General features: G+C 74.0%; 106 protein-coding genes, 3 pseudogenes and 1 riboswitch (1 of these 110 cut by a window edge). Of the genes and pseudogenes, 39 read left to right on the forward strand and 70 right to left on the reverse strand.

The window, feature by feature from the left end; all coding sequences use genetic code 11:
• A protein-coding gene (locus Q2K19_RS29330) for a mechanosensitive ion channel family protein (protein ID WP_302765355.1) crosses the window boundary here: on the forward strand, positions 1–670 show its 3' portion. It extends 341 nt beyond the left edge of the window; the window shows 670 of its 1,011 coding nt (coding positions 342–1,011); its start codon lies off the left edge, out of view; the stop codon is at positions 668–670.
• Between the two features lie 320 nt (positions 671–990).
• On the opposite strand, the gene Q2K19_RS29335 is transcribed toward Q2K19_RS29330, so the two are convergent.
• The 3 genes from Q2K19_RS29335 to Q2K19_RS29345 form a co-directional block, all read right to left on the reverse strand.
• Entirely contained in the window at positions 991–2,100 is a 1,110-nt protein-coding gene (locus Q2K19_RS29335) for a hypothetical protein (protein WP_302765357.1), read from the reverse strand.
• A gap of 81 nt (positions 2,101–2,181) precedes the next feature.
• Entirely contained in the window at positions 2,182–2,322 is a 141-nt protein-coding gene (locus Q2K19_RS29340) for a hypothetical protein (protein ID WP_302765359.1), read from the reverse strand.
• 144 nt (positions 2,323–2,466) lie between these two features.
• Positions 2,467–3,147, reverse strand: a complete 681-nt coding sequence (locus Q2K19_RS29345) for a DUF305 domain-containing protein (RefSeq protein ID WP_302765360.1) — start codon at positions 3,145–3,147, stop codon at positions 2,467–2,469.
• A gap of 138 nt (positions 3,148–3,285) precedes the next feature.
• Between Q2K19_RS29345 and Q2K19_RS29350 the strand changes: the two genes are divergently transcribed.
• Positions 3,286–4,740 carry an LVIVD repeat-containing protein gene (locus Q2K19_RS29350; protein ID WP_302765362.1) on the forward strand — a complete coding sequence of 485 codons (1,455 nt, stop codon included), beginning with the start codon at positions 3,286–3,288 and terminating at the stop codon, positions 4,738–4,740.
• Positions 4,741–4,797: 57 nt separating this feature from the next.
• Here Q2K19_RS29350 and Q2K19_RS29355 read toward each other — a convergent pair whose 3' ends face one another.
• The 9 genes from Q2K19_RS29355 to Q2K19_RS29395 all read right to left on the reverse strand — a co-directional run bounded on the left by Q2K19_RS29355 (position 4,798) and on the right by Q2K19_RS29395 (position 13,639).
• Complete coding sequence (locus Q2K19_RS29355) at positions 4,798–5,784, reverse strand: carcinine hydrolase/isopenicillin-N N-acyltransferase family protein (protein WP_302765363.1); 987 nt, start codon at positions 5,782–5,784, stop codon at positions 4,798–4,800.
• A 42-nt stretch (positions 5,785–5,826) separates the two neighbouring features.
• The gene (locus Q2K19_RS29360; RefSeq protein WP_302765364.1) at positions 5,827–6,759 is read right to left on the reverse strand and encodes a PfkB family carbohydrate kinase; all 933 of its coding nucleotides are present in this window, start codon (positions 6,757–6,759) and stop codon (positions 5,827–5,829) included.
• Between the two features lie 39 nt (positions 6,760–6,798).
• Entirely contained in the window at positions 6,799–7,272 is a 474-nt protein-coding gene (locus Q2K19_RS29365) for a DUF1203 domain-containing protein (protein WP_302765365.1), read from the reverse strand.
• Positions 7,273–7,337: 65 nt separating this feature from the next.
• Positions 7,338–8,162, reverse strand: a complete 825-nt coding sequence (locus tag Q2K19_RS29370; protein ID WP_302765366.1) for a MerR family transcriptional regulator — start codon at positions 8,160–8,162, stop codon at positions 7,338–7,340.
• A gap of 49 nt (positions 8,163–8,211) precedes the next feature.
• Positions 8,212–9,816 carry an asparagine synthetase B family protein gene (locus Q2K19_RS29375; RefSeq protein ID WP_302765367.1) on the reverse strand — a complete coding sequence of 535 codons (1,605 nt, stop codon included), beginning with the start codon at positions 9,814–9,816 and terminating at the stop codon, positions 8,212–8,214.
• Positions 9,817–9,821: 5 nt separating this feature from the next.
• Entirely contained in the window at positions 9,822–10,787 is a 966-nt protein-coding gene (locus Q2K19_RS29380) for a hypothetical protein (RefSeq protein ID WP_302765368.1), read from the reverse strand.
• 101 nt (positions 10,788–10,888) lie between these two features.
• On the reverse strand, positions 10,889–11,695 hold the full coding sequence (locus Q2K19_RS29385) for an isocitrate lyase/PEP mutase family protein (RefSeq protein WP_302765369.1): 807 nt from the start codon (positions 11,693–11,695) through the stop codon (positions 10,889–10,891).
• A complete protein-coding gene (locus Q2K19_RS29390) occupies positions 11,692–12,768 on the reverse strand; it encodes a cytochrome P450 (RefSeq protein ID WP_302765370.1) in 1,077 nt (358 codons plus the stop codon). Before Q2K19_RS29390 ends, Q2K19_RS29385 begins: the two co-directional genes overlap by 4 nt.
• A 124-nt stretch (positions 12,769–12,892) precedes the next feature.
• Positions 12,893–13,639, reverse strand: coding sequence for an ArsR/SmtB family transcription factor (locus Q2K19_RS29395; RefSeq protein ID WP_302765371.1), 747 nt, complete (start codon positions 13,637–13,639; stop codon positions 12,893–12,895).
• 123 nt (positions 13,640–13,762) lie between these two features.
• On the opposite strand from Q2K19_RS29395, the gene Q2K19_RS29400 reads away from it, so the two are divergent.
• The gene (locus tag Q2K19_RS29400) at positions 13,763–15,976 is read left to right on the forward strand and encodes a family 43 glycosylhydrolase (protein WP_302765372.1); all 2,214 of its coding nucleotides are present in this window, start codon (positions 13,763–13,765) and stop codon (positions 15,974–15,976) included.
• Positions 15,977–16,018: 42 nt separating this feature from the next.
• Here Q2K19_RS29400 and Q2K19_RS29405 read toward each other — a convergent pair whose 3' ends face one another.
• A complete protein-coding gene (locus Q2K19_RS29405; RefSeq protein ID WP_302765373.1) occupies positions 16,019–16,552 on the reverse strand; it encodes a 2'-5' RNA ligase family protein in 534 nt (177 codons plus the stop codon).
• 57 nt (positions 16,553–16,609) lie between these two features.
• Here Q2K19_RS29405 and Q2K19_RS29410 point away from each other — a divergent pair, with 57 nt between their 5' ends.
• On the forward strand, positions 16,610–17,038 hold the full coding sequence (locus tag Q2K19_RS29410) for a nucleoside deaminase (RefSeq protein ID WP_302765375.1): 429 nt from the start codon (positions 16,610–16,612) through the stop codon (positions 17,036–17,038).
• 330 nt (positions 17,039–17,368) lie between these two features.
• Complete coding sequence (locus tag Q2K19_RS29415; RefSeq protein ID WP_302765377.1) at positions 17,369–19,093, forward strand: DEAD/DEAH box helicase; 1,725 nt, start codon at positions 17,369–17,371, stop codon at positions 19,091–19,093.
• A 142-nt stretch (positions 19,094–19,235) separates the two neighbouring features.
• On the opposite strand, the gene lon is transcribed toward Q2K19_RS29415, so the two are convergent.
• Positions 19,236–21,572, reverse strand: a complete 2,337-nt coding sequence (lon, locus tag Q2K19_RS29420; RefSeq protein ID WP_302765378.1) for an endopeptidase La — start codon at positions 21,570–21,572, stop codon at positions 19,236–19,238.
• A 247-nt stretch (positions 21,573–21,819) separates the two neighbouring features.
• On the opposite strand from lon, the gene Q2K19_RS29425 reads away from it, so the two are divergent.
• Positions 21,820–22,167: a histone-like nucleoid-structuring protein Lsr2 gene (locus Q2K19_RS29425; protein WP_302765379.1), complete on the forward strand. Its 348-nt coding sequence runs from the start codon at positions 21,820–21,822 to the stop codon at positions 22,165–22,167.
• A 254-nt stretch (positions 22,168–22,421) separates the two neighbouring features.
• On the opposite strand, the gene Q2K19_RS29430 is transcribed toward Q2K19_RS29425, so the two are convergent.
• On the reverse strand, positions 22,422–23,672 hold the full coding sequence (locus Q2K19_RS29430; RefSeq protein ID WP_302765380.1) for a hypothetical protein: 1,251 nt from the start codon (positions 23,670–23,672) through the stop codon (positions 22,422–22,424).
• A 317-nt stretch (positions 23,673–23,989) separates the two neighbouring features.
• Entirely contained in the window at positions 23,990–24,856 is an 867-nt protein-coding gene (locus Q2K19_RS29435; RefSeq protein ID WP_302765381.1) for a hypothetical protein, read from the reverse strand.
• 289 nt (positions 24,857–25,145) lie between these two features.
• Between Q2K19_RS29435 and Q2K19_RS29440 the strand changes: the two genes are divergently transcribed.
• From Q2K19_RS29440 to Q2K19_RS29460, 5 genes are all read left to right on the forward strand, one after another.
• Positions 25,146–25,334, forward strand: a complete 189-nt coding sequence (locus Q2K19_RS29440; protein ID WP_302765382.1) for a hypothetical protein — start codon at positions 25,146–25,148, stop codon at positions 25,332–25,334.
• Positions 25,335–25,347: 13 nt separating this feature from the next.
• Positions 25,348–25,773: an Asp23/Gls24 family envelope stress response protein gene (locus Q2K19_RS29445; RefSeq protein WP_302765384.1), complete on the forward strand. Its 426-nt coding sequence runs from the start codon at positions 25,348–25,350 to the stop codon at positions 25,771–25,773.
• 1 nt (position 25,774) lies between these two features.
• Positions 25,775–26,293 (forward strand): hypothetical protein, encoded by a 519-nt coding sequence (locus Q2K19_RS29450; RefSeq protein ID WP_302765386.1) that lies wholly within the window; start codon positions 25,775–25,777, stop codon positions 26,291–26,293.
• A complete protein-coding gene (locus Q2K19_RS29455; RefSeq protein ID WP_302765388.1) occupies positions 26,290–26,841 on the forward strand; it encodes a hypothetical protein in 552 nt (183 codons plus the stop codon). The genes Q2K19_RS29450 and Q2K19_RS29455 overlap by 4 nt, the downstream gene beginning before the upstream one ends.
• 105 nt (positions 26,842–26,946) lie before the next feature.
• Positions 26,947–27,663 carry a helical backbone metal receptor gene (locus Q2K19_RS29460; protein ID WP_302765390.1) on the forward strand — a complete coding sequence of 239 codons (717 nt, stop codon included), beginning with the start codon at positions 26,947–26,949 and terminating at the stop codon, positions 27,661–27,663.
• A gap of 11 nt (positions 27,664–27,674) precedes the next feature.
• Here Q2K19_RS29460 and Q2K19_RS29465 read toward each other — a convergent pair whose 3' ends face one another.
• Entirely contained in the window at positions 27,675–28,373 is a 699-nt protein-coding gene (locus tag Q2K19_RS29465) for a CBS domain-containing protein (protein WP_302765392.1), read from the reverse strand.
• 218 nt (positions 28,374–28,591) lie between these two features.
• Between Q2K19_RS29465 and Q2K19_RS29470 the strand changes: the two genes are divergently transcribed.
• Both Q2K19_RS29470 and Q2K19_RS29475 read left to right on the forward strand, forming a co-directional pair.
• Complete coding sequence (locus Q2K19_RS29470) at positions 28,592–29,167, forward strand: DoxX family protein (protein ID WP_302765393.1); 576 nt, start codon at positions 28,592–28,594, stop codon at positions 29,165–29,167.
• Between the two features lie 156 nt (positions 29,168–29,323).
• Positions 29,324–29,692, forward strand: a complete 369-nt coding sequence (locus tag Q2K19_RS29475; RefSeq protein ID WP_302765395.1) for an FKBP-type peptidyl-prolyl cis-trans isomerase — start codon at positions 29,324–29,326, stop codon at positions 29,690–29,692.
• A 60-nt stretch (positions 29,693–29,752) separates the two neighbouring features.
• Here the strand turns inward: Q2K19_RS29475 and Q2K19_RS29480 are convergent, their stop codons facing one another.
• From Q2K19_RS29480 to Q2K19_RS29490, 3 genes are all read right to left on the reverse strand, one after another.
• Entirely contained in the window at positions 29,753–30,103 is a 351-nt protein-coding gene (locus tag Q2K19_RS29480; RefSeq protein ID WP_302765396.1) for an anti-sigma factor antagonist, read from the reverse strand.
• A gap of 100 nt (positions 30,104–30,203) precedes the next feature.
• On the reverse strand, positions 30,204–30,860 hold the full coding sequence (locus tag Q2K19_RS29485) for a response regulator (protein WP_302765397.1): 657 nt from the start codon (positions 30,858–30,860) through the stop codon (positions 30,204–30,206).
• Entirely contained in the window at positions 30,857–31,981 is a 1,125-nt protein-coding gene (locus Q2K19_RS29490) for a sensor histidine kinase (RefSeq protein WP_302765398.1), read from the reverse strand. The genes Q2K19_RS29485 and Q2K19_RS29490 overlap by 4 nt, the downstream gene beginning before the upstream one ends.
• 117 nt (positions 31,982–32,098) lie before the next feature.
• On the opposite strand from Q2K19_RS29490, the gene Q2K19_RS29495 reads away from it, so the two are divergent.
• From Q2K19_RS29495 to Q2K19_RS29505, 3 genes are all read left to right on the forward strand, one after another.
• Positions 32,099–33,010 (forward strand): ABC transporter ATP-binding protein, encoded by a 912-nt coding sequence (locus Q2K19_RS29495; protein WP_302765399.1) that lies wholly within the window; start codon positions 32,099–32,101, stop codon positions 33,008–33,010.
• On the forward strand, positions 33,007–34,023 hold the full coding sequence (locus tag Q2K19_RS29500) for an ABC transporter permease subunit (protein ID WP_302765401.1): 1,017 nt from the start codon (positions 33,007–33,009) through the stop codon (positions 34,021–34,023). Before Q2K19_RS29495 ends, Q2K19_RS29500 begins: the two co-directional genes overlap by 4 nt.
• A gap of 76 nt (positions 34,024–34,099) precedes the next feature.
• The gene (locus Q2K19_RS29505) at positions 34,100–35,119 is read left to right on the forward strand and encodes an SMP-30/gluconolactonase/LRE family protein (protein WP_302765403.1); all 1,020 of its coding nucleotides are present in this window, start codon (positions 34,100–34,102) and stop codon (positions 35,117–35,119) included.
• 60 nt (positions 35,120–35,179) lie between these two features.
• Here Q2K19_RS29505 and Q2K19_RS29510 read toward each other — a convergent pair whose 3' ends face one another.
• The 5 genes from Q2K19_RS29510 to pdhA form a co-directional block, all read right to left on the reverse strand.
• The gene (locus tag Q2K19_RS29510; RefSeq protein WP_302765404.1) at positions 35,180–36,460 is read right to left on the reverse strand and encodes a L,D-transpeptidase; all 1,281 of its coding nucleotides are present in this window, start codon (positions 36,458–36,460) and stop codon (positions 35,180–35,182) included.
• Positions 36,461–36,656: 196 nt separating this feature from the next.
• Entirely contained in the window at positions 36,657–38,336 is a 1,680-nt protein-coding gene (locus Q2K19_RS29515; protein WP_302765405.1) for a right-handed parallel beta-helix repeat-containing protein, read from the reverse strand.
• A gap of 107 nt (positions 38,337–38,443) precedes the next feature.
• Entirely contained in the window at positions 38,444–39,874 is a 1,431-nt protein-coding gene (locus Q2K19_RS29520; RefSeq protein WP_302765406.1) for a dihydrolipoamide acetyltransferase family protein, read from the reverse strand.
• A complete protein-coding gene (locus tag Q2K19_RS29525; RefSeq protein ID WP_302765408.1) occupies positions 39,859–40,863 on the reverse strand; it encodes an alpha-ketoacid dehydrogenase subunit beta in 1,005 nt (334 codons plus the stop codon). Before Q2K19_RS29525 ends, Q2K19_RS29520 begins: the two co-directional genes overlap by 16 nt.
• Positions 40,863–42,068: a pyruvate dehydrogenase (acetyl-transferring) E1 component subunit alpha gene (gene pdhA, locus Q2K19_RS29530; protein ID WP_302772824.1), complete on the reverse strand. Its 1,206-nt coding sequence runs from the start codon at positions 42,066–42,068 to the stop codon at positions 40,863–40,865. The genes Q2K19_RS29525 and pdhA overlap by 1 nt, the downstream gene beginning before the upstream one ends.
• Positions 42,069–42,140: 72 nt before the next feature.
• Here pdhA and Q2K19_RS29535 point away from each other — a divergent pair, with 72 nt between their 5' ends.
• Positions 42,141–42,647, forward strand: a complete 507-nt coding sequence (locus tag Q2K19_RS29535) for an Lrp/AsnC family transcriptional regulator (protein WP_302765409.1) — start codon at positions 42,141–42,143, stop codon at positions 42,645–42,647.
• 10 nt (positions 42,648–42,657) lie between these two features.
• Here the strand turns inward: Q2K19_RS29535 and Q2K19_RS29540 are convergent, their stop codons facing one another.
• The 3 genes from Q2K19_RS29540 to Q2K19_RS29550 form a co-directional block, all read right to left on the reverse strand.
• Positions 42,658–43,632: a DNA polymerase domain-containing protein gene (locus Q2K19_RS29540; protein ID WP_302765411.1), complete on the reverse strand. Its 975-nt coding sequence runs from the start codon at positions 43,630–43,632 to the stop codon at positions 42,658–42,660.
• 59 nt (positions 43,633–43,691) lie between these two features.
• Complete coding sequence (locus Q2K19_RS29545) at positions 43,692–44,018, reverse strand: hypothetical protein (RefSeq protein ID WP_302765413.1); 327 nt, start codon at positions 44,016–44,018, stop codon at positions 43,692–43,694.
• 161 nt (positions 44,019–44,179) lie between these two features.
• Positions 44,180–44,410 (reverse strand): hypothetical protein, encoded by a 231-nt coding sequence (locus Q2K19_RS29550; RefSeq protein ID WP_302772825.1) that lies wholly within the window; start codon positions 44,408–44,410, stop codon positions 44,180–44,182.
• A 163-nt stretch (positions 44,411–44,573) separates the two neighbouring features.
• On the opposite strand from Q2K19_RS29550, the gene Q2K19_RS29555 reads away from it, so the two are divergent.
• The 5 genes from Q2K19_RS29555 to Q2K19_RS29575 all read left to right on the forward strand — a co-directional run bounded on the left by Q2K19_RS29555 (position 44,574) and on the right by Q2K19_RS29575 (position 50,092).
• Positions 44,574–45,305, forward strand: a complete 732-nt coding sequence (locus Q2K19_RS29555) for a histidine phosphatase family protein (protein WP_302765415.1) — start codon at positions 44,574–44,576, stop codon at positions 45,303–45,305.
• A complete protein-coding gene (locus Q2K19_RS29560; RefSeq protein WP_302765417.1) occupies positions 45,289–46,152 on the forward strand; it encodes an NAD(P)H-hydrate dehydratase in 864 nt (287 codons plus the stop codon). The genes Q2K19_RS29555 and Q2K19_RS29560 overlap by 17 nt, the downstream gene beginning before the upstream one ends.
• Positions 46,153–46,298: 146 nt before the next feature.
• A complete protein-coding gene (locus Q2K19_RS29565) occupies positions 46,299–47,783 on the forward strand; it encodes a S8 family peptidase (protein ID WP_302765419.1) in 1,485 nt (494 codons plus the stop codon).
• A gap of 115 nt (positions 47,784–47,898) precedes the next feature.
• Positions 47,899–48,399 (forward strand): hemerythrin domain-containing protein, encoded by a 501-nt coding sequence (locus Q2K19_RS29570; protein ID WP_302765421.1) that lies wholly within the window; start codon positions 47,899–47,901, stop codon positions 48,397–48,399.
• A 166-nt stretch (positions 48,400–48,565) separates the two neighbouring features.
• Positions 48,566–48,655: riboswitch (ZMP/ZTP riboswitch) on the forward strand.
• 18 nt (positions 48,656–48,673) lie between these two features.
• Positions 48,674–50,092, forward strand: a complete 1,419-nt coding sequence (locus tag Q2K19_RS29575) for a glycine hydroxymethyltransferase (protein ID WP_302765423.1) — start codon at positions 48,674–48,676, stop codon at positions 50,090–50,092.
• A gap of 66 nt (positions 50,093–50,158) precedes the next feature.
• On the opposite strand, the gene Q2K19_RS29580 is transcribed toward Q2K19_RS29575, so the two are convergent.
• The 7 genes from Q2K19_RS29580 to Q2K19_RS29610 form a co-directional block, all read right to left on the reverse strand.
• Positions 50,159–51,193 carry a 2-hydroxyacid dehydrogenase gene (locus tag Q2K19_RS29580; RefSeq protein WP_302765425.1) on the reverse strand — a complete coding sequence of 345 codons (1,035 nt, stop codon included), beginning with the start codon at positions 51,191–51,193 and terminating at the stop codon, positions 50,159–50,161.
• Between the two features lie 50 nt (positions 51,194–51,243).
• The gene (locus Q2K19_RS29585; RefSeq protein ID WP_302765427.1) at positions 51,244–51,861 is read right to left on the reverse strand and encodes a histidine phosphatase family protein; all 618 of its coding nucleotides are present in this window, start codon (positions 51,859–51,861) and stop codon (positions 51,244–51,246) included.
• A complete protein-coding gene (locus Q2K19_RS29590; RefSeq protein WP_302765429.1) occupies positions 51,858–53,342 on the reverse strand; it encodes an FGGY-family carbohydrate kinase in 1,485 nt (494 codons plus the stop codon). Before Q2K19_RS29590 ends, Q2K19_RS29585 begins: the two co-directional genes overlap by 4 nt.
• The gene (locus Q2K19_RS29595; RefSeq protein ID WP_302765430.1) at positions 53,339–54,835 is read right to left on the reverse strand and encodes an FGGY-family carbohydrate kinase; all 1,497 of its coding nucleotides are present in this window, start codon (positions 54,833–54,835) and stop codon (positions 53,339–53,341) included. The genes Q2K19_RS29590 and Q2K19_RS29595 overlap by 4 nt, the downstream gene beginning before the upstream one ends.
• A gap of 25 nt (positions 54,836–54,860) precedes the next feature.
• The gene (locus Q2K19_RS29600; RefSeq protein ID WP_302765431.1) at positions 54,861–56,120 is read right to left on the reverse strand and encodes a sugar ABC transporter permease; all 1,260 of its coding nucleotides are present in this window, start codon (positions 56,118–56,120) and stop codon (positions 54,861–54,863) included.
• Positions 56,117–56,950 carry an ATP-binding cassette domain-containing protein gene (locus Q2K19_RS29605; protein WP_302765433.1) on the reverse strand — a complete coding sequence of 278 codons (834 nt, stop codon included), beginning with the start codon at positions 56,948–56,950 and terminating at the stop codon, positions 56,117–56,119. The genes Q2K19_RS29600 and Q2K19_RS29605 overlap by 4 nt, the downstream gene beginning before the upstream one ends.
• Positions 56,951–57,057: 107 nt before the next feature.
• On the reverse strand, positions 57,058–58,140 hold the full coding sequence (locus Q2K19_RS29610) for a substrate-binding domain-containing protein (protein WP_302765435.1): 1,083 nt from the start codon (positions 58,138–58,140) through the stop codon (positions 57,058–57,060).
• Between the two features lie 418 nt (positions 58,141–58,558).
• Here Q2K19_RS29610 and Q2K19_RS29615 point away from each other — a divergent pair, with 418 nt between their 5' ends.
• Positions 58,559–59,380, forward strand: coding sequence for a DeoR/GlpR family DNA-binding transcription regulator (locus tag Q2K19_RS29615; protein WP_302765437.1), 822 nt, complete (start codon positions 58,559–58,561; stop codon positions 59,378–59,380).
• 48 nt (positions 59,381–59,428) lie between these two features.
• Here the strand turns inward: Q2K19_RS29615 and Q2K19_RS29620 are convergent, their stop codons facing one another.
• From Q2K19_RS29620 to Q2K19_RS29640, 5 genes are all read right to left on the reverse strand, one after another.
• Positions 59,429–59,680: a hypothetical protein gene (locus Q2K19_RS29620; protein ID WP_302765439.1), complete on the reverse strand. Its 252-nt coding sequence runs from the start codon at positions 59,678–59,680 to the stop codon at positions 59,429–59,431.
• A gap of 69 nt (positions 59,681–59,749) precedes the next feature.
• Positions 59,750–60,685 carry a carbohydrate kinase family protein gene (locus Q2K19_RS29625; protein WP_302765441.1) on the reverse strand — a complete coding sequence of 312 codons (936 nt, stop codon included), beginning with the start codon at positions 60,683–60,685 and terminating at the stop codon, positions 59,750–59,752.
• Position 60,686: 1 nt separating this feature from the next.
• The gene (locus tag Q2K19_RS29630) at positions 60,687–61,529 is read right to left on the reverse strand and encodes an ATP-binding cassette domain-containing protein (protein ID WP_302765443.1); all 843 of its coding nucleotides are present in this window, start codon (positions 61,527–61,529) and stop codon (positions 60,687–60,689) included.
• On the reverse strand, positions 61,526–62,554 hold the full coding sequence (locus tag Q2K19_RS29635; RefSeq protein WP_302765445.1) for an ABC transporter permease: 1,029 nt from the start codon (positions 62,552–62,554) through the stop codon (positions 61,526–61,528). Before Q2K19_RS29635 ends, Q2K19_RS29630 begins: the two co-directional genes overlap by 4 nt.
• Before the next feature lie 89 nt (positions 62,555–62,643).
• On the reverse strand, positions 62,644–63,726 hold the full coding sequence (locus Q2K19_RS29640; RefSeq protein WP_302765446.1) for a substrate-binding domain-containing protein: 1,083 nt from the start codon (positions 63,724–63,726) through the stop codon (positions 62,644–62,646).
• Positions 63,727–64,016: 290 nt separating this feature from the next.
• On the opposite strand from Q2K19_RS29640, the gene Q2K19_RS29645 reads away from it, so the two are divergent.
• The gene (locus Q2K19_RS29645) at positions 64,017–65,066 is read left to right on the forward strand and encodes a LacI family DNA-binding transcriptional regulator (RefSeq protein ID WP_302765448.1); all 1,050 of its coding nucleotides are present in this window, start codon (positions 64,017–64,019) and stop codon (positions 65,064–65,066) included.
• Here the strand turns inward: Q2K19_RS29645 and Q2K19_RS29650 are convergent.
• From Q2K19_RS29650 to Q2K19_RS29660, 3 genes and pseudogenes are all read right to left on the reverse strand, one after another.
• Positions 65,044–66,374 (reverse strand): annotated as a pseudogene (locus Q2K19_RS29650) (aminotransferase-like domain-containing protein). The gene Q2K19_RS29645 and the pseudogene Q2K19_RS29650 overlap by 23 nt on opposite strands.
• A 1-nt stretch (position 66,375) precedes the next feature.
• Positions 66,376–67,563 carry an alpha-hydroxy acid oxidase gene (locus Q2K19_RS29655; RefSeq protein ID WP_302765450.1) on the reverse strand — a complete coding sequence of 396 codons (1,188 nt, stop codon included), beginning with the start codon at positions 67,561–67,563 and terminating at the stop codon, positions 66,376–66,378.
• Positions 67,556–68,338 (reverse strand): annotated as a pseudogene (locus Q2K19_RS29660) (alpha/beta hydrolase); the annotation flags it as partial. The pseudogene Q2K19_RS29660 and the gene Q2K19_RS29655, both read right to left, overlap by 8 nt.
• Between Q2K19_RS29660 and Q2K19_RS29665 the strand changes: the two are divergent.
• Positions 68,336–69,025, forward strand: a pseudogene (locus Q2K19_RS29665) (MFS transporter); the annotation flags it as partial. The pseudogenes Q2K19_RS29660 and Q2K19_RS29665 overlap by 3 nt on opposite strands.
• Positions 69,026–69,062: 37 nt before the next feature.
• Here the strand turns inward: Q2K19_RS29665 and Q2K19_RS29670 are convergent.
• Complete coding sequence (locus Q2K19_RS29670) at positions 69,063–69,434, reverse strand: nucleoside triphosphate pyrophosphohydrolase family protein (RefSeq protein ID WP_302765452.1); 372 nt, start codon at positions 69,432–69,434, stop codon at positions 69,063–69,065.
• 39 nt (positions 69,435–69,473) lie between these two features.
• Here Q2K19_RS29670 and Q2K19_RS29675 point away from each other — a divergent pair, with 39 nt between their 5' ends.
• Together Q2K19_RS29675 and Q2K19_RS29680 are read left to right on the forward strand one after the other, a co-directional pair.
• On the forward strand, positions 69,474–69,866 hold the full coding sequence (locus Q2K19_RS29675) for an MmcQ/YjbR family DNA-binding protein (protein WP_302765453.1): 393 nt from the start codon (positions 69,474–69,476) through the stop codon (positions 69,864–69,866).
• Positions 69,863–70,510: an HAD family hydrolase gene (locus tag Q2K19_RS29680; RefSeq protein WP_302765455.1), complete on the forward strand. Its 648-nt coding sequence runs from the start codon at positions 69,863–69,865 to the stop codon at positions 70,508–70,510. Before Q2K19_RS29675 ends, Q2K19_RS29680 begins: the two co-directional genes overlap by 4 nt.
• Positions 70,511–70,514: 4 nt before the next feature.
• Here the strand turns inward: Q2K19_RS29680 and Q2K19_RS29685 are convergent, their stop codons facing one another.
• The 3 genes from Q2K19_RS29685 to Q2K19_RS29695 are packed head-to-tail and all read right to left on the reverse strand — an operon-like array spanning position 70,515 to position 72,579.
• Positions 70,515–70,985 carry an SLOG cluster 4 domain-containing protein gene (locus Q2K19_RS29685; RefSeq protein ID WP_302765457.1) on the reverse strand — a complete coding sequence of 157 codons (471 nt, stop codon included), beginning with the start codon at positions 70,983–70,985 and terminating at the stop codon, positions 70,515–70,517.
• Positions 70,986–71,010: 25 nt separating this feature from the next.
• Entirely contained in the window at positions 71,011–72,282 is a 1,272-nt protein-coding gene (locus Q2K19_RS29690; RefSeq protein WP_302772826.1) for a cupin domain-containing protein, read from the reverse strand.
• 9 nt (positions 72,283–72,291) lie between these two features.
• Complete coding sequence (locus tag Q2K19_RS29695) at positions 72,292–72,579, reverse strand: hypothetical protein (protein WP_302765458.1); 288 nt, start codon at positions 72,577–72,579, stop codon at positions 72,292–72,294.
• Positions 72,580–72,838: 259 nt separating this feature from the next.
• Between Q2K19_RS29695 and Q2K19_RS29700 the strand changes: the two genes are divergently transcribed.
• Positions 72,839–73,675: a DUF72 domain-containing protein gene (locus Q2K19_RS29700; protein WP_302765459.1), complete on the forward strand. Its 837-nt coding sequence runs from the start codon at positions 72,839–72,841 to the stop codon at positions 73,673–73,675.
• Here the strand turns inward: Q2K19_RS29700 and Q2K19_RS29705 are convergent.
• The 10 genes from Q2K19_RS29705 to Q2K19_RS29750 all read right to left on the reverse strand — a co-directional run bounded on the left by Q2K19_RS29705 (position 73,632) and on the right by Q2K19_RS29750 (position 79,870).
• A complete protein-coding gene (locus Q2K19_RS29705; protein ID WP_302765460.1) occupies positions 73,632–74,060 on the reverse strand; it encodes a DUF2267 domain-containing protein in 429 nt (142 codons plus the stop codon). The genes Q2K19_RS29700 and Q2K19_RS29705 overlap by 44 nt on opposite strands.
• 297 nt (positions 74,061–74,357) lie before the next feature.
• A complete protein-coding gene (locus Q2K19_RS29710; RefSeq protein ID WP_302765461.1) occupies positions 74,358–74,528 on the reverse strand; it encodes a hypothetical protein in 171 nt (56 codons plus the stop codon).
• 3 nt (positions 74,529–74,531) lie between these two features.
• Complete coding sequence (locus tag Q2K19_RS29715) at positions 74,532–75,407, reverse strand: DUF72 domain-containing protein (RefSeq protein ID WP_302765462.1); 876 nt, start codon at positions 75,405–75,407, stop codon at positions 74,532–74,534.
• Positions 75,408–75,454: 47 nt separating this feature from the next.
• Positions 75,455–75,853 (reverse strand): TraR/DksA family transcriptional regulator, encoded by a 399-nt coding sequence (locus Q2K19_RS29720; protein ID WP_302765463.1) that lies wholly within the window; start codon positions 75,851–75,853, stop codon positions 75,455–75,457.
• A gap of 252 nt (positions 75,854–76,105) precedes the next feature.
• A complete protein-coding gene (locus tag Q2K19_RS29725) occupies positions 76,106–76,732 on the reverse strand; it encodes a nucleoside/nucleotide kinase family protein (protein ID WP_302765464.1) in 627 nt (208 codons plus the stop codon).
• 99 nt (positions 76,733–76,831) lie between these two features.
• Positions 76,832–77,440: a winged helix-turn-helix domain-containing protein gene (locus Q2K19_RS29730; RefSeq protein ID WP_302765466.1), complete on the reverse strand. Its 609-nt coding sequence runs from the start codon at positions 77,438–77,440 to the stop codon at positions 76,832–76,834.
• Between the two features lie 303 nt (positions 77,441–77,743).
• Entirely contained in the window at positions 77,744–78,328 is a 585-nt protein-coding gene (locus Q2K19_RS29735) for a winged helix-turn-helix domain-containing protein (protein ID WP_302765468.1), read from the reverse strand.
• A 52-nt stretch (positions 78,329–78,380) separates the two neighbouring features.
• Entirely contained in the window at positions 78,381–78,872 is a 492-nt protein-coding gene (locus Q2K19_RS29740; RefSeq protein ID WP_302765469.1) for a rhodanese-like domain-containing protein, read from the reverse strand.
• Positions 78,873–78,933: 61 nt separating this feature from the next.
• Positions 78,934–79,386 carry a cysteine dioxygenase gene (locus Q2K19_RS29745; RefSeq protein WP_302765471.1) on the reverse strand — a complete coding sequence of 151 codons (453 nt, stop codon included), beginning with the start codon at positions 79,384–79,386 and terminating at the stop codon, positions 78,934–78,936.
• 106 nt (positions 79,387–79,492) lie between these two features.
• Positions 79,493–79,870 (reverse strand): cupin domain-containing protein, encoded by a 378-nt coding sequence (locus Q2K19_RS29750; protein ID WP_302765473.1) that lies wholly within the window; start codon positions 79,868–79,870, stop codon positions 79,493–79,495.
• A 217-nt stretch (positions 79,871–80,087) separates the two neighbouring features.
• Between Q2K19_RS29750 and Q2K19_RS29755 the strand changes: the two genes are divergently transcribed.
• Positions 80,088–81,011 carry a DUF3500 domain-containing protein gene (locus Q2K19_RS29755; protein WP_446839783.1) on the forward strand — a complete coding sequence of 308 codons (924 nt, stop codon included), beginning with the start codon at positions 80,088–80,090 and terminating at the stop codon, positions 81,009–81,011.
• A 56-nt stretch (positions 81,012–81,067) separates the two neighbouring features.
• Here the strand turns inward: Q2K19_RS29755 and Q2K19_RS29760 are convergent, their stop codons facing one another.
• The 5 genes from Q2K19_RS29760 to Q2K19_RS29780 all read right to left on the reverse strand — a co-directional run bounded on the left by Q2K19_RS29760 (position 81,068) and on the right by Q2K19_RS29780 (position 87,139).
• Positions 81,068–81,571 carry a DUF2231 domain-containing protein gene (locus Q2K19_RS29760; RefSeq protein ID WP_302765475.1) on the reverse strand — a complete coding sequence of 168 codons (504 nt, stop codon included), beginning with the start codon at positions 81,569–81,571 and terminating at the stop codon, positions 81,068–81,070.
• Positions 81,572–81,648: 77 nt separating this feature from the next.
• Positions 81,649–82,365 (reverse strand): GAF and ANTAR domain-containing protein, encoded by a 717-nt coding sequence (locus Q2K19_RS29765; protein WP_302765477.1) that lies wholly within the window; start codon positions 82,363–82,365, stop codon positions 81,649–81,651.
• 213 nt (positions 82,366–82,578) lie between these two features.
• Positions 82,579–84,873, reverse strand: a complete 2,295-nt coding sequence (gene secA2 / locus Q2K19_RS29770; RefSeq protein ID WP_302765478.1) for an accessory Sec system translocase SecA2 — start codon at positions 84,871–84,873, stop codon at positions 82,579–82,581.
• Between the two features lie 141 nt (positions 84,874–85,014).
• Positions 85,015–86,103: a zinc-binding dehydrogenase gene (locus Q2K19_RS29775; RefSeq protein WP_302765479.1), complete on the reverse strand. Its 1,089-nt coding sequence runs from the start codon at positions 86,101–86,103 to the stop codon at positions 85,015–85,017.
• Positions 86,096–87,139, reverse strand: a complete 1,044-nt coding sequence (locus tag Q2K19_RS29780) for a Gfo/Idh/MocA family protein (protein WP_302765480.1) — start codon at positions 87,137–87,139, stop codon at positions 86,096–86,098. Before Q2K19_RS29780 ends, Q2K19_RS29775 begins: the two co-directional genes overlap by 8 nt.
• A gap of 227 nt (positions 87,140–87,366) precedes the next feature.
• On the opposite strand from Q2K19_RS29780, the gene Q2K19_RS29785 reads away from it, so the two are divergent.
• From Q2K19_RS29785 to ctaD, 5 genes are all read left to right on the forward strand, one after another.
• Positions 87,367–88,347: a glucosyl-3-phosphoglycerate synthase gene (locus tag Q2K19_RS29785; RefSeq protein ID WP_302772827.1), complete on the forward strand. Its 981-nt coding sequence runs from the start codon at positions 87,367–87,369 to the stop codon at positions 88,345–88,347.
• Between the two features lie 124 nt (positions 88,348–88,471).
• The gene (locus Q2K19_RS29790) at positions 88,472–89,644 is read left to right on the forward strand and encodes a glycosyltransferase (RefSeq protein ID WP_302765481.1); all 1,173 of its coding nucleotides are present in this window, start codon (positions 88,472–88,474) and stop codon (positions 89,642–89,644) included.
• Positions 89,645–89,758: 114 nt separating this feature from the next.
• The gene (locus Q2K19_RS29795; protein WP_302765482.1) at positions 89,759–90,223 is read left to right on the forward strand and encodes a DUF4383 domain-containing protein; all 465 of its coding nucleotides are present in this window, start codon (positions 89,759–89,761) and stop codon (positions 90,221–90,223) included.
• Between the two features lie 94 nt (positions 90,224–90,317).
• Positions 90,318–91,049 (forward strand): ATP-binding protein, encoded by a 732-nt coding sequence (locus Q2K19_RS29800; RefSeq protein WP_302765483.1) that lies wholly within the window; start codon positions 90,318–90,320, stop codon positions 91,047–91,049.
• An 87-nt stretch (positions 91,050–91,136) separates the two neighbouring features.
• Positions 91,137–93,140 (forward strand): aa3-type cytochrome oxidase subunit I, encoded by a 2,004-nt coding sequence (ctaD, locus tag Q2K19_RS29805; RefSeq protein WP_302765484.1) that lies wholly within the window; start codon positions 91,137–91,139, stop codon positions 93,138–93,140.
• Between the two features lie 61 nt (positions 93,141–93,201).
• Here ctaD and Q2K19_RS29810 read toward each other — a convergent pair whose 3' ends face one another.
• The 4 genes from Q2K19_RS29810 to Q2K19_RS29825 form a co-directional block, all read right to left on the reverse strand.
• Complete coding sequence (locus Q2K19_RS29810) at positions 93,202–94,335, reverse strand: SigB/SigF/SigG family RNA polymerase sigma factor (protein WP_302765485.1); 1,134 nt, start codon at positions 94,333–94,335, stop codon at positions 93,202–93,204.
• A 236-nt stretch (positions 94,336–94,571) separates the two neighbouring features.
• Positions 94,572–95,990: a hypothetical protein gene (locus Q2K19_RS29815; protein WP_446839745.1), complete on the reverse strand. Its 1,419-nt coding sequence runs from the start codon at positions 95,988–95,990 to the stop codon at positions 94,572–94,574.
• 289 nt (positions 95,991–96,279) lie between these two features.
• A complete protein-coding gene (locus Q2K19_RS29820; RefSeq protein ID WP_302765487.1) occupies positions 96,280–98,043 on the reverse strand; it encodes a thiamine pyrophosphate-binding protein in 1,764 nt (587 codons plus the stop codon).
• Complete coding sequence (locus tag Q2K19_RS29825) at positions 98,036–99,160, reverse strand: baeRF2 domain-containing protein (RefSeq protein WP_302765488.1); 1,125 nt, start codon at positions 99,158–99,160, stop codon at positions 98,036–98,038. Before Q2K19_RS29825 ends, Q2K19_RS29820 begins: the two co-directional genes overlap by 8 nt.
• Positions 99,161–99,301: 141 nt before the next feature.
• On the opposite strand from Q2K19_RS29825, the gene Q2K19_RS29830 reads away from it, so the two are divergent.
• On the forward strand, positions 99,302–99,850 hold the full coding sequence (locus Q2K19_RS29830; protein WP_302772828.1) for a hypothetical protein: 549 nt from the start codon (positions 99,302–99,304) through the stop codon (positions 99,848–99,850).
• Between the two features lie 36 nt (positions 99,851–99,886).
• The gene (locus tag Q2K19_RS29835) at positions 99,887–100,777 is read left to right on the forward strand and encodes an alpha/beta fold hydrolase (RefSeq protein ID WP_302765489.1); all 891 of its coding nucleotides are present in this window, start codon (positions 99,887–99,889) and stop codon (positions 100,775–100,777) included.
• Here the strand turns inward: Q2K19_RS29835 and Q2K19_RS29840 are convergent.
• Positions 100,761–101,099 carry a DUF3817 domain-containing protein gene (locus Q2K19_RS29840; protein ID WP_302765490.1) on the reverse strand — a complete coding sequence of 113 codons (339 nt, stop codon included), beginning with the start codon at positions 101,097–101,099 and terminating at the stop codon, positions 100,761–100,763. The genes Q2K19_RS29835 and Q2K19_RS29840 overlap by 17 nt on opposite strands.
• A 182-nt stretch (positions 101,100–101,281) precedes the next feature.
• On the opposite strand from Q2K19_RS29840, the gene Q2K19_RS29845 reads away from it, so the two are divergent.
• The gene (locus Q2K19_RS29845) at positions 101,282–102,760 is read left to right on the forward strand and encodes a glutamate--cysteine ligase family protein (protein ID WP_302765492.1); all 1,479 of its coding nucleotides are present in this window, start codon (positions 101,282–101,284) and stop codon (positions 102,758–102,760) included.
• A 64-nt stretch (positions 102,761–102,824) separates the two neighbouring features.
• Here Q2K19_RS29845 and treZ read toward each other — a convergent pair whose 3' ends face one another.
• The 3 genes from treZ to glgX are packed head-to-tail and all read right to left on the reverse strand — an operon-like array spanning position 102,825 to position 109,014.
• Positions 102,825–104,558 (reverse strand): malto-oligosyltrehalose trehalohydrolase, encoded by a 1,734-nt coding sequence (gene treZ, locus Q2K19_RS29850; RefSeq protein ID WP_302765493.1) that lies wholly within the window; start codon positions 104,556–104,558, stop codon positions 102,825–102,827.
• A complete protein-coding gene (treY, locus tag Q2K19_RS29855) occupies positions 104,555–106,891 on the reverse strand; it encodes a malto-oligosyltrehalose synthase (RefSeq protein WP_302765494.1) in 2,337 nt (778 codons plus the stop codon). The genes treZ and treY overlap by 4 nt, the downstream gene beginning before the upstream one ends.
• Positions 106,892–106,893: 2 nt before the next feature.
• Positions 106,894–109,014 (reverse strand): glycogen debranching protein GlgX, encoded by a 2,121-nt coding sequence (glgX, locus tag Q2K19_RS29860; RefSeq protein ID WP_302765495.1) that lies wholly within the window; start codon positions 109,012–109,014, stop codon positions 106,894–106,896.
• A 320-nt stretch (positions 109,015–109,334) separates the two neighbouring features.
• On the opposite strand from glgX, the gene Q2K19_RS29865 reads away from it, so the two are divergent.
• Both Q2K19_RS29865 and Q2K19_RS29870 read left to right on the forward strand, forming a co-directional pair.
• The gene (locus Q2K19_RS29865) at positions 109,335–110,732 is read left to right on the forward strand and encodes a glycosyltransferase family 4 protein (RefSeq protein WP_302765497.1); all 1,398 of its coding nucleotides are present in this window, start codon (positions 109,335–109,337) and stop codon (positions 110,730–110,732) included.
• Between the two features lie 172 nt (positions 110,733–110,904).
• Positions 110,905–111,561 (forward strand): response regulator transcription factor, encoded by a 657-nt coding sequence (locus Q2K19_RS29870; protein ID WP_302765498.1) that lies wholly within the window; start codon positions 110,905–110,907, stop codon positions 111,559–111,561.
• Position 111,562 lies beyond the last annotated feature (1 nt).

The following is a 111,562-nucleotide window of genomic DNA, read 5'->3' on the forward strand; positions in this document are numbered from 1 at the left end:
GCGGGCCCGAACCCAGATCCGCCCCGTCCGACGCTTCACCGCGGTAGTGGTCACGATCGTGGCCATCGGCCTGATCATGACCACCTTCCCGCCCATCCGGGCGTTCGGGATCTCCGTCCTGGGCTCGGCCGGCGTCGTCGGCGCGCTCATCGGCCTGTCCGCCCGGACCGCGCTGGGCAACGCGTTCGCCGGTATTCAGGTCGCCTTCTCGGACGGTCTGCACGTCGGCGACGTGGTGGTCATCGAGGGCGAGTGGGGCCGGGTCGAAGAGGTCAAGCTGACCAACGTGGTCGTCCGGCTGTGGGACGACCGGACGCTCATCCTGCCGACGATGTACTTCACCGAGCGCCCGTTTCAGAACTGGTCCCGGAATGAGGCGCGGGTGGTCGGCAAGGTCCAGATCCACGTGGACCACACCGCCGACCTGGAGGACCTGCGTACGGAGACCCGACGGCTCGTCGAGTCCTCACCGCTGTGGGACCGGAGCCAGTGGCAACTGCAGATGGTCGACGCCACCGCATCGAGCGTCGTGATCGAGGTGCAGGCCGCAGCCGCCGACGGGCCCAGCGCCTGGGACCTCCGCTGCGACCTCCGCGAGGGCCTGATCCGCTACGTTCGCGACAACCACCCGCAGTGGCTCCCCCGCACCCGCAGCGAGTACAAACCCTGACCTCCCCGCAAACCCACAAAAACCGCCTTGTCGGGCGAAAGGTGCGTAGCGTAGCGACCTCCTCGTGCATACGGCAGGCAGGTGCACAAGGGCCACCACGAGGCCGAGAAGCTCGCCAAGCGGCACTACCTGCGGGCGGTCACCCGCACGAGGTGAGCGCGTTCACCGAGGTCCTCCTGCGACCCCTGCGGGATCGGCTGGCCGGCACAGTCAGCATCGACGCCCGCACCGCCACGCCCACCGACGTACGTCGCGAGGCCCAGTCCCTCGGCGGTTCGGTCGCGACTCGGGGCATGCGCCCACTTACCCCCCCGGTGGGGCTACCCGTCCCTCTCGTCCCGCCAGCCGCCGGGTTCGGGATGGTAGCCGTATGCGGCGGCCCGCACCGTTTCCTCGTTCTCCAGCCCGGAGCCGATCGCGCCGCCGACGGTGGCCAGCGAGCTGGTGATCCAGGCGAGCGTCAGGTAGTCGGTGAAATCGACCGGCCGCTGCAGAGTCTGTTCCAGCACGGATGTGTCGATCAGCAGCGCCCCGACGAGCACCGTTCCGGCGAACAGCACCAGGTAGGACACCGCCGTGGCCAGAGTGAGGGTGAGAATCGTACCCAGGTTGAACAGCCGGGCCAGCTCAGCCGGTGTCCCCCGGTCTGGTTTCTCCCATAGGTCGTGCGCGACGATCAGCCAGGCCACCAACGCGGTCAGCCCGAGTACCATGATCACGGCGAGCCGAAGTCCGCCGAGCGCATCGCCCATCTGCCAGATGGTGTCCGTGGTGAGCGCGAACGCGGCCGTGCCGAACGCGCCGACCAGCAGCTTGGACAGGCCCAGCAGGGCGCGCCCCGGGCGGTTGGCCTTGACCATTCCGATCAACAGCCGCACCCGGCCGACCAGCCGCGAGGCGACGTAGCCCAGTTCCCCGGCGTCGGCCTCGCCGACCACCCGGTGGACGGCGGGAACCCGGCTTGCCATCTCTGCCGGTGCCCAACCGGCCGGCGGCACCCGCTGGTCGGAAGTGTCGGTGAGCAGTCGGCTCACCAGATCCGGAACGGCCACGCGGGCCGCTCGCAGCTGGGGCAGTCCCAGCGCGGGCAGGGAAACCATCGCGACTCGACGCCGGGCGGAGGTCTGCGCGACCAGCGGCACCCGCTCGGTGTGCAGCGGCAGGTCGGTCAGGCAGATTGCGACGTCCCACCGGTCGTCGGTGCGCCGTTGGGCAAGATCGTCGAGCAGCGCCTCAACGCCGCCGTCGCGGCGCGGCGCCACCTCACCCCAGCCTTCCCGAACGGTCCACCGCACGTCCGCGTCCACCCGCTCGGAGAGCCGGCCGGCCAGCTCGGCGGTGAGCCGCGCGGCCACCCGGGCCGGGTGGTCCGGCGGGGTCGCCACCAGTCCGACGACGAGCTCCGGGCGGTGCTGTTCACTGTGGGTCATCGGTGCTCCTCACGGTAGCCGGGCTCGTCGCCGTCTATCGTCACCAATACCGGGTCGTCATGAGCTCTCCGACGGCCGGATTCAGCGGTGGCGCAGCCTGCGCCGCAGGTCGTAGAAGCCGTTGCTGGACAGGCCGTAGAAGAGTGGGAGCAGGAGCAGGACGACCAGCGCCGCCGGCACGTTGACCAGCCAGCCGACCACGCCGGCCGCGGCGTAGGCCATGATCCCGAGCAGCGCCGGGAGCCGCTGGACGGCCCCCGTCCACGTGCCCAGGGTGCCATCCGGTTCCGTGGTAGGCAGCGAACATCGGCAAACGAACGCTGACCGACTAGACCGATGCGCGCCGCGCGGCCGGCCGCCCGCCGGTCAGGACGCGGTCAGCTCGCGCATGCGGCTGATCTCGACGGCCTGCTCGGTGGCGACCGAGTTGGCGAACTCCTGCATGCTCTGGTCCACCCCCACCTTGAGCAGGTCGGTGGCCATCGCCACGGCGCCCTCGTGGTGCTCGGTCATCATCTGTACGAAGAGGCGGTCGAACTCGGCGCCGTGGGCGGCGGCGAGTTGCCGCATCGCCTCGGGGGACTGCATCCCGCGCATCGCGCCGTGGTCGTGGCCGGGGACCTCGGCGGGCAACCCCCGGGCGGCGAGCCAGGCCCGCAGCACGCCGATCTCGGGTTGTTGAGCGGCCTGGATCCGGTCGGCGACCGCGCGTACCCGGGGGTCGGCGGTGCGGTCGGGCGCGAGGGCGGCCATCTCCACCGCCTGCTGGTGGTGCGGGATCATCATCCGGACGAACCAGACGTCGAGGCTGTTGTAGCGGGGCGCCGAGGCGTCCCGCACCTCCTGGGCCGGCCGGGTCACCGCGGGCTCCCCCGGCCGTCCGGGCACGATGACCGGCGGGGCGTCCGCCGTGGGCGACGGACTCGATCCGGCGGCCGGGAGGGCGGACGGCTGACCGGGTCGGTGCCACAGGGTCAGGCCCAGCGCGGCGAGCGCCAGCGCCACGACTGTTACGACGAGCAGCAACCGTCCACGTTGGTCAGTCATGCGTCAACCCCTCCGGTAGAGGTGACAGCGATCCTAACCAGCGACAAAGAACTCTGAATGTGACCCAGGTCACATTGATCCGCATGGGTCGACGGTAAGGTGTCCACAATCGTCATCCCCTTTCGAAGGGTGTCGCCGATGGTCGAATCCCGCACGTCCACGTCCCGCCGTCTCCGGATCGGCAGCCTCGCCGCCGCCGGTCTCCTCCTCGCCAGCATCGCCGCACCAGGCGGCGCGCAGGCCACCCCACGGCTCGCCGTCGAACCGGCCACCGTGGACACCGCCGCCGCCGCCCTCGGCGTCGACGAGATCTCCAGCAGCCCCAACCTCCGCCAGATCGCCAACCTGCCGAAGCAGGCACCGTTCGACACCGAGAACGCCTACGGCACCGACATGGCGTTCCAAGGGCCCTTCGCGTACGTCGGTAACTACAACGGGTTCACGATCTACAACATCGCCAACGCGTCGAGCCCGAAGATCATGTCGCAGGTGAGCTGCCCAGGCTCACAGAACGACGTCTCGGTCTACGGTGACCTGCTCTTCCTCTCCACGGACTCGTCGCGCAGCGACGACTCCTGCGACAGCCACTCGCAGTCCGCGGCGGTCAAGGAGTCCTGGGAGGGCATCAAGGTCTTCGACGTCAGCGACCCGGCCAACCCGCGCTACATCAAGTCGGTCGAGACCGACTGCGGCTCGCACACGCATACCCTGGTGCCGGCCAAGGACGGCGGCTCCGTCTACCTGTACGTCTCCTCGTACAGCCCGGCGGCAGCCTTCCCCGACTGCCAGCCGCCGCACGACTCGATCTCCATCGTCAAGGTGCCGCTGGACACGCCCACCGACGCGGCGGTGGTGGCCACGCCGAACCTCTTCCCGGACGGCGGGTACCCCGGTCGCCCGGGTGGCTCGGCGACCACCGGCTGCCACGACATCACCGCGTACCCGGGGAAGGACCTGGCCGCCGGCGCCTGCATGGGTGACGGCATCCTGATGGACATCTCCAACCGGGAGGCGCCCCGGGTGATCAACCAGGTCCGGGACACGGTCAACTTCGCCTTCTGGCACTCGGCCACCTTCAACAACACCGGCACCAAGGTCGTCTTCACCGACGAACTCGGTGGCGGCGGCGCGGCGACCTGCAACACCGCCGTCGGGCCGAACCGCGGCGCGGACGCCATCTACGACATCACCGGCTCCGGTGACGCCCGGACGATGGTCTTCCGCAGCTACTACAAGATTCCCCGAGGGAACGCCGACACCGAGAACTGCGTGGCCCACAACGGCTCGCTGATCCCGGTGCCCGGACGCGACATCATGGTGCAGGCCTGGTACCAGGGCGGCATCTCGGTCTGGGACTTCACCGACTCGGCCAACCCGAAGGAGATCGGCTACTGGGAGCGCGGGCCGCTCTCCGACAGCCGGCTGGTCCTGGGTGGGGCCTGGTCGTCGTACTACTACAACGGCCACATCTACTCCAGCGACATCCAGAAGGGCCTGGACGTGGTGGAGATCGACCAGGCGTCCATCCCGGGCGCCAAGACGAGGCACTACAACCGGCTCAACGTGCAGACCCAACCCGACTACCGGGACTGACATCCCCGAGGCCCGCGGGCCCGGCCACCGCATCCGCGGGGCCGGGCCCGTCGGCGGTCAGCTCATCGGCAGCTGGTAGCTGCGCTCCCCGCCGCCGGTCGGGACCAGCCGCACCTCGCCGCTACGCAGCCCGTACGTCACCGACCAGCGGGTGTGCGGCTGCCGCACCGAGTCCAGCACCCGCAGCGCGGTCGGGGCGTCCACCGCCCCGCCGGCGGCGTCCAACGCCTTCGCCAGCAGCCCGTAGCGGTGGTCCCGTCGCAGCTCGTTGTCGGGCACGCCGGCGGCCGGGACGTTGGTCAGCGCCTGCCAGGGACCCCGCCGCTGATCGGCGCGCAGGACACCGTCGACGAACTCCACCACCGCCGACGCGCCGGTGGCGTCGGCGAGCAGGTAGTGCAGCGGCGGCCCGCCGTCGAAGTCCAGGTTGTAGCGCCCGAACACGGCGATCGCCTCGTCCACCGTGGCCGCCGAGTCCAGCACCAGGCGCAGGATCCGCACCGAACCGACCGTCGGGCGGCCCGGCACCGGCCGGGCGGTCGGGCCCTCGTCGGCGGCCAGCCCCACGGCCAGGCCCCGCTCGTTCATCCCGTCGAAGGGCAGCAGCGGCGCGTCGAGCAGGCGGCGGTCGCCCGCCGGGTCGCTCCCGACACCGAGGTACGAGATGTCCACCAGGGAGATCGAGGCGTACCCGTCCGGCGGGTCGGTCCGCAGCACCAGCGCCGGGTTCGGCTCCCAGTCGAAGTTGCGGGCGAACAGCGGCCGGCTCCGGTCGCCGAGGGCGGCGAAGAGCGAGCAGCCGAACGGGCTCGCCTCGGCGGTGCCGGAGACGCCGACGGTGGGGTCGTAGTCGCCGACGTAGGTCATCTCGTACAGCGGCAGGTCGTCGACCTTGCGGAGGTTGGCCAGCGTCTGCTCCACCTGGCCGGCGTCCTGCCGGGAGGCGGTGGGCGGGCCGGCGGCGCCGGGCGGCGGCGTCCGTTGGCCGGCGGCGCAGCCGGCGAGCAGCAGGGCGACACCGGCGGCGAGCAGCATCCTCCGCATGCCCGCGACGCTAGAAGGAGCGGGCGGCGGTTGTCCATCCGGTCAACGTCCGGGGAGGCGGGAGAGCTGGGCCTCGATCGCCGCCGGAGTGAGCGCGGGCCGGCCGCCCGGGTTGCCCACGATGACGCCGGCCGCGGCCACCGCGTACCGGGCGGCGCGCTCGTAGGGCTCGCCGCGCAGCAGTCCGGCCGTGAGCGCGGCGACGAAGGCGTCCCCGGCGCCGGTGCTGTCCACCATGGGCGTCTCGGCCAGCGGCACGAAGAGCTCCCCGTCCGGCCAGACGAAGGCGTTGCCCTCCCCCGCCACCTCCACGGCGACCAGCCCGGGACCCCGGGCGAGCAGTTCCCGGCCGGCCCGCAGCCCCGCCGTGGCGTCCTTCGGCGCATCGCCCACGATCAGCCCGGCCTCCTGGGCGTCGGTCCGCAGCACGTCGGCCAGGCCGAGCAGGTCCGCCGCGCCGGCCGGGTCGGCCGGCGCGCCGTCGAGCACGACCAGCCGGTCGGCGGTACGGGCGCAGCGGGCCGCTGCCAGCGCGGCGGGCAGCGGCTGCTGGAGCTGGACGAGGACCGCCCGCGCCGCCCGCAGCGCTTCCTCGGCACCGGTCACGTCCGCCTCGGTCAGCAGGGTCGCCTCGGGGATGTCCTCCAGGTAGCGCCACTGCGCCCGGGCGTCGACCAGGTCCACGATCAGCGCGCTGGGCGTGTCGGCGCGGCGCACCACCGGGGCGACGTCGATGCCGTCGCTGCGGGCCCGACCCAGCAGCCGGTCGCCGACCTCGTCCTCGCCGACCACGCCGAGCAGTCCGACGCGGGCGCCGAGCTGGGCGAGCCCGACGGCCTGGTTGGCCCCCTTGCCGCCGAGCTGCTCCCGGCGGCAGCGCACCGGGGCGGTGGCGGACGGGCCGGGCACCTCGTCCACCAGCAGGACGAGGTCCCGTGCCACCTGCCCCACCACGATCGCGTCCAGTCCGGCCATGCCGCGCTGATACCCGGGCCACCGCCGGTCACGCCCGGATCAGCCCCGGACGACGCCGAACATGAAGCAGCCGTACACCACGTTGCGGCTGTGCAGGCGGTCCACCGCCGGGTCGGCCAGGAGCTCGGCGATGACCGCCTCCGGGTCCTCGCCGTCGTGCCACCGGCCGCCGACGATCCGCCCCCGGCGGTCGTACGCCCGGAGCACCTGGGGCCGTCCCCGCCAGTCGGCCGGATAACCGGTCACGTCGGCCGGACCGGGGCAGTCGGCGTCGTGCGCGAAGATCGGCCCCACCTCCCGGTACGGTCCCTCGGGCAGCGGCGGGGCGTACCCGAAGAGCAGCAGCGGCTCACCCGGGGTGGCGTCGCGGAGGCAGCAGCGCAGCGGTTCGCCGCCCTCGGCGGTGGCCCGCTCCACCTGTCGTCCGCCCGCGTCGCGGCCGGTGCGCCGCACCGCGGCCAGCACCTCGACCGGCAGCGGCTGGATCAGATACCTGGTACGCGTCGTCGTCATGCTCACCAGCGTGGCCGGGAGGATCCCCGGATGCTGGCGGCGATCGGACCTCGCACGCCGGCCGATCAGCGTCGGGAGACCGGGATCTGCAGCTCGGTGACACCCTTCTCCGGCTCCTCCTGGGAGTAGTCCAGGTAGACCTCGCGGGCGTACCCCTCGGCCCGCCAGCCGTTCTCCTCGATCCACCGGGCCAGCACCTCCATGCTGGCCTCGACCTCGTCCATCGACCCGTGGTGCACCAGCGTCGCGGCGGCGGGCAGCGCGGGCAGGTCGACGATGGTGAAGTCCCCCGACGCCGAGGGCTCGACGCCGACGGTCGCCCCGGCGTGCACCACGACCGCCTCCCCCTCGCCCGCCGGCTCGTACCAGGCGATGGCCGGCCCGGTGGGGCGCACCCGCGCCCCCTCCAGGCGCCGGAACAGTTCCGGATAGAGGGGTTGAATCACCGGGCCGATGTCCGGCGTCTCGTAGCTGGGCGCGACCGCGGTCAGTTCCGCGATCCGCACTGCCGGGATCTCCTTGAGCACGACGTCCTTGGTGGTCATCCGACCCTCCGTCTCGAGCATCCGGAGCCTCGCCTCGATCCCGGCCAGCCGGGCGGTGTCCGCGGCGACCTGCGCCGCGAGCTGGGCGCGGCGCAGCCGCAGCATGCCCCGCAGCTCGCCGGCGTCCAGGTCGTCGTCGAGGACGGCCCGGACCTGGTCCAGGGTGAGTCCCAGGTCCTTCAGGGCGATCACCCGGTTGAGCCGGCCCAGTTGCTCCGCCCGGTAGTAGCGGTAACCGGTGTGCGGGTCGACGACGGCCGGGCGGAGCAGCCCGACGCCGTCGTAGTGCCGCAGCATCCGGGCCGACACCCGGCCGAGTGCGGCGAATTCTCCGATGGTGAACATGGCCCCTTCACGCTCGTCCCTGACACGGTGTCAGAGTCAAGCGCGGCCGTCACGGGCGGGCCGGGACGCGCCGGATGGTGCGCGGGCCGACCAGCCGGCGGACCACCGGCACGGCGTTCCACTTCGCCGCGCCGACCAGGTCCCGCGCGTGCTCCAGCACCGTGTAGTCGGGCCGGGCCAGGCCGTCGGCGATCGCCCGGTCCAGGTCGTTGCCGCAGCGGGTGAGCACGCTGTCGAAGTCGCGGCGGACCGGTTCGAGCAACTGGTAGCCGAAGGAGCGGTGCAGGCGGGCGAAGAGCGGCTTGTAGAGGCGGGCTCGCTCGTGCAGGCCCGACGAGTGCGACATCGGGTTCTTCGGGCGCCGGCGGATGTAGTCCGGCAGCAGGTCGGCGAAGGCCCGCCGGACGATCCACTTTTCCTGGCCGTCGCGCACCTTCAGGTGGAGCGGGATGCGCATCGCCAGCTCCAGCACGCTCAGGTCGAGGAAGGGCACCCGGGCCTCCACCCCGTGGCCCATGCTGACCCGGTCCACCCGCTGCAACTCGGTCCGACCCAGGTTACGGATCTTGTGCAGGAAGAGCCGGCGGGACCGTTCCGGGCCGACCTGGTGGTACATCGGGTACCCGCCGAACAGCTCGTCCGAGCCGTCCCCGGTGAGCACCACCTTGACGCCCAGCTCGCGCAGCCGCCGGAAGATCGGCACCGAGACCACCGCGTTGATGATGTCGCCGTACTCGGTCAGCTCGGAGATCCGGATCGCCTCCCGGACGTCGGCCAGCCGGATGTCCCGCGGGCGCAGCTCGACCACCTCGTGCGGCACGCCCAGATCGGCGGCGAGCCGCCGGGCGTACGCCACGTCAGGGCTGTCCGGCACGCCAACGGTGACCGCGACGCAGTCCGGGTGCGACTCCCGGGCGTGCAGCAGGGCGAGCGAGCTGTCCAGGCCGCCGGAGAGGACCACCCCGACGGTGAGGTCGGTGTCGAGCCGCACGCGGATGCTGTCGGTGAGCGCGACCCGGACGAGCAGGGCGGCCTCGTCCGGGTCGTCGATCACCGGCAGCCCGGCGCCGAGGCGCAGCAGGTCGACGTGCGGGCGCAGCCGGACCGGCCCGTCGGGCTCGGCCCAGCCGTGGTGCCCGGGCGGCACCTCGCCGATCGGCGCCCCGTGCCCGACCAGCGCCTTCACCTCCGAGGCGAGGTGCAGGCAGCCGGGGCCGCGGGCCCAGTAGAGGGGCTTCACCCCGACCGGGTCCCGGGCCAGGTAGGCCCGGCCGCTGGCCCGCTCCACCACGACGAAGGCGTACTCCCCGCGCAGCCGGTGCACCGCCTCCTCACCCCAGTGCCGGAACGCGGCGAGCACCACCTCGGTGTCGCTCGTGCTGCGGAAGGGGTACCCGAGCCGCGTCAGCTCCGAGCGCAGCTCGTGGTGGTTGAAGATCTCGCCGTGGTAGCAGAGCAGGTGCCGTTCGTCGGGCGAGAGCCAGGGCTGCACCGCCCGCTCCCGGTCCACGATCCGCAGCCGGCGTACCCCGGCGAGCAGGCCGTTCTGCTGCCGGGTCTCGGTCACCTCGCCTCGAGGGGCGAGGGCGGCGAGCATCCGACGGAAGGTGGCCGGGTCGGCGTCCGGTCCGATGCTCAGCGCGATTCCGCACACGCTCGTCAGACCCCCATCTCGGCCTCGTACGCCCCTCGGAAGCGGCGGCGCGCGGCGGGCGCGAGGCAGAGGTGCCAGGCCTGGCCCTCGTCGACCACGTTGATCTCGCCGGCCTCCTGTCGGGCCAGCAGCAGGTCGGCCAGGGTCTCCCGGACGCCGAAGCGCCGGAACCAGGCCAGCTCCACGTCGGCCGCCCAGCCGAGGCAGTGCCCGCTGGGCACCATGGCGGCGTAGCCCAGGCGGCGCAGCCGGTACTGGTGCTCGGCGCTGCGGGCCAGGCTGGTGGCCCAGAGCGGCGGGGTGCCCGGCGGGGTGGCCAGGGCGAACTCCCGGCCGATGTCGTTGAGCAGGGCCACCACCTCGCGGCGGGCCCGGCGGAACATCAGCCCGGCGGTGCGCGGGGTGGCGTCGGGCAGGAGCCGCCGGCGGGCCGCCCGCAGCCCGCGGCCGAGGACGCCGGCCGGCTGCTCCTGGTAGCGGAAGGCCAGCAGCCCGCGACGGCGCAGCCACTCCAGGTCGACCAGGTCGGTGCTGGTGTTGACCTGGCTGTCGGTGAGGAAGGGAGCGCTGTCCCGCCACCACATCACGTCGATCCGGGAGAGCAGGTAGATCCGGACCAGCGCGGTGAGGTCGTGCGCCGAGCTGCGGGCGTTGGGCTGGTAGCGGGCGATCTCCAGCAGCAGGGTCTCCCGGGCGCCCACGAACCCCTGCGGGGTGGCGTCGAGGACCGCGGCGATCGCCGGCTCACGCAGCCGCTGGTCCAGCAGCACCTGGCGGGCGGTGGTCGACGGGGCGTCCGCCAGGGCGCCCACCTCGACCAGCAGCTCGGCCACCGCCGCCCGGTACGCGGCGAGGTCCGGCGCATCGGTGACGGGACGGCGCCCGGCGGCGGGCGGCAGCCGGCGGGCGGGGGCGGTGGCCGCGACGGCGGGCCCGGGCTGCTGGCCGGGGCTTCGGCTGGGCACGCGCATGGTCGGGTCCCCTCTCCGGGCAGGACACGGTGTGGTCGAGCCTGAAACACACCGTAAGCACCAGGAACGGGAAATCCGCGAACAATCCTCCTATCCCCCCTCTAAGGGCGACGAGTCACCGCATCCGGCGCGGAAAGCGACTGCACCCAGCCGTACCCCGGCGCGGCGGGCAGTGCGGCGTCCCGGTCGGCCCGGACCGCGTCGGCGGCGTGCAGCGCGGCGCCGAGGGCGGCCCGGAACAGCAGGGAGCCGGTGCTGACCCGGGCCACGCCGAGCCGCCCCAGCACGGCCAGGGTCGGCCCGCCGGGTCGGTGCAGCACGTTCAGCGGTCGGCCGGCCTCGGCCGCCAGCCGCTCGACCAGGTCGTCCGGCGCGCCGGGAACGAAGAAGCCGTCGGCCCCGGCGGCCCGGTACGCGCGAGCCCGGTCCAGGGCCTCCGGCAGCGGCTCCGGCACGCCCAGCCACCAGGCGTCGGTGCGGGCGTTGACGAACAGCCCCGGCACGGCGGCCTTCACCGCCGCGATCTTGGCGGCGGCCAGTTCCGGCGGCGTCAGGCTGCCGTCCGGGCGGCCGTCCTCCAGGTTCACGCCCACCACGCCGAGCGCCGCCAGCTCGGCGACGTAGTCGGCCACCGCCGCCGGGTCGTCGCTGAACCCGCCCTCGACGTCCACGGTGAGCAGCACCGGCAGGTCGCGCAGCCGCCGGGCGAGGTCGAGGTTCTCCCCCCGGGTGGCCCCGGCCGCGTCCGGCTTCCCACCCGCCGCGGCGACGCCGAGGCTGGTGGTGCCGATCGCCGGATGCCCCCGGGCCGCCAGGGCCGCGGCGGAGGCATGGTCCCAGGCGTTGGGCAGCAGCAGCGGCCGGCCCGGCCGGTGCAGGGCGTGGAAGGCCTCGGTGCGCTCATTCATCGGACGGTCACCTCGGTGCTGGTCGGGACGGTCAGGGTGGGACGGGCCGGGTGGTCGGGGCCGGCGCGGCGGCGGAGCACGTCGACCACCCCGGCGGCCAGGGCCAGGGCGTGCCGCTCTCCCGGGCAGCCCCGGGGTCCGGCGCCGAAGGTCAGCGACCCGCCGGGGCGCCCGGGGCGGAACCGGTCCGGCTCGGAGTGCGCGGCGGGGTCGCGGTTGGCCGCGTCGAACCGGAGCAGCAGCGGGGCGTCCGGGCCGATCTCCCGGCCGCCGAGGTGCAGCGCGGCGGTGGTCACCCGCCGGGTGCCGCGTACCGGCGGATCGAGGCGCAGCACCTCGGCCAGCAGGTCGCCGGTGGACAGCGCGGCCGGCGCCGCGAGGCCGTGCCGGACGGCCGCGCCGATCAGCCCGGCGGTGGCGTCGCAGGCCTGGACCAGCAGCCCGATCCGGTTCGCGGCCGCCTCGGGCGGGGCCGGCGGGGACATCGCCAGCAGCGCGGCCACGGCCCGGTCCGCGCGGGCCACCGCGGCCGGGGCGGCGCCCGGGTGGTACGCCGCCGCCACCGCGGCCACTGCCGGCCCGGCCGCCGCCAGGTCGGCCAGGCCGAGCCGCGCCGCCAGCACCGAGAGGGGTACGCGCCGCGCCAGCACCTCCAGCGTCCCGCCGGCCCGGTCGCGTTCGTCCCCGGTACGCCCGGCGGCCACCCCGTCCCGCGACCCACCGGCCGGGCCGGCCCCGTCCAGCGCTTGCCGGGCGGCCGCCTCGTCCAGCGCCTCCCCGGCCAACCGGGCCGCCGCCTGCCGCAGCTCGTCCGGGTCGAGGTGGGCCAACGCGGCGACCCCGATCGCGCGCCGGGCGGGGTGCCGGTCCGGCGGGCTGAACCGGCTGACCGCGCCGCGCAGCCAGGCCAGGGTGCCCGGCGGCCCGGCGGGCGCGGCGGGCACCACGCATCGGGGGTCGGTCAGCACGGCGAGCACATCGGCGTGCCGGGTGACCACCCACCCGTCGTCGAGGAGTACGGGCGCCGCGCACGCTGGCGTCCCCGGGTCCTGCGGAATCTCCGGCCAACTCATCCCCCGACCGTAGGCCCGGAACCCTTCGGCCCAGGCCGAACGATCCGACCCTGTCGATCATGAGGTTGGCGGCGGTTTCCGAGATCGACATCGCCGCCGAAGTCATGATCGACCTGGCGGAGGGTCAGGCGCGGGCGGGGGCGGTGTCGCGGGAGGGGGGTGGGGCGAGGTCGGCCGGGGTGCGGCCGAGGGCGGCAGCGAGGGCGGGGCGGCCGGCCGGGGTGAGGCGGACGGCGCGGCCGGTGCCGCGTACGGTCCAGCCGAGGTCGAGGAAGCGGCGGTTGAGGGCCGCCCCGAGCGCCCCGGCCAGGTGCGGGCGGCGCTCGGTCCAGTCCAGGCAGTCCCGGACCAGCGGACGCCGGGCGGCGCGCAGCGGCTCGACCGGCACACCCAACTCGGCGAGCCAGGCCACCCCGTGCGCGGTGACGGCGAGGCCGCCGGTCCGGTCCAGCACGCCCCGGTCCAGCAGCGCGTCGTGCAGCAGCACGCCGAGCCGGCCGGCCAGGTGGTCGTAACAGGTCCGGGCGTACGCGAGGACGGCGCCGGCAGAGGCGGCGCGCAGCGTGCGGGGCGGCGCCGGCTGGGCGGGCGCGTGCCCGGCCAGGTCCTCGATGAGCTGGGCCACCGACGGGCCGGCGAGGCGGACGTACCGGTGCCGGCCCTGCCGCTCCTCGACCAGCAGGCCGCCTCGCACCAGCCGGTTGAGGTGGTCGGTCGCGGTGGAGGGTGCCACCCCGCCGGCCCGGGCCAGCTCCCCCGCCGTCCAGGCCCGCCCGTCGAGCAGGGCCAGGCAGAAGGCGGCGCGGGTCCGGTCGGCGAGCAGCGCGGCGAGCCCGGCCATCGCGCGTCCGTCGGTGCTGGTGCTGGTCATCCCCCCATGCTGGCACGCGCACCGTTCGGCGCCGACCGACACGTGCGACACCTCTTTACATCGTTGTATCCAACGTTGTAAGAACGGGGCACCGCACCTCCGTCCACACCCGAGGCAGGTCTGATGGGACACCTCCACCGCGGCGGCGTGCTCGCCGCCGTACTCGCTCTGGTGCTGACCACGACGGCGGCCGCGCCGGCCGCCGGCGCCACCCCCGACCGCTACCGCAACCCGATCTCCGCCGACTTCGCCGACACCTTCGCCGACCCGGTGATCGTGCGCGGCGACGACGGCCTCTGGTACGCCTTCGGCACCTCCGATCCGCTGCGCGAGGGCGAACGCCAGGCGCACCGGGTGCCGATCGCCCGCTCCGCCGACCTCGTCGACTGGACGTCCGTCGGGGACGCCTTCGCCCCCGGCCAGCGCCCGTCCTGGGCCGCCGCCGGGGCGGCGTTCTGGGCGCCCGACGTGCGTCGGGTCGCCGGCCACTGGGTCATGTACGTGACCGTCACCGACACCACCGTCTCCGGCGACACCTTCGACACCGCCGTCGGGGCCGCCACCGCGCCCACCCCGGCCGGGCCGTGGACGTTCGCCGACGAGCCCGTGATCGCCCCGCGTCCCGGCGGGGGCGGCGGCTACCTCTGGACCATCGACCCGAGCCAGTTCACCGACAGCGACGGCCGGAACTACCTCTACTACGGCAGCTACTACGGCGGCGTCTCGGTCACCGAACTGTCCCCGGACGGGCTGCGGGCGGTCGGCGCGCCGACCCTGGTGGCGATCGACAACAAGTTCGAGGGCAGCTACGTGGTGCGCCACGACGGCTGGTACTACCTCTTCGCCTCCACGGCGAACTGCTGCGCCGGGCCGGCCACCGGCTACTCCGTCCAGGTCGGCCGGTCCCGCAGCCCGCGCGGGCCGTTCGTGGACCGCGACGGCCAGCGGCTCGACGTCTCCCGGGCCGGCGGCACCCCGGTGCTCACCCAGAACGGCAACCGCTGGATCGGCACCGGGCACAACGCGGTGCTGACCGACCTGTCCGGCCAGGACTGGATCGTCTACCACGCGATCGACCGGGCCGACCCCTACCTGGACGAGCCGTTCGGCATCAACGAGCGGCCCATGCTGCTGGACCGCCTCGACTGGGTGGCCGGCTGGCCGACGGTGAACGCCGGCGCCGGCCCCTCCGACGGGCCCCGGCCCGCGCCGGTCACCACTGGCCGCCCCGACGCCCGCTTCGACTCGGCCGACCTCACCGGCTGGCGGGCGGACGGCGCCTGGCGGGTGGACGCCGGCCAGGTCACCGGCACCGGCACGCTGACCAGCCGTGCCGCCGTGGGCGGGGACGTGCGCGCGGAGGCCGACCTGCGGCTGGCCGGCGCGGCCGCCGCCGGGCTGCGACTGGGCCGGGTGGACGTCCGGATCGACGGCGGCCGGCTCAGCGTCCGGGAGGCCGGCGGGGCGACGGCGGAGACGGCGCTGCCCGCCGGGGTCGACCTCACCGACCCGCACAACCTGGCCGTCGAGGTACGCGGCCGGCAGCTCGTCGCCGAGCTGAGCCCGGCCCGCCTCGGCGACCAGCTCGCCGTGGTGACGCTGGCCCTGACCCGCCCGGCGGCCGGGCCGCTCGCCCTGCTCGCGGAGGGCGGCCCGGCCGCCTTCGACAACGTCAGCGCGGCCCGGCTGTACCGTCCGGTCCGGCACACCGCCGCCCCGCCGACGGTCGGCCCGCTGCTGCCCGGCTGGTCGGACGAGTTCACCGACGGGTTGGACCCGGCCTGGCGGTGGATCCGGCCCAACCCGGCGGCCACCGTCGCCGACGGCGCGCTGCGCTGGCCGGTGGAGCCGACGGACCTCGTCGGCACCGGGAACACCGCGGGCGTGCTGCTGCGCGAGGCCCCGGCCGGCGACTACGTGGCGGAGACCAGGGTCACCCTCGACCTCGGCGCGGACAGCGTCCGCAACTACCAGCAGGCGGGCCTGGTGGCGTATGTGGACGACGACCGGTTCGCCCGGCTGGCTCAGGTGGCCATCTGGAACACCCGCCAGGTCGAGTACGGCTACGAGCTGCCCTTCGCCGGCCGGCCCGTGTACGGCGGCAGCATCGTCGGCACCCCGGCCACCACCACCTGGCTGCGGCTGGCCCACCACGTCGACCCGGTCACCGGCGAGCACGAGTTCCGGGCCGGTTCCAGCCGGGACGGCACGCACTGGACCTGGGGCGCGGTGTGGACCTTCCCGGCCGACACCACGCCCCGGATCGGCCTGGTCGCGCACGGGGGCGCCACGCCGCCGGTGACCGCCGAGTTCGACTACCTGCGGTTCTACCGCTGATCCCCGGGCCGGGGCCGTCCACCGCGGGCGGCCCCGGGCGGGTCAGCCACCGGGGTGCGGGCAGGCCGGGACCAGGTCGCTGACCGTACGGCTCTCGCTGTCGTAGCTGCGCGCGGCGACGAACTCCCCGGTGGCGCGGTCGACGCCGGCCACCGCCCGGGCCCGGCGCCGGTCGGCGCCGCGGAACCGCAGCGCCAGGCTCAGGTGCGGGACCCAGTGCCCGGGCAGCTGCCAGGGCTGCGGGCCGGGCGCCTCGGCGAGCACGTCCCAGACCGCCCGGTGCAGGGCAGTCAGCTGGGGCGCGGGCCGGACCAGCCAGACCAGCGGCGCGGTGCCGTCGAGCACCGTCACCCGGTCGAGGCGGGCCGGCAGGGGCAGCGCCGCGTCACAGAGGTCGGCGAGGCGCTGCTCGGCCCCGGGCGGGAACTCGTCCACCGAGGCGAGGGTCAGGTGCGGCCGGTTGGTGGGGTGCGTGTTGCGGGCCAGGCTGGGCAGACCGGCCTCGGCCAACCGCTGCCAGACCCCCCGTACCGCCTCCTCCAGCTCCGGGGAACAGAGCAGCTCGACCGTCCGCACGCCGTCAGGCTAGTCGCCGGCGGTGTGCCGTGACGTCCCGTGGGGAATGCGCACCGGATGAGCGTGCTGACCCTGACCGACGAACGCCACCTGCGCCGGGCCATCGCACTGGCCGCCACCGCCCGGGACGCCGGGGACGGGCCGTTCGGCTCGCTGCTGGTCGACGCCGACGGGCGGGTGCTGGCCGAGGAGGTCAACACCGAGCGGACCGACGGCGACATCACCGCGCACCCGGAGCTGAAACTGGCCCGCTGGGCGGCCCGACACCTCTCCCCCGACGCGGCCGCCGTCGCGACCATGTACACGAGCTGCCAGCCCTGCGGCATGTGCGCCACCGCGATCGAGCGCTCCGCCCTGGGCCGGGTGGTGTACGCGCTCAGCGCCGACCAGCTGGCGCAGTTGCGTCCGGTGCCCCCGACCACGCCGGTGGCGTACGCCGGTCCGGCGCTGCTCGCCGAGGCCCGGGTGCCGGTCGAGGCGGGCTGAGCGGGCCGCGCGGGCGGAGCCGGGCCGCGACCAGTCCGGCCACCCCGCGCCGCACGCGCGACCTTAGAGCCAGCCGGCCTCGCGGGCGATCCGCACCGCCTCGCCGGGTGGCTGGGGCACGGGGCCTGGGATCTGGCGCACCACCGCACCGGCCGGGTGGTGCCCCGCGGATACGCGGAGTGGTGTGGGGTGCTCGACGCCGCCGTGGGCGTCAGCGCCGTGCTGGCCTTGCTGGTCGCGTGACCCTGGCGGGCGACTCGAGACGTGGCGGGGCCGACGGTTGTACCGGTCGCCGCGACGGGGCGTCGGCGGTGATGAAAGGCTTGCCGCATGAGCGCCGCGCCAACCCCGACCGACCCCACCACCGACGAGACGCCCGCCTTCGCGGATCTCGGACTGCGCCCCGAGCTGCTGGGCGCCCTGACCGCCCTCGGCTACGAGGAGCCGACCCCGATCCAGCGCGAGGCGATCCCGCCGCTGCTCGCCGGCCAGGACCTGCTGGGCCAGGCGGCGACCGGTACGGGCAAGACGGCCGCGTTCGCCCTGCCGCTGCTGCAGCGGATGCCCGACGGGCGGACGGGCGGCGACCCGGTGTCGCTGGTGCTGGTGCCCACCCGGGAGCTGGCGGTGCAGGTCTCCGAGGCGTTCCACCGCTACGGCAAGGACCTGGGCGCCCGGGTCCTGCCGATCTACGGCGGCCAGCCGATCGGCCGTCAGCTCCGCGCCCTCGACGGCGGCGTGGACGTGGTGGTGGCGACGCCGGGCCGGGCGCTGGACCACATCGCCCGCGGCACCCTGCGGCTGGCCTCGCTGGCCACGGTGGTGCTGGACGAGGCGGACGAGATGCTCGACATGGGCTTCGCCGAGGACATCGAGGCGATCCTGGAGCACGCCCCGGCCGAGCGGCAGACCGTGCTGTTCTCCGCGACCATGCCGGCGCGCATCGACGGGCTGGCCCGGCAGCACCTGACCGACCCGGTGCGTATCCAGATCGAGCGCGAGCGGCCGGTGGCCGGCGAGGCGCCCCGGGTGCGGCAGGGCGCGTACATCGTGGCGCGGGCGCACAAGCCGGCGGCGCTGGGCCGGGTGCTGGACGTGGAGTCGCCCACCGCGGCGATCGTCTTCTGCCGCAGCCGGGAGGAGGTGGACCGGCTCACCGAGACGATGAACGGCCGGGGTTACCGGGCCGAGGCGCTGCACGGCGGGATGAGCCAGGAGCAGCGGGACCGGGTGATGGGCCGGCTCCGCGCGGGCACCGCGGACCTGCTGGTGGCCACCGACGTGGCGGCGCGCGGGCTGGACGTCGAGCAGCTCACCCACGTGGTCAACTACGACGTCCCGTCGGCGCCGGAGTCGTACGTGCACCGGATCGGCCGGGTGGGCCGGGCCGGCCGGGAGGGCGTCGCGATCACCCTCGCCGAGCCGCGGGAGCACCGGATGCTCAAGACCATCGAGCGGGTCACCGGCCAGCGGATCGCCGTCGACAAGATCCCGACGGTGGCGGACCTGCGGACCCGGCGGCTGGAGCTGACCCAGGCGGCGCTGCGGGAGTCGCTGCTGGAGGACGACCTGGAGCCGGTTCGGGCGATCGTGGAGTCGCTGACCGACGAGTTCGACCTGATGGAGGTGGCGCTCGCCGCGGTGAAGCTGGCCCACGAGGCCACCCTGCCCGGCACCGCCGATGAGGAGGAGGAGATCCCGCAGGTCGCGGCCCGCCCGCCGCGGGAGGCCCGGCCGGGGTACGAGCGGCGCGGCGGCGGTCGCCCCCGCCCCGGGGGCACCACGCAGGTCTTCATCGGGTTGGGCCGGCGCGCCGGGGTCCGGCCGCAGGACCTGGTCGGGGCGATCACCGGGGAGACCCGGGTCAGCGGCCGGGACATCGGCTCGATCGAGATCGCCGACCGGTTCTCCCTGGTGGAGGTTCCGTATGCGGTCGCCGACGAGGTGATCCAGGCGCTGCGGGGCAGCACCATCAAGGGCCGCAAGGCGACCGTACGCCGGGACCGGGACGGCTTCGACGGCCGAGACCGACCGGAGCGCCGGGACCGCCACTGAGCGGTAAGGAGGGGCCCCTTCTTAACGCCTTCGGTAGAGGAAGGGCCCCCTGTTAACGCCCCCACCGGAGGCGAGAGCGCGGCGTGTTAAGCGGGGCCCCCTGCTATGCACGAGGCGTTAACAGGGGGCCCCTCCTTTCACCTCAGGCCGCGGCGAGCGGCTGACCGCCGAGGGTCTCCGCGTCGACGTCGGCCGGGCGCAGCGCCAGGGCGAGCACGTCGGCGACGTCGGCGAGGGTGTGGATGGCCAGCGCCGAACGCACCTCGGCCGGCAGGTCGTCCAGGTCCGGCTCGTTGCGCTTCGGGATGATCACCTCGGTCAGGCCGGCCCGGTGCGCGGCGAGCAGCTTCTGTTTCACGCCGCCGATGGGCAGCACCCGGCCGGAGAGCGTCACCTCACCGGTCATCCCGAACTCCGGGCGGACCGGCCGGCCGGTGACCAGGGACGCCAGCGCGGTGACCATGGTGATGCCGGCGCTCGGGCCGTCCTTGGGCACCGCGCCCGCCGGGAAGTGCACGTGGATCCGCCGCCCGGCGAGGGCGTTCGGGTCGATGCCGAGGCGCCGCCCGTTGGAGCGCAGGTAGGACAGCGCGATATGCGCCGACTCCTTCATCACGTCGCCGAGCTGACCGGTGAGGGTCAGCCCCGGCTCGCCCTCCATGCTGGTGGCCTCGATGAACAGCACGTCTCCGCCGGCTCCGGTGACCGCCAGGCCGGTGGCCACGCCGGGCACCGCCGTCCGCTCGGCCGACTCCGGGGTGAACTTGGGCCGGCCCAGGTAGCGGGCGAGGTTGTCGGTGTCGACGCGGACCGGCGCCGGGTCGGACGCCAGGGCCACCGTGACCTTGCGCAGGATCTTCGCCAGGGCCCGTTCGAGCTGCCGGACGCCGGCCTCCCGGGTGTACTCCCCGGCGATGAGGGCCAGTGCGCCGTCGGCGACGGTGACCTCCTCGGCGGTCAGTCCGGCCCGCTCCCGCTGCCGCGGCAGCAGGTGGTCGCGGGCGATGGCCACCTTCTCGTCCTCGGTGTAGCCGTCCAGGGTGACCAGCTCCATCCGGTCCAGCAGCGGCCCGGGGATGCTCTCCACCACGTTCGCGGTGCTCAGGAAGAGCACGTCGGACAGGTCGAGGTCGACCTCCAGGTAGTGGTCCCGGAAGGTGTGGTTCTGCGCCGGGTCGAGCACCTCCAGCAGGGCGGCGGCCGGGTCGCCGGAGTAGCCGACGGCCAGCTTGTCGACCTCGTCGAGGAGCACGACCGGGTTCATCGAGCCGGCCTCGCGCAGGGCGCGGACGATCCGGCCGGGCAGCGCCCCCACGTAGGTGCGCCGGTGACCGCGGATCTCCGCCTCGTCGCGGACACCACCGAGGGAGACCCGGACGAAGTTGCGGCCGAGCGCCCGGGCGACGGACTCGCCGAGGCTGGTCTTGCCGACACCGGGCGGGCCGGCCAGGGCGAGCACCGCGCCGGAGCCGCGCCCACCGACCACGCCGAGGTTGCGCTCCGCGCGCCGGTTGCGCACCGCCAGGTACTCGAGGATCCGGTCCTTCACGTCGGCCAGGCCGGCGTGGTCGGCGTCGAGCACCGCGCGGGCCGCGACCAGGTCGGTGTTGTCCTCGGTACGCGTGTTCCACGGCATCTCGAGGACGGTGTCCAGCCAGGTACGGATCCAGCCCGCCTCCGGGGAGGCGTCGCTGGCCCGCTCCAGCTTGCCGACCTCGCGCAGGGCCGCCTCGCGGACCTTCTCCGGCAGGTCGGCGGACTCGACCCGGGACCGGTAGTCGGCGGAGCCGTCCGGCTCGTCCTCGCCGAGCTCCTTGCGAATCGCGGCAAGCTGCTGGCGGAGCAGGAACTCCCGCTGGGACTTCTCCAGCCCCTCGCGGACGTCGCTGTTGATCTGCTCGGTGACCTCCTGCTCGGCCAGGTGCTCCTTCACCCAGCCGACCAGCAGCTCCAGCCGGGCGGTCACGTCCGGGGCGGCGAGCAGCTCGGTCTTCTGCGCCAGGCTGAGCCAGGGCGCGTAGCCGGCCGCGTCGGCCAGCTCGGAGAGGTCGGTCATCCGCTCCATGGCGTCGATGACCTGCCACGCGCCGCGCTGCTGGAGGACCGAGGTCATCAGCGCGCGGTACTCACGGGCGAGTTCCCGGGCCCGGCCGGCCGGGGCGGGTTCGTCGAGTTGGGTCGCCTCGACCCAGAGGGCGGCGCCGGGGCCGGGCACGCCGGAGCCGATCCGGGCCCGGGACAGGCCACGGATCACCGCGGCGGGCTCGCCGCTGGGCAGCCGGCCGACCTTCTCGATGAGGGCGATCGCGCCGACGGAGCCGTACTCGCCGTCGATGCGGGGCACGGCGAGGAGCTTCTTGTCGCCGGTGGCCCGGGCCGCGTCGACCGCGGCCTGCGTGGTCGGGTCGAGGGTCACCGGGATGACCATGCCCGGGAGCAGGACGGCGTCGGTCAGGGGCAGTACCGGAAGAGTTGCCATCGAACACCTGCTATCACGTTGGGTTGAGCGTGACAGGCTCAAGTAACAAACCATGCCCCTTGTTCCGGGCTGTGACCCACGCCACTCCCACCGGCGCCCCCGGTGCGGCCCGTGGCGCACCGACCCGCCATTCCGCAGGGCCGGATTTGCCGACCCGCCGAATGGCGAACGGCGGTATTGTTGCGAATTTGCCACGCCATAGGTCAAACTCTTAACCACACCCCGCCCGACACAGGGAGTAATGGCGATGGCAAGGAAAGTAATCACCGTTCTGACCGACGACCTGGACGGCGGAAAGGCCGACCGGACCGTCGAGTTCAGCCTGGACGGCGTGGCGTACACGATCGACGTCTCCGACGAGAACGCCGGCGTCCTGCGCAAGGCCCTCGACCCGTACATCAGCGCTGGCAGGCGGATTGGGCGTGGGCCGGTGGAGACCGGGCGGGCGGCGCGGCGGACGACCGGCCCGGCCACCTCGGGAATGGACCGCGAGCAGAACCGCGCCATCCGGGAATGGGCCGTGAAGAACGGCTACGAGATTTCCGAGCGGGGCCGCATCCCGGTGTCGGTGGTGGAGGCGTACAAGAACCGCTGAGCCGTCCCGGATCACCGTTGGGCATCCCGGGGTCACGCTGAGAATTGGGCGTGGCCCCGGCGGTTTTCCGGGCGTTAACAATTTTCAGCCGCAGGGGACCCGCCAGCGTCCCGGTCCGGCCCGGGCGCCGACCGCCATCTGGATCGGCGTCCGGCGGTCCGCGGACGTCACATCGGCCCCCCGCGCGTACCGGCCCGACACCGACGGGCGGGGCCCTCCAGGCTGCGCCCGGGCGGCCCCGACCGTCGTGACGATCAGTTGACCCGGATCCGCACCACGTCGAAGGCGGGGGTCTGGTTGGCCCGCTCCATCATCGGGATGCGGTGCGAACCGTCACCGGCCCAGACCGCGCACTGCGCGAGGCCCGACTGCGGCAGGCCGGGGATCTGGATGAGCACGTCGTCCGGCTGGGCGCCGCCCTTGCCGTCCTCGGTGGCGACGAAGAACGCCGGCACGTCCTGCGGGCTCGGGGGCTGCCGGGTGCTGTCGAGCATCCGGCACGCGGTGTGGAAGTGACCGCGCACCAGGCCCTGGTCGTTGAGCAGCGAGCTCTCCAGGTAGTACCCGCCCTGACCGGCGGCGAGGAACCGGTCGCGAACCAGGTTCCGGGTGGTGACCCGGAGGGTGAAGGGCTGGTTGCGCTCGACCCGGTTCGGGAACTGGGTGATGAGCAGCGACGGGTTGTTCGCCGCCGCGCCGACCTCACCGAAGGCGGTGCTCACGCACCGATTTCCGGCCTGAAATCCGTCGTGCGGCTGCAGGTTGCTGTTGCTGCAGTCCTTGGCGAGCACGTCGAGACCATTGTTGTTCCCACCGGTGTTGTTGCCGCCGTTGTTGTTGCCGCCGGTCTGGCCACCATTGTTGTCACCGCCGGTCTGACCGCCGTTGCCGTTCCCGCCGGTCTGACCGCCGTTGTCGTTCCCACCGTTCTGGCCGCCGTTCTGGGCGTTGTCGGCAATGGCGCACTGGGCGAGTTGGTCGAGGCCCTGGGGACGCTGCGCCACCCGGCCGATCGCGGTGGCGATCCGGTTCAGCGTGGCGGTGCGCTTGTCCGCCAGCGGTCGCAGGATGACGTTGTTGATGAAGTCCTGGCCGGCGCGGTTGCCGTCGGCGGCCAGCCGCCGGTTGGCCTCGGCGATCTGCGCGTCCAACAGGGCGAGGTTGCGGTCCACCTCGTTGCGCGCCTGATCGGGCATCTGCGGGAGTTTGCTCTTCACGTCCGGGCAGGCCACGGTGGGCGTGCCCGCTCCCGTCCCGCCACCCTTGGTCTGCTGGCACTCGGCGACCGACATCTGACCGTCACCCCAGTGGTTGCGTACCCAGCGACCGTTCTGCCAGGTCCGGGTCGTGCTGCCCTGACCGCCCGGCGACGTCGCGCCCGGGCTCGGGGCCACGCAGGACGCCGAGGCGGCACGGATGGTCGTCCGCCGGTCCTGGGCGGACGAGATCTGGGTGACGGCGACGATTCCGCCGAAGACCGCGAGCGTGCCGACCACCGCCAGCATTCGCTTGCTCCGCGCGTTACCGGATGACCGGCGCGCCCGTGTGGACCTGCGCATCGAATTGCTCTCCTTCTCGATCCGGTAGTTGATTCGTGACCCCGGCGGACCGACGGAATTCGGGGTGAGGATCACTGCGACGTTCCGGTTGCACGTCGATGACCGACGATGCCCTTTCCGCACCGTCTCCGCGCCCTCCGGCGCGACGGGAAGATCTGCGTCCATTCCCGCTTAGGTACGGAGCGACAGCGGCGAGGGTTCAATCCCGATCTGGGGATTTCGAGAAGGATTTCGCCCGGGCGGTAAGGCCGGGCCGCGCCGGGTCAGTCGGCGCAGAGGTGGTCGAAGGCGAAGCCGCCGTCGAACTCGTCCCGCCGAGCGGCCAGCCCCCGGATCTGTCGGTGCAGCTCGTCCCGGTCCACCAGCGGCGGTTCGGCGGCGTCGAGCTCGCGCAGCCGCTCCCCCACCGCCACCGCGGCGAGGTCCTCGGCGAGCCGGCCCGGCTCCACCCCGCAGTCGAGCCGCTGCGCGAGGAGCTGGACCCGCTCGACCAGGCACCGGCCGGGCCGCACCTCGACCCAGCTCCACCCCTCGGCCGGGCCGTCGGTCCAGCACACGTGCAGCCCGCGGACGATCGGATCGGCCAGGCGCCGCTCCACGTACGCCTCGACGGCCGCGACCCGGGCCAGCGCCCCGAGATCGTTGACCGGCCCGCGGCGACCGTCGGGGAGCCGGCCGACGATGTCCCGGAAGCCGACCCCGTCCCGGCCCTCCGGGCCGGTGCCGGCGCTGTAGGCGCGGGCGTCGATGAGATACTCGACGAGGCGGCGGGCGTGGTCCGCCCCGCGCAGCGTCGCCGATTCGACCCGCAGCACGGGCAGGCCGACGGCGGCGCAGACCGTGCTGGTCATCCGCTCGGCGCGCCGGGCCGGGGACCCGGCCGCCGCCGGCGGGGCGAACTGCACGGCGAAGCGCGGCCGGCCCGGGTCGGCCGCGCACACCACCTGGTCGAAGCCCTCCCGGAGGGCGGTGCTCCACTGGTGGCCGGTGACACCCGGCGGGCGGCCCTGCACCAGCTCGCTGAGCCGCCGCGAGGGGTGGACCACCTGGCCGGAGCGGGTGCCGGCCGGGGTGGCCCCGGACGTGATCGGGCGCAGCCAGGAGTCCGTCACGCTGCCGGTGCTCGTCATCTTCGCCAGATCCATCCGTCGGTGGTCGACCGGAGCGAGTCTAGGGCGTCGATCATGGTCGTCGCGTCGCCGGTGCGGCCGGAATCCGGTTCCCCGGACCGCTGGGGCCTCCGGCGGGCCAGCCGGAGGCCACCCGTCGGCCGCCGAGCGGGACGGCGGATGCCCCCCCGGGCCCGGCCACCGTCCCAGGCGGGGCACTGACCATCCCGGTCGAGCCGGCGCGACTGAACACCCCGGAAACGGGTACGCCCCGCCCGTCCGGTCGGTCGCCGGTTGAGCGGAGGTGGGCATGACGCGGCAGCAGTTCGGTTTCCTCACCGGGTTCCTCCTGGTCGCGGTCTGGGCGCTGGGCGGGGCCGGCGCCGCGGCGGCCGCCACGCTCGCCGGGCTGGTCGGCTGGCTGCTGGTCCGGGTCCTCGACGGTGACGTCGCCGTCCCCGGTCTCGCCGACCGGGTGACCGGGGACCGGCGCCGCTGACCGGGACGCCACCATGACCGGCACCCTGCCCCGACGCGGCACGGCCGCACCCGGCCGGGCCGGCGCGCCGGCGTGGACCGAGGCGACAATCGCCCGCCTGGCCGAGGACGCGGCGCGGCGCGCCCCGGCCGCCTCCCGACCGGTGGCCACCGTCCGGGTCGACGGCACCGCCGCCCGGGTGGACCTCGACCTCGTCGTCGACCACGGCGCGCACCTTCCGACGGTCGGCGAGGCGGTACGCCGACGCGTCGCCGCCGGGATCGAGGCGCAGACCGGCCTCACCGTCGAGGCCGTCACCGTCACCGTGGTGGACCTGCGCCTGCCGGCGGCTAACGCCGGTCCGCACGACGGGCCGAGCGGCGACGGCCGCGCCCGGTGGCCCGACCGGCACGGACCCGGGCGAGTCGACGTGCACCGCCGCCCGGCGGCCGGAGGGTGACGTGCGCACCGCCAACCGGGTCGCCACCCTGCTGCTCGCCGTCGCCCTGCTCGCCGGCGGCGTGCTGCTCGCCGTCGAGGGGCTGCTCGCCGCGCTCGGCCGCCCCGGCCCGCTGGTCCACCGCTGGTACGCCACGCTGACCGCCGCCCGGTGGCAGGACGCCCCGGTGCGGGCGGTCGCCGCCGGCGTCACCCTGCTCGGCGTGGGCGTGCTGGTCGCCGAGCTGCGCCGCTGGCACCCGGCCCGGCTGCCGCTGTCCGCGGACGACGGATGGCACCTGCACCGCCGCAGCATGGAGCGGCGGCTGGCGCGTACGGTCCGCTCGGTGCCGAGCATCCGGCGGGCCCGGGTACGCCTGCGCCGGCGCGGGGACGCCTGGCGGCCCCGGGTCACCGCCACCGGCGACCCGGCGGCCCGCGCCGACGTGGAGTTCGCGCTGCGCCGGGAACTCGACCGGCTGGCCGCGCCGCGCCACGGCCGGATCGAGGTCCGACTCGTGCCGGCCCGGCGGGCGACGTGAGCAACGCCGCCCACCGCCTGCTCTGGACGGTGCTCGCCCTGCTGCTGGTGGCGGCCGGGGGCGCTGCCCTGGCCGTCGGCTCCGGTCGGCTGCCGGGCGGCGACAGCAGGCTGCTCGGCGCCGGCCCGGTCGCCTGGTGGCGGGTCGGCGCGCCGTGGAGCGCCCTGGCGGTGGCCCTCGGCGGGGTGCTGCTGGCCCTGGTCGGCGGGCGGCTGCTGGTCGCCGGGTCGCGGGTGCCGGGCCGGCTCTCCGGCACCCTGGCGCATCCCGGGGACGGGGGTGGCCGGACCCGGGTGGCCTGCGCGCTGCTGACCGGCGCGCTGGAGCGGGACCTGCTCCGCACGCCCGGGACGCGCCGGGCCCGGGTGGTGCTCACCGGACCGGTGACCGGGCCGGACGTCTGGGTCGAGGTGCACCTGGCCCCGCACGCCGAACTCGCCGTCGTCCGCGACCAGGTCGACGCCGCGGTCCGGCGCTTCGCGACGACGGTGGGCTGTCGTCCGGCGCACCTGGACGTGACCGCGCTGCTGGACGAGACCGGGCGCTGATCGTCCGCGCCACGGCCTCCGGCGCCGGGCCCTTCGGCGGCCCCGGCCACCCGACCGACGATCGCCGATGGGCGAGGATGGGCGGGGGCGAGGAAGGGAGCGGCCGTGCGGGTGGTGTCGCTGGTGCCGTCGTTGACCGAGGCGGTGGCGCTGACCCGGCCCGAGGTGCTGGTCGGGGCGACCGACTGGTGCACCCACCCGGCCGGGCTGGACGTCGCCCGAGTCGGCGGCAGCAAGTACCCGGACCTGGACCGGGTGCTGGCGCTGCGGCCGGACCTGGTGCTGCTCAACGAGGAGGAGAACCGGCGCGCCGACGCGGACGCCCTCCGCGCGGCCGGCGTGCCGGTGCGGGTCACCTTCCCCCGCACGGTGCCCGAGGCGCTGACCCAGCTGGGCGAGCTGGTCGCCGCACTCGGCGCCCCCGCCGAGCCGGCGTGGCTGCGGGCCGCCCGGCGCGCCTGGGCCGCACCACCCGCCCCGGCGGCGCTGCGGGGCGCGGTGGTGCCGGTGTGGCGGCGCCCCTGGGTGGTGCTCGGCCGGGACACCTTCGCCGGGGACGTGCTGCGCCGGCTCGGCGTGGCCAACCGGTACGCCGACCACGAGGAGCGCTATCCCCGCCCCAGCCTGGACGAGCTGCGCGCCCAGGACCCGGAGCTGGTGGTGCTGCCGGACGAGCCGTACCGGTTCACCGCCGAGGACGGGCCGGAGGCGTTTCCCGGCGTACCGGCCGCGCTGGTCTCGGGGCGCCACCTGACCTGGTACGGGCCCTCTCTCGCCGAGGCGCCCGGGTTGCTGGCCGCCCAGCTCGCGCAGCCGCGCTGAACCCCGGTCGGTCAGGCGATGGGCAGGGCGCGCACGGGGTCCCGCTCCAGCAGGGTGGTGTCGTCCACGTCGTACGCGATCGCGTTGTGCACCTGGACGACCCCGCTGACCTGCGCGGCGAGCCGTCCGGCCAGGTCGACGGCGCTCCGCCGATCCACCCGCCCGTCCAGGGTGACCTCGCCGTCGCGAACCTGGACGGTGACCAGTCCGTCCCGGATCGCAAGCACCCGGCGCAGCACCTCCTGCACCACGTCCTCGCGGATCTCGGCGTCGCTGCGCAGGTGCACCCGGAGCAGGTCGCTGCGGGTCACGATGCCGACCAGCCGGCCCAGGTCGTCCAGCACCGGCAGTCGCTTGACCAGCTCCCGGTCCATCAGCCGGGCCGCCGCCGGCAACGACGCCCGTGCGGTGGTGGTGACCGCCGGGGCGGTCATCAGGTCCCTGGCGACCAGCGCGTCCGCCTTCTCCCGGGCGGTGCGGCGGCGCCGCCCCTCGAAGACCCGCCGCTGGTCGGGGTGACCGGCCCGCTCCACCCGGTGCAGCAGGTCGGCCTCGGAGACCACCCCCAGCACCCGGCGGAAGGAGTCCACCACCGGCACGGCGCTGATGCCCCGCCGGATCAGCACGTCGACGATCCGCCGGTACGGGGTCTCCTCCCCCACCGTCGCGACGTCGCTGGTCATCACGTCGCCCACCTGCCATGTCCGCATCACGACCTCCTCGATCCGGTCTTCCACTCGCGACGGTAGGCGCGGCCGGGGCACCCCGGGCAGAGGCGGACGGCAGGCCGGGGAAGGCCGACCGGACCGGGCCGGAAGGGGTCCAAGGTCCCGGTCGGGACGGGCCCGGTCGGCCCTGCTCGGGACGCCGCCGCGGAGGTGGAATGAAGGTGCCACCGGAAAGCGCGGGGCGAGGCACCAGAAGGGACGTGGAGACCATGACCGCGACGATCGAGCGGGTCACCGCCAACACCATCGCTCCGGCGGCTCAGACCACTCGGGACGCCGAGACCACCCGCGAGAAGGCCGCCCGGTACGTCCTCGCCGGACTCCGGATCGCGCTGGGCTGGACCTTCCTCTGGGCCTTCCTGGACAAGATGTTCGGCCTGGGGCACGAGACCGCGGCGAAGGCCGCCTGGATCAACGGGGACAGCCCCACCAAGGGCTTCCTCACCTTCGGCGCGGCCGGCCCGTTCCAGGGTCTCTACCACGACATCGCCGGTGCGGCCTGGGCGGACTGGCTGTTCATGCTCGGCCTCCTCGGCATCGGCGTGGCCCTGCTGCTCGGCATCGGCACCCGGATCGCCGCGGTCGCCGGCGGGTTCCTGCTGGTCATGATGTGGACGGCCGTGCTGCCCCCCGAGAACAACCCGTTCCTCGACGACCACCTCATCTACGCCGGTCTGCTGGCCGTCCTGGCCCTGGTCGGCGCCGGCAACACCCTCGGTTTCGGCCGGGCCTGGGCGAAGCTGCCCATCGTGCGGCGGCTCCCCTGGCTGAAGTGACGGCGGTACCGGCCCGGCGGGCGTCACCGAGAGGTGGCGCCCGCCGGTTTCGTCCGTCCACTCGTTGGGGTGGACCCGGGGACCGGCGGGTATCGGCCGGTCGCGATCCGGCAGGATCGACGGTGACCGCACCGTCAGCACCGAGGAGACCCGTTCATGGAGAAGCCCGAGGTTGGCCCGATCGAGGGCGCGCCGCCCGCCGATCTCGTCATCGAGGACATCACGGTCGGCGAGGGCCCGGAGGCCCGTCCCGGCCAGCTGGTCAGCGTGCACTACGTCGGCGTGGCCCACTCGACCGGCCGCGAGTTCGACGCGTCGTGGAACCGGGGTGATGCGTTCGAGTTCCCGCTGGGCGGCGGCCAGGTCATCGCCGGCTGGGACCAGGGCGTGGTCGGCATGAAGGTGGGGGGCCGGCGCCGGCTGACCATCCCGCCGCACCTGGGCTACGGCGCCCGGGGCGCCGGCGGCGTCATCAAGCCGAACGAGACGCTGGTCTTCGTGGTGGACCTGCTCGGCGTCCGCTGACGCGAAGCAGCGCCACATTCGGGGCCGTCGGCGCCACGCCGGCGGCCCCGCGCCGTCGGGTCAGGCGGCGACCAGGTCGCCCGCGCGGGCCGACTCACGCACCGTCATCACCCGGTGCAGGCCGGTGGCGCGCAACACCCGGGCCACCACCGGATCGGGGTCGACCAGCACCAGCTCACCACCCCGGGACCGGATCCGCAGGTGTGCGGCGATGAGCGCGCGCACCGCGGCCGCGGAGAGCACCCGCACGCCGGACAGGTCCAGCCGCAGCACGGGACGGGCCGGGGCCGCCCAGAGCGCCGCCCGGAACGACCCCACCGTGGCGATGTCGATCTCGCCGACCGCCCGTACGTCGACCACGTGGTCGGCCACCTCGATCTCCACGTGGAACCGGTCGCTGCGCTGCCCCATGCCCAGGAACCTATCCCGAACCACCGACACTTCCGCCCGCTCGGGACCCGGTTTCCGGGTAGCCCCCGGGTGGCGACCCCGAGCGCCTCCGGGAGAACCCTCAGGCGCTCTCCACGATCCGGTTCTCCCAGGCCCAGGCCGCGATCTCGAGCCGGTTGCGTGCGCCCAGCTTCTGCTGGATCCCGGACAGGTGGCTCTTCACCGTGCTCAGCGAGATGAACAGTTCCGCCGCGATCTCCTGGTTGGTCCGGCCGCGGGCGATCGCCCGGACCACTTCGAGCTCCCGGTTGGACAGCGCCGGGCGGAACCGCTCGTCGGCCGGGCGCGCGGGCGGGTGCAGGTGCCGCAGCAGCCGCAGGGTCAGCGAGGGGGAGACCAGCGCCTCGCCGTTGTCGGCGGCCCGTACGGCCTCCACCAGCAGGGCCGGTCCGGCGTCCTTGAGGATGAACCCGACGGCGCCCCCGCGCAGCGCGCCGTAGACGTACTCGTCGAGGTCGAAGGTGGTCACCACGACGATGCGCAGCGGGTCGGCCACGCCCGGCCCGGCCAGCGCCCGGGTGACCTGGAGGCCGTCGAGCCGGGGCATCCGGATGTCGACCAGGCAGACGTCGGGGCGGAGTCGCCGAGCCTGCTCGACCGCGTCCACCCCGTCGACCGCCTCGGCCACCACGGTGATGTCGGGCTGGTCCTCCAGGATCATCCGCAGGCCGCTCCGGACCATCGCCTGGTCGTCGGCCAGCAGCACCCGGATGGTCAACGGCGCTCCCTGGTCGGCACGGGCAGGGCGGCGGCGACGGACCAGCCGCCGCCCGGGCGGGGGCCGGCGGAGAGGGCGCCGCCGAGGGCGCGGACCCGCTCCCGCATCCCGACCAGACCGTACCCGCCGCGGCGCAGCTGCCCACCGGCCGCGGCCGGGCCATCGTCGACGACCTCCACGGTGACGGTTCCGGCCGCCTCGGTTACCGCCACCCGCACGGTACGCGCGCCGGGCGCGTGCCGGGTCACATTGGTCAGCGCCTCCCGGACGACGCGGTACACGGTGGCGCTCACCTCGGGCGGCCAGGAGGGAGCGTGGTCCGGGACGGTCAGTTCCACCGCCACGCCGTGCCGTTCGAAGCGGGCGACCAGCTCGGCGAGTTCCTCCGGACCGGCCGAGGCCGGAGGCCCGTCGGCGTCGTCCCGCAGGAGGCCGACCAGGCGACGCATCGCGGCGAGCGCGTCCGAGCCGGCGGACTCGATGCCGGCCAGGGACTGCCGCGCCCGGTCCGGCCGGCGGTCGCTGACCAGCTGCGCGGCCTGGGCCTGGACGACGATGCCGGTGATGTGGTGGGCGACCACGTCGTGCAGCTCCCGGGCCAGCTCCAGCCGCTCGTCCCGGCGTACCTGCTCGGCGGCGGCCCGGCGGCGGGCGTCCGTGACCCGCAGCGCGGCGCCGACCGCGACGGCGGCCAGCCAGCCCAGCGCACTCCAGTACGTCACCGCGGTGACACCGGCGGCGATCGCCGCGGCCACCACCACGGCGAGACCACCGGCGGCGATCGCGGCGGCCGGTCGCACCGGCAGCGCCCCGGCCGCGGAGGCGACCAGCACGGCCAGCGGCAGCGCGGTGGCGGGACCCGGCTCGTGCGGCAGCCCGGCCAGGTCGGCGACGAGGACGGCGACCACGGCGACCACCAGGCCCGCGACCGCCGTCCACCCCCGATGCCGCCGCCGGACCAGGGCGAGCAGCGTGACCACGACGCCGACCGCGCAGTCGAACACCCAGTACCGCCCGCCCCAACTGGCAGCGAGCGCGGCCGCCTGCACGGCGATCGCCACAACGCAGCCGAGCCCGAGCCCGACGTCGGCGGTCACGCTCCACCGGTCCGGATTTCCCATGCGGCCCAGGCTAGGCAATCGCGGCGCGGGTCGAACCGGTCAAAAGTACGGTCGCCGCGGCCGGGAACCGTGCCTCGGACCGATGGCCGGGGCCGCCGACCCGCGAAGGCTCGGGGCATGACAGATGAGAACTCCCCACCGGTGCTGCACGCCGCGGGCCTGACCAAGCGGTACGGGAAACGGGTCGCGCTGGCCCACTGCGACCTGCGGATCCCCCGCGGCCGGGTGATCGGCCTGGTCGGGCCGAACGGCGCCGGCAAGTCCACCCTGCTCCAGCTCGCCTGCGGGCTGATCAGCCCCACCGCGGGCACGCTGCGGGTGCTCGGCGCCCGGCCCGCCGCCGACCCGGCCCACCTGGCCCGGGTCGGCTACGTCGCCCAGGACACCCCGGTGTATGCGTCCCTGACCGTCGACGACCACCTGCAGATGGGCGCGTGGCTCAACCCGTCCTGGGACCGCGCCCTGGCCGAGCGGCGGGTGGACCAGGTCGGGCTGAACCGGTCGCAGAAGGCGGGCCGGCTCTCCGGCGGCCAGCGCGCCCAGCTCGCCCTGACCGTCGCCGCCGCGAAGCGCCCCGAGCTGCTGATCCTCGACGAGCCGGCCGCCGCCCTGGATCCCCTCGCCCGGGACGGGTTCCTGCATCACCTGATGGAGTTCGTGGGCGAGCTGGGCGCCAGCGCGCTGCTCTCCTCGCACCTGCTGGGCGACGTGGCCCGGGTCTGCGACCACCTGGTGGTGCTCGCCGCCGGCCGGGTCCAGCTCGCCGGGGACGTCAGCGACCTGCTGTCCCGCCACTGCCGGCTGGTCGCGCCGCGCGGGGAGCCGGACCGGCTGCCCGCCGGAGTGGAGCTGGTCCGGCGGGAGCCGGCCGGGCCGGACGAGCGGTGGTTGCTCCGGGTCGAGCCCGGGAGCGGGCAGCTGCCGGGGACGGTGGAGCCGGTGGGGCTGGAGGAGCTGGTGCTGGCGTACCTCGGCCGCGCGGCCGGCGAGCCCACCGGGCCGGCCCCGAGTCGGGAGGTGCGGCGGTGACCCGGCTGGCCTGGCGGCAGTTCCGGGCCCAGGCGCTCACCGGCCTGGCCGGGCTGGCCCTGCTCGCCGCCTACCTGGTGCACCTGGGCCTGGCGATCCGGCACGGCCACGACGCCTACCTGTCCCGCTGCCGGTCGGGCGGCGACTGCGACCGCGCGCTCGCCCAGTTCCTCGGCGGCTACCAGAACACCCTGCTCTACCTGGCCGGCCTGTTCGCCCTGGTGCCCGCCGTGCTCGGCATGTTCTGGGGCGCGCCGCTGGTCGCCCGCGAGCTGGAGGCGGGCACGCACCGGCTGGTGTGGAACCAGAGCGTCACCCGGACCCGCTGGTTCAGCGTCAAACTGCTCGTCGTCGGGGCGGCCACCACCGCCGTGTCCGGCCTGGCCAGCGCGCTGCTGACCTGGGCCGCCAGCCCGGTCGACCGGCTCGCCGGGGACCGGTTCAGCACCATCGTCTTCGGCGCCCGGAACGTCGCGCCGATCGCGTACGCGGCCTTCGCGTTCACGCTCGGCGTGGTGGTCGGGCTGCTGGTCCGCCGGACGCTGCCGGCGATGGCGCTGACCGCCGTCGCGTTCACGCTGGTGCAGTTCGTCATGCCGAACGTGGTCCGGCCGCACCTGATGCCGCCGGTCACCGTCTCCCGGCCGATGACCGCCGAGGCGATCAACGAGGCGCGAGGGCTGGGCAGCCTCTCCGGGGCCCCGATGGTCAAGGGGCTGTCGGTGCCCGACGCCTGGGTCAGCGACGTCAGCGAGCTGCGCACCGCGGACGGCCGGCCGCTCGCGGCGGAGCGTTTCGACCGCTGCTTCCAGGACCCGCCGCGCACCGGAGCGACCGGCACGTTCGGCGACACCGCCGTCTGCCTGGGTCGGCTCGACCTGCACGTGGTGCTCTCCTACCAGCCGAACCACCGCTACTGGCCGTTCCAGTGGCTGGAAGGCGGGATCTACCTGGCGCTCAGCGGGCTGCTGGCCGGCTTCGGCCGGTGGCGCCTCCGCCGCCGGGTCAACTGAGCGTCGACGTCGGCAGCCCTCGGCGACACGCCGCCGGGGGCTGCCCCGCCGGGCATCGGCGGGGAAGAATGGCCGGATGGTCGTTCCCCGCCAGCGTCCGCCGCTGCTGATCCGGCCGGTCCGCGAGCCGGCCACCGTGCCACCGCCGCTGGACGGGCCGTGGGCCCCCACCGACGTCCGGCTCGACCGGGCGGACCTGCTGCCGCTGCCGGAGGGGGCGCACGGCCCGGAGGACGTGCTGATCGATCCGGACGGCCGGGTGGTCACCGGCGACGAGGACGGCCGGCTCTGGTGGTGGCCGGCGGACGCCCCGGCCGGCACCCGTCCCACGCTGCTCGCCGAGACCGGCGGCCGGCCGCTCGGCATCGAGCTGGACCCGGTCGACGGCGGGCTGGTGGTCTGCGACGCCTACCGGGGGCTGCTGCGGGTCACCCCGGACGGGGCGGTGCAGGAGCTGACCGGCAGCGGGCCGCCGGTGCACCTCGCCGACAACGCCGCAGTGGCCCGGGACGGCACCATCTACTTCACCGACTCGTCCGACCGGTTCCCGCTGTCGCACTGGAAACGGGACCTGCTGGAGCACCGCCCCAACGGCCGGGTGCTCGCGTACGACCGGCGCACCGGGCGCACCGAGGTGGTGGCGAGCGGGCTCTACTTCCCCAACGGGGTGGCGCTGGCTCCGGACGAGTCCGCGCTGATGCTGGTGGAGACGGCCACCCACCGGCTGCTACGGGTGGACCTGCCCGACGGCCGGGCCACCGTGCTGACCGACCTGCCGGCGTACCCGGACAACGTGTCCGCCGTGGGCGACGGGACCTACTGGATCGCGCTGCCCAGCCCCCGGCTGCCGATCATGGAGAAGCTGCTGCCCCACCCCCGGATGCGCCAGCTGGTCGCCCTGCTGCCGGGCGCGGTGCAGCCGCAGCCCCGCCGGTACGGCCTGGTCGCGCTGGTGGACGGCGCGGGGCGGATGCTGCGCACGTTGCACGGGCCGAGCGGCGCGTACCCGATGGTCACCGGCGTCCGGCAGCACGGGCAGCGGCTCTGGCTGGGCAGCCTGACCGCGACCGGCGTGGCCCGCGTCGACCTGGCCTGACCGCACGGAGCCGGCCCGCCGTAGCGGCGAGCCGGCCCGTCATCGTTCCTCCCCCGACGGTCAGCCGCCAGTGTTGCTCTTCGAGGGCTCCGGGGCGGGCGCCGAACCGCCGGCCACCGCGCCCGGGTGGGGCGCCACGGCCTGGGTCGGCTTCAGCCCGGCCGGGACCGGCAGCGCGCTGCCCTTGGCGAACTCGTCCCAGCTGACGTTCCAGGCCGTGAAGCCGTTGCCCTGGTCCAGCTTCACCTCGGTGCCCTTGACGGTGACCAGGTCACCGACCTGGGTGATGCCCATCAGCCAGTCCGCGGCGGCGGCAGATACGTTGGCGCAGCCGTGCGAGGTGTTGGTGTAGCCCTGCTCCCCCTCCGACCACGGTGCCGAGTGGATGAACTCACCACCCCAGGTCAGCCGCTGGGCGTCGTCCACGTCGACCACGTAGCCGCCGTTCGGGTCGCCCCGGGTGTCGAAGGTGGTCCGGTCGAACTTCTCCATGATCACCATCGTGCCGCTGGAGCTCGGCGTGCTCGACTTGCCGAGACTCACCGGGATCTTGCGGAGCAGCTTGCCCTCCTGGTAGACGGACATCTGCTTGGTGGCGTTGTCGATGTCGAGGGTGACCTGGCGGCCGATCTTGGAGGTCGCGGTGTGGTCGGCGTCGCCGATGGCGTCCTTGCCGATCGGCAGCCCCTCGAGGGCGCTCCGCACGCTGATCTTCGTGCCCTTCTTCCAGAAGTCGGGCGCCCGGTATTCGGCCTGCTTGCCGTCCGACTCCCACGACCAGGTGCCCGGCTGCGGCGGGTCGGTCTTCACGAACAACCGGCGCTGCACGTCCGCTCTGGCCTCTTTCGGAATTGGCGGATCGAACGCGACGACCAACGGCATCGCCGTCCCGTACGTCTGATCGCCGGTGAAATAGAGTTCGCTCTTGATGGCCGGTTTGGTGGATTTCGCCATCGTGGTGAACGTCGTCTTCTGCGTGGTCGTCCGTCCGGAGTCGCCGGTCGCGGTCACCTCCGCCGTGTACGTCCGGGAATTCTGCAGCGGGCGGTCCGGCACCCAGCTCGACCCGTCCTCCCGCGGCGCGGCCGGCACCGGCTGACCCTTGTCGTCGGTGAGCTTCACGCCGGTGATCTTCCCGCCGCTGACCTTGGCCCCCACCTCGGCGCTGATCGGCACGCCCTTGGTCCGGTCGGTCGGCAGCACGGTCAGCGACGGCCCGGCCGCCGCCTTGCCGTGGCCGCCCGTCACGGCGGATCTCTGGTCGGCGGTGCACGCGCCGACGACCAACGGTGTGGCTGCGATGGTTACCGCGAACAGCGTGAATCGCCGCCTCACATCCATATTCCGCACCCCATTTCCACTCCCCTTGGCTCACATTCTGTCGGGCCGCCGGGAGGCCGAGGCCCATTCGGCGAAATTGCTCGGGGCACCGACTTCCTTTGCGGCGCAGGCGTACGGAAATGGGAATCGGCGACGCGGAAAAGGTCGTGCGTCACGCGCTGCGCCCGGTTGCGCCGGACGGGCCGGGACGACCGGTTCAGCCCCAGTCGTCGTCGCCGTGGTTCCGTTCCCACCGGCCGCCGATCGGCGGGGTGTCCAGCCTGGTCGGCCCGTCCGCGTTCCCGGCGAGGTCGTTGTCCTCGACCCGGCAATCCACGCAACTGCCCTGCCCGGTGATCCACAGCCCGTGGGTCTGGGCACGCGGCTGTCGGCTGTCCCAGATCCGGTTGCCCCGGATGCTGGCCGCATCGAGCGCGGCGTCGACCGTGATCCCGGCTCTGGTCGACGGCGCCGCGGGCAGCTCGTACGGGGTGCCGGGAGCCGGGGTGTCCGCGCTCCAGGCGGTGAAGGCGTCCGGACGGATCGGCGCCAGGGTCAGCGTGGCGGAGTCGTTCGCGGCCACCACGGCGACCCGGTCGCCGACCCGTACCACCTTGCCCCGGTGCTCGTCGTGCTGCCAGTTCGCCAGCCGGTCGACCACCTGCCGCTCGCTGTACCGCACCGAGGGACCACCGCCGTCGGCCACCGGGCCGCACTGCCGCCCGTTGCCCCGGATCCGGTTGTTGACGATGATCGCGTCGGCGATCGGCCGGTCGATCCGGATCGCGTCCAGGCTGTTGCCGTAGAAGTCGTTGCTATCCATCACGATCTCCCGGGCGCGCTCCTGCTCCTCGCCGCCCAGGCTGCGCTGGTGGTAGCCGTACCGGCCGTTGCCGCTGATCCGGTTGCCCCGGATGGTGTACGGCCCGGGGGTGTTGCCGATGCTGATCCCGTCGCGCACGTTGCCGTCGATCACGCAGTCGGTCACGATGCCGCCCCGGCCGCCGGTGCCGGTGGTGCCCTTGGCCGAGACGTGAAAGCCCGCCTCCAGGTTGCCGGTCATCGTGCAGGCGGAGACGATCAGCCCGTTGGCGCCCCAGTCGGAGATGCCGAAGCGGTTGCCCTGGGCGTGGCAGCCGATGACCCGGATGCCCCGCGGGCGCAGCTCGCCGGCCTCCTGCAACTCCAGGAAGATCCCGTTGGTGGCGTTGCCGATCGCCGAGCAGTTGACGATGTTGAGCCGCTCGACGCTGCCCCACCCGCCCACGCCGACCCCGATGCCGGCCCCGCCCATCTCGGTGCCGTTGTCCAACCGGCCGCAACCGGCGACCAGCACCCCGTCGATCAGGCTGTCCTGGAGGAAGTCGCAGCCCAGGCCGGTCCCGGCGGTGTGGTGGATGTAGAGGTTGCGGAACACCCCCCGCACGACGTACTGAAGGGCGAGGCCCTTGGCGAGCGGGTTGTACTCGGCCGAGGCCACCCCGGAGCCGTCGATCTCGAAGTCGGCGAAGGTGCAGTACGCCAGGTGCCGTTCCCGGTCCGCGCCGTGCAGGGCGGTGGTGTGGAAGGCCAGCGGGGTCGGGTCGGCCCGGTTCCCGGAGTTGCTCAGCACGAACCGGGTCGCGCCGGGGCCGGCGCCGACCAGCGAGACGCCGGCGCGCCACACCGTCCCGGCGTCCCGGATCGAGTACACCCCGGGTGGACAGTAGATCACCCGGGCCCGCCCGTCGGCGCCGTACGCGTCCCCCAGCCGATCCACCAGGGCGGCGAAGGCCGGTTGGTCGTTGGTCGTCCCGTCCCCGGTCAGGCCGTGCTCGCGGGCGTTGCACATCAGGGGCGCGCCGGCAACGGGGTAGGTACGCACGCCGCCGGCCGAGTACATGTGCGGGTACGCCATCGGTGCCCTCCCCGTCGACAACCGGCCTCGCTTTCCCGGTCCGGCGGAGGAGAAACGGGCACGGCCCCGGGTCCCGGGAGTGGCCGGGACCCGGGGCCGGGTCGAGGTCAGACGTTCGCCACCAGCAGCGCCGGCTGCTCGACGCAGTCCGCCACGTGCCGCAGGAACCCGCCGGCCACCCCGCCGTCGCAGACCCGGTGGTCGAAGGTGAGGCTGAGCTGGGTCACCTTGCGGACCGCGAGCTGCCCGTCGACCACCCAGGGCTTGTCCACGATGCGACCGACGCCGAGCAACGCCGCCTCCGGGTGGTTGATAATCGGGGTGGAGCCGTCCACGCCGAACACCCCGTAGTTGTTCAGGGTGAAGGTGCCGCCGGTCAGCCGCGCCGGGGGCAGGGTGCCGGCCCGGGCCGCGGCGGTGGTGTCGGCGAGGGCGGCGGCCAGTTCCCGGGTGGTGAGCCGCTGGGCGTTGCGGAGCACCGGGACGACCAGGCCGCGGTCGGTCTGCGCGGCGATGCCCAGGTGCACGCCGGCCGACTGGACGATCCGCTGCCCCTCGGTGTCCACCCGCGCGTTGAGCTGCGGGTACTTCCGCAGGCCGCTGAGGCAGATCCGGGCCAGCAGGGCCAGGATGCTGACCGGCGCGTCCGGGGTGGCGGCGTTGATCGCGGCCCGGGTCTGCAGCAGCCCGGTGGCGTCCACGTCCACCCAGATGGTCACCTCGGGGATCTCCCGCCGGCTGCGGGAGAGCTTGTCCGCGATCGCCTTGCGGATGCCGGTGAGCGGGATGACCACGTCACCGTCGCCGGCCGGGGCGAGGCCGACGTGCGCCTCGGGCGCGTCCGGCACGGCGGCGAGCGTCGCGGCCGGGGCGGCCAGCGCCGCCTCGACGTCGGCGCGGCGGATGACGCCGCCGGGCCCGGTGCCGGTCAGGGCCGCCAGGTCCAGCCCGCGCTCCCTGGCCAGCCGCCGGACGATCGGGGAGATGACCAGGGGCGCCGTCGCCCCGGCCGGGCCGGGGCGGGCCGGCAGCTCGGTACGCTCCGCCCCGGTCGCCGCCGCCCGGCCCGCGGCGGCGCCGCTGGCGCCGGCCGTGGCCGCGTCCGTCGCGGTCGGGGCCGACGCACCGGGCTCGGGGGCCAGGGCGAGGCGCGGGCGGCGGCGCCGGCGGCCGGCGCCGCCGTGGCCGGTGCCGTACCCGATGAGGACGTTGCCGGAGCCGGCCCGCTCCTCCTCGCGGTACGTGGCGTGCGGGTCGTCGCCGCCGTCGCCGTCCAGCGGCGCGATGGTGATCAGCGGCTGGCCGACCGGGCGGACCTCGCCCGCCGCGCCGTGCAGGGCGACGACCCGGCCGGCGTACGGACAGGGCACGTCGACGACGGCCTTCGCGGTCTCCACCTCGACCACGGTCTGGTCCACGGTCACCACGTCGCCGACGGCGACCCGCCACTCGACGATCTCCGCCTCGCTGAGCCCCTCGCCTAGGTCGGGCAGGAGGAAGTCGCGCGTTCCGGTCGTGGTGGTCATGCCGCCACCCACCGGGTGTCCGGCTGGTCGTCCCACTGGAGCCGGGCCACGGTGTCCAGCACCCGGTCCACCGACGGCAGGTGGGTGTGCTCCAGCATCGGCGCCGGGTACGGGATGTCCAGGCCGGACACCCGCAGCACCGGGGCGTGCAGGGCGTGGAAGCAGCGCTCCTGGACCCGGGCGGCGATCTCCGCGCCGACCCCGGCGAAGCCCTGCGCCTCCTGGACCACCACGCAGCGGCCGGTCCGGCGCACCGAGGCGGTGATGGTGGCGTCGTCGAACGGCACGATGGTGCGCACGTCGACCACCTCCAGGTCCCAGCCCTCCTCGCGGGCGGCCTCGGCGGCCTCCAGCGCGACCGGCACGGCCGGGCCGTACGCGACCAGGGTGGCGTCGGTGCCGGCCCGCCGGACGACGGCCTTGCCGAACGGCGCGGTCCGGGCCGGCAGCTCCGCCTCGGCGCTGGAGAAGTAGAGCTTCTTCGGCTCCATGAACACGACCGGGTCCGGGTCGTCGATCGCCTCACGCAGCAGCGAGTAGGCGTCCTCGACGGTGGCCGGGGTGACCACCTTCAGGCCGGGGGTGTGCGCGTAGTACGCCTCGGAGGAGTCGCAGTGGTGCTCCACGCCGCCGATGCCGCCGGCATACGGGACCCGGATGACGATCGGCACGCTGAGCGCGCCCCGGGTGCGGTTGCGCAGCTTCGCCACGTGCGAGGCGATCTGCTCGAACGCCGGGTACGCGAAGGCGTCGAACTGCATCTCGACCACCGGCCGCAGCCCGGACAGGGCCAGGCCGACGGCGAAGCCGACGATGCCGGCCTCGGCGAGCGGGGTGTCGAAGCAGCGCTTGTCGCCGAACCGGGCCTGGAGCCCGTCGGTGATCCGGAAGACGCCGCCGAGCTGCCCGACGTCCTCGCCGAAGACGACCACCCGCTCGTCGTCGAGCATCGCGTCGGCGAGCGCGGCGTTGAGCGCCTTCGCCATGGTCATGGTGGCCATCAGGCGTCCCCCTCCTGGTCACGGGCGGCGGCCAGTTCGGCGCGGACCTGCTCGCGCTGCTCGACCAACTGCGGGGTCGGCTCCGCGTAGACGTGGTCGAAGAGGCTGAGCGGGTCGACCGCCGGCTGGGCGTTCATCCGCTCGCGCAGCGCGGCGGCGTACGCCTCGGCCTCGTCGGCGATCGCCGCGACGGCGGCGTCGTCCAGCACGCCCCGGTCCCGCAGGTACGCCTCCAGCCGGGCGATCGGGTCGCGGTCCCGCCACGCCTCGACCTCCTCGGCGTCCCGGTAGCGGGTCTGGTCGTCGGCGTTGGTGTGCGGCTCCATCCGGTAGGTGTGCGCCTCCACCAGGAACGGCCCCCGGCCGGCCCGGGCGTGCTCGACCGCGCGGGTGAGCACCGCGAGCACCGCCACCGGGTCGTTGCCGTCGACCTGCTCGCTGGGCACGCCGTAGCCGACACCCTTGTACGCCAGGCTCGGCGCGGCGGTCTGCCGGGAGAGCGGGACGCTGATCGCGTACTTGTTGTTCTGCACGAAGTAGACGACCGGGGCCTTGAACACGGCGGCGAAGTTGACCCCCTCGTGGAAGTCGCCCTCGCTGGTCGCGCCGTCGCCGATGAAGGCCAGCGCGACGGTGTCCCGCCCCTGGTAGGACTCGCCGTACGCCAGGCCCGCGGCGTGCACGCACTGGGTCGCCAGCGGGGTGCACTGCGGCGCGGTGTGCCGGGCGGCCGGGTCGTAGCCACAGTGCCAGTCGCCGCGCAGCAGGGTGAGCACCTCGACCGGGTCGATGCCCCGGGCGGTCAGCGCCATCGACTCGCGGTAGGTGGGGAAGACCCAGTCGGTGTCGCGCAGGGCGAGGATTCCGCCGACCTGGCACGCCTCCTGCCCTCGGGAGGACGGGTAGACGGCGAGGCGGCCCTGCTTGGTCAGCGCGGTGGCCTGCACGTCGAAGCGGCGGCCGACGACCATCCGGCGGTACATCTCCCGCAGCGCCTCGACCGGCGGCTCCGGATAGTCGTCCCGGGGCGGCAGCGGGGTGCCGTCGGGGTTCAGCAGTCGGACCGGCTCGGTGCGCGGCAGCAGGCCGTCCGTCGGCTCGGGGGCGGCCGGGGTGGCCGGCCGGCGGGTGCGGGGGGTTGCCCTGCGGACCGCCTGGGGTGTGGTCGTCACGGCGGGGACCTCCTGGACGTGTGGTGGCCCTATGCTCCTGCTGTCGGATGATTGACTCAACATCCCGGATGAACGCGGGACGAATGGCACGGAGATGAGGGCTTCATGAGCCAGGAGACCGGGGCCACACCGGGCACGGCAGGCGGAACGGGACGTTCGGCCGGGCGGCTCGACGAGGTCGACCGGCGAATCCTGCACGAACTGGTCCGCGACGGCCGGCTCTCCATCCGTACGCTGGCCGAACGCGTGCACGTCTCGCGCACCAACGCGTACGCCCGGGTGGAGCGGCTGGTGCGGGACGGGGTGATCGCCGGGTTCCAGGCGCGGGTGGCGCCGGAACCGGCCGGGCTGGGCACCTCGGCGTACATCGCGCTGACCATCGAGCAGAACACCTGGCGGGAGGTCTCGGCCGAGCTGGCCCGGGTGCGCTACGTCGAGCACGCGGCGCTGCTCAGCGGCGAGCACGACGTGCTGGCCCTGGTCCGGGCGCCGGACAACGCCACCCTGCGGAACGTCGTGCTGGAGCGGGTGCAGAGCATCGCCGGGGTGCTGTCCACCCGGACCTGGCTGGTCTTCGAGGAGTTCGACGGCACGCAGACCGCCTGGCAGTGAGGGTGCCGGGTCAGCGCTCCGGCGGGGCCTCCAAGCCCTCGCGGTCGGCCAGCTCCAGCAACGGTTCCAGGGAGAAGCGGCGGTCGTCGAGGCCGGCGTGCGGGTCACCCCGATCGGCGAACCGCGCCGGCATGCTGACCACGTCGAAGTCCTCCGGCCGCGCGTCGTCCAGCTCCGACCAGTCCAGCGGCGCGGAGACCAGCGCCCGCGGGCTGGGCCGGATCGAGTACGCCGACGTGATGGTGTGGTCGCGGGCCATCTGGTTGTAGTCGACGAAGACCGGCCGGTCCCGTTGCTCCCGCCACCAGGTGGTGGTCACCAGGTCGGGCAGCCGGCGCTGCATCTCCCGCCCCAGCGCCAGCACCGCCCGCCGGCACTCCCCGAAGCTCCAGCGGGGTTCGATCGACAGGTAGACGTGGATGCCCCGGCCACCGGTGGTCTTCGGGTAGCCGGCCAGCCCCAGCTCGTCCAGGAACGCGCGTACCTCGTGGGCGACCGGGACCACCTGGGCGAAGTCCACCCCCGGCATCGGGTCCAGGTCGATCCGGAGCTGGTCCGGGTGCTCCACGTCGCCGGCCGAGACCGGCCACGGGTGGAACCGCAGCGTGCCCAGGTTCGCCGCCCAGATCACCACGGCCAGCTCGCTCGGGGCCACCTCGTCGGCGGTCCGGCCACTGGGAAAGGTGATGTGCACCGTGCGCACCCAGTCGGGGGCGCCGGCCGGCAGCCGCTTCTGGTAGAACGCGTCGCCGCGGTTGTCCTGCCGGGTGGCGATCTTCGCGCCCTCGAACACGCCACGCGGCCACCGCTCCAACATGGTCGGCCGGTCGCGCAGCGCGCGCAGGATGCCGTCGCCGACGGCGAGGAAGTAGCGCACCACGTCCAGCTTGGTCAGGCCGCGCTCCGGGAAGTACGGCTTGTCGGGGCTGGAGACGCGGACCAGCCGCTCGCCCACCCGGATCTCCTCGGCCGCCTTGGTCGCCACGCCTCACACCGTAGCCGCCATCCGGCGACCGCGGGTCGTCCGCGACAGCGGCACGCGGGTCAGGAGATCAGCGCGATGCCCGCCACGACCAGCGGGAGCCCGACGAACAGGAAGATCCCCACGCCGGTGAGCACCCGCCCCCCGCCGGCGGTCTCCCGCTCGGGCGCCAAGCCGAACGCGGCACGGGCGCCCAGCATGCCGACCCGGCTCAGGGTCAGGTCGCCGGTGACGCCGAGCAGCGCCCCGATGACGACCAGGGCGATGCCGAACCGGTGGACGTAGTCGCCACCGGACACCGCGACCCACAGGCCGGCAGCGATCGCGACGGCCACCACGGCGATGACGAACAGCACCAGCGCTTCCCGCAGACCCCTGAGGACCGTCATGGATGGCTCCATCCCGTCGTGTCGGACGGGACATTCTGCTTCATCCATTGGCCGGGTCGCTGCCCCGTGCCGCGACGGCGGTCGGTCGGGGCGCCCGGGGGTCGCGGCTGCCGGGACCGGGCACGACGGGTTCGCCCGTCCGGCCCCGGCGGCGCCGGTGCTCAGCGACCTTCCTGCTGCATTCGCATCATGAGCATCTGCTTGCCCTGGTCACCCGCCTTGCGGTTGTTCTCCTGGATCTTGCGGAACCAGTTGGCGAGTTCGGTGTCGCCGCGCTGCTCCGCGTCGGAGATGTAGGTGTCCATCCGGTAGATGTTCTCCAGGGACATCTGCACGGTGTGGATCAGGTCGTAGTTCTTGTCCCGCACCGGGCTCATCTGTTCCTTGGTCATGGTCGCCACGGCGTACCTCCCCTGTCCGTGTTGGTCGAGCCAGCGCATACCCCCGGTCGGCCCGTTCACGCCCACCAAGCTGGTCCGGGACGGCGCCGCGGGCCGGGCGGCCGGGCCGGGTCGGGACGGTTACCCGGCGGAGGGCCCGGGTACCGGTTGCCGCATGGCGGAACTGGCAGCGCTGTGGATCGTGCGGCATGGCGAGAGCACGGCGAACGTGGCGGCCGGCACGGCCGAGGCGTCCGGCGCGGAGCTGATCGAGCTCAGCCACCGGGACGCGGACGTGCCGCTCTCCCCGACCGGGCAGGAGCAGGCCCGAGCCACCGGCCGCTGGCTGGCCGGGCTGCCCGAGGCGCACCGGCCGGACGTCGCGGTGATGTCGCCCTACCTGCGGGCGGTGCAGACCGCCGAGCTGGCGCTGGCCGGCACCGGCATCCCGGTCACCCGGGACGAGCGGCTGCGCGACCGGGAGCTCGGCATCCTCGACGGGCTGACCGCGCACGGGGTGCGGCGGCGGTTCCCGGAGGAAGCGGCGCGGCGAACCCGGCTCGGCAAGTTCTACTACCGGCCGCCGGGCGGCGAGTCCTGGCCGGACGTGGCGCTACGGCTGCGCGCGCTCCTCGGCGACCTGCGCCGGGACCATGAGGGCGGGCGGGTGCTGCTGTTCGGCCACGACGCACTGGTCTTCCTGTTCCGCTATCTGGTGGAGGGGATCACCGAGGCGGACCTGCTGGCGCTGACCCGGGCGCACTCGATCGCCAACTGCTCGGTCACCGGCTGGTCGGCCGACGCCGCCGGCCGGCTCACCCTCGACGTGTTCAACGACGTCACCCACCTCCGCCAGGAGGGCGCGCGACCCACCCGGGAGGACGAGGTCCATGCCGAACCCGTCTGATGTGATCACGCCCGCCCTGCTGCGCGACTGGGCGCTGCCCGTGCCGACCGGCGGCAAGGAGGCCCGGGGCACGGTGCTGGTGGTCGGCGGGTCCCGGTTCACCCCCGGCGCGGTGCTGCTCGCCGGGGTGGCCGCGCTACGCGCCGGCGCGGGCGTGCTGCAACTGGCCGCCGCCGAGTCCACCGCCGCCGCGCTCAGCATCCAGGTGCCCGAGGCGCTCGTCGTCGGCCTGGCCGAGACGGCCGACGGGGCGGTGCGGGACGACCCGGGCGACCTGCTCGGCGGCCTGGTCGCCGAGGCGGACGTGGTGGCGGTCGGCCCCGGGCTGAAGAACATCGACGCCACCCGCGCACTGCTGCACCTGGTCCTCGACGCGGCCGGGCCGGCGACCTCGCTGGTGCTCGACGCGTACGCCCTCGGCGCGCTCAGCCACGAGCCCGGCCTGTTGGTCGGTTCGGGCCGCAAGGTGGTGCTCACCCCCAACCTCGCCGAGGCCCGGCACCTGCTCGACCGCGAGCCCGGCGACGACCTGGACGCCGCGGCGGCCGAACTGGCCCGCCGGTACGACGCGGTGGTCTCCCTCTACGGCCACATCGCCACGCCGGACGGGCGGGGCTGGCGGGAGGAGAGCGGCGACGCCGGCCTGGGCACGTCGGGCAGCGGTGACGTCCGCGCCGGTCTCCTCGCCGGGCTGCTGTCCCGGGGCGCCGAGCCGGCCCAGGCCGCCTGCTGGGCCGCGTTCGCGCACGCGGTGAGCGGACAACGCCTGGTCCCCCGGTACGGCCGGATCGGCTTTCTCGCCCGTGAACTGCTCGACGAGATTCCCTACACGTTGGCCACCGTCTGACGGTTGTTGTTCAGCCGTTCGGGTGTGTGTAACAACACACCCACTGCCTACGCTGGTTGACCGAAGGCAAGCAACCTGCTCGTCTTCCGCCGGCCCGCTTCCCGCCAGGGAGCGCGGCCGGCCGGATCGGCCCCCTGGGAGTCTGTGTGAAGAACCTCCGTCGCAAGACGCTGGCCGCCGCGTCCGCCGTGACGCTCGGCGTCGGCCTCGCCCTCACCGGCGGGCTGGCTCCGGCGGCGGCCGCCGGACCGGACACCTCGTATCTGGTCCTCGCCCCGCAGGGCGCCAACACCAGCAAGGCCGCCGCCCGCGTGGCGGCCGCCAACGGCACCGTCGTGGCCACCTACGACCAGATCGGCGTGCTCGTCGTCCGCTCGACCAACCCGAACTTCGCCACCCAGGTGGCGGGGGCGGGCGTCGAGTCGGTGGCGTCCACCGCCGGCCTGGGCACCGCCCTCGACGAGGGCGAGACCGTGGAGGTCTCCGCGGCCGACGTCGCCAGCGCCACCGGCGGCCCGACCAACGAGCCCCTCTACGGGCAGCAGTGGGACATGGACATGATCCACGTCCCGCAGGCGCAGGCGAAGAACGCCGGTAGCTCGAACGTCGTCGTCGGCGTGCTGGACAGCGGCATCTCCAGCACCCACCCCGACCTGGCGACCCAGATCGCCAAGGACAAGAGCACGTCCTGCCTGGGCGGTGTCGCCGACACCACCGAGGCGGCGTGGAACCCGACCACCAGCGACCACGGCACCCACGTGGCCGGCACCATCGCCGCCGCCGTCAACGGCGTCGGCGTGACCGGCATCGCGCCGGGCGTCAAGGTCGCCTCCGTCAAGGTGGTCAACGACGACGGCTACATCTACCCGGAGGCTGCGGTCTGCGGGTTCATGTGGGCCGCCACGCACGGCATGCGGGTCACCAACAACAGCTACTACATCGACCCGTGGGAGCTGAACTGCCGCAACGACGTCCGCCAGCGTCCGGTGTGGCAGGCCGTGCAGCGCGCCATCCGTTACTCGAACAGCCAGGGCGTGCTCAACGTGGCGTCCGCGGGTAACTCCAACTACGACCTGGCCCACAAGATCACCGACACCGGCAGCCCGGACGACGGGACGCCGGAGGTGCGCGAGAACCTCACCAGCGCCTGCATGGACCTCCCCGCGGAGGCCCCGGGCGTGGTGACCGTCTCGGCGGTCGGTCCGACCGGCGCGAAGAGCTACTACTCCTCGTACGGTCTGGGCGTGGTGGATGTGACGGCCCCGGGTGGTGACACCCGGTTCCGTACCCAGGGCGTCCGGTCGACGCTGACCGACGGCATCCTGTCGACGACCTTCAACACCACCACCAAGACCAACGGGTGGGGTTACAAGCAGGGCACCTCGATGTCCGGCCCGCACGCCACCGGCGTCGCGGCGCTGGCGCTGTCGGCGCACCCCGACCTGGCTCCGGGCGCGCTGGCGGCGTTCCTGGAGGGCACCTCCGTGTCCATGTCCTGCCCGGCGGGCGTCTACAACCCGGTGCCGCTGATCTCGGCGGGCCCGACGGCCTACAACGCGACCTGCTCCGGCGGGCAGCGCACCTCGTTCTACGGCGCCGGCATGGTCGACGCGTTCAACGTGGTGAAGTAGCGGTACGGCACAACCCGTGGTGGGGCCCGGCGGAACGTCGCCGGGCCCCACTCGTTTTTGCCGCTCATCCCGCGGGTAGGGGAAGCACCGTCAGCCCAGACCCGAGGAGGTACCGGTGTCCACCGACGCGATCGTGCTGCTCAAAGAGGACCACAAGGAGGTCCGCCGCCTGTTCAAGGCATTCCAGGACGCCGAGGAGGGGCCGGCGAGCGAGCGGCAGAAGCTGGTCAAGCAGATCCTCGAGGCGCTGACCGTGCACACCTACCTCGAGAACGAGGTCATGTACCCGGAGGTCCGCAAGCTGGTGCCGGACATCGAGGACGACATCCTGGAGTCGTACGAGGAGCACCACGTCGCGGACGTGCTCTGCTTCGAGCTGTCGACCATGGACCCCGACGACGAGCGGTTCAACGCCAAGACGACGGTGCTGATCGAGAACGTGCTGCACCACGTCGAGGAGGAGGAGCAGGAGTGGTTCCCCAAGGTCCGCGAGGCGCTCGGCCGTAACCAGCTCCAGGAGATCGGCCAGCGCATGATCGACCTGCGTCCGAAGGCGCCGAAGACGCCGGCCGCGCCGAAGGCGCTGAAGAAGTCGCTGGACGCGGTCGTCGCCTGAGCGGGCACCACACTGACGGCGGGACCCGGCCTCGGCCGGGTCCCGCCGCCGTTCCTGCCGCTCCGCCGCCCGAACCCCACATGATTTGCCCAGCCCCGGGCGGACGAACCCGGCCGGCGCGCGGCGGAGGTGCGCCGGGTCGGGCTCCGGCGGACCCGGTAGGATCGGCGCGGGCCGTGACTGGCGCGTGGGGATGGAGAACCATCGGGAAGCGGTCCCGTCATGAGGACGCACGCCGAGCGCCTGGGCCTTCCGCACGTCACCAGGAGGTCGCATGTCGCTGAACGCCGAATCCACCGCCTTCCGCAGCGCGCTGGAGGTGATCCGCGCCGTCGAACCGCGGGTGGCGGACGCCATCGGGGCGGAACTGGCCGACCAGCGCGAGTCGCTCAAGCTCATCGCCAGCGAGAACTACGCCTCCCCGGCCACCCTGCTGGCCATGGGCAACTGGTTCAGCGACAAGTACGCCGAGGGCACCGTCGGCCGCCGCTTCTACGCCGGCTGCCAGAACGTCGACACCGTCGAGGCACTCGCCGCCGAGCACGCCCGGGAGCTGTTCGGCGCCGCCCACGCGTACGTGCAGCCGCACTCGGGCATCGACGCCAACCTGGTCGCCTTCTGGGCGATCCTGGCCGACCGGGTGGAGTCCCCGGCACTGAAGAAGGCCCAGGTTCGCCAGGTCAACGAGCTCACCGAGGCGGACTGGTTCGCGCTCCGCCGCGAGCTGGGCAACCAGCGGATGCTGGGCATGTCGCTGGACGCCGGCGGCCACCTCACCCACGGCTTCCGGCCGAACATCTCCGGAAAGATGTTCGACCAGCGCAGCTACGGCACCGACCCGGCGACCGGCCTGATCGACTACGACCGGGTCGCCGAGGCGGCTCGCGAGTTCAAGCCGCTGATCCTGGTCGCCGGCTACTCGGCGTACCCCCGGAAGGTCAACTTCCGGATCATGCGGGAGATCGCCGACTCGGTCGGCGCCACCTTCATGGTCGACATGGCGCACTTCGCCGGCCTGGTCGCCGGGAAGGTCTTCACCGGCGACTTCGACCCGGTGCCGCACGCGCACATCGTCACCACCACCACCCACAAGTCGCTGCGCGGCCCGCGCGGCGGCCTGGTGCTCTGCGGCCCGGAGCTGGCCGACCAGGTCGACCGGGGCTGCCCGATGGTGCTCGGCGGCCCGCTGCCGCACGTGATGGCGGCCAAGGCGGTCGCCCTCGCGGAGGCCCGCCGCCCCGACTTCGCCGACTACGCGCAGCGCATCGTCGCCAACGCCCACGCGCTCGCCGAGGGGCTGGTGCGCCGGGGCGCGAAGCTGGTCACCGGCGGCACCGACAACCACCTGGTGCTGATCGACGTCTCCGGGTACGGCCTGACCGGCCGGCAGGCGGAGCAGGCGCTGCTCGACTCGGGCATCGTGACCAACCGCAACGCCGTCCCGCAGGACCCGAACGGCGCCTGGTACACCTCCGGCATCCGGATCGGCACCCCGGCGCTGACCACCCGGGGCCTCGGCACCGCGGAGATGGACGTCACCGCCGAGCTGATCCACACCGTGCTCAGCCAGACCACCCCCGGCGAGTCCAAGGCGAAGTACGTGCTCGACCCGGCCCTGGCCAACAAGGTGAACAAGCACGCCAGCGAGCTGCTGGCCGGCTTCCCCCTCTACCCCGCCGTCGACCTCGGCTGACCGCCGCTCGGCCGACGCCGATCAGGGAGTTGTGGTGGACCAACCACAACTCCCTGATCGATCGGGTCAGCCCCGCACCTGCGGGTTGGCGCAGCAGCGGAGCGGCTCGCCGCGCAGGTAACGGCCCACCTCTCCGGCGACGATGCGGGCGGCGTTCGCAGCGGTCTCCTTGCTGGCCCCCGCCAGGTGTGGGGTCAGCACGATGTTCGGCGTGGTGAGCAGTCGGGAACCGGCCGGGATCGGCTCCGCCGGAAAGACGTCGAAGGCCGCGCCGAACAGGTGCCCGGCGTCGAGGGCGTCGCACACAGCGTCGTAGTCGAGCAGCGCGCCCCGGGCGCAGTTGACGATGACCGAACCCGCCGGCATCGCGGCCAGTTGCGCGGCACCCATCATCCCGGTGGTCTCAGGGGTGAGGCGGGCGTGCAGGGAGACGACCCGGGACCGCAACAGCAGGTCGTCCAGGGAGGTCAACTCGGCGACCCCGGCGACCTGGTCGGCGGTGACGTACGGGTCGTGCACCAGGACCCGCGCGCCGAACGCGTGCAGGATGCGGGCGACCCGGCTGCCGATCGCGCCGAACCCGACCAGCCCGACCGTGCTGCCGCCCAGCTCCGGCCCGACGCTGTCGTAGCGATAGTAGTCGCCACGCCAGACCCCGTTCAGGAGGTCCTGGTGGGTCGGCGCGATCCGGCGGACGGCCGCGAGGATCATGGCGATGGTGTGTTCGGCCGTGGCGGCCGCGTTGCGGCCCGGCGCGGAGCAGACGGACACGCCCCGCTCGGTCGCCGCGTCGAGGTTGACGTTCACCGGCCCGCCGCGGCTGACGCAGACCAGCTCAAGGTCCGGTGCGGCCTCGAGCACCTTCCGGGTGATCGGTGCCATCTGCGTCACGCAGACCCGCACCCCGCGCAGCGCCTCGATCAGCTCGTCCTCGGTGCCGGACGCCTCGTGCACCTCCGCCACCGGTCCGAACGGCTCGACCGGCCAAGGCAGCGTCAGCTCGCTGATGTCGAGACCGTCGGGGACCTCGGCGCGTACGGCGTCGACGAGCAGACGGTTGAGGACGAAATGGTCGCCGGCGGCGAGCAGGCGGACGCTCATCAGTGGATCTCCCAGGGGGTTGTCGCGGGTTCGGCGGACGGGACGTGGACTCAGCCCGTCGGCCGGGCGATCGGGGCGTTGAACTCGAGGACGGCGACCCCGTCGTCGTCCAGCCGGATCTCGGTGAGGGCGCAGTTGCGGACGAACGGGAACAGCCGGCGATACTCCCGCAGCGGCACCCCGAGCAGCTGGCACAGGGCCAGCCGGATGGCGGTCGTGTGCGCGACCACGAGAACCCGACCGTCGGGGTGCTGGGCGGCGATGTCGCGCAGGCACGCGGTGAACCGCTGCGCGGCGTGGGCCGGGTCCTCCCCGCCGGGCAGGTGGTCCGCGACCGGATCGGCGTGGAAGGCGTCCAACGCCTGCGGGAACTGCTCCCGCATCTCCGCGCGGGTCAGCCCCTCGCCGTCACCGAAGTCGAGTTCCCGCAGCCGTTCGTCGACCCGCAGCGGGGTGCCGGCCGCCTCGGCGCAGGACGCGGCGGTGAGCTGGGCACGGCTCAGGGTGGAGGTCCAGACCGCGGACAGCCCGGCCGTCGCGGCCCAGGCCGCCAGCTGCGCGGCCTGCTCGTGCCCGCGGGTGGTGAGCGAGATGTCGCTGACCCCGGCGTACCGGTTCTCCGCGTGCCAGACGGTCTCCCCGTGGCGGACGAGGACGAGGGTGGTCATTGGGCGGTCCTTTCCCGTGCGTGTGCGGCCGCAGTCGGTGCCAGCCAGCCCCGTTGCTCGAGCACCTCGACCAGCCGCAGATATCCCGGCGCGAACCGGCTGTGCGAGCCCGCGCGCGGCTCGACGATCGCCCGTACCCGCACCATGGCCGCCGCCACCTCGACCGGGTCCCGGCCGGCCGCCGCCGCGAGGATCGCCATGCCGAGCGCGGGCTCGGCGTTCTCCGGCAGCACCGCCGGCCGACCGAGGACGTCCGCGCGCAGCTGGTTCCAGTAGCCGCTGCGAGTGGCGCCGCCGGTCAGCACGAGCTCGCCGTCCAACGGGGCACCGAGCAGGTGCAGGTAGTCGAAGCAGAGCCGCTCGAGGTATGCGACCCCCTGCAGCACCGCCGCGAACCGATCGCCCTCCCCGGTCGGCTCGCCGAGCAGGAAGCCGCGTGCCGCGGGGGCGACGAACGGGAAGCGTTCGCCGGTGGAGACCAGCGGATAGCAGAGGGCGGTCGCGGGCTCGTGAAACGCCGCCGCGCGGTTGAGGGCGTCGAGGTCGGCGTCCGGGAAGTCGCGCGAGACCGCGCCCGCCCCGGTGCTCGACGCGCCGCCGGGCAGCCAGGTGTCGTTCGGGCCGCGGTGCGAGTAGACCGCGCCGGCCGGGTCGTGGACCGGCTCGCGGGCGACTCCCTTGAGCACCAGGGTGGTGCCGAGCACGGAGTTCCAGCTGCCGACCCGCAACGCGCCGGACCCGAGCTGCGCCGCACACCCGTCGGTCATGCCAGCGATCACGGGGGTGCCGACGGGGATGCCGGTCTGCTCGGCGGCGTCGGCGCAGACCGTGCCGAGGCGGGTGCCGGACCGGACCAGCGGCGGCAGCAGCTCACCGGGCACGCCGAGGGCGTCGAGGACGGCGGCCGGCCAGTCGCCGTTGACGAGGTGGGCGCCGGTCTTCAGCGCGTTGCTCAGGTCGGTCGGCACCTCGTGCCCGACCAGGCGGCGGTTGATCACATCGCTCTGGTGCGCCAGCCGGTGCGCCTCTGCCGCGCGGGGGTGGTGCCGCAGCAGCCACAGCAGCTTCGGCAGCGCCCAGGCGGGCTGCATGCGTTGATAGCCCAGCGCCGCCCAGGTGGCCGCGCCGACCTCGTTCACCCGCTCGGCCTCGGCGGCGGCGCGGGTGTCGTCGTACATGACGCCCGGGGTCACCGGCTCGCCGGTCCGGTCCACCAGGAGCACCGTGCCGGAGGTGGCGTCGACGGCGACGCCCCGGACGCTGGCCGGCGGCACGTCGGCCAGCGCGGCGCGCGCCGCGGCCGACACCGCGGCCCACCACTGTCGCGGATCCTGCTCGTGCCGGTTGCCGTCGCGGTTGCTGGTCAGCGGCGCGCTGCCCATGCCGACGGCGACACCCGTGCCGGTGACGGCCAGGGCCCGCACGCTCTGCGTACCGAGATCGAGTCCAACCCAGACGCCGTCGTCCTCCGGCCGCCTCACCGGTCCCCCTCTCCGCGCAGGGCCGCCAGTCGCGGCCACATCGTCGCCGCCTGCCGGCGCAGGCGGACGAACTCTTCGAGCAGGTCGGCGTAGCGCCGCGTCCGCACCGGGTCCGGCGCGAACGAGTCCCGGACCAGCACGTGCGCCGCGACCGCCTCCTCCACCGTGGCCGCGGCCCCGGTGGCGAGCTTGCCGACGACGAACGCGCCGCGGGCGCCGACCTCGGCGTCGGCGGTACGCCGCACGGGTACGCCGACCAGGTCGGCGATGAGCTGCGACCAGGCCCCGTTCGCCGCGCCGCCGCCGCAGACCCCCAGCTCCGTCGGAGTCACCTGCGAGGCGGCCAGGCAGTCGCGGATGACCAGGGTGAGCCCCTCGACGATGGCACGGGCGATGTGCGCCCGCCCGTGTTCGACGGAGAGACCGAACAGCATCCCCCTCGCGTGCGGGTCGACGAACGGCACCCGTTCGCCGGCCGGGGACAGGTAGGGCAGGAACATCAGGCCGTCCGCGCCTACCGGCGCCTGGCCCGCCAGGTCGATCAGCTCGCCGGGGCGGTCCAGGCCGAGCAGCCCGCACGCCCAGGTCAACACCTCGGTGCCGGTCAGCGTGGGCATGGCCCGCAGGTGCCGGCCCGGCACACCGAGGGCGACGGTCGCCCCGAGCGGCTCGGCGCCGAACGACACGTCGTCGGTCACCACCTCGGTGCAGAGCGTGGTGCCGAGGATGCTGCACGCCTGGCCGGGGCGGACCGCGCCCGCGCCGATCGCCGTGGCCGCGATGTCGTAGGGGGCGACCACGACCGGGGTACCCGCCGGCACGCCCAGGTCGGCGGCGGCGTCCGCGCGCAGCGGTGCGACCCGCCGCGCGCCGCGGGCCACCGGGGGCAGCAGCCGCTCCGCCCACGCCAGGTCGAACAGGTCGAGCAGGCCACGGTCGTACCGGCCGGTGCGCAGCTCCACGAACGGCGCCGAGGCGTCCGACTCCTCCATCACGACCGCGCCGGTGAGCTGGGCGAAGAGCCAGCCACCGCAGGTCAGGACAGCCGCCGAGCGGGCCAACCGATCCGGGTCGTGGGTGTGCAGCCAGCTGAGGATCGCGTTGGGCAGGCCGGGGAAGGTGACCGAGCCGTTGCGGCGGAACGCCTCGGGGAGCAGGCCGGCCTCGGCCCAGCCCCGCACCACCGACGCGGCCCGGCCGTCGTTCCAGAGCACGGCCGGACCGGTCGGCGCTCCGGCCGCGTCGACCAGCCAGCAGCCGTCGCCCTGCGCGGTGAGCGCGAGGAAATCGACGTCACCGGGAAGCTGGATGCGGACGGCCCGGATCGCGCGGAACACCGCATCCCGGACCTGGCCCATGTCCTGCTCGACCCAGCCGGACCTCGGCCGCTGGACGAGCGCCGGCTCCCGGACCACGACCGCCTCCCGGCCTTTCTCGTCGTAACCGACGGCCTTGATCATCGTCGTGCCGGCGTCGACGCAGATGGCTGTCACGATCCTCCCTCCGACTGACCCGCGCTCAGCCCCGGCCGTGCGACGCCCGGGACCGGCGGGCCACCGAGTCCAGCGCCACGGCGAGCAGCAGGACGGCACCGGTGACCATGAACCGGAACGAGGAATCCAGGTTCAGCAGGGTCAGCCCACTGGAGATCGACTGGATCACCACCATGCCGAGCAGCGCGGCGAAGGCGCTGCCCCGGCCGCCGAAGAGGCTGGTGCCGCCGATGACGGCGGCCGCGATGGCGTTGAGGTTGACGTCGCCACCGCCGCTGCTCTGGTTGGCCGCGGCGAGCCGGGCGGCGGCCAGGACACCACCGACGGCGGCCAGCGTGGTGCAGACCATGAAGACGGAGGTGTAGACGGCCTTGACGTTGATGCCCGCCCGCCGGGCCGCCTCGACGTTGCCGCCGATCGCGTACACCGCCTTGCCGTATTTCGTCCGGCGGAGCACGTAGTGCGCGGCCAGGACGAGGGCGAGGAAGAGCACGAACATCCAGCCGACGCCGCGGGTCTGCTGCAGGTAGGACACCACCACGCCGAGCCCGACGGCGAGCACGACGCTGCGGACGGCGAGGTACTGCACCGACGCGGCGGACAGCTGCGCCCGGCGGCGGTTGCGGGCGCGCCGGTAGCCGCTCGCGAACCAGCCCACGGCGCCCAGCCCGACGAGGGTGTACGACAGCCACGCCGGCAGGAAGGCCAGTTGCGCGAAGGTCACCAGACCGGAGTCGAAGGGCAGGTTGATCGAGCCCTTGGCGCCGAGCACCCACAGTTGGAGACCGAGGAAGCCGAGCAGGCCGCCGAGGGTGATGACGAAGCTGGGGACGCCCAACCGGTTGAACAGTTGCCCGTAGACCCAGCCCAGCGCGGCTCCCATGACGACGGCTGCGGCGATCGCGACCCAGGCGGGCAGCCCTCGGTCGACGAAGAGCACGGCCATGACCGCGGCGGACAGGCCGCTGATCGAGCCGACCGACAGGTCGATCTGGCCGACCAGGAGCATGAACACGACACCGAGCGCGATCACGCCGACCGGTACGCACTCCAGGGTGAGGTTCACCAGGTTGGCGCTGGACAGGAAGATCGGGTTGAGCGACTGCAGCACGGTCCAGATGACGACGAGCCCGGCCACCACGGGCAGCACCCCGAGGTCGCCGCTGCGCACCTGGTCGATGAAGGCGGCCACGGCCCCACGAACGCCGACCTGTTGCCGCAGCCGTTCGTCGTGCAGGTCGGTCGGGCCGGACGAGGCCGGCGCGGCGGTGTGAACGTCGGTCACGGCTGGGTCCTCCCTTCGAGGGTCGTTGTCGGCTGGGCGCGCCGCGCGCTACGTCGAGCGACGACGTTGTCCGTGGCGCCGGTGATCGCGGCGATGATGTCCTCGGGTGAGACCTCGTCCACCGCGAAGACCCCGTTGTTGCGGCCCAGCCGCAGCACGGCCACGGTGTCGGCGACGGCCTTCACGTCCGCCATGTTGTGGCTGATCATGATCACGCCATGGCCGCGTTCGCGGAGCCGCTCGATGAGGTTGAGCACCTCGGCCGTCTGCGCCACGCCGAGGGCGGCGGTGGGCTCGTCCAGGATCACGATCTTGGGGTCGCCCAGCAGTGACCGGGCGATGGCGACCGTCTGGCGCTGCCCGCCGGAGAGCGAGGCGACCGGGATCCGGACCGTCGGGATCTTGGCGGAGAGCTGCCGCAGCAGCTCCCACGAGCGGACCTCCATGGCCACGTCGTCGAGGCGCAGGCCGCGCAGCTCGTGGCCGAGGAAGAGGTTCTCGATCACGTTGAGGTTCTCGCACAGCGCGAGATCCTGGAAGACCGTGGCGATGCCGAGGTGGTGAGCGGCGGCCGGGTTCGGGATGGCGACCTCGTTGCCCTCGAACCTGATGGTCCCGGCGTCCTGGGCGTGCACCCCGGAGAGGATCTTCACGAGGGTGGACTTGCCGGCGCCGTTGTCGCCGACGATCGCCACCACCTGACCGGCGGCCACGTCGAGGTCGATGTCGGTCAGGGCGGCGACGGCGCCGAACGTCTTGCTGATGCCGCGGAGCGACAGGACGATGTCGGCCCCGGGTTCCGGAAGTTGGCTGGTCGGCGTAGGCGACATGGCGGTCCTTCGAGGGCTGGTGGGACGGTTGCTCCGCGGGGCGGGGCGGTGGCGCGGGGAGGTCCGGCACCTCGTCACCGTGGCGGCGAGGGGCCGGACCGGACCGCCTACTTGATGCCGAGCTTGTCGCAGGCGGCCTTGTACTCCGCGGTGCAGACATCCGCCGCCTTCAGCGCGCCGTCCGGACCGAACATCACCTCGGCGACGTTCTGCTGCGTCACGACCGTCGGGGTGAACAGCTTCGACGGCGTGTCGAAGAGAGTGGTCTCGCCCGCGGGCGCGTTGCCCTGGACGAACTTGTACGCGATCTCCGCGGCCGCCTCGGCCACGATCTTGATCGGCTTCGAGATCGTGTTGTACTGGTCACCGGCGATGATCCGCTGGATCGCCGCCAGTTCCGCGTCGTTGCCGGTCACCGGCGGCACCTTCGCGCCGGCGGCCTTGAACGCCGCGATCGCGCCGCCTCCGGTGCCGTCGTTGGCGGCCACCACGCCAGCGACCTGGCCCGGGAACTGGGTGATCTGTCCGCTCACCCATTCCTGCGCCTTGCTCGGCTGCCAGCCCGGGGTGTCGTACTCGGCCAGCAGCTTGAACCCGCTCGGGTCGACGGCGGAGTGGATGCCCTTCTTGATCAGCCCGGCGGCGGCGTCGGTGGGCGAGCCGTTGACCTCGAGGATGCCGCCCTGCGCGTTGGACTGCTTGAGGTGGTCCACCAGGGACTGGGCGATCAGCGAGCCGATCTTCTCGTTGTCGAAGGAGACGTAGTAGTCGGCCTTCGCGGCCGGGATGGGCCGGTCGTAGGCGATGACGGCGACCTTCTGGGCCTGCGCCGACTTCACGATCGTGGCGGCGGCGGCCGAGTCGACCGGGTCGAGCACGATCGCCTTGACGCCCTGGGCGAGGACCGAGTTGGCCTGCTGCTGCTGCTTCGACGCGTCAGCGCCGGCGTTCTGGTAGAGCACCTCGCACTTCGGGCAGAGGTCCTTCATCTTGGCCTTGAACAGCGGAGCGTCGTACTGCTCGTAGCGGGTGGAGGCGATGTCCGGCATCAGGAACGCGATCTTCGCGTTCTCCGCACCCTTGCCGGAGCCGCCGCCGGCGTCGTCGGTGGAGGCACAGGCGGCGAGGGACGGGGCGGCGAGCAGCGTCGCGGCAACGGCGACGAGTGCCCGCAGGGGGATTCTCTTCATGACGCACTCCTCAGGTGTTCCGGCCGCACCCCGGTCTTTCGGGGGTGGTGGGTGCGGGCCGGCGTCGGCTGCCGTCCCGAACGGTCCGACAAGACCGTCGGGCAGTCCGTGACGACGAGGGTCGCTCGTGTTACGAACCAAACACCAGGGACCGTTGGGATGTCAAGAGTCTGAATTAAAACACAACTCGCCTGTGACGTAGGGCGGCCAAAACAGGCCCTGTCGCTGCGTAATCGGGCGTATGTCGGACGGAGATTACGTGTTATCTTCTCAGCGACATCACATGATGACGTCGGCAGAGCGTCGCCCGAAGCGGCGGGGCCGGACGCGGTAGGTTGCGGCATGCGCGCGCCGGAGCGGACCGGATCCCCTCACCTCCGGACCGGGCCGCTCAGCACCCACGACAGGAGGCAGCCCGGTGGCCAACGATGTCGCCAGCGTGAACACGGTGCCCGAGGCGGCCCCGCCACCGACCCCACGTGAGCGGCGCGAGCAGATTCGCCGGCGGGTCATCGACGAGGGCTTCGTCAAGATCGAAGACCTCGCCGAGGCGCAGGGCGTGAGCCTGATGACCATCCATCGCGATCTCGACGTGCTGCAGAGCGAGGGCTGGCTACGCAAGGTACGCGGCGGCGCGACCGCCCAACCCTCGGCCGTCCACCACGGCGACGTACGCCACCGGGTGCAGGCGATGGCCGCCGAGAAGCGGGACCTCGCCCTCGCGGCGGTGGAACTCGTCACCCCAGGCGCCGCCATCATGATCGACGAGAGCACCACCGGGCTGGCGGTCGCGGAACTGCTGCCGGCCCGCGGCCCGCTGACCGTCATCAGCAACTTCCTGGCCGTGCTGAAGCTGCTCGCCGGTGAGCCGGGAGTCGACCTCATCGGTCTCGGCGGCGCCTACTACCCGGCGTACGACGCGTTCCTCGGCATGCAGACCACCGACGCCATCCGGTCCCTGCGGGCCGACGTCCTGTTCATGTCGACGACCGCGGTCACCGACGGACACTGCTACCACCAGTCACAGGAGACGGTGGCCGTCAAACGGGCGCTCATGGAGGCCGCCAACCGGCGCGTCCTCCTCATCGACCACAGCAAGTTCACCAAGAACGGGCTGCACCAGCTCGCGCCGCTCACCGCCTTCGACCTGGTCATCGTGGATGCGGGCGCGGACGAGTCCCAACTCGCCCCACTCCGGGCACAGGGCGTCCCCCTCAGAATCGCCGGTCGAGCCGCCTGACCCGGACCGGCCGACTCGCCCGGCAGCGACGGCGCGCCCGCCCGCGGGTCAGCGCAGCGGCCGCTTGAGGTGGTAGCGGTGCACCTCGGTGCTGCCCTGGACGTTGTTCACGTCCTCCGCGGCCGAGACCAGCTCCCAGCCCTCCCGGCCGACCCGGTTGAGGTGTGCGATCGCGGTGTCGCCGTACCCGGTCACGTCGGTGCGCGACCCCTCCGGGCCGTACCAGACGAACGAGACGTGGAAATTGCGGCCCTGCCCCTGATAGCGGCGGACCAGCAACGCGTACTCCCAGGCAACCATTCATCCATTATCTACGGTCGGTTCGCCGTCCCGGGCCACGGGTGGTGGCGGAACGACGACACCGTGGCGTCACGCCGGGGCGGGCAGGGCGGCCAGCTCGGCCCGGGTGGGCGGGTCGGCGCCCCGGCGGGCGCAGGTCAGCGCGGCCACCCGCGCCGCGTCGTCGAGCACGGCGGCGAGCGTCTCGGCGGCGGCGGCCCGCAGTGCGCCGCGCCGGTCGGCGCCGAGCAGCCCGCGGTCCCGGAGCGCGGCCAGCAGCCCGGCGGTGAACGCGTCACCGGCGCCCACCGTGTCCACCACCGTCACCGGCCGGGCGGCCACCCGCCGCGCCACCTGCCGGGTGACCGCCAGCGCCCCCTCGGCACCGAGGGTGACCACGACGAGGCCGGCGCCCAGCTCCAGCCAGCCTTGCGCCACCCGGTCCGGCGGCTGTTCCGGGTGCAGCCAGTCCAGGTCCTCGCGGCTGACCTTGACCAGGTCCGCGACAGCGACCAGTTCCTCGACCCGGTGCCGGGCCCGGACCGGGTCACCGGTGAGCGACGGGCGGCAGTTCGGGTCGAAACTGATCATCGCGGCGGCCCGCCGGTCGCGGACCAGCGCCACCACGTCGCCGGCGCCCGGGTCGAGGACGGTGGCCAGCGAGCCGGTGTGCAGGCAGTCGCTGCCGGCGCCCACCCGGGTGAGCGCGCCGGCCGGGAAGGCCGGCCAGTCGATCGCGAAGTCGTACCGTGCCTGCCCGTCCGCGCCCACCCGGGTCCGGGCCACGCTGGTGCGCGGCAGGTCCGACACCGAGGCCGGGTCCAGCCGTACGCCACTGGCGGCCAGGTGGGCGCGGACCAACCGCCCGTATGCGTCGTCGCCGAGCTGGGTGAGCAGGGTCGTGGGCTGACCGAGGCGGGCGAGGGCGACCGCGACGTTGGCCGGGCTGCCGCCCGGGTACGCGGCCGCCCCGTCCGCCGGTTCCTCGATCAGGTCGACCAGGCTCTCGCCGACAACCGTGATCACCTCAGCCCGCCTGCCGGCCCGGGGTCTGCTCGAGCGTGGTCGCGCCGGTCATGATGGCCACCGCCTCGGGCATGCTGTGCGACGCCGGCGTCACCACCCCCGCGCACCGGCCCAGCCGCTGGATGTGGATCCGGTCGGCCACCGCGAACACGTGCGGCATGTTGTGGCTGATCAGGATCACCGGCAGGCCCCGGGAGCGGAGCTCCTCGATCATCCGGAGCACCTGGTTGGACTCCTTCACGCCGAGCGCCGCGGTGGGTTCGTCGAGCACGATCACCTTGCTGCCGAAGGCGGCGGCCCGGGCCACCGAGACCGCCTGACGCTGGCCCCCGGAGAGCGTCTCGACCGGCTGTGCCACGTTCTGCAGCGTGCCGATCCCGAGGTCCGCGAGGGCCTGCTCGGCGTCGCGGCGCATCCCCTTCTGGTCGAGCATCCGGAACACCGAGCCGAGGATGCCGCGCCGGCGCTGCTCCCGGCCGAGGAAGAGGTTGCTCGCGATGTCCAGCGCCGGCGCCACGGCCAGGGTCTGGTAGACCGTCTCGATGCCCGCGTCCCGGGCGTCCTGGGGGCGCTTGAACTGCACCGGCTTCCCCTCCAGGCGCAGCCCGCCGGCGTCCGGGATCAGGGCCCCGGTCAGGCACTTGATCAGGGTGGACTTCCCGGCGCCGTTGTCGCCGATGACGGCGAGCACCTCGCCCGGGTAGAGGTCGAGGTCCACCCCGTCCAGGCCGACGACCTTGCCGAACGTCTTCACCAGCCCGCGGGCGGAGAGCACCGGCGTACGCTGGCCGCCGGCGGTCGCGCCGGGAGTGTCGAGCGGGGTGGCTGCGGTGGCGGCGGTCATGACCTCACCTTCCTGATCCACTGGTCCACGGCGACGGCGAGGATCACCAGCACGCCGACGGCGAGTACGCGGTACTGGTCGTCCACCCCGGCCAGCGAGAGGCCGCTGCGGAAGAAGCCGACGATCAGCGCGCCGAGCAGCGTGCCGAGCACGGCGCCGCGGCCGCCGAAGAGGCTGGTGCCGCCGATGACGACGGCGGTGATGCTCTCCAGGTTAGCGTCGGTGATGGCGTTCGGGCTGGCCGCACCGGCGCGTCCGATGAGGATCCACGCGGTGAGGCCGTAGATCGCCCCGGCGATGAGGTAGACGCTGACCAGCACCCGATCGACCCGGATGCCGGCGAGCCGGGCGGCCTCCTTGTCGTCGCCGACCGCGTACACGTGCCGGCCCCAGGCGGTGTTGGCGAGGGCGAAGCCGACGGCGAGGTAGAGCAGGAGCACCGCGATCACGCCCACGGTGATCCGGAACCGGCCGACCGGGAAGGTCTCGCCGGTCCAGTTCAGCAGCGCCGGCAGGTCGGTGCCCTGCACGCTGCGCCCCTCCGAGTAGAGGAGCCCGACGGCGGTGAAGACGCTGAGCGTGCCCAGGGTGACGATGAACGGGGGCAGCTTGAGCCGGGTCACCAGCCCGCCGTTGAGCGCGCCGGCGGCGGCCCCGATCGCCACGGCCAGCAGCACGGCGAGGACGGCCGGCAGCCCGTTCTCGGCGGCCAGCTTGGCCGCCAGCATCATCGCCAGGATGGTGACGGCGCCGACCGACAGGTCGATGCCCGCGGTCAGGATGATCAGCGTCTGCCCGACGGCGAGCGCGCCGATGACGGCCACCTGCTGCAGCACGAGCGACAGCGAGTTGGGCGAGGCGAAGCGCGGGTTGAGCGTGGCGAAGACGACGAAGGAGATGAGCAGGACGAGGAACGGGCTGATCGCGGGGTGGGCGTGCAGCAGGTGCTGCACCCGTTGCAGTGGCGAGTGCCGGCGCAGCGCGAACTCCTGCGCCGCGGTGGTCGGTGGCGTGGCGGTGGTCATCGTGGGCTCCCTGCCGGTGGCGGCGGTGGCGGACGGGCCGCCGGGTCGGGGGCGCGGGCTGGGCCGGCCCCGCGACCCGGCGGGGTGGCTCAGCCCCAGCAGCGCTGGGCGCCGTCGGCGCTGGTGATGCTCTCGACCCCGCTGGCCGTCTTGTCGGTGACCAGCGCGACGCCGGTGTCGAAGAAGTCGAGGCCGTCGCTGACCTTCGGCTTCTCCCCGCCGGTGGCGATCTTCTTGATCGCCTGCACGCCCAGCTCGGCCATCTTCAGCGGGTACTGCTGGGAGGTGGCGCCGATGACGCCGTCCTTGACCTGCTTCACGCCGTCGCAGCCGCCGTCGACCGAGACGATCAGGACGCCCTGGTTCTTGCCGGCCGCCTGGAGCGCCTTGTGCGCACCGACCGCGGCCGGCTCGTTGATGGTGTAGACCACGTTGATGCCGGGGTTCTTGGTGAGGCAGTTCTCCATCGCCGTCCGGCCGCCGTCCTCGGCGCCGTTGGTCGGCTCGTTGCAGGCGATCGTGTAGTTGCCACCGGAGTAGCTGCCGGTCTTCGCCTCGTCGCCGTTCTTCTTCTTGTCGGCGGTGTCGATGCCCATGCCGGATAGGAAGCCCTGGTCCCGGTTGTAGTCGACGGAGACCACCTTGTCGTTGAACAGGTCCAGCAGCGCGATGGTCGCCGGCTTGCCGGCGAGCTGGCTCGCCGTCCACTTGCCGATCAGCTCGCCGGCCTTGAAGTTGTCGGTGGCGAAGGTGATGTCGACGGTGTTCGCCGGGTCCGGCGGGGTGTCCAGGGCGATCACGTAGAGGCCGGCGTCCCGCGCCTTCTTGATGGCGGGGTTGACGCCGGGGCCGGTCGGCGTGATGAGGATACCGGCGTCGCCGCGGGCGATGGCGTTCTCGATCGCCTGTACCTGGCCGGCCTCGTCGCCGTCCTCCTTGCCGGCGGCCACGGTCAGCTTGATGCCCTCGGCGTCGGCGGCCTTCTTGGCGCCGTTCTGCATGGCGACGAAGAACGGGTTGGTGGAGTTCTTGGTGATCAGGGAGACGGCGATGGTCTTGCCGCCGGAACCGCCGTCGCTGGAGCTGTCGCCGCAGCCGCTGACCACCATGGACGTCGCCGCTGCGGCGGCGACCAGCAGGGCGGCGCGGCGGCGGCCGATGCGCTGGATCATGTGTTCTCCCTCGGGGGGACCACGGCGCGCCGTGGCGGAGGATGACAACGATGTCAGCGCAGTTTCCGCGTCGTGTACGGCCGATGTCAATGCCATGTCCAAGGCTTTTCACGAACCGCACGCAACCGGCCGCTTGCCCTTGACATCGATGTCAAGGGCCGGGACGATGCCCCTGACGCACGGCCGGAGGGCCACGGTCGGCGTGCCGATGCCGTGACGGTCGATCACCAGCGGCCGGCGGCGGTGACCGCCGACGGTCGCCGCGCCAACCCCGTCCGGTAGGAGCGCCCATGGACAGTGCCGCCTCCGCCCCACCGACCACCGTGCGGGCCCGGCCCACGCTCCGCGACGTCGCGCAGCTCGCCGGTGTGAGCCCGAAGACGGTGTCCCGGGTGGTCAACGGCGAGGCCGGCGTCTCCGCGCCGAAGACCGCCGCGGTGCGGCGGGCCATCGCCCAACTCGACTACCGGCCGAACTTCACCGCGAGCAGCCTGCGGCGGTCCAGCGGCCGCAGCGCCGCCATCGCCGCCCTCCTGGAGGACCTGGCCAACCCCTTCTCCGCCGCCCTGCACCGGGCGCTCGAGGACGCCGCCCGGGAACGCGGCGTGCTCATCTTCGCCGGCAGCGTCGACGAGAACCCGGACCGGGAACGGGAACTCGTGCACGCCTTCACCAGGCGACAGGCCGACGCCCTGGTCGTCGTCCCCGCCAGCGACGACCAGAGCTACCTCGCCGGGGAACTCAACGCGGGCACCCCGGTGGTCTTCGTCGACCGGCCGCCGGTCGGGCTGCGGGTCGACGCCGTCCTCGCCGACAACCACCAGGGCGCCGCGTCCGCCGTCCACCACCTCGTCGCGCACGGGCACCGGGCGGTCGCGTACCTCGGTGACCTACAGACGATCGCCACCGCCCGGCAGCGCTTCCAGGGCTTCCGCGAGGCCCTGGCCGACCACGGCATCCGGCCCGTCGCCGCCGTGCACGACCTGCACACCGAAGCCGAGACGGCGGCGGCGGTGCGCCGGCTGCTCGCCGCGGACACCCCGCCCACCGCGCTGTTCACCTCGCAGAACCTGGTCACCATCGGCGCCATCCGGGCCCTGCTGGAGCTCGGCCGGCAGGACCAGGTCGCGCTGGTGGGCTTCGACGACTTCCCCCTCGCCGACCTCCTCCAGCCCGCGGTCACGGTGATCGCGCAGGATCCGGCCGAGATGGGCCGGACGGCCGCGTCGCTGATCTTCCGGCGGCTCGACGGCGAGCGGTGGCGCCCGCGCACCCACCTGGTGGCGACCCGGCTGATCCCCCGGGGTTCGGGCGAGATCAGAGGGCCGTACCCGGGGTGACCAGCGCGCCCGCGCCGGCCAACTCGTCCGTGATCAGCGCGGCGAGCCGGTCCAGGCCCAGGTCGATCTGGTCCGGGGTGACCGCGCTGACCGACAGCCGCAGCGCGTTGACCGGCGCGCCGTCGTCGTAGAAGTGCGCCATCGGGGTCCAGAGCACGCCGTACTCCCGGGCGGAGCGGTGCAGCAGGGCGTTGTCCACGCCGAACGGCACGGTCACCACCACGAAGAAGCCGCCGGCCGGGACGTTCCAGCGGACCGGACCGCCGGCCGGGAAGCGGCGGGCCAGCCCGTCCGCCAGGTGCCGCAGGTTGCGGGCGTACGCGGCCCGCTCCCGGGCGTTGGCCGCCACCAGCGAGCAGTCGTGGGCCAGCAACGCCCCGCCGATCACCGCCTGTGCGATCGGCGAGGTGTTCACGGTGACCATGCTCTTGATCTTGGCGAGCTGGTCGGCGAGCGGCCCCACGCTCCCGTCCGAGCCGGCCACCCGCTGGTCCGCCACCACGTAGCCGACCCGGGCGCCGGGCAGCACGGTCTTGGCGAACGAGCCGAGGTAGACCACCCGGCGCCCGGCGTCGAGCGCCTTGAGGGTGGGCAGCCGCCCGGTGCCCGCGGCCGGGAAGAGGCCGTAGGGGTTGTCCTCGATCAGCAGCAGCTCCTCCTCGGCGGCGAGGTCGAGCAGGCGCCGCCGCTGGGCCAGCGCCATGCTGACGCCGGACGGGTTCGCGAAGTCGGGCATCACGTAGCAGGCACGCGGGCGCAACCCCTCGGCCCGGGCCCGGCGGACCTGCTCGCGCAGGTCGGCCAGGTCGATCCCGTCCGGGCCGCCGGTGACCGGTCGCACCGGCAGGTCGACCAGGCGGGCCGCCCCGGTCAGCCCGACGTACGTGGGGGCGACGGCGAGCAGCACGTCCTCCGGGCCGGCCCGCAGCGCCCGCAGCACCAGGAACATCGCCTACTGGCAGCCGACGGTCACCACGATCGTCTCCGGGTCGACGCTGATCCCCTCGTCCACGGCGAGGTTGCGGGCGATCAGGTGGTGCACGATGCCCTTGGTCCGGCCGTACTGGAGCAGCGCCGGTCCACCTGGGCGGGACCCAACCCCAGGTCCTCGGCGAGGTGCCGGCGGAAGGTGTCCAGGTGCCCGTGCAGCACCCCGGCGTCGAAGAACTCCTCGTACGGCCGGCCGGCGGCGAGCGACACCGCGTCCGGATAGTGCTGCGCCACCTCGTTGAGGAAGTTCATCGAGTTCAGCGCGGGGTCGTCGACGGACGGGTGCAGGTGGGCCACGGTGAGGTCCACCGGCTCCACGTCAATCACCGACCAGGGTGCGCAGCTGCCGGGCCGCGGCCGGGTCGGCGCAGCCGGCCAGGGTGAGCGCGTCGCGCAGCTCCGCGGCGAGCAGGGCCAGCGCCGCCTCGGCACCGGCCCGACCGCCGGCCGCCAGGGCCCAGAGCATCGGCCGGCCGACCAGCACGCCGCTGGCGCCGAGGGCGAGTGCGCGCAGCACGTCGCTGCCGCTGCGTACGCCGCTGTCCAGCAGCACCGCACAGCGCTCCCCCACCGCCGCGACCACCTCGGGCAGCACGGTGGCCGTGGCCGGGGCGCCGTCGAGCTGCCGTCCACCGTGGTTGGAGACCACCACGGCGTCCACCCCGGTCTCCGCCGCGAGGACCGCGTCGCGCGGGTCCAGGATGCCCTTGACCAGCAGCGGCAGCGGCGTACGCTCGCGCAGCCAGGCCAGGTCGGCCCAGCTCAGCGCCGGAGCGAAGACCGCGCCGGTGTGCACCGCGACGGCGGACACCCCGGGGGTGCCCTGATGGGCCAGGTCGTTGCGGCCGCCCGGCAGGTTCGCCGCGGTGACGTGCGGCGGCAGGGCGAAGCCGTTGCGCGCGTCGCGCAGCCGCCGGCCGAGGACCGGCACGTCGACGGTGACCATCAGCGCGGTGCAGCCGGCCGCCTGGGCCCGGTCCAGCAGGTCGGCGACCATGCCCCGGTCGCGCAGCCAGTAGAGCTGGAACCAGACCGGGCCGCCAGCCGCGGTGACCTCCTCGATCGGGGTGCTGCCCAGGGTGCTCGCCACGTAGGGCACGCCGGCCGCGCGGGCGGCGGCCGCGAGGCCGACCTCGCCGTCCGGGTGCAACAGCTTCTGGTACGCCATCGGCGCCACCGCCACCGGCATGGCGAAGCTGCCGCCGGGCAGGGTCGCCTCGGTGCCCGGGGTGTCCACTCCGGTGAGCACCCGGGGCAGCACCGCCACCCGGTCGAGCGCGGCCCGGTTGGCGGCGAGCGTCGTCTCCGTACCGCTGCCGCCGTTGACGAAGTCCCATACCTCCGGCGGGAGCACCGCCCGGGCCAGCTCACCGAAGTCGGCCAGGCTGGGCGGCGCCACGAACCCGGCGTCGGTTCCGGGGACGTCCGGCCGCGCCGCCGGCACCGTCCACCCGTCGGGGGCGGCCGTGTCGACGGCGGGCGCGTCGGTGGTCGCGGGTTCAGCCATGGTGCGACCCACTCGTCGCCGCACCGGCCGGGGCGGCCGCCCGGGCCGGACCCCATCGCTCCCGCAGGAAGGCCGCCGCCTGCTCCTGCGCCCGCCGGCCGGCGTCGAACACGCCGGGCATGGCGAAGAAGCCGTGGATCATCCCGTCGTACCGGGTCAGCTGGGTGGGGACGCCGGCGTCACGCATCCGCGCAGCATACCGCTCCCCCTCGTCGCGCAGCGGGTCGTGCTCGGCGGTGATGACCAGTGCCGGCGGCAGCCCGGAGAGGTCCTCGGCGAGCAGCGGCGAGGCGAGTGGGTGCGCCGCGTCAGCGGGGTCGGCCAGGTAGTGCCGCCGGTACCAGGCGACGGAGTGCCGGTTGAACAGCAGCGGGTCCTCGTCGTCGGCCGGCACCGGGCCCGGCCGCTGGTCGGTGTTCGGGTAGACCAGCAACTGGGCGGCGAGCCGCGGGCCGCCGTCCGCGCGGGCCAGCAGGGCGACCGCGGCGGCCAGGTTGCCGCCGGCACTGTCCCCGCCGACCGCCAGCCGGTCCGGGTCGATCCGGTGATCGTCGGCGTGCCCGGCCAGCCAGCGCAGCGCGGAGTGGCAGTCGTCCACCGCGGCCGGGAAGCGGTGCTCGGGGGCCAGCCGGTAGCCGACCGTCACCGTCTGGCATCCGGTGGCGTTGGCCAGCCGGCGGCAGATCCCGTCGGCGGTGTCCACGCTGCCGAGCGTCCAGCCGCCGCCGAAGAACCAGACGAGGGTGGGCAGCGGGCCGTCCCCGGCGGGCCGGTGATCGGGCTGCTGGTCCGCCCGCCCGCGCCGGCGAACCCGGCCCCGCGGGAGAGCTACCTGCGTGCGCTGCGCGGGGGCTTCGGCTACCTGCGTACCGACCGGACGCTGCTGACCATGCTGGTGGTGGTCTCGGCATCGAACATGTTCGCCAACGCCAGCGTGGCGGTGTGGATCCCGCTCTGGGTGGACCGGGTGCTCGGTGACCCGGCCGGCTTCGGCCTGGTGCTGGGCGTGTTCTCCGGCGGGGCGCTGCTGGGGAACCTGCTCTTCACGGTGGCCGGGCCGCGGCTGCCCCGCCGGCTCACCTTCGCGCTGGGCCTGGCGCTCAGCGGCGCGCCCCGGCTGCTTGCGCTCGCCCTGAGCGACCAGCTCGCCGTGGTGCTCACCGTGACGTTCCTGTCCGGCATCGCGGTCGCCGCGGTGAACCCGCTGCTCGGCGCGGCCCTGTACGAGCGGGTGCCGGAGTCCCTGCAGACCCGGGTGCTGGGCATCTCCGGCTCGGTGGCCTTCCTCGGCCTGCCGGTGGGGGCGCTGCTCGGCGGCTGGTCGGTGGCGGTGCTGGGGCTGACCCCGGCGCTGCTGGTGATGGCGGCAGTCTGCCTGGTGCTCACCGTCGGGCCGCTGCTGTTCCGCCGACCGTCGGCCGACCGTCCGGCCGCGGAGCCGGCAGTCTCCTCACCGGCGTGAGCCGGCCCCGTCCTTTCCCGACCACCACGACATCGCCCTACTCCGGCAGGTCATCCCGCCGGCTGACCGTCATCCGGCCGGGCCGCTCTCCCGCGAGCCGGTCCAGGTGCCGTTCGACCCCACTGGTCATCCGGGCGAACTCGGCCGCCAGGTCGACGTCGTACCGGTCGGCGAGGACCAGCACCGACCAGAGGCAGTCGGCCAGCTCATGGCCAAGCCGCTCCCGGGCGCCCGGCAGCTCCCGCCGCCCCTCCACCGCCAGCACCAGCTTGGCCAGGTCGCCGAGGTCCCCGACGAAGCCCAGTGTCAGGTCCTCGGTGGTCCACGGCGCCCGGCCCGCCGTTTCGTGGTGTCGGTCGTACCGCTCGGCGACGGCCCGCGCCCGGGCCTGCAACTCGGCAAGATCCATCCGGGCAATCTAGTCGGTGGGCGGGCGTAGGGTCGACCCATGGCGACCTGGGACGACGTACGCCGGATCGCGCTCGCCCTGCCGGAGACCACCGAGCGGGGCAGCCACGACGACCTGCCCGCCTGGCGGGTGCGCGACAAGCTCTTCGTCTGGGACCGGCCGCTGCGCCCCGGCGACCGGGCAGCCCTGGGCGACGCCGCCCCGGACGGCCCGGTCCTCGGCGCGCGGGTGCCCGACCTGGGCGCCAAGGAGGCGCTGCTCGCCGACGACCCGGCGGTCTACTTCACCGTCCCGCACTTCGACGGCTATCCGGCGGTGCTGGTCCGCCTCGACCGGATCGACGTCGCCGAGCTGACCGAGCTGATCACCGAGGCGTGGTACGCGCGCGCCCCGAAACGCCTCGCCACCGCTCACCGGGCGGAGACCCGGTGAGCCCTTCCCCTGGTCCGGCGGCGCCGGCGGCGATCGTCTTCGACATGGACGGCACCCTGATCGAGTCGCACGCGGTGGTGCCCGCGGCCTACCGCGCGGCCGTCGTGGCCGCGGGCGGGCCCGCGCCCTCCGACGCCGAGATCATCGCCGGATATCCGCTCGGCCCACCGTCCGCGCTGCTCACCCATCTGCTCCGGCGCCCGGCCGGCGACGCGGACCTGGCCGCCTACCACGCCCACCTGGCCACGCTCGCGGGGCGGGTGACCGTCTATCCCGGGGTGGCCGACATGCTCGCCGGGGTCGCGGCCCGGGTGCCGATCGCCCTGTTCACCGGCGCCAGCCGCCGCGCCGCCGAGATCCTGCTCGACCGGGCCGGCCTGCTGGGGCACTTCCGCGTGGTGCTGGGTGGTGACCAGGTTCCCCGTCCGAAGCCGGCCCCGGACGGCGTCGAACTGGCCTGCCGGCTGCTGGGGGTGGCACCCGGCCGGGCCGCGTACGTCGGTGACTCACCGCTCGACCTGCGGGCCGCCCGGAGCAGCGGTGCGGTGGCGGTGGCCGCCGGCTGGGGCCATCAGTACGATCCGGCGGAGCCGGCGGACCTCGACGCCGCCGCCCCCGGTGACCTGCTGTCCCTGCTCGACTGACCGGTCACCCCGGCTCGCCGAGGGCGAGGCGGACGGCCTCCTCGGGGGTGTCGACGGGCACCGGGCCCGGCACCGGGTCGCCGTGGGCGTCGACGACCCGCCAACCGCCGAGCACCACCACCGGGATGCCGCCCCGGCGCATCCCGAGGGCCACCTCGCTGAGCGTGCCCCAGGAGCCGCCCACCGCGATCACCGCGTCCGCGCTCCACACCAGGATCGCGTTGCGGGCCTGCCCCATGTTGGTGACCAGGTGCGCGGACACCTCGGCGGGACCGGGGGCGCTGCCATCATCGGGGCGTACCCCGATGACCAGGCCGCCGCGGGCGCGGGCGCCGGCGGCGACGGCGGCCATCACCCCGCCGCCGCCTCCGCAGAGGACGGTGACGCCGCGCCCGGCCAGCAGCTCGCCCACCCGCCGGGCGTACACCTCCTCGGCCGGCGTGGCCTGCGCCGGCCCGCACACCGCCACCTGCATCCCGTCACCTCCGGACCGACGCGCCTCAGGCGGGCGTGAGCACGGCCTCCTTGAGCAGGCGGCGGGCCAGGACCAGGCGGTCCGCGTCGTCGTCCAGGCCGGGCAGGTCACCGACCCGGGTCACCTCGCCGGTGAGCACGGCGCGCAGCGCCGGCTCGCAGGTGCCGGGCAGGGTGATGGTGCGGTCGAACAAGCGCAACGCCACCTTCCCGTCCCCCGCCGGGGTGAGCTGCCAGCGCAGTCCGGCGCGGACCGCGACCCGGCTGTCCGGGTCGAGCCCGGCCAGCGCGGCGGCCTGGGCGAGGGGCCGGATCGGCGCCGGCCGGGCCGCCGGCCAGGCCCGCTCCCGCAGCCGGGCGGCCACCGCGGCCGGGTCGGCGCGCAGCAGCCAGTCGCGCAGCGCCTCCACCGTCTCGGTCAGCTCCGGCTCGATGGCGTCCGGGTCGGCGACGTCCACGCCGAAGGGCAGCCCGGCGCGCAGCCGGGGATCCTCGGCGGCGAGCGCCAGCAGCTCCTCGACCAGGGCGTACCGGGTCAGCGCCCGGATGCCCACGGTCAGGTGCAGCGAGCTGGACTCCTGCGCCTGCGCGCTGTGCAGCCAGCCGCGCGGCAGGTAGAGCGCGTCGCCCGGTTCGAGCACCACGTCCAGCGCGGGCCGCCCCTCAGCGGTGGCGGAGACCTCGTCCGCGCGCCCGCCCCAGGGCTGCTTCGCCAGCGGGTCGGGCAGCACCGGCGGGTGGATCCGCCAGTGCTTGCGGCCGTCGACCTGGAGGACGAAGACGTCGTGGGTGTCGTAGTGGGTGGCGAAGCCCTGGCTGCCGGCCGGGGTCAGGTAGGCGTTGACCTGTAACGGCTGACCCAGCGCGGCGCCCAGGTCGCGGGCGAAGTCGACCAGCGCCGGCCAGGTCCGGTGCAGGCCCTGCAGGACCAGGGTCGCGCCGTCGGCGTAGAGCTGGAGGACCTTCTCGTCGAGGACCTGGTCGCCGATCTCGGCGCCCGCGCCGCCGCCGCCGGTGTACCGCGCCGCCGGCACCAGCTGGCCGTCCTTCGCCACCCGCAGGAACGGGGTACGCAGGCCGCGCCGGCTGAGCAGCTCGTCGGCGTCGGCGGGGCCGAGCAGGTCGGTGAAGCCGGCCGGGTTGGGCAGCTCGGCGGCGCGGGACAGCAGCGGGCTGCGCCCCCAGTGGTCGGCGGCGAACTTGGCCGGCTCGACCGCCACGCAGCGGGCGAGGACCTCGGTCGCGGCAGACGGAACCGCCGGGCGGCCGTGGCCACCCGGCGGGTCGAGGTGCGTCATGGTCATCCGTCAGGCGCTGCCGTCGGCGCCGCCGTCGCGCTGGCCGGGGGTCGCGCCACCGTCGGCCGGGCCCTCGGCGCTGCCGTCCGCGCCACCGTCGTGCTGACCCTGGGTCGCGCCGCCGTCGGCCGGGCCCTCGGCGCCCTGGTCCGCGCCCCGGTCCGCGCCGCGCTCCGCGCCACGGTCGGCACCGCCGTCGGCGCCGCCGTCCTGCTGGCCCGGGGTCGCGCCACCGTCGGCCGGGCCCTCCGGGCCGGCGCCGCCGGTGGTCTGCATGTCGTCGTCGTTGAGTGGCATGGGTGCTCCCTCGGGTGTGCCGCCCCGTCGTGGGTCGGGGTCCGTCGTGGAGCGGGTGGTACCCCACGTCCGATCTTCTCTAACCACACACGGTAGACGCCGGGGCCGGGCGGCAGGGACGGTTCGCCGGGCCCGGGGAAGGTCACCCGTTGCGGCGTTGCGGGTGCGGACGACGGTCGCGCGCGCCGGCGGGCGTACCCGGCGACGTCCGCCGGTCGGTGCCAGGATGACGTGAGGGACGGTCGGACGGGAGGTGGCGATGATCCTGGTCGGCACCTCGGGCTGGCAGTACCGCGACTGGCGCGAGCGGTTCTACCCGGCGAAGCTGCCGCAGCGGCTCTGGCTGGATCACTTCGCCGGGCGGTTCGCCACGGTGGAGGTGAACAACGCCTTCTACCGGCTGCCCGAGCGGGACACCTTCGTCGCCTGGCGGGACCGGACCCCCGACGACTTCTGCGTGGCGGTCAAGATGAGCCGCTACCTCACCCACATCAAGCGACTACGCGAGCCGGCCGAGCCGGTGGCCCGTTTCCTCGGCCGAGCCACCGGGCTGGGCGACCGGCTCGGGCCGGTGCTGGTGCAGCTCCCGCCGAACCTGCGGGCCGACCCCGACGCGCTGGACGCGACGCTGCGACTCTTCCCGGCCGACGTGCGGGTGGCGGTCGAGCCGCGGCACCCCTCGTGGTGGACCGACGACGTCCGGCGGGTGCTCGAACGCCGCCGGGCGGCGCTGGTCTGGGCCGACCGGCTCAGCCGGCCGGTCACCCCGCTCTGGCGGACCACCGACTTCGGCTACCTGCGGCTGCACGAGGGCCGCGCCCGGCCGTGGCCGCGCTACGGCCGGGCCGCACTGGCCGCCTGGGTACGCCGGCTGGCCGCCACCTTCGCCGCCGGCGAGCCGGCGTACGTCTACTTCAACAACGATCCCGGTGGCGCGGCGATCGTCGACGCGGTCGCCTTCGCCGGGCTGGCCCGGCGGGCCGGGCTGCCGGTGACCCGCACGCCGACGGCCCGCCCCACCGCTGCGGTGGAACGGGCCGGGACGGTGCCGGTCACGGAATCATCTGGACCATGTCCCGGGGCATCGCGGACTTGACGTCCTCCCACTCGCCCTGGGTCACGTGCTTGCGCAGGGTGTCCAGCACCACCTGCACCACCCGCTCGGTACCGCCCTCCACGTCGTACGGGAAGCCCTGCCGGACCTCGTAGAGGAAGTCGTCGCGGCTCAGCTTGATCGGCACGTTCTCCGGCTGCCAGCCGTCGAAGTAGACACCCCGCAGCAGCACCGGCAACTGCTGGGCGAACTCGACGCTCTGCCCCACCGGCATCCGGTCCCGCAGCAGGTGCAGCACGCTCCGCAACGCGGCGTACGACTGGTTGCGCTGCTCCTTCGGCCAGCCGTACGCCGACTCGATCTCCTTGAGCATCACGTTCGTCTTGTCCAGCGAGGACTCGAACGCGGAAATCATCTGCTCAGCCATCTGCCCACCCCCGTGCGTCGGTTTCCCAGCGTCGGTCGTCGGTGCGGCGCGGCGGCCCACTGGGCCCCCGCCAGAGCCGGGTCGGGCTGAACCCGCCAGGCCGCTCGCTGCGCCGGGGAGGGTCGGACTTCCCGACCACGTGCAGCACCCCGCCGCGGCGTCGATCCGCTACGACCCGCACCGTCATGGCCCACCTCCTGTCGGCCTCGCGGTCGCGTCGGTCGACGGACCGCACACACCGTCCATGCTGCGGGCCGGTGGGGTGAGGGCGCCTCACCCCATCGGGGTGAACCGCCGTCAGTGCCGGCCCACCCACTGCCACGCGAGTCCGGCCAGCAGCAGAACCGCCAGCAGAAGGGTGAGGCAGCCCCACAGTCGCAGCTCACCGACGAACATCAGGCGCGTGATGTCGCTGGACCGCCGCGGGCCGCCCATGATCCGGGCCCACTCGTCCTCGTGGTCGTCCACCGGTCAGTCCTTCGCCCCGAGGAACTCCCGCAGCCGCTGACCGTTCCGCTGGGCATAGTCCCGATAGCAATTGTTCATCAGGACGTGGGTCTGCGCGGCCTCGCCGGCCAGCTCTCGCAGCTTCGGCGCCCAGTCCCGCAGCTCCCGGTCGGAGTAGTCGTAGCCGAACTTCTCGTGGATGTCCTTGCTCGTCCACTTGTCGCTGTGCCCGTGGAAGCGGACCACCGCGAGGTCCGCGGTGGCCGCCAGCAGCGGGGGTACGGAGGACCGGTGCCCCTGTGGCATGTCGACGCAGACGAACGGCAGCTCGTGCTCGCGCAGGAAGCCGAGCGTCTCCTCCGCGTTGTCCCCGTCGAACCAGGAGGCGTGCCGGAACTCGAACACCGGGCGCAGCGGCGCGCACCGCTTCGCCACCTCCAGCAGGTACTGCTTGTTGTCCCGCTTGATGGTGAACCAGGGCGGGAACTGGAACAGGATCGCGCCCAGTTTGCCCGCGTCGACCAGCGGGTCCAGGGCGGACAGGAACCGCGTCCAGACCTCCTCGTACGCCTGCGGCGGCAGGTCGTCCGGATAGAGGTTCTTCTTCTCCGTCTCCGGGCGCAGGTCCTTGTAGAGCGCGCCGACCCTGGTCGGGTGCCCGGTGAGCAGGCTGAACGCCTTGACGTTGAAGGTGAAGTCGGGCGGGGTGCGGTCGACCCACAGCCGCGCCGTCCGCTCGGCGGGCGGCGAATAGTAGGTGGCGTCCACCTCGACCAGCGGGAACTGCCGCGCGTAGTAGGCCAGCCGCTTCTCCGGGTTGTCCGCGGTCTGCGGATACCAGCCGGAGTCGAGCAGGGTCCGGTCGGTCCACGAGGCGGTGCCCACCCTGATCTCACCCATGTGGCGAGTCCATCGCGGACCGGACCGACCGGCAACCCGGGCGACGCTCAGGCCGCCCGCCGCTCCCGGGTCTGCTTGCAGGACACGCAGGACGTGGCGGACGGGAAGATCTCCAACCGCTCCACCGGGATCGGCGCGGAGCAACCCTCGCAGAAGCCGTAGGTGCCCTCGTCGAGGCGGGTGAGCGCGTGCTCGAACTGGGCGCGCCGGTCCAGGATGGTGCGCAGCAGGGACTGCGCGGTGTCCCGCTCGGCGGTCTTGGTGCCGCTGTCGGCCTGGTCATCGCCGGCGGTGTCCCCGATCTCGACCAGCCGCAGCACCTGGCTCTGCTGCACGGCCTGCTCGTACTCCGCGGTCAGCTCGTCGTACCGCGACCGCAGGGACTGCCGGATCCGGTCGACCTCCGCCTGGGAGCGGCCCGTGGCTACCGTGTCGTGGACGAGCATCGCTGCCTGCCTTTCCTGGTGCCTCATGCCGGTCCGGGGCGCGAACGCCCCGGACGCAATCCGATGGGATGCCCGGGTGAGATCACCCGTGCTCTGTGAGCCGGGCGATTACCCACCGGCTCCGCCGATCAAACCGGAGACTTCCGCGTTCTTTCCCGCCGTTCGTGCCCACCTGCGCCGCCCGGTCCGTGCCGGTGCGTACCGGTCACCGCCCGAGCGTCCGGAGACCGGCGGCGGCCCGGCCGGGGGCGGTCACGGCTCGACCAGGGCCGGGTGGCGCGGATCGTCGGCGCGTACCACGACGTCGGCGAAGGAGGCCGGCACGACCTCCTCGGCATAGCGGGCGAACGCCGGCAGCGTCCAGCGCAGGTCGGGCTCGGTCCGCCGGTCCAGCGCCGCCGGCGAGAGCACCAGGTGCACGGTGACGTCGAACGGCAGCCCGCCGCCGAGCAGCAGGGCTCCGCTGACCAGCAGCACCCCACCGGGCGGCAGCTCGACATACCCGGCCCGGCTGGCCCGGTCGGTCGCGGCGTCCCAGAGCGACGGCAGCACCCGGCCCGAGCCGTCCGGGCCGGCCGGGTCGAGGACCTCCCGGCGCAACCCGGCCTCGTCGATCCAGCCCTCGTAGTACGCGTCCGGGTTGGTCCGGCCGTGCTCTAGCCGGACCGACGCGGGACGGAGGAAGTCCGCCGCGCGGATGTGCAGCACCGGTCGGCCGGCGGCGCGCAGCGGGTCCACCAGGGCCTCGGCGAGGGCCTCGGGCGTCGCGGCCGGCGGCCCGTCGACGGCCACCCGCAGCCGGCCCGGCACGGCGGTGCCGGCGAGCCGGTCGGCCAGCTCGGTGACGAGGCGCTCGGGGGTGATCGGACGGACGCGCATCCGACCATCCTGCCCGGCGGCCGGCGGGAGCCACCACGCGATCGGCCGGGCAGTCGGGGCTCCGTCCGGACGGGCGTGGAGGCGTGGGCCGGAACCGGGTCAGCCGGTGCGGTCGATGGTCACCCGGGCGTCGTCGGCGAGCCGGTAGCCGACGCCGTAGACGGTGGTGACCAGCGGAACGTCCACGCCGACCTTGCCGCGCAGCCGACGGACGTGCACGTCGACGGTGCGGACGCCGGCGTGTTCGTACCCCCAGACCGCGTTGAGCAGTTGCAGCCGGGTGAAGACCCGGCGGGGGTGGGCGACCAGGTGCAGCAGCAGGTCGAACTCGAGGCGGGTGAGCGGGAGCGGCTCGCCGTCGCGGAGCACCGACCGGGAGGCGGCCAGGATGTGCAGGCTCGGGATGGTCGGCGCGAGCGGCCGGCCCGGGGACCGCCCGGGCGGCACCGGGTCGGGGCGACGCTCGGCCGGACCCGGACTGTTGGAGATCACCGCGTCGCCACGTTCCAGCAGCTCCCGGGCGGCCTCCAACAGCCGGCGGGCGGCCGGGGTCAGCGACTCCTCGCAGGCGAGCGGGATGTCGAGGGTCACCGTGAGCACGGGTGTGGCCGTGTTGGCGGGGCGGCGCTGCCCGCCGGGGGGCCGCCCGGGGACCGCGGGCTGGGACGTATGCCATCCGGCGCGCGACGAGGCGGGGCTGACCGACATGGTCCTCCTTGGCTGGTCCGGGTATCTCCCCACGGCCCGGGACGCCGCTTCATCGATGCTTCCCGGCGCCTGTGCAAGGGTCAAGGGGCGGCTACGTTGCATGAATGTGACAATTGACGAACACATCGGAGCCGGATGCTCGCTCTGCGTACGAGGCCCGTTGATTACAGCAGAGCGGCGAGATGACCCGTTACGGGGGGTCCCCGCCCGGTTCACATTGGGCGGTCCAGGCGCTCCCGAGCACCGGAAACGCGCCCGCGGCGCACCTGACGACCAGGTGCGCCGCGCGACGGCCAGGCCCGGTCAGCGCTCGCGGTCGACCACGATCCGCGCCTCGTCGGCGAGCCGGTAGCCCACCCCGTAGACGGTGGTCACCAGGGGCGTGTCGAGGCCGAGCTTGGCTCGCAACCGGCGCACGTGGACGTCCACCGTGCGCGCCACCGCGTGTTCGTAGCCCCAGACGTTGGTGAGCAGCTGGAGCCGGGTGAACACCTGCCGGGGGTGCTCGGCGAGGAAGAGGAGCAGGTCGTACTCGATCCGGGTCAGCGGGATCTCCCGGCCGCCCTGGCGGACCACCCGGACGCCGGTGCGGATCCGTACCGTGCCGGGCTCGTCGGCCGCCACCGCGGGGGGCGCGGCCGGCGCGGCGGCGCGCCGCAGGTCGATCACCGCCCGGGCCGCCTCGTGCTCGTCGGGCCCGAGCACGCCCTCGCCGGCGGCGGTGAGTTCGTCGAGCAGGTCGACCAGGCGGGCCAGGCCGGGCGTCAGCGGGCCGGCGCCGAGGTCGAGGGTGATGGTCAGGGTCGGTGCGGTGCGCGGTCGGCCGGGCCCGGCCCGGTCGGGGCGGCCGGGCCGGTGCGGGCGCGGGGCGATGGCGACGACGGACATGGTGCCTCCTGAGCTGGCGGTCGCGCCCGCCACGCCGGGTGCGGCGCGGCGGTCAGCGGTACGCCCGGCCGGCGGTGGCCGGGAGCGCGGCGGACGAGGGTCGGAGCGGCGGGGTGGGGCCGAGGGTGGGCAGCCCGGCGATGCGCCAGGCGCAGAACCCGCCGACCACGTCGGTGGCCCGGTGCAGGCCGAGGTCCTGGAGCGCGGCGGCGGCCAGCGAGGAGGTGTAGCCCTCCTGGCAGAGGATCACCACCGGTACGTCGTAGTCGACGGCCTGCGGCAGCCGGGCCGCGCAGCGCGGGTCGAACCGCCACTCCAGGACGTTGCGTTCCACGGCGAGCGCGCCCGGGACGGTGCCGTGCGCCGCGCGCTGCCCGGCGGGGCGGATGTCGACCAGCAGCGCGCCGCCCCGGTACGCGAGGTGGGCCTGCTCCGGGTCGAGCCGACGCAGCCGGGCGCGGGCGGCGGCGAGGATCTCGTCGATGCTTCGCGAGCCGGGCGGCGGGACCGGACAGCTCTCGGTACGGGTCTGGGTCGGCGGCATCGTCGGGTCCTTCCATGCGACGCGGTTCAGGGTCGGGAACTGGGGGTGCGGGGCGGCCGGGTCACCAGGCGACCCCGGCCTCGGCCACCTCGGCGACGAGCAGCTGGCCGGCGACAAGGCGGTAGCGGGTCATCCGGCTCAGCGCCGGCCGGTAGACGTGCACGCTGACCGCCGGCCGAGCGTCCCGGTTGGTGACGACGTGGACGTGGCGCGCGCCGAAGCGCCGACCGCTTCCGGCGACGAGCCGGTGCGGGCGCAGCTGGCCGCCGCTGACCGTCTCCTCGGTGAGGGTGCCGGCGACGACCAGGAAGGCGCCGGAGGAGCCGCCGTGGTCGTGCAGGTCGGTGCCCTGCCCGGGCAGCCAGCTCAGGGCCCACACCTCGTGTCCGGCACCGGCGGCGAGGCGTGCGTACCGCCGCTCGGCGCGGTCGAAGCGCAGCGGGACCGGCCACCCGGCCGGGTCGGCCCAGCGGGCGGCGACGGCGAGCAGGTCGGACGGGTCGGTGCGAGTCATCGGCGGGTCGTCCTCCCGGGTGCGGAGCGGCGGGTGCCCCGTCACTTTAGCCGGTAAACCCTATAGGTTTAGTAGGGTATACCGGATGGTGGGACGGTCTGGCCGGTCAGCGCAGGACGGGTGGGTCCACCCGGTAGCCGGGGACCGACGGCCAGCGGACGGTGAGCACCACCGACTCGCGCTCCGCGTACCAGGAGTGGTCCACGCCCCGGCCCCACACCACGTAGTCGCCCGGCTCGCGCAGCACCACCGTCCGGTCCACCAGCTCGATCCGGAACGCGCCGCTGATCAGCACGAGCAGGGCGGTCCGCCGCTCGCCGGTCGCCCAGCGGGAGCGGGTCTCCCCCGCCGGGTGCACCCCCCACTTCACCTCGACCTCGGTGCTGTGCCGCACGTCGCCGGGCGGTTTGAAGTGGCCGAGCAGCCAGCCGGCGTCGGTCGCCCCGTCCACCGCCGCCTTGCCGACGTACACCCGATCGCGCATCCGTCCCCTCCCGTGCCGGCTCGGCAAGCTACCAGGCGGGAGCGGCGGCCGTCCCACTAACCTGGACAGCTGCCCGACGAACTCGACGTGGAGACGCTCGCCGTCGCTCGACCCTGACGGGCTCACCGGCAAACTGTCCAGCATCTGGACGCGACCGCCGCCGTGCCCGCCGCCCGGGCGGTATACAGGGGCGGTGGAGGATCCCGTACCCGAGCAGATGCGCGCGGCGGCCGGCGCGTTGCTGGCGGCGCTCGACGAGCCGGCCCAGCAGCAGGCCCGGCACCGCTTCGACGACGAGGCCGCCCGGCGGTGGCTGGAGTACCGGCCCCGACCCCGACCCGGGGTCAGCCTCGCCGACCTCGACGTCACCGCCCGCAAGGCCGCCCACCGGCTGCTCGCCACCGCGCTCAGCCCCGCCGCGTACGCCCAGGCCATGGCCGTGGTCTCCCTCGAGGAGGTGCTCGACCGGGCGGAGGGGTGGCGCCGCGGCCGGCACAGCGGCGACTACTGGGTGGCCGTCTTCGGCGACCCCGCCCGCGATGACCGGTGGGCGTGGCGGTTCGAGGGGCACCACCTCTCGGTCAGCATGACCGTGGTCGCCGACCAGGTCTCCCCCGCCCCGCTCTTCCTCGGCGCCAACCCGGCGACCGTCCGGCACGCCGGCCGCCCCGTCTCCCGGCCGCTCGGTCCGGAGGAGGACCTGGCCCGGGAACTGCTCGACGCGCTCGGCCCGGCCGGCCGGACGGCGGCCGTCGTCGCCGACGAGGCGCCGGCCGACATCATCAGCGCCACCCGGCCCACCGCGCCCGGCCGGCTCGATCCCCTCGGGGTGTCCCGGGACCGGCTCGGCCCGACCGGCCGGGCGCTGCTCGACCAGCTGGTCGCGCTCTACCTGGACCGGCTGCCGCCCGAGCTGGCCGCCCACGAGGCGGGCCGGCTGGCGGGCGGGGAGCTGCACTTCGCCTGGGCCGGTGCGACCCGGCCCGGGCAGCGGCACTACTACCGGATCCAGGGCGACGACCTGCTGATCGAGTACGACAACACCACCGACGACGGCAACCACGCGCACACCGTGCTGCGCCGCCCGGCCAGCGACTTCGGTGCCGACGTCCTCGCCGCCCACCACGCCGCCGCTCACTGACCGCCATCCACGCCCCGGCCGGTTGCCGGGGCGTGGGTCACGAAGGGGCTGAGGCGTCAGGCCGGCGGGCGGATGATCTCCACGGTGGCGCCCGGGATGTCGCCGAGCGTCTCGAAGCCGCTCGGCTCGGCGGCCCGGCGCCGGTCGAACTGGCGCATCAGCCGGGCGCCCAGCCACACCCCGACCGCGCCCACCGCCAGCGCGAGCAGCTCGGTGGCCAGGTCGACGCCGGTCGCGCCGCGCTGCGGCGCGTGGGCCCGCATCAGGCAGGTCAGCAGGAACAGGGCCGCCATGGCGGCGTTGACCAGGTTGAACGTGACGGCGGTACGGCGGGTCCGCCCGGCGCGGACGTCCCACAGGTCGACCATCCCGGCGACGGTGGTGAGCCCGGCGGCGACCAGGGCGGCGACGGCCGTCCAGTAGCCCACCTCGCCGAGGAAGGCGGGGCCGCCCGCGACGTCGGCCAGGTCGAAGACGGCGGCGCTGACGAAGAGTCCGAAGGGGAACGTCACCAGCATCGGTTGGACGGGGTGCCCCTGCACCCGCAGTCGGCTCTCCATCTTGTTCCTCCCCAGGTCGGATCAGCTCACCAGTCCAGGGTGCTACCCGAGGCCCACCGGGGTGAAACGAATGTCGCTCAGTTGTCCCGGGGGCGGGACACCGTGAGCACGAGCCGCTCGGCCACCTCGCGCAGCGGTATGTCCAACGAGGCGGCGGCGCTGCGGAGCACGTCCAGGGCCTCCGGGGCGGTACAGCCGCGCTGGGTCATGATCACGCCGACGGCCTGGCCGACGACCCCCTCCTCCAGCAGCGCCGAGTCGAGCTGGCCGGCCTGGGCGACCTGCCGCTCCCGGTCCCGGACCGCGGCCAGGAGGAGCCCGGCGTGCTCGGCGAGGAGCATCGCGGTGAGCTGGTGCCGGGTGGTGAGCGCGCCGGCCGACTCCGCGTACAGGTTGATCGCGCCGATCACCTGCTCGTCCACGTCGACCGGCGCGGAGATCACCCCGTGCACCCCGAGCCCACGGGCCCGTTCGGTCCAGCCCGGCCAGCGCGACTCCCGGTCGAGGTCCTGGGCGATGATCATCTCGCGCCGTCGGATGGCGGTCAGCGCCGGCGTGTCCGGCCCGTGCCGGAGGTCGTCCAGTTCGGCCCGGGCCGGGTCGGAGGCGGCCACGCCGGCCGGCTCACCGGCACGCAGCGCGGTGAAGCCGCAGCAGTCCACCTCCGGTACGGCGTCCCGGGCGATGCGGACCAACCGGCTCAGCGCCTCGTCGAAGTCGGTGACGGCGATCAGGCCGGCGGTCAGCTCGCGCAGCAGTGCGGCGGTCTCCAGCACTCCGAGCGTGTCGATCATGGATTCCCGCGTGTCGAGGTTCACCGGGTCACGGCCTCCGCCACTCCCGGGTACGGCCACGCGGTGTCTCCGTCCGGCGCCATTGCCTGTCGCATCCGCTCTTCTCTCCCTGACTTGAAGCCGCGGCCTACTACCCTCGCAAACAAGGTTCGAAACCACGCAAAGGGGGTCCCTTTCGGGGCTGCCGCGCCGGAAGGGACCCCCCGCGACGGGTCAGCGGGACCCGGAGATGAGCCGCCGCCCCACCGAGGCGATCAGCCGGTCCAGCTCCGAGCCGAACGGGTTGTCGTGCACCAGGTAGGTCCAGGTCGCGCTCGGCCGGACCAGCTTCGCGGCGTCCGGCTCCCAGCCGTCGGCGAACTCGGTCTCCTCGAAGGTGGCGATGGTCCGGGTCTCGATCTCGGGGATCAGCGCGTTGAACGCCGGCACGGCGCTGCGGTGGAACTCGTCCAGCGGGTCGAGCCGGCCCAGCGCCCGCAGGTGCACGCCCTCGCGGACCTCGGAGAGCTCGGCCAGGTGTTCGGCCCAGAGCCGGTCCAGGTGGTGGAGGGCGATCTTCCGGGCCACCTCGGCGAGCAGGTCCTCGTCCATCTCGCCGGCCTTCTCCGGCACCCGCTCCAGCAGCATCAGCGCCGCGATGTCGCTGGTCAGCAGCCGCTCCCGCCGCTCGGCGAGCGCCTTGCGCTGCTGCTCGATCACCACGCTGTAGCGCCAGGTGTTGCGGTGGATCTCATGGTTGACGCCCTCGGCGACCCGCTGGGCGTGCTCGACCGCGTAGTCCACCTGCGGGTCGGTGACCAGGCCATCGGCGTTCATCCGGGGCGACGGCGGAACCGTGTCGCCGGCGTGCCGGACGACCAGGTCGTCCTCCAGACTGACGAGGAAGACCGAGCCGCCCGGGTCGCCCTGCCGGCCGGCCCGGCCGCGGAGCTGGTCGTCGACCCGGCGGCTGTCGTGCCGGCCGCTGCCGATCACGAAGAGGCCACCGAGGTCGGCCACCCGCTCCCGGTCGGCCTGGTCGCTGCCGCCGAGGCGGATGTCGACGCCCCGGCCGGCCATCTGGGTGGAGACGGTCACCGCGCCGAACGCGCCGGCCTCGGCGATGATCGCCGCCTCCTCGTCGTCGTTCTTGGCGTTGAGGACCACGCAGGGCACCCCGGCCGCGTGCAGCCCGGCGGCGAGGCCCTCGGACTCCTTCACGTCCAGGGTGCCGACCAGCACCGGCCGGCCCGCCTCGTGGCAGCGCTTGATCTCGTCGATCAGCGCCTCCTCCTTCTCGGCCCGGGTGGCGTAGATCCGGTCCGGCTCGTCCTCCCGGATGCACGGGGTGTTCGGCGGGATCACCGCCACCTCGAGGCCGAAGAACTCGCGCAGCTGGTCGCCGACGAGCACCGCGGTGGCGGTCATCCCGCAGACCGTCGGGTAGAGCGCGATGAACGCCTGCACGGCGATGGTGCCCAGCACCTCACCCTCGGCGGTGGCGTCCAGCCCCTCCTTCGCCTCGACCGCGGCCTGCAGCCCGTCCGGCCAGCGGCGACGCTGCGCGACCCGGCCGCGCATCTCGTCGATCAGCTCGACCGAGCCGTCCCGGACGATGTAGTCCACGTCCCGGTGCAGCAGGGCGTGCGCGTGCAGCGCCACGTTCACCGCGGAGAGCTGCCCGACGTGCTCCTCGTCGTACAGGTCGATGCCGCCGAGCTTGGCCTCGACCGTGGCCAGGCCGGCGGAGGTGAAGGCGACGCTGCGGCCGTCCTCGGCGATCGTGTAGTGCCTGCCATTCCGCAGGCCCCGGACCAGCGCCGCGGCGGCGTGCACCGGGTCCTGCTCGCCGGGGACCGCGCCGGCCAGCACCATCGGCACCCGAGCCTCGTCGATGAGGATCGAGTCGGCCTCGTCGACGATCGCGGTCTTCAGCGCCGGCTGGACCCGTTCGGCGAGGTCGGTGACGAGCTGGTCGCGGAGGAAGTCGAAGCCGGCCTCGCTGACCGCCACGTAGGTGACGTCGCAGGCGTACGCGACGCGCCGCTCCTCGGGGGTCGAGGCCTCGTTGACCCAGCCCACGCTGAGCCCGAGCAGGGCGTAGACCGGCCCCATCCACTCCGCGTCCCGGCGGGCCAGGTAGTCGTTCACGGTGAGCACGTGGACCGGGCCGTTGCCCCGGCGGACGTGCCCGTACGCGGCGATGGTCGCGGTGAGCGTCTTGCCCTCACCGGTGGCCATCTCGGCGACCTTGCCGGAGAGCAGCGCCATCGCACCGAGCAGCTGGACGTCGTACGGGCGCTGGTCGAGGCCGCGGCGGGCCGCCTCACGGCCGATCGCGCAGATCTCCTCGTACCCGTCGGCCTGCCCGGCGGCCTCGGTCAGCTCGGCGTCGGAGAGCGTCTCCAGCTCCGCCTCGCGGGCCTCGATGGCCGGCAGCAGCTTCTCCAGCGGGGCCAGGTCGACCGTCGTCCCCGGGCGCTGGAGGAACCGCCGGAACCTGGTCTTGAACCGTTGCGACACACCCATGAGCGGCAACGGTACGCGAACCGGAGCCGATTGTGACCCCCGCCCGGCGGGGACGCCCGGCGGGGGCGGTTTTCGTGCCCGTTTCCGCAGGTCCCAAGCGGCCTGCCCGGATCGCGGCCAGCGGTCGGGGCGACGCCGTCCTCAGCCGGTGAGGACCACCTGGAGCTCCTGCCGGCGACGCTCGGCCAGGTCGGTCAGCACGGTCGGCGCCTCCTCCAGCGGCACCACCGCCGAGACCAGGTGCTTGCGGATCAGGTCGCCGTACTGGCGCAGCAGCTCGATCGTCTCCGCGGAGAGCCGCTCCCGGTCCCAGGTGGGGGCCAGCCCGCGGGGTACCCGGCCGATCTGCGCGCAGCGCAGCGCCAGCCCGTTGTGGTGGAACTCCTCGCCGAACCGGACCTCGTCCGCACCGGACTGGTAGAAGGCCAGGTCGATGACGGTCCCCTGGGGGCGCAGCAGGCGCAGCGCGAGCTGCAGCGCCCACGCCTGGCCCCGGCACTGGAAGACCACGTCGGCGCCCCGGTCGCCGGCGGCGTGGTTCCACCGGGTCTTGAGCACCACGGCCGGATCTCCCGCCTCCGGGTCCAGCGTCTCCAGGCCGAGCGCCTCGGCCACCTCCCGCCGCGCCGGCGTGGGGTCGAGCACCACCACCGAGCCGGCCCCGTGCCGCTTGGCCAGCAGCGCGGTGAGCAGGGCGACCACCCCGCTGCCGACCACCGCCACCCGCCGGCCGCGCACGCCGTCGCCGAGCGAGCGGACGTCCGTGCCGCACAGGTCGGCGGCGGCGTGCAGCAGGCCGTTGGCGCAGATCGGGCCCATGTGCGCGACGTAGACGCCGAGCAGCGGGTCGAGGTCGTCGGGGAGGGGGACGAACCGCTCGGCGATCGGATCGGCGACGTAGCCGCTGCGGTGGCCGTAGGTCATCGCGCCCACCGTGCCCACGGCCACGGCCGGGGTGCGGCTCTCCACGACCCGGCCGACCTGCATGTAGCCGAGCCGGGTCACCGGGTACGGCGTGCTGGCCGCGCCGGGCTCGAACAGGCCGAGGTCGGCGTTCCAGGTGACGTTGAGGTAGGGATTGGTGCCCTTGACGTAGCTCAGCTCGGTGCCGGCGGAGACGCCGCTGTAGAGCGTCTCCACCCGGAAGGTGCCCTCGCGCAGCTCGCCCGCGTCCTGCTCGACCAGGTGCACGGCGCCTGGTCCGGTGACCACCACCACCCGGTCACGCATCGACACCCACCTCCCGTTGCGCCTCGGCGGGCACCATGTCGGCGATCGCCGGGGTGAGCCGCGCGGCCGGCCCGGTGGGCAGCGCGACGCTGTGCCCGGTCCGCGCCGAGTCGGCCACCGCGAGGGCCAGCCGCTGGGTGCGCAACGCCTCGGCGTACGGGACCCGAACGTCGTCGCCGATCCCCCGGACCGCGTCGACGAACGCCCGGTCGACCGCCACCCGGGCGCCGTCCGGGTCGGCGGGCAGGTGCCGCTCGCCGTCCGCGTCGCAGATGGTCAGGCCGTCCTCGGCGAGCGAGAGCGCCAGCCCGTCGGCGAGGACCTCCAGGCCGGCCCGGTGCTTCCAGCCGAGCACGCAGGCGGCGGCGAGGGTGCCCACCGCGCCGGACGAGAAGCGCAGGGTGGCCGCGGTGACCGAATCGATGTCGGCGCCCTTCACCGGCGGCGGGCTGCCGTCGCCGTACGCGGTCACCTCGGTCACCTCCCCGGCCAGCAGCCGGACCAGGTCCAGCACGTGCGCGGCCTGCTCGACGACCGGCCCGCCGGACCGGTCGCGCCGCGACCACCAGGCCACCGGCGGGACCTTGTCGAGCCAGGCGCCGTTGACCATCCGGACCGGACGGCCGGCCAGCGCCTGCCGGGCCTCCTCCACGATGTGCAGGTAGCGCCAGTGGTGGCCGACGCCGGTGAGCAGGCCGCGCTGTTCCACCAGCGCGCCTACCCGCTCGGCGGTCTCCAGGTCCACGGCCACCGGCTTCTCCACGAACATCGGTACCCCGGCGGCGATCACCGCCTCCTCCACCGGCCCGTGCGCGAACGGCGGCACGCAGACGTACACGGCGTCCGGGCCGGCGGCGAGCAGTTCGTCCACGTCGACGAAGGTTCGGCCGCCGTACGCCCCGGCGAGCGCCTCCGCCGCGTCCCGGGCGACATCGGTCACACCGAGCAGTTCCACGTCCTCGAAGCCCGTCAACACCCGGGCATGGCGTTGCGCCACCCCGCCGGCCCCTACCAGTCCCACCCGGCACGTGCGCATACCTCGGCCCTCCCGCCGCGATCGGAGCAACTGCCGACAGCTCTCCCCTGGTGGGCGCGCAATCAAACGTTCACCGGCGGGGAACCGACCGGTGCCCGGGGCGTGATCAGGCTGTTAGGCATGATCCGGTTAGCGCGGGCTGCGGACTGGGAAAACCAGAAGCCCGCGTTCCGCCACGACCTGGGGGTGTGCCAGTGCGGGATACAGAATCGATCGTCTCACCGGTGGTGGAGGCCTGGGCCACGTACCGCACCACCTCGGCCGACGACTGGCCGGTGCGGCGACTGCTGCGGGCCAAGGGGGACAGCCGGGTCAGCGTGGTGCTGCCGGCCCGCAACGAGGAAGCCACCGTGGGCGCGATCGTGTCGACGATCCGGGAGAACCTGATGGACCGGGTCCCGCTGGTGGACGAACTGATCGTGGTGGACTCCCGGTCCACCGACCGGACCGCCCAGGTCGCCCGGGCCGCCGGCGCCGAGGTGGTCGGCCAGGACGCGATGACCCGCGGACTGCCCCGGCTCACCGGCAAGGGCGACGCGCTCTGGGCCGGGCTGGCGGCGGCCGAGGGTGATGTCGTCGCCTTCATCGACGCCGACCTGCGCGAATTCCGGCCGCACTTCGTCAGCGGGGTGCTCGGCCCGCTGCTGACCGACCCCTCGGTCGACTTCGTCAAGGGCTTCTACCACCGGCCGCTGGTCGGCGCGACCAGCGTGGAGGCCGACGGCGGCGGCCGGGTGACGGAGCTGATGGCCCGGCCGCTGCTCAACCTCTTCTGGCCGGAGCTGGCCGGCTTCGTGCAGCCGCTCGCCGGCGAGTACGCGGGCCGCCGCGAGGTGCTGGAGCAGGTGCCGTTCGTCACCGGGTACGGCGTCGAGACGGCCATGCTCATCGACCTGCTGGAACTGGTCGGACTGGACGCGCTCGCCCAGGTGGACCTCGGTGAGCGGAAGCATCGGCACCAGGACACGGCCGCGCTGGGCCGGATGTCCGCGCAGATCATGCTGACGGCCTGGTCGCGCCTGCAGCGGCGGGGCTGGGCGGCCCCGGGCAGCATGCCGACCCCGCTGCTGACCCAGTTCCGCCGCGGCGGCTCGGACGCGCTGCCGAACCTGGACCGGGAGATCGTGGTCAGCGACGTGTCGGTCGAGGAACGCCCGCCGCTGGCGCAGCTGCGCCACCGGGTGCCCAGACGGCGGGTCGCGGCGTGAGACGACCGCAGGGCGGTGGCGGTTGCCGGTCGACCGGACCGGCGGATGACGACCGGTCCGCGGGGCCGGTCGCTGGCACGCGGAGGGCCGACGGGGGCGCCGCCGAGGGAAGGATCAGCGCAGCATGAGTCTCACCGTCCTGATGAACGCCGGTCCCTGGTTGTCCGTCCCGCCGCCCGGCTACGGCGGCATCGAGAACGTGGTCGCCACCCTCGTGCCGGAGCTGCGCAAGCTCGGCGTCCGGGTGGTGCTCGCCTCGGTGGAGACCAGCACGCTGCCCGTCGACGAGAAGATCTCGGTCTTCCCGGACGGGCAGTTCCCTGCGCTCCAGCGGCCGTACAACCAGGTCTGCGGGATCTCCCAGGCCCACCTCAACGGCGTGGTCCGCGCCCTGCACACCCGGGACGACATCGACCTGGTGCACGACCACGTGGAGGCGGTCGGGCTGGCCACCATGGCCGCGATGGGACCGGACGCGCCGCCGGTGCTGCACACCCTGCACTGGGACCTGGCCAAGCACCCGGAGCTGTACGGGAACCTCGACGGCGGCGAGCGGGTCCGGGTCAACGGGGTCTCCGCCTCGCAGCTCGCCCGGGCGCCCCAGGCCCTGCGGGAGCACTCGGTCGGACACGTGCACCTCTCCACCCCGCTGGCGGTCGGCGCCGACCGCCGGCCGGCGGTGGAGAAGGGCGACTACCTGATCGTGCTGGGCCGGATCAACCCGGGCAAGGGGCAGGACCTCGGCGCCCGGCTGGCGCAGCAGGTCGGTTTCCCGCTGGTGCTCGCCGGCCCGGTCGGGCCGTACCACCGGCCGGAGGACCTGGCCGCGGCGGGCGACGAGGCCCGGCAGAACCCGGACGTCCGGTTCTTCTACGAGCAGGTGGCGCCGTGGGTGGACGGCGACCTGGTCCGCTGGGTGGGCACGGTCGCCGGCCAGGAGCGGGACGACCTGCTCGCCGGGGCGCGCGCCTCGCTGTTCCCGCTGCGCTGGGAGGAGCCGGGCGGTACGGCGGTGGTCGAGTCGCTCTCCCTGGGCACGCCGGTGGTGGCCGTCGCCCGTGGGTGCCTGCCCGAGCTGATCGAGCACGGTCGCACCGGGCTGCTCACCACCGCGGAGGAGGAGCTGGGCGACCTGGTGCTGGCCGCCGGCCTGCTGGAGTCGGACGAGTGCCGGCGGGAGGCCGTCGCCCGGTTCACCCCGGCCGCGATGGCCGAGAAGTACGTGAGCCTGTACGAGCGGGTCCGCCAGCTCGCCGCGCGGCCAGTGCAGCCCGCCCGGCCGCTGCAGCCCGCCTGAGCACTGCCCCCGCCGGCCCGGCCGGCCCGGCCGGCCCGGCCGGGCCGGCCGGCGGGTTTGCCGGTGGCGGGCCGGGGAATGCGCCCGCGGTTCCTGCCCTGTGAGGAGGCCGGCATGACGAACGCGATGGCGCACTCCCGTGGTCGACGCAACCCGGCCGACGGCCGGGCACCGGTACGCCGGGCCGCAGCGACCGTCGGCGTGATCTTCCTGGTGATCGGTGTGCTGGGCTTCATTCCCGGCATCACCACCCACTACAGCGACCTGTACTGGGCCGGGCACAATTCGGAGGCCAAGCTGCTGGGCCTCTTCCAGGTCTCCGTGCTGCACAACATCGTGCACCTGCTCTTCGGCGTGGCCGGCCTGGTGCTGGCCCGGACGATCTCCGGCGCCCGGACCTTCCTGGTCGGCGGTGGCGCGATCTATCTGGTGCTCTGGCTCTACGGCCTGGTGGTCGACCAACACAGCACGGCGAACTTCGTCCCGTTCAACGGGGCCGACAACTGGCTGCACCTGCTGCTGGGGGTCGGCATGATCGCCCTCGGGCTGCTCACCACGCGTGGTGCGAATCGTCGCTGACAAGGCGCGGACGGTCGGCTGGTCCGGTTTCGCCCGCCCGCGTCCCGGGTATTTCCAGGTCCTCCCGACGAGACTGGAGAAACGAGGGGCCTGGATGTCGACCCGGATCAGGTGCGAGGTCCGTGACGAGTCGCCGGTCACCGTGGTACGGCTCGCCGGTGAACTCGACCTGGCGAGCATGCGGTCGCTGCACACCGTGCTGGACGGGTGCCTGGCGGCCCAGCCCGACGCGCTCGTGGTGGACCTGGAGCAGCTCGCCGTGACGGACCCGCTGGCGCTCTCCGTCTTCGTGGCGGCCGCCCGGCGGGCCGCCGACTGGCCGGCCGTGCCGATGGTGCTCTGCGCCCCACCGCCGGACACCGCCACCGGGCTCGCCGAGTCCACGGCCTGCCGGGTGGTGCCGGTCCGCCGCGACTGCGCGGAGGCGACCGCCCTGGCCGGCACGGCGATGGCACCGCGGCTGCGGGCCCGGCTGGAGCCGGTCGCCGGGGCCTGCCGGCGGGCCCGGGAGCTGGTCACGGACGCCTGCGGCCGGTGGAACATCCCCGAGCTGGCCGGCCCGGCCTCGCTGGTGCTCACCGAGCTGGTCGGCAACGTGGTGCGGCACGCCGGCACGCCGATGCACGTGACGCTGACCCTGCGCAAGCCGTACCTGCGGGTGGCCGTGATGGACGGCAGCCCGGCGGACGCGCGGGCCGCCACCGGTACCGATCCGCGGGCCGAGGGGGGACGCGGGCTGATGCTGGTGCGGGAGTTGACCCAGCGCTGGGGCAGCGCGCCGGCCGGCACCGGCAAGGTGGTCTGGGCGATGTTACCGGCGAACTGACCGAATCTTCCGCTCTCGCCTGGTTTCATGGAGACCGGGCCGGGTAGGCGTGCCCGTCCTTTCTGTCGCCAAGACGGGGTGAGAGCCATGCCCAAGCGGGTAGTCACGGAGCCGGCGAGAGACCGGGGGCCGGCGATCCTAGCTCCGGCCCGGTTCGGGGGCTATCCCGGCCCGGTCCGCGAGGCGATCCGGGGCGGCTCGCTTTGGCGGCTGCTGCGCACCACCGACGCCAAGCTGATCGGGCTGCTCTACCTGATCACGTCGTTCGGCTTCTTCCTGATCGGCGGGGTGCTGGCCCTGCTCCTGCGCGCCGAACTGGGCCGCCCGGGGATGCAGTTCCTCTCCCCCGAGCAGTACAACCAGGCGTTCACCATGCACGGCACGATCATGCTGCTGTTCTTCGCCACCCCGCTGGTGTTCGCGTTCGGCAACTACATCGTCCCGCTCCAGATCGGCGCCCCGGACGTCTCGTTCCCGCGGCTGAACGCCTTGGCGTACTGGCTCTACCTGTTCGGCGGGTCGATCCTGATGGCCAGCTTCGTCACCCCCGGGGGCGCGGCGGACTTCGGCTGGTTCGCGTACACGCCGTTGAGCACCGCGCAGCACAGCCCAGGGGTGGGCGGGAACATGTGGGTGGTCGGGCTGGCGCTCTCCGGCCTCGGGACCATCCTCGGCGCGGTCAACATGATCACGACGATCATCACCCTGCGCGCCCCCGGCATGACGATGTTCCGGATGCCGATCTTCACCTGGAACCTGCTGCTCACCAGCGTCCTGGTGATCTTCGTGTTCCCGCTGCTCGCCGCCGCCCTTTTCGCGCTGGCGTCGGACCGGCTCCTGCACTCGCACGTCTACGACCCGACCACCGGCGGACCGATGCTCTGGCAGCACCTGTTCTGGTTCTTCGGCCACCCCGAGGTCTACATCGTGGCGCTGCCGTTCTTCGGCATCGTCACCGAGATCATCCCGGTCTTCGCCCGGAAGCCGATCTTCGGCTACACCGGTCTGGTGCTCGCCACCATCGCGATCACCGTGCTGTCGATGACCGTCTGGGCGCACCACATGTTCGTCACCGGCCAGGTGCTGCTGCCGTTCTTCAGCATCCTGAGCTACCTGATCGCGGTGCCCACCGGGGTCAAGTTCTTCAACTGGATCGGCACCATGTGGAAGGGCCAGCTCACCTTCGAGACGCCGATGCTCTTCGCCGTCGGCTTCCTGGTCACCTTCCTGTTCGGCGGCCTCACCGGGGTGCTGCTGGCCAGCCCGCCGGCGGACTTCCACGTCTCCGACACGTACTTCGTGGTGGCGCATTTCCACTACGTGCTGTTCGGCACGATCGTGTTCGCCGCCTTCGGCGGCGTCTACTTCTGGTTCCCGAAGATGACCGGCCGGATGCTCGACGAGCGGCTCGGCAAGGCCCACTTCTGGACCATGTTCGTCGGCTTCCACATGACGTTCCTGGTGCAGCACTGGCTGGGCAACGAGGGCATGCCCCGGCGGTACGCCGACTACCTGCCCACCGACGGCTTCACCGTCCTGAACGAGATCTCCACCATCGGCTCGTTCATCCTCGGCGCCTCCACCCTGTTCTTCATCTACAACGCCTGGAAGTCGTGGCGGTACGGCGCGATGGTGACCGTGGACGATCCCTGGGGCTACGGCAACTCGCTGGAGTGGGCCACCACCTGCCCGCCCCCGCTGCGCAACTTCGACCGGATGCCGCGGATCCGCTCGGAGCGGCCCGCCTTCGACGCGAAGTACGGGCAGCTCGTCGCCGACCTCGGCCGGGATCTGCCCCAGCGCAGCACCAAGCCGCCGCAGCGGTTCGCCGAAGAGCTGCGGCACGTGCCGTACGCCCCGGAGGCGCCGGCCGCCGAGGGCGCGCACGGCGCCCGCGAGGCGGTCAAGTACCAACCCGCGCCGCAGTCCGGTGCCCGCCCGGTCGAGGTGCCGGAGCCGGAGGAGGTGCTCCGGCCGAGCTTCGAGGAGACCGACGAACCGGAGGAGACCCAGCTCGGCCCGCAGCGCACCCAGCCGTCGAACCCGCGCTGGGAGCACCCCCGGGGGCACGGGGACACCCCGGAGCACTGAGCGCGGGACCATGCCGAAGGGCCGGCGCCGTCGGGCGCCGGCCCTTCCTGGGTGGTACGGGTCAGTCGGCCGGCGGCAGACCAGCCGCGACGAGGGAGCGGCGGACCGCGGGCTGCACCCGGGTCAGTCGCAGCGGGACTCCGGTGCGGGCGGCCGCGTCCCGGCCGGCCATCAACGCGGCGATCCCGCCGGCGTCGAAGCCGCCCGCCCCCACCAGGTCGACGACCACCTCGCGGGGCTGCCCGGTCACCGCCTCCAGCATCGCCTTGCGGAGCTGGTCGGCGCCGTCCCGGTCGACCTCTCCCCCGACCTCGACGACGACCCGGTCGCCGTTCTGCTTGACCGAGATCCGGGTCTTCGCCGGCTCGGACTCGGCCGCGCCGTTCTGCCACGGCGGCGGGGCGTCGGCGAGCATCGCCTGCCGCAGCCAGGTCAGCGCCCGGGAGAGCAGCCGGGAGACGTGCATCTGGGAGATGCCGAACCGGGCCGCGATCTCCGCCTGGGTCTGGTTGCCGTAGAAGCGCATGGCGAGGATCCGCCGCTCCCGCCACGGCAGCCGGTGCAGCAGGCCGCTCACGGTGACCCGGTCGTCGACCGATTCGAGGGCGTTGTCCGACTCGCCCACCAGGTCGCCGAACTCGGCGGAGCTCTCCCCGCCGACCGGCGCGTTGAGCGAGGCCGGGCTGTAGCCGGCGGCCGACTCCAGGGCGGCGAGGATCTCCTCCTCGGGCGTCTCCAGCCGCTCGGCCAGCTCGGCCACCGTGGGCGCGCGGGACAGCTCGCTGGTCAGCGCGGCCGTCGCCTGCCCGACCTCCAGGATCAGGTCGCGCAGCCGGCGCGGCACGTGCACGCCCCAGGTGCGGTCCCGGAAGTGCCGTTTGATCTCGCCGACGATGGTGATCGCCGCGTACGCGGTGAAGGAGCCCCGTTCCGGGTCGTACCGGTCGACGGCGTTGACCAGGCCGAGGCGGGCCACCTGTTCCAGGTCCTCCAGCGGTTCCCCGCGACCCCGGTAGCGGCGGGCCAGCCGGCCGGCGAAGGGCAGCGCGAACCGGACCAGATCGTCCCGCGCCTCCTGCCGCCGCTCGGGCGGCAGCCCCTCGATCCGTGCCGCGTACGCCAGGGCCGCCGCGTCGAGGTCCTCCAGGCCCCGCTCGGTGGGTGGTGGTGTGGGTGTGGTGGTCTGTCCGAACATCCGCGCCTCCCTCAGGAAGGTGTCCCCCGCCCGGATCGGGATGACCGGTCGTGCGCGTGGTCGGGCCACGCACCGGGCCGGAAAGTGGGTTACGTGACGGAACGCCAGGAACGGAGGACGGCTCGCCACTCGGCGTCGTGGGCCGTCGCAGCGAGCGGTGTTCCCGCTCCGTGGTTACTCAATCACGGACCGCAGGATCGCGAGGATGATTCGCCGTTGTTGCTGACCGGGTGGTGTCAGGAGACCATCAGCCCCTGGGCGGCACCGGCCGCGCGGAGCGCCGCGAGCGCCTCGGTCATCGGCAGGGGCGGCGGGACCGGCAGGTCGTACGGCTGGTTGCGCAACACCTCCGTGGCGCGCCGGGTCGGTACGGTGCTCACCGGGTAGCCGCGCGCCGAGCCCCGGTCCAGCGCCCGGCGCCGCCGTCCGAAGGCCGCGACGGCGAGCCATTGCGGCAGGCCGGCCAGGGCGGGCGAGCGGACCCCGGGCGGCTCCGGCAGCACGTCCACCGAGCTGAACGGCTCGCTGCCCGCGAGCCACCACTCCACCCCGTCCACCCGGCGCCGGGTCGCGTTCTCGCACCAGTAGGGCACCAGGCCGGCCCGGATCACCTGCCACGGGTCGAGCAGCCGGCCGCACTCCACCACCAGGCGGTTGCCGGTCTTGCCGGCCCGGCGCAGCCAGTGCCGGTACAGGTCCGCGGTGGCGGCGCTGAGCGCGTCGGGCTGCGGGGCGAGCACCCGGTGCAGCGGATGCCCGTGCCGATCGGTCCAGGTCCGCAGGCCGTGCCCGAAACCGGACTCCACGCCGTGCTCCGCGAAGGCCTGCGGAGAGGAGACGTCCGGCGCCTCCCAGTGCGCCCCGTCGCCGCCGGCCGAACGGAGCACCTGCCGCAAGGCGTGCGCGTCCGGGTGGAAGTCGACCGGGTCGAGGCCGCTGGCCGGGGAGCCGACCTGGAAGCTGTGCCCCTGGCCCTCGTCCAGCACCGGCCAGGTCCGGGCGTCGTCGAGCAGCAGCACCGGCGCGCCGGGTTCGAGCCGGTCGGCCAGGAACCGGGCGTACGCCCCGGGCAGGGACCGCCAGCGCACCGCGAGCGCCAGCGTGGCGCCGGCCGAGGCGCCCCGGCTGGCCGGGCAGTGCACCTGGCGGACGTGCACGTGCGGGTTGCCGGCGAGCAGGCGGCCGGCGAGGGCGGCACCGTGGTCGAGCGCGGCCCGGGGCCGGTCGACCGCGCCGCGGGTCCAGTGCACGGTCATCTCGAAGGCGGCCGGCAGCCAGGGCACGCCCAGGGCCACGGCGAGGTGCACCGCCGCGCCGTGCGGCGCGCCGAGCACCGCCCCGGGCCAGCGGCCCGCCGGGTACTGGTCGGCAATCCAGGCCGCCACCCGCTCGGCGTCCACCTCGGCCACCTGGGCGGGGGTCAGCGCGAGCCGTCCGGCGGCCCGGGCGGCGGCGGCCCGGCGCACCGGCTCGGGCGCGCCGGTGAGGCGGGAGAGCACCGCAGCCTGGCCGAGGTCGCCGCAGTCGTCGCCACGCAGCGCCCGGACGGTCGCCGCCAGCAGTACCCGGGCGGTGCTGCCCGGGGCCACGATCCGCTCGGCGGCCAGCCCGGCACCGCCGGCCGGCCCCACCGGCCCCTTGCGCACCGATCCCACCGTGCTTCGTTCGCTCACCACGCGGCCCGGCTTCCCGTCCCTATGGGGTCTAAACGGGGCATCCCCCCACGGGTCGGACCAATCCTCGGGTGTCCGTCGGCGGGGCGTTGACCACGCACCGCACCCAGGCGCGTCGACTCGCCCTGCCCCGCCGTCCAGGGGCGCAACGGGAGCGCCGGGCCAGCCGGTCCAGGGCGGGGCACCGGCCGCACGACGCCCGAGCGGTACGCCTCGGTGAGGCGTACCGCTCGGGCGCAGACCCGCCGCCGACACGGCGGCGTCGACCGGTTCAGACCAGGTCCTCGGCCTCCACGGTCCACCGGTTCTGCAGCATGCTCTCCCGCACCCGGCGCGCGGCGTCCCCGTCGGCGAAGAGGCCGCGCAGGTCCGCCAGGGCCGGTTCCGGCGGGTCCAGCGCCACCGCCGGATCGACCACCGCCTCCAGCACGGCGGGCCGGTCCACGGCCAGCACCTCGTCCCAGGCGGGACCGACCAGCTCGGGGCGGTCCAACCGGACGCCGTGCAGGCCGAGCAGCCGGGCCCAGCCGGCGTACGGCACGTCGAGGCGCCGGTCGGTGACCGCGCCGCCGGGCTGCCGCCCGCCGCCCGTACCCGAGTGGTCGCGGTTGTTCAGCACCAGCACGATCAGTCGCGGGTCGCGCCACTCCCGCCAGTGGTGCGCCACGGTGATCAGCTCGGCCAGCCCGTTGAGCTGCATCGCCCCGTCGCCGAGCAGCGCGAGCACCGGCTCGTCGGGGCGGGCCAGCTTGGCCGCCACCGCGTACGGCAGTGCGCACCCGATCGAGCCGAGCGTGCCGCAGAGCTGCGCGCGAACGCCCGGCGGCAGCTCCAGGTGGCGGGCGTACCAGTAGATGACCGAGCCGACGTCGACGGCCACGGCACCCCGGTGCGGCAGACGGCCGGCGAGTTCGTGCAGCACGAGCTGCGGGTTGATCGGTTCGGCCGGCGCGGCGGCCCGGGCCGCCGCCTCCTCCCGCCACCGGTCCACGGAGCTCTCCACCACGCCCCGCCACTGCTGGTTGGGGCGGTCCGGCACCCGGGCCAGCAACGCCCGGAGCGTCTCCGCCGCGTCGCCCACCAGCGGCACGTCCACCGGGTAGCGGGTGCCGATCCGCCGGCCGTCGATGTCGATCTGGATGGTCCGCACCTGGCCGGGCATCGGGAACCAGTCGGTCCACGGGTCGTTGGTGCCGACCAGGAGCAGCGTGTCGCAGCCCCCCATCAGCTGGGCGGCGGCCGTGGTGCCGACCTCGCCGAGCACCCCGGTATGGAAGGGCAGCCGCTCGTCCAGCACCGGCTTGCCCAGCAGCGAGCAGGCCACCCCGGCACCCAGCCGGTCGACCAGCGCCACGATCTCGTCGCCCGCGCCGTGCGCGCCCTGGCCGACCAGCACCGCCACCCGCTGGCCGGTGGTCAGCAGCGAGGCGGCGGCCGCCAGGTCGCCGTCGTGCGGCAGCACCCGGGCCAGCGGCTCGCCCGGGGTCGCCGACACCACACCGGCGGTCTGCGGTGGCAGGTCCGGCACGACGGCCACCTGGACCGCGTGCGGCAACACCACGCAGGTCGGGCTGCGGGTCGCGGCCGCGGTGCGGAACGCCTGGTCGAGCACGGCCGGCACCTGGCCCGGTACCCGCGCGTACCGGACGAACTGGTTGCACACGTCGCCGAAGAGCCGGCTCAGCCCGATCTCCTCGTGCGCGCCGCCGAGCGGCCCGCTGACGTCCTCCCCGACGATCGCCACCACCGGCTTGCTGTCCAGCTTGGCGTCGTAGAGACCGTTGAGCAGGTGTACCGCGCTCGGCCCCTGGGTGGCCAGGCAGACGCCGATCTCACCGGTGAACTTGGCATGGCCGGTGGCCATGAACGCGGCGGTCTCCTCGTGCCGGGCGGGGATGAACTCCGGATCCCCGCCGGCGGCGTCCAGCGCCGCCACCACGGGGGCGATCGCCGCGCCCGGGTAGCCGAACGCCCGGGGTACCCGCCAGGCGCGCAGCCGCTCGACGACCAGGTCCGCCCCCGTACGATCAGCCATTGCCCCGGCCGGGGGTGCTCGCGTCGACGTAGCGCAGCACCGCGCCGACCCCGTCGGTCAGCTCCGGCGCCTCCTCCGGCGCGAGCACGGTCAGTTCGGCGTCGGTGCCGATCAGCGCGCGCAGCAGCGCGGCGTCGGCGCGTACCTTCTGCGGATCGGCCACCGACATGGCCTCCAACTGCCGTGGATCGGTGGCGATCTCGGTCGGCTCGGGACCGACCCACAGCTCCCCGTCGGCGGACGGGTCGTCCACGATCAGCATGGTGTCGACCTGGTTGCGTTGCAGCGCGGAGACCACGGCGTCCAGGCCGGCCCCGACGTCCTCCTGCACGCCGAACCGGTCCAGCGCGGTGGTGATCCGCTGGTCGGCGATCTCGGCGATGGTCTGCACGGTGACGTCGTCCATGGCCATCGGGTCCGCGCCCCGGCTGCGGGAGCCGGCGTCCGTCCGTACCAGCACGTCCTGCCAGCGCTCCGGGAGCTGGGCGGCGATCATGCCGCTGGCCCGGATGTCGCCGGCGACCACCACCACGTCCGCGCCGACCTTGTCGGCCAGCTCGGCGGTGGCCGCGGCGGCGTCCCCGGCGTTGTGGTGCCACGCCTCCATCGCCGCGCGCTGGTAGCGCGACTGGGACCACCCGCCCGGCTTGACCTGGCGGAGCTGATAGCTCTCGCGTCCGACGATGTGCGCCTTCCGGGGCACCCCGCCGGCGCTGACCGCGATGGCATCCGCGCCGATCCGGTCGGCCAGCACCCGGACCCAGGCGATCTGCTCGCCGCGCTGGGCGACCAGCGGCATGGTGTGCGGCAGGGCCGACCAGGTGCCCAGGTCCCGCAGCGGCGGCGCGGAGAGGTACTCGGTCAGCACCACCCGCCCCCGGTTGGCGAAGACCGCGATGCCGTAGTCCCCCGGCATCGGGTCGTGCCGGCGGACGACCTCCTCGACCGCCTCGACGGTAACCTGGTCGGCGCCCTGCTCCAGCAGGCGCCCCTTGAGCGCGCGCCAGCGCAGGTCGACCGCCGGACGAGAGTCGTGGGTGTCCCGGGAGGCGTCCAGGTACACCGAGCACCACGGCCCGGGTCGGTCGTAGAGCGGGCGCAGGAAGGACAGCTGCATGCTCGACCCCTTTCCAGCTCGGCCGCACGCATACCCGCGCCACCCGGGATGTCACCTGATCGGGGCGGCGCGTGACCGGCGTTCATTCACGTCGTTCAACCCGAGGAGCCGATACCATCGGTGAACGAAACGGGACTCTGGGTGGTGAACATGGACACGGAGCTGCACAGCCGGCGCCTCGTCCACCCGACGGAACGCATCGTCACCGGCCGGCTGGTCCGGCTGATGGAGGGGTACGCCCGCGAGGTCCGGGTCAGGCAGCCGGTGCTGGTCGCGGTGCTCACCGCGGCGGGCGTGGTGCTGCTGCTGGCACGGCTGGTACGGGCACTGCTCAGTACCGGCGGCGGGGGCACCCGGCGCAGCTTCAAGGAGCTGAAGAAGGGGCCCGAGTTCCTGGTCACCCCGGTACGGGTGCGCGAGGTCGGCGACCGGCTGGTGGAGGTCGAACTGCACGGCCACCTGCCGCAGAGCGCCCTCTATCCCGGCGACCACGTGCAGCTCACGCTGCGCCCGCAGCGCGACGCGGACCTGCCACCCCGGATCGAGCGGATCGTCAACCTGACCACGGGCCAGCAGCTCACGCCGCGCACCGCCACGGTCTGGTCCCACCTGGGTCCGGCGCTGCTGCTCCAGGCGGCGCTCGGCGCGCTGCTGGTGCTGGGCGTCACCGCCTGCTCGGCGCTCACCTGAGGTTTCCGGCCCGGCGCGCGTGGGCACCGCTGGCCCATGTTCCCCGGCTTCACCCTCGACGAGATCGACGTCGGCCCGGTACGCCTGCGGGTCCGGCACGGCGGCTCGGGGCCGCCGGTGGTGCTGCTGCACGGGCATCCGCGTACCCATGCCACCTGGCACCGGGTCGCCCCGCTGCTCGCCGCCCGGCACACGGTGATCTGCCCGGACCTGCGCGGCTACGGCGGCTCGTCGAAACCGCCGAGCGACCCGGCGCACACCACGTACGCCAAGCGGGCGATGGCCGCCGACGTGGTCGCGCTGCTCGACGCGCTCGGCCACTCACGAGCGGCGGTGGTCGGCCACGACCGGGGCGCGTACGTGGCCATGCGGACCGCGCTGGACCACGCGGACCGGGTGAGCCGGCTGGGGGTGCTCGACGGGGTGCCGATCGGTGCGGCGCTCGCCCGCTGCGACGCCCGGTTCGCGGCCCGCTGGTGGCACTGGTTCTTCCTAGGCCAGCTCGACAAGCCGGCCGAGCGGGTGATCAACGCCGATCCGGACGCCTGGTACGGCGGCTCGTCGGAGGCGATGGGCGCGGAGGCGTACGCCGACTACCGGCGGGCCATCCACAACCCGGCCACCGTGCACGCGATGTGCGAGGACTACCGGGCCGGGCTGGGCCCGGATCGGGCGGCCGACGAGGCGGACCGGGCGGCCGGGCGGCGGATCACCTGCCCGGTGCTCTTCGTCTGGTCGGAGCGGGACGACATGGTCGACCTGTACGGGGACCCGGCCGCGATCTGGCGGGACTGGGCCGACGACGTCCGGGCCGCCTCGGTGCCCTGCGGCCACCACATGGCCGAGGAGGCACCGGAGCACCTGGCCGGCCTGCTGGCCGACTTCCTTACCGAGACGACGCCCGGGCCGGTCAGCCGACCGGGGTGAGGGGGCGCTCCGCCGGTGCGGGCGCGCCGAGCAGGCCGCGGCGGCGGGCCCAGCGCTCGAAGAGCACGGTGGCGAAGGGCGGGACGGCGCAGACCAGCGCGATGCCGGTGTGCCGCAGCGACCAGCGGCGCCGCCGGGCCACCACGAGCACCAGGAGCCCGTACGCCACGAAGAGCGCCCCGTGGATCGGGCCGAACACGTGCACGCCGATCTCGTTGCGCGGCGGGCCGTACTTGACCACCATGCCGGCCAGCAGGGCCGCCCAGGAGCAGGCCTCGGCGACCGCCGCCGCCACGAACAGCCGGACCCACCTGTCGCGCATGAACCACTCCCCTCGCTCGGCAGCGATGCTAGCCGGGCCGGCACCGCAGACCCGCGGGACGAACGCCGGACGCGACAGGGATCACCAGGCCCGCCGCTGGGTAAGTAAAGGTCATTCGGGCCTTCCCCTCCCCCGCCGTGGCGTGCGAGGTTAGGGAAACCAGCGGTGACAGGGCGGTGACCATGGGCGAGGACGTCGGCGCGCGGACCTTCAGCCGGGAGGATCGGGCCCGCTACCGGGACAAGGTGCGGCGTTGCCTGGACGTCTTCGCGGAGATGCTGCGCGAGTCGCGCTTCGACGTGGAACGGCCGATGACCGGGCTGGAGATCGAACTCAATCTGGTCGACGACGACGCGCAGCCGACGATGCGCAACGCGGACGTGCTCGCGGCGGTGGCCGACCCGGACTTCCAGACCGAGCTGGGTCAGTTCAACGTGGAGATCAACGTGGCGCCCCGCCGGCTCGCCGGCACCGGCACCGCCCAGTTCGAAAAGCACGTCCGGGCCAGCCTCAACGCGGCCGAGGAGAAGGCCCGGACGGTCGGCGCGCACATGGTGATGATCGGGATCCTGCCGACCCTGCGACCCGAGCACCTGACCGCCGCCACCCTCTCGGCCAACCCCCGCTACGCCCTGCTGAACGAGCAGATCTTCGCCGCCCGGGGGGAGGACCTGCCGATCTCGATCAGCGGGGTGGAACGGCTCGCCACCACCGCCGACACCATCACCCCCGAGGCCGCCTGCACCAGCACCCAGTTCCACCTCCAGGTCAGCCCGGCCCAGTTCGCCGACCACTGGAACGCCGCCCAGGCCGTCGCCGGCGTCCAGGTCGCGCTCGGCGCGAACTCGCCGCTCTTCTTCGGCCGGGAGCTGTGGCGGGAGACCCGGGTGCCGCTGTTCCAGCAGGCCACCGACACCCGCTCGGAGGAGATCAAGGCCCAGGGGGTACGCCCGCGGGTCTGGTTCGGGGAACGCTGGATCACCAGCGTCTTCGACCTGTTCGAGGAGAACGTGCGCTACTTCCCGGCCCTGCTGCCGGTCTGCGACCCGGAGGACCCGGCGCAGGCCCTGGCCGGCGGCGGGGTGCCGAGGCTCGCCGAGCTGCGGCTGCACAACGGCACCATCTACCGGTGGAACCGCCCGGTCTATGACGTGCTGAAGGGGCGCCCGCACCTGCGGGTGGAGAACCGGGTGCTGCCGGCCGGCCCGACCGTGATCGACACCGTCGCCAACGGCGCCTTCTATTTCGGTGTGGTCCGCGCGCTCGCCGAGTCGGACCGGCCGCTGTGGTCACAGATGTCGTTCAGCGCCGCCGAGGAGAACTTCACCGTGTGCGCCCGGCACGGCATCGACGCCCAGGTGTTCTGGCCCGGGCTGGGCTACCTGCCGGTGACCGAGCTGGTGCTGCGCCGGCTGCTGCCGCTGGCGTACCACGGGCTGGACCGGTGGGGCCTCGACCCGGGCGAGCGGGACCGGCTGCTCGGGATCATCGAGCAGCGCTGCCTCACCGGGCGCAACGGCGCCACCTGGCAGGTGGAGACCCTGCACCGGCTCGAACAGGCCGACCACCTGGACCGGCCGGAGGCGCTGCGCGAGGTGGTCCGCCACTACGTCGACCTGATGCACAGCAACCGCCCGGTCCACGAGTGGCCGCTGCCCTGACCCGACGGTCACCGCGGGGACCGCTCGTCCCGCCGTCGGCCGGCTCCGCGCAACGCCGCGGGTCTCAGAGGGCGACGATCGCCGCTGACTCGGCCGGCAGTTCGAGCCCGTCGCGCATCACGGTGACCCCGCTCTCCGTGGCCAGCAGCACGTTGCGCACCACGCCCGGCAGGTTGATCCGCTGCGGCTTGCCGGCCAGGTTCGCCACCACGAGGCACTCACTCCGGCGCATCAGCAGGAACTGGTCGCCGTGCCGGACGTCGACGTGGCTTAGCCGGGGGTCGGACAGGTCCGGCCGGCGCTTGCGCAGGGCGATCAGCCGCCGGTAGAAGTCGTACATCTCGCGGTGCTCGGGCTTGTCCAGCTCGGCCCAGTCGAGCCGGGAGCGGACGAAGGTCTGCCGGTCCTGCGGGTCGGGCACGTCCCCCGCCGGCCAGCCGTGCGCGGCGAACTCCCGTCTCCGCCCGGTCGCCACCGCCGTGGCCAGCTCCGGCTCGGGGTGGCTGGTGAAGAACTGCCACGGGGTGCTGGCCGCCCACTCCTCCCCCATGAAGAGCATCGGGGTGAACGGCGCGGTCATCAGCAGGGTGGCGCCGACCCGCAGCAGCCCGGGCGACAGGGTCGCGGAGATCCGGTCGCCGGTGGCCCGGTTGCCGATCTGGTCGTGGTTCTGCAGGTACGCCACGAACCGGTGCCCCGGCGTGCGCTGCCGGTCGACCGGCCGGCCGTGGCTGCGGTTGCGGAAGCTGGACCAGCTGCCGGTGTGGAAGAAGGCGCCGGTCAGCACGTCGGTCAGGCATTCCAGCGAACCGAAGTCGCCGTAGTAGCCCTGCCGTTCCCCGGTGAGCAGGGTGTGCAGCGCGTGGTGGGAGTCGTCGTTCCACTGGGCGTGCAGGCCATACCCGCCGGCCTCGCGCGGGGTGATCAGCTTCGGGTCGTTGAGGTCCGACTCGGCGATCAGCGACAGCGGCCGGCCGACGTGGGTGGAGAGCGACTCGACCTCGACCGCCAGCTCCTCCAGCCAGTGCACGGCCCGGGAGTCCGGCATGGCGTGCACGGCGTCCAGCCGCAGCCCGTCGACGTGGTAGTCACGCAGCCACATCAGCACGCTGTCGATGATGTAGCGGCGCACCCCGTCGGAGTGCGGCCCGTCCAGGTTGACCGCGCGGCCCCAGGGGTTGCTCTGCTCGGCGAGGTATGGCGCGAACCTCGGCGCGTAGGCCCCGGAGGGCCCGAAATGGTTGTAGACGACGTCGAGGATCACCCCCAGGCCCTTGGCGTGCGCGGCGTCGACCAGCCGCTTGAGGCCGTCCGGGCCGCCGTAGGGCTGGTGCGGGGCGTACCAGCAGACGCCGTCGTAGCCCCAGTTGTGCTCGCCGTTGAACGCGTTGACCGGCAGCAGCTCGATCAGGTCGACGCCGAGGTCGACCAGGTGGTCGAGGCGGCCGATGGCCGCGTCGAAGGTGCCCTCCGGGGTGAAGGTGCCGACGTGCAGCTCGTAGAGGACGCTGCCGGGCAGTTGCCGCCCGGTCCAGCCCTGGTCGGTCCAGCCGAAGGCGGCGTGGTCGTAGAGCCGGCTCGGCCCGTGCACGCCGGCGGGCTGCCAGGGCGACCGCGGGTCGGGCAGGGCCTGCTCGTCGTCGTCCAGGAGGAACGCGTAGTCGGTGCCCGGCCCGGTGCCCGGCACCTCCACCCGCCACCAGCCGCCGGGGCCGGGACGCATGTCGTGGTCGGCGACGCCGGGCAGCCGCAGCCGCACCCGGGCGGCTTCGGGTGCCCACACCGTGAACTCGGTCATGCGTCAGCCTCCACGGAGTCGGTGGGAGCCAGCAGGGCGACGGGATAGGTGCTCAACAGATCATGAACGAGCAGCTCAGACCCACTGTAGACCCGACCGGTGAACATGTCCGTAACACCTTGAACGGAAATCGACAGGATCGTGTCGCGCCAGCCGCCGGCCCGGGCCAGCCGCCGCGGCAGCCGGGTGGCCACCGCGATCGCGCCGCCCCGGTCGAAGGCCACCGCGTGGGCGCCGGCCGGCCCGCGCGCGGCCACCGGCCGGTAGCCGGTGAAGAGTTCCGGGTGGTCGCGGCGCAGCCGCAGGGTGCGGGAGACGACCAGCAGCTTGGCCGCACCGTCGGCGGCCACCGCCGGCCGGGCGCCGGCGTCGAGCCGGTCCAGCAGCTCGCGGCGTACCGCGAAGTCGACCGGGCGGCGGTTGTCCGGGTCGACCAGCGAGTTCTCCCACAGCTCGGTGCCCTGGTAGGTGTCGGGCACGCCGGGCATGGCGAGCTGGACCAGCTTCTGCCCCAGCGAGTTGGACCAGCCGGCCGGGGTGAGCTCGGCGGCGAACCCGCTGATCTCGGCGTGCAGCTCGGGGTCGTCGTACATCCGGTCGACCAGGGCGTGCAGCTCGTGCTCGAACGCCGGGTCGGGGTCGGCCCAGCTCGTCGACGTCGACGCCTCCCGGGCGGCCTTCTCCGCGTACGCGTGCAGCCGCTCCCGCTCGATCGGCCACGCGCCGACGGCGGTCTGCCAGAGCAGGTGGGCGAAGGCGGGATCGGCCAGCGGCGCCCGGGCCATCCAGCCCGTCACCCGCTCCGCCCAGCGCCCGGGCAGCTCGGCGAGCACGGCGAGCCGGGCCCGCACGTCCTCCCCGCGCTTGGTGTCGTGGGTGGACAGGGTGGTCATGCTGGCCGGCCAGCGCACCTGCCGGGCGGCGGCGAAGCGGTGGAACTCGGCTGGCGGCACGCCAAAGTGGGCCGGGCTGCCGCCGACCTCGTTGAGCGCGACGAACCGGCTCCACCGGTAGTAGGCGGTGTCCTCCACGCCCTTGGCCATCACCGCTCCGGTGAGCTGCGGGAAGCGGGCGGCCAGCTCGTGGTCGGGGTCGCGCAGCCGGGCGGTCACCGCGTCCAGGACCGCGGGGAGGTCGGGGCGGCGGCGGCCCGCCTCGGACCGGGCGGCGGCCAGGTGCCGGGCACCCTCCGGCGGGTAGCCGCGGTAGACCGGGAAGCAGGCGGCCAGCTCGCCGAGGGCGGCCCGGACCTGTTCGCGGGGCAGCTCGGGGACGAGCGCGGCGAGCCGGTGCAGCTCGGCGGCGAGCAGCCGGGTGGCCGCCGCCCACTTGGTCTCGTGGGTCAGGTCCGGCCAGGAGGTGTGCCGGCCGGTCAGCCGGGCGTCCAGCGCGGTGAAGTCGCCCGCCGCGTCCGGGTCGACGAAGAGCCCGCAGACCGCGGCGAGGGCGTCGTAGCCGGTGGTGCCGTCCACCGGCCAGTCCGGCAGCTCCTCGCCGTACTCGAGGATCTTCTCCACCACCAGCCAGGCGTCGGGCGCGGCGGCGCGCAGCCGGGCCAGGTAGCCGGCCGGGTCGCGCAGCCCGTCCGGGTGGTCGACCCGGATGCCGTCGAGATCGCCGGCGTCGGCCCAGCGCAGGATCTCCGCGTGGGTGGCGCGGAACACCACCGGGTCCTCCACCCGCAGGCCGGCCAGGTCGGACACGGCGAAGAAGCGCCGGTACGTCAGCTCGGTGTCGCCCCGTCGCCAGTTGACCAGCTCGTAGTGCTGCCGGTCGTGCACCTCGCGCGGGGTGCCGTCGCCGGTGCCGGCGGCGATCGGGAAGCGGTGCTCGTGGTAGCGCAGCTCCCCGTCGACCATCTTGAGGTCGTCCAGGGCGTCGGGGGTGTCGGCGAGCACCGGCAGGAGCAGCCGGCCCCGGTCCCAGTCGATGTCGAACCAGTCGGCGTACGCCGAGGCGCGGCCGGCGCGCAGCACGTCCCACCAGGCCGGGTTGGCCGCCGGCCGGGCCACCCCGGCATGGTTGGGAACGATGTCCACGACCAGGCCGAGCCCGGCCGCCCGGAGCGCGCGGAGCAGGCGCTGCCGGGCGGCTTCGCCGCCGAGTTCGGGGTTGACCGCGCGGTGGTCGACCACGTCGTAGCCGTGCTGCGAGCCGGGGGTGGCGGTGAGCAGGGGCGCGCTGTAGAGGTGGGTGACGCCGAGGTCGGCGAGGTAGCCGGCGAGGCCGGCGGCGGCGTCGAGGTCGAAGCCGGGGCGGACCTGGAGGCGGTAGGTCGACCCCACCCGCGCCGTCGTCGCCGTCGGCTCGTCGGGTCGGAAGGTGTCGGGCATGGTCAGGCCGTCCTCTCCAGGACCAGCAGCGAGCGGTCCGGCACGCAGACGGTGCCGCCCGCCTCGACCACCAGGGTCTTCTCCGGATCCGGGTCCGCGGTGCTGATGACCAGCTCCCACCGCTGCCCGAACTCGGCCCCGGGCAGGGTGAAGTCCAGGGGCGCGTCGTGCGCGTTGAACAGCAGCAGGAACGAGTCGTCCCGGTGGCGCTGGCCGTACTGGCCGCGCTCCGGGATGCCGTCGCCGTTGACGAAGAGGGCCACCGAGCGACCGAAGTCGTTGCCCCAGTCCTCGCCGGTCATCTCCCGGCCGTCCGGGGTGTACCAGGCCAGGTCGGGCAGGGCGGCGCCGGCGGCCCGGCCGCCGACCGGCAGCCCGGTGAAGAAACGGCGCCGGCGGAACACCTGGTGCCGGGCCCGGAACTCGGTGAGCCGCCGGACGAACGCCAGCAGCTCCTCGTCGGCCCGGCTCCAGTCGACCCAGGCCAGCTCGCTGTCCTGGCAGTAGGCGTTGTTGTTGCCGCCCTGGGTGCGGCCCAGCTCGTCGCCGTGGCCGATCATCGGTACGCCCTGGGAGAGGACCAGGGTGGCCAGGAAGTTGCGTCGCTGCCGGGCCCGCAGCGCCAGCACGGCGGGGTCGTCGGTCTCCCCCTCGACGCCGCAGTTCCAGGAGCGGTTGTGGCTCTCCCCGTCCCGGTTCTCCTCGCCGTTGGCCTCGTTGTGCTTGTCGTTGTACGAGACCAGGTCGGTGAGCGTGAACCCGTCGTGGCAGGTGACGAAGTTGATGCTGTGGAACGGGCGGCGTCCGTCGTCCTGGTAGAGGTCGGCGGAGCCGGAGATGCGGGAGGCGAACTCGGCCAGGGTGGCCGGCTCGCCGCGCCAGAAGTCCCGCACGGTGTCCCGGTACTTGCCGTTCCACTCGGTCCACTGCGGCGGGAAGTTGCCCACCTGGTAGCCGCCCGGGCCGACGTCCCACGGCTCGGCGATCAGCTTGACCCGGCCGACCACCGGGTCCTGCTGCACCACCTCGAAGAAGGTGGAGAGGCGGTCGACCTCGTAGAACTCGCGGGCCAGGGTGGCGGCGAGGTCGAAGCGGAAGCCGTCGACGTGCATCTCGGTGACCCAGTAGCGCAGCGAGTCCATGATCAGCTGAAGCGAGTGCGGGCTGCGCACGTTGAGGCTGTTGCCGGTGCCGGTGTAGTCGACGAAGTATCGGCGATCCTCCTCGGAGAGCCGGTAGTAGCTGGGCGTGTCGATGCCCTTGAAGCTCAGCGAGGGGCCCAGGTGGTTGCCCTCGGCGGTGTGGTTGTAGACCACGTCGAGGATCACCTCGATGCCGGCCGCGTGCAGCGCCTTGACCATGCCGCGGAACTCCTGCACCTGCTGGCCGAGCCGGCCGAGCGCGGAGTAGCCGTGGTGCGGGGCGAAGAAGCCGATGCTGTTGTAGCCCCAGTAGTTGCGCAGGCCGAGGTCGGCCAGGCGGTGGTCGTGCACGAACTCGTGCACCGGCATCAGCTCGACCGCGGTCACCCCGAGCCGCTTGAAGTAGTCGATCATCACGGGTGAGGCGATCGCCGCGTACGTGCCGCGCAGCTCCTCCGGGATGTCCGGGTGGCGCATGGTCAGCCCGCGCACGTGCGCCTCGTAGATCACCGAGTGGTGGTACGGCGTGCGCGGCGGCCGGTCGTTGCCCCAGTCGAAGTACGGGTTCACCACCACCGACTTGGGCATGAACGGCGCCGAGTCGGTCTCGTCCATCCGGTCCGGGTCGCCGCCCATCTCGTAGTCGTAGACGGCCGGGTCCCAGGTGACCTCCCCGTCGACCGCCTTCGCGTACGGGTCGAGCAGGAGCTTGTGCGGGTTGCCGCGCAGCCCGTTCGCCGGGTCCCACGGCCCGTGCACCCGGTAGCCGTAGCGCTGCCCCGGCTCGATCCCGGGCACGTACGCGTGCCAGACGTACGCGTCGACCTCACGCAGCTCGACCCGGCGCTCGGCGCCGGTGTCCCACTCGTCGAACAGGCAGAGCTCGATCTTCTCCGCCACCTCGGAGAAGATCGCGAAGTTGGTCCCCATCCCGTCGTAGGTGGCGCCGAGGGGGTAGCTCTCGCCCGGCCAGACCTGCATGTCGCTCCTTCGGCCCCTGATCATGAACGCACCGGACGGGCGGACCGCCGGTGCGCACGCCGCTAATGCCCCGCGTCACCGTCCGCCAATCCACCTGATCGGTCGGTAACCGAAGGCCACCCACCTGGACCCGGCTGACTCCTCGGGTGTCTTCCGTCACGAACGCCCATTTCCAGGTGCGTACCGACGCGTAATGCCTTTTCCTTGTTTGTGGACACGCGCGCCCGCGCGGGCCCGCCCGGCCTCTCGGCCACCCTCACCACGCTTCCCACGCCGCCACTGTCGCCGGCGCGTCCCACCATGCCTGGACGGAGATTGATGTGACCATCCTGCGGGTCGGCGAGCAGCCCGCCACCGCGACGGACCGGACCCACCGCCCCACCCTCACCTCCCGCCCCACCATCCCGCAGCAGCCCGGCGTGCCGCCCCGGACCCGCCGCATCCTCATGCTGTCGTGGGAGTACCCGCCGGTGCTCGTCGGCGGGCTCGGCCGCCACGTGCACGCCCTCTCCGTCGCCCTGGCCGCCGCCGGCCACGAGGTCACCGTCGTCACCCGCCACGCCGAGGGCGCGCCCCTCGAGGAGTACGCCGACGGCGTGCGCATCGTCCGCGCCGCCGCGGACCCGGTCACCTTCCCGCTGGCCACCGGTTCGCTGCTGGCCTGGACCATGGCGTTCAACCACACCCTCACCCGGGCCGCCCTGCGCGCCGCCGAGTCCGGCGGCTACGACGTCATCCACGCCCACGACTGGCTGGTCGCGCACACCGCGATGACCCTGCGCGAGCACCTGGACGTGCCGCTGGTCAGCACCATCCACGCCACCGAGGCGGGCCGGCACCAGGGCTGGCTCCCCGAGGAGATGAACCGCACCATCCACGGCGTCGAGCACTGGCTGGCCGCCGAGTCCGGCCGGGTGATCGTCTGCTCCGGCTACATGCGTGACGAGGTGGGCGCGCTGTTCGGCGTGCCGGTCGGACGGGTCGACGTGGTGCCCAACGGGGTCGAGCCGCACCGCTGGCGGGTGCCGGCCAGCGCGGTCGCCACCGCCCGGTCCCGCTTCGCCGGCGACGGCCCGCTGGTCACCTTCGCCGGTCGGCTGGTCTACGAGAAGGGCGTGCAGCACCTGCTCGCCGGGCTCCCCCGGCTGCGCGAGCGGCACCCGGGGCTGCGCGCGGTGGTGGTCGGCGACGGGCCGTACAAGGCGACCCTGGAGGCCGAGGTGCGCCGGCTCGGCCTGGGCGACACGGTCAGCATGCCGGGCTTCCTCGGCGGCACCGACCTGCCCGCGGTGATGGCCGCCTCCGACTGCTTCGCGGTGCCCAGCATCTACGAGCCGTTCGGCATGGTCGCCCTGGAGGGGGCGGCGGCCGGGGCGCCGCTGGCCGTGTCGCGCACCGGCGGGCTGGCCGAGATCGTCGAGCCGGGGGTCACCGGGATGACCTTCGCCCCGCAGGACCCGGACGGGCTCACCGAGGCGGTGCACGCGCTGCTCGCCGACCGGGACCGCGCCCAGGCCCTCGCCCGCCGCGCTCGCGCCATGGTCCACGAGCAGTACGGCTGGGCCGCGATCGCGTCCCGCACCGCCGCTGCGTACGCGGCCGCCATCGTGCAGGACACCGCGTTCACCGCCGAGCGGGCCGAGCAGCGGATGGTGCTCGGCCGGACGCTTCCGGCACTGCCGGAGGGCAACCTGCTCGCCGCCGCCGGCCTGCGCTGAGGCGTACCACGGGCGGGCGGCCCCCTCGCGGGTCGCCCGCCCGATGGTGGGTCACCGGGATGGCCGAGGCAGTTCGTTGTGCGGTCATGATCCGCCGTCCGGGCTGGTCACGGCCGCTGTCCATCGGACAGACTCGCGTGGACCTGTCAGGACGAGGTCCGAGGAGACGTGGGTGCGGGTGCTTCTGGTGGAAGACGACCTGCGCGTCGCGTCCGCGCTGGCCGCGGCGCTGCGCCGCCGGGCCCACACGGTCATCACGGCCACAACCGCATCGGAGGCGGCCGGGGCGGGGCCGGTCGACCTCGTCCTGCTCGACCTCAATCTGCCCGACCGGGACGGCCTGGAGCTGTGCCGGCAGATCCGCCGGGACAACGAGGACGTGGCCATCATCGCGGTGACCGCCCGGTCCGAGGAGCGGGACCGAGTGGCGGGGCTCCGGGCCGGCGCCGACGACTACGTCGTGAAGCCGTTCTCGATGGCGGAGCTGCAGGCCCGGATCGAGGCGGTGTTGCGGCGGACGGCCCGGGCCGCGCGCGCGGAGGCCACGCTGGAGGTCGGCGACCTGCGGGTCGACCTGAACGCGCGGCGGGTCTGGCTCTCCGACCGGGAGGTGAGCCTGACCCGCAAGGAGTTCGAACTGCTGATGGCGTTGGCCCGGCAGGCGGGGACGGTGGTGCCCCGGGACCGGCTGCTGATGGACGTCTGGCAGACCACCTGGAACTCCGGGCACACCCTCGACGTCCACGTCGCGGCCCTGCGCGGCAAGCTCGACGACGCCGGTCTGGTGGAGACCGTGCGCGGGGTGGGCTACCGGCTACGGCCGATGTAGA

Source organism: Micromonospora sp. NBRC 110009 (assembly GCF_030518795.1).
Taxonomy (GTDB): Bacteria; Actinomycetota; Actinomycetes; order Mycobacteriales; family Micromonosporaceae; genus Micromonospora.

Coding starts and splice junctions, on each gene's coding strand:
- Q2K19_RS29430 (WP_302765380.1), bottom strand. CDS start 23,672: ATGCTGGCGGTGGTCGGCACGCTCGCGGTCTTCGGCGGAATCGTCGCC.
- Q2K19_RS29525 (WP_302765408.1), bottom strand. CDS start 40,863: ATGGCCACCATGACCATGGCGAAGGCGCTCAACGCCGCGCTCGCCGAC.
- Q2K19_RS29435 (WP_302765381.1), bottom strand. CDS start 24,856: ATGACGAGCACCGGCAGCGTGACGGACTCCTGGCTGCGCCCGATCACG.
- Q2K19_RS29765 (WP_302765477.1), bottom strand. CDS start 82,365: ATGATCGACACGCTCGGAGTGCTGGAGACCGCCGCACTGCTGCGCGAG.
- Q2K19_RS29840 (WP_302765490.1), bottom strand. CDS start 101,099: ATGCGCGACAGGTGGGTCCGGCTGTTCGTGGCGGCGGCGGTCGCCGAG.
- Q2K19_RS29720 (WP_302765463.1), bottom strand. CDS start 75,853: ATGCTCGTCCACGACACGGTAGCCACGGGCCGCTCCCAGGCGGAGGTC.
- Q2K19_RS29745 (WP_302765471.1), bottom strand. CDS start 79,386: ATGACTCGCACCGACCCGTCCGACCTGCTCGCCGTCGCCGCCCGCTGG.
- glgX (WP_302765495.1), bottom strand. CDS start 109,014: ATGCAGGTCTGGCCGGGCGAGAGCTACCCCCTCGGCGCCACCTACGAC.
- secA2 (WP_302765478.1), bottom strand. CDS start 84,873: ATGGGTGTGTCGCAACGGTTCAAGACCAGGTTCCGGCGGTTCCTCCAG.
- Q2K19_RS29835 (WP_302765489.1), top strand. CDS start 99,887: ATGTTCCCCGGCTTCACCCTCGACGAGATCGACGTCGGCCCGGTACGC.
- Q2K19_RS29400 (WP_302765372.1), top strand. CDS start 13,763: ATGGGACACCTCCACCGCGGCGGCGTGCTCGCCGCCGTACTCGCTCTG.
- Q2K19_RS29845 (WP_302765492.1), top strand. CDS start 101,282: ATGGGCGAGGACGTCGGCGCGCGGACCTTCAGCCGGGAGGATCGGGCC.
- Q2K19_RS29340 (WP_302765359.1), bottom strand. CDS start 2,322: ATGGCCTACGCCGCGGCCGGCGTGGTCGGCTGGCTGGTCAACGTGCCG.
- Q2K19_RS29355 (WP_302765363.1), bottom strand. CDS start 5,784: ATGCGGAGGATGCTGCTCGCCGCCGGTGTCGCCCTGCTGCTCGCCGGC.
- lon (WP_302765378.1), bottom strand. CDS start 21,572: ATGGCAACTCTTCCGGTACTGCCCCTGACCGACGCCGTCCTGCTCCCG.
- Q2K19_RS29630 (WP_302765443.1), bottom strand. CDS start 61,529: ATGACCGCCGCCACCGCAGCCACCCCGCTCGACACTCCCGGCGCGACC.
- Q2K19_RS29810 (WP_302765485.1), bottom strand. CDS start 94,335: ATGTTCGGACAGACCACCACACCCACACCACCACCCACCGAGCGGGGC.
- Q2K19_RS29445 (WP_302765384.1), top strand. CDS start 25,348: ATGACCGGCACCCTGCCCCGACGCGGCACGGCCGCACCCGGCCGGGCC.
- Q2K19_RS29695 (WP_302765458.1), bottom strand. CDS start 72,579: ATGCCACTCAACGACGACGACATGCAGACCACCGGCGGCGCCGGCCCG.
- Q2K19_RS29620 (WP_302765439.1), bottom strand. CDS start 59,680: ATGGTTGCCTGGGAGTACGCGTTGCTGGTCCGCCGCTATCAGGGGCAG.
- Q2K19_RS29490 (WP_302765398.1), bottom strand. CDS start 31,981: ATGGGAAATCCGGACCGGTGGAGCGTGACCGCCGACGTCGGGCTCGGG.
- Q2K19_RS29365 (WP_302765365.1), bottom strand. CDS start 7,272: ATGACGACGACGCGTACCAGGTATCTGATCCAGCCGCTGCCGGTCGAG.
- ctaD (WP_302765484.1), top strand. CDS start 91,137: ATGCCCAAGCGGGTAGTCACGGAGCCGGCGAGAGACCGGGGGCCGGCG.
- Q2K19_RS29465 (WP_302765392.1), bottom strand. CDS start 28,373: ATGCGGACATGGCAGGTGGGCGACGTGATGACCAGCGACGTCGCGACG.
- Q2K19_RS29700 (WP_302765459.1), top strand. CDS start 72,839: ATGATCCTGGTCGGCACCTCGGGCTGGCAGTACCGCGACTGGCGCGAG.
- Q2K19_RS29335 (WP_302765357.1), bottom strand. CDS start 2,100: ATGACCCACAGTGAACAGCACCGCCCGGAGCTCGTCGTCGGACTGGTG.
- Q2K19_RS29800 (WP_302765483.1), top strand. CDS start 90,318: ATGTCGACCCGGATCAGGTGCGAGGTCCGTGACGAGTCGCCGGTCACC.
- Q2K19_RS29475 (WP_302765395.1), top strand. CDS start 29,324: ATGGAGAAGCCCGAGGTTGGCCCGATCGAGGGCGCGCCGCCCGCCGAT.
- Q2K19_RS29795 (WP_302765482.1), top strand. CDS start 89,759: ATGACGAACGCGATGGCGCACTCCCGTGGTCGACGCAACCCGGCCGAC.
- Q2K19_RS29580 (WP_302765425.1), bottom strand. CDS start 51,193: ATGAGCGTCCGCCTGCTCGCCGCCGGCGACCATTTCGTCCTCAACCGT.
- Q2K19_RS29730 (WP_302765466.1), bottom strand. CDS start 77,440: ATGTCGGTCAGCCCCGCCTCGTCGCGCGCCGGATGGCATACGTCCCAG.
- Q2K19_RS29715 (WP_302765462.1), bottom strand. CDS start 75,407: ATGGGTGAGATCAGGGTGGGCACCGCCTCGTGGACCGACCGGACCCTG.
- Q2K19_RS29545 (WP_302765413.1), bottom strand. CDS start 44,018: ATGACGGTCCTCAGGGGTCTGCGGGAAGCGCTGGTGCTGTTCGTCATC.
- Q2K19_RS29350 (WP_302765362.1), top strand. CDS start 3,286: ATGGTCGAATCCCGCACGTCCACGTCCCGCCGTCTCCGGATCGGCAGC.
- treY (WP_302765494.1), bottom strand. CDS start 106,891: ATGCCCGACACCTTCCGACCCGACGAGCCGACGGCGACGACGGCGCGG.
- Q2K19_RS29360 (WP_302765364.1), bottom strand. CDS start 6,759: ATGGCCGGACTGGACGCGATCGTGGTGGGGCAGGTGGCACGGGACCTC.
- Q2K19_RS29790 (WP_302765481.1), top strand. CDS start 88,472: ATGAGTCTCACCGTCCTGATGAACGCCGGTCCCTGGTTGTCCGTCCCG.
- Q2K19_RS29725 (WP_302765464.1), bottom strand. CDS start 76,732: ATGCGCGTCCGTCCGATCACCCCCGAGCGCCTCGTCACCGAGCTGGCC.
- Q2K19_RS29550 (WP_302772825.1), bottom strand. CDS start 44,410: ATGACCAAGGAACAGATGAGCCCGGTGCGGGACAAGAACTACGACCTG.
- Q2K19_RS29655 (WP_302765450.1), bottom strand. CDS start 67,563: ATGGCTGAACCCGCGACCACCGACGCGCCCGCCGTCGACACGGCCGCC.
- Q2K19_RS29675 (WP_302765453.1), top strand. CDS start 69,474: ATGGCGACCTGGGACGACGTACGCCGGATCGCGCTCGCCCTGCCGGAG.
- Q2K19_RS29425 (WP_302765379.1), top strand. CDS start 21,820: ATGGCAAGGAAAGTAATCACCGTTCTGACCGACGACCTGGACGGCGGA.
- Q2K19_RS29495 (WP_302765399.1), top strand. CDS start 32,099: ATGACAGATGAGAACTCCCCACCGGTGCTGCACGCCGCGGGCCTGACC.
- Q2K19_RS29370 (WP_302765366.1), bottom strand. CDS start 8,162: ATGTTCACCATCGGAGAATTCGCCGCACTCGGCCGGGTGTCGGCCCGG.
- Q2K19_RS29380 (WP_302765368.1), bottom strand. CDS start 10,787: ATGCGCGTGCCCAGCCGAAGCCCCGGCCAGCAGCCCGGGCCCGCCGTC.
- Q2K19_RS29635 (WP_302765445.1), bottom strand. CDS start 62,554: ATGACCACCGCCACGCCACCGACCACCGCGGCGCAGGAGTTCGCGCTG.
- Q2K19_RS29385 (WP_302765369.1), bottom strand. CDS start 11,695: ATGAATGAGCGCACCGAGGCCTTCCACGCCCTGCACCGGCCGGGCCGG.
- Q2K19_RS29685 (WP_302765457.1), bottom strand. CDS start 70,985: ATGCAGGTGGCGGTGTGCGGGCCGGCGCAGGCCACGCCGGCCGAGGAG.
- Q2K19_RS29755 (WP_446839783.1), top strand. CDS start 80,088: ATGCGCGCGGCGGCCGGCGCGTTGCTGGCGGCGCTCGACGAGCCGGCC.
- Q2K19_RS29410 (WP_302765375.1), top strand. CDS start 16,610: ATGAGCGTGCTGACCCTGACCGACGAACGCCACCTGCGCCGGGCCATC.
- Q2K19_RS29395 (WP_302765371.1), bottom strand. CDS start 13,639: ATGACCAGCACCAGCACCGACGGACGCGCGATGGCCGGGCTCGCCGCG.
- Q2K19_RS29575 (WP_302765423.1), top strand. CDS start 48,674: ATGTCGCTGAACGCCGAATCCACCGCCTTCCGCAGCGCGCTGGAGGTG.
- Q2K19_RS29610 (WP_302765435.1), bottom strand. CDS start 58,140: ATGAAGAGAATCCCCCTGCGGGCACTCGTCGCCGTTGCCGCGACGCTG.
- Q2K19_RS29705 (WP_302765460.1), bottom strand. CDS start 74,060: ATGGCTGAGCAGATGATTTCCGCGTTCGAGTCCTCGCTGGACAAGACG.
- Q2K19_RS29415 (WP_302765377.1), top strand. CDS start 17,369: ATGAGCGCCGCGCCAACCCCGACCGACCCCACCACCGACGAGACGCCC.
- Q2K19_RS29825 (WP_302765488.1), bottom strand. CDS start 99,160: ATGCAGCTGTCCTTCCTGCGCCCGCTCTACGACCGACCCGGGCCGTGG.
- Q2K19_RS29535 (WP_302765409.1), top strand. CDS start 42,141: ATGAGCCAGGAGACCGGGGCCACACCGGGCACGGCAGGCGGAACGGGA.
- Q2K19_RS29775 (WP_302765479.1), bottom strand. CDS start 86,103: ATGCGTGACCGGGTGGTGGTGGTCACCGGACCAGGCGCCGTGCACCTG.
- Q2K19_RS29740 (WP_302765469.1), bottom strand. CDS start 78,872: ATGCCGCCGACCCAGACCCGTACCGAGAGCTGTCCGGTCCCGCCGCCC.
- Q2K19_RS29390 (WP_302765370.1), bottom strand. CDS start 12,768: ATGAGTTGGCCGGAGATTCCGCAGGACCCGGGGACGCCAGCGTGCGCG.
- Q2K19_RS29645 (WP_302765448.1), top strand. CDS start 64,017: ATGGACAGTGCCGCCTCCGCCCCACCGACCACCGTGCGGGCCCGGCCC.
- Q2K19_RS29440 (WP_302765382.1), top strand. CDS start 25,146: ATGACGCGGCAGCAGTTCGGTTTCCTCACCGGGTTCCTCCTGGTCGCG.
- Q2K19_RS29750 (WP_302765473.1), bottom strand. CDS start 79,870: ATGCGCGATCGGGTGTACGTCGGCAAGGCGGCGGTGGACGGGGCGACC.
- treZ (WP_302765493.1), bottom strand. CDS start 104,558: ATGACCGAGTTCACGGTGTGGGCACCCGAAGCCGCCCGGGTGCGGCTG.
- Q2K19_RS29505 (WP_302765403.1), top strand. CDS start 34,100: ATGGTCGTTCCCCGCCAGCGTCCGCCGCTGCTGATCCGGCCGGTCCGC.
- Q2K19_RS29735 (WP_302765468.1), bottom strand. CDS start 78,328: ATGTCCGTCGTCGCCATCGCCCCGCGCCCGCACCGGCCCGGCCGCCCC.
- Q2K19_RS29345 (WP_302765360.1), bottom strand. CDS start 3,147: ATGACTGACCAACGTGGACGGTTGCTGCTCGTCGTAACAGTCGTGGCG.
- Q2K19_RS29515 (WP_302765405.1), bottom strand. CDS start 38,336: ATGGCGTACCCGCACATGTACTCGGCCGGCGGCGTGCGTACCTACCCC.
- Q2K19_RS29640 (WP_302765446.1), bottom strand. CDS start 63,726: ATGATCCAGCGCATCGGCCGCCGCCGCGCCGCCCTGCTGGTCGCCGCC.
- Q2K19_RS29585 (WP_302765427.1), bottom strand. CDS start 51,861: ATGACCACCCTCGTCCTCGTCCGCCACGGGGAGACCGTCTGGCACGCG.
- Q2K19_RS29780 (WP_302765480.1), bottom strand. CDS start 87,139: ATGCGCACGTGCCGGGTGGGACTGGTAGGGGCCGGCGGGGTGGCGCAA.
- Q2K19_RS29605 (WP_302765433.1), bottom strand. CDS start 56,950: ATGTCGCCTACGCCGACCAGCCAACTTCCGGAACCCGGGGCCGACATC.
- Q2K19_RS29760 (WP_302765475.1), bottom strand. CDS start 81,571: ATGGAGAGCCGACTGCGGGTGCAGGGGCACCCCGTCCAACCGATGCTG.
- Q2K19_RS29480 (WP_302765396.1), bottom strand. CDS start 30,103: ATGGGGCAGCGCAGCGACCGGTTCCACGTGGAGATCGAGGTGGCCGAC.
- Q2K19_RS29820 (WP_302765487.1), bottom strand. CDS start 98,043: ATGGCTGATCGTACGGGGGCGGACCTGGTCGTCGAGCGGCTGCGCGCC.
- Q2K19_RS29510 (WP_302765404.1), bottom strand. CDS start 36,460: ATGGATGTGAGGCGGCGATTCACGCTGTTCGCGGTAACCATCGCAGCC.
- Q2K19_RS29555 (WP_302765415.1), top strand. CDS start 44,574: ATGGCGGAACTGGCAGCGCTGTGGATCGTGCGGCATGGCGAGAGCACG.
- Q2K19_RS29560 (WP_302765417.1), top strand. CDS start 45,289: ATGCCGAACCCGTCTGATGTGATCACGCCCGCCCTGCTGCGCGACTGG.
- Q2K19_RS29690 (WP_302772826.1), bottom strand. CDS start 72,282: ATGACGCACCTCGACCCGCCGGGTGGCCACGGCCGCCCGGCGGTTCCG.
- Q2K19_RS29670 (WP_302765452.1), bottom strand. CDS start 69,434: ATGGATCTTGCCGAGTTGCAGGCCCGGGCGCGGGCCGTCGCCGAGCGG.